The sequence below is a fragment of the Streptomyces sp. CAU 1734 genome, assembly GCF_039888735.1.
Lineage (GTDB): Bacteria > Actinomycetota > Actinomycetes > Streptomycetales > Streptomycetaceae > Streptomyces.
Map to the genome: position 1 here is coordinate 283660 of NZ_JBDQQP010000006.1, position 115343 is coordinate 399002.

General features: G+C 71.1%; 79 protein-coding genes and 5 pseudogenes (3 of these 84 cut by a window edge). 40 read left to right on the forward strand and 44 right to left on the reverse strand.

The genetic code is table 11. From position 1 onward, the window contains the following. Window positions 1–6: the end of a hypothetical protein gene (locus tag AAFN69_RS14000; protein ID WP_347728777.1), read on the forward strand. 288 nt of this gene lie to the left of the window's left edge; the window shows 6 of its 294 coding nt (coding positions 289–294); its start codon lies beyond the left edge, outside the window; its stop codon occupies window positions 4–6. After that, a protein-coding gene (locus AAFN69_RS14005) for an MFS transporter (RefSeq protein WP_347728778.1) crosses the window boundary here: on the forward strand, window positions 1–1234 show its 3' portion. The gene continues 2 nt to the left of window position 1, outside the view; only the last 1234 of its 1236 coding nucleotides appear in the window; the start codon is cut by the window's left edge — 1 of its three bases falls inside, at window position 1; it ends in the stop codon at window positions 1232–1234. The genes AAFN69_RS14000 and AAFN69_RS14005 overlap by 8 nt, the downstream gene beginning before the upstream one ends. Before the next feature lie 78 nt (window positions 1235–1312). Here the strand turns inward: AAFN69_RS14005 and AAFN69_RS14010 are convergent, their stop codons facing one another. From AAFN69_RS14010 to AAFN69_RS14025, 4 genes are all read right to left on the reverse strand, one after another. Further along, window positions 1313–1603 carry a hypothetical protein gene (locus AAFN69_RS14010; RefSeq protein ID WP_347728779.1) on the reverse strand — a complete coding sequence of 97 codons (291 nt, stop codon included), beginning with the start codon at window positions 1601–1603 and terminating at the stop codon, window positions 1313–1315. Between the two features lie 94 nt (window positions 1604–1697). After that, entirely contained in the window at window positions 1698–7949 is a 6252-nt protein-coding gene (locus AAFN69_RS14015) for a DNRLRE domain-containing protein (RefSeq protein ID WP_347728780.1), read from the reverse strand. Window positions 7950–8995: 1046 nt separating this feature from the next. After that, entirely contained in the window at window positions 8996–10114 is a 1119-nt protein-coding gene (locus AAFN69_RS14020; RefSeq protein WP_347728781.1) for an acyl-CoA desaturase, read from the reverse strand. A 7-nt stretch (window positions 10115–10121) separates the two neighbouring features. Then, complete coding sequence (locus AAFN69_RS14025) at window positions 10122–11183, reverse strand: ferredoxin reductase (protein WP_347728782.1); 1062 nt, start codon at window positions 11181–11183, stop codon at window positions 10122–10124. Window positions 11184–11269: 86 nt separating this feature from the next. On the opposite strand from AAFN69_RS14025, the gene AAFN69_RS14030 reads away from it, so the two are divergent. After that, window positions 11270–12409, forward strand: coding sequence for a helix-turn-helix domain-containing protein (locus AAFN69_RS14030; RefSeq protein WP_347728783.1), 1140 nt, complete (start codon window positions 11270–11272; stop codon window positions 12407–12409). Window positions 12410–12690: 281 nt separating this feature from the next. Here the strand turns inward: AAFN69_RS14030 and AAFN69_RS14035 are convergent, their stop codons facing one another. The 3 genes from AAFN69_RS14035 to AAFN69_RS14045 all read right to left on the reverse strand — a co-directional run bounded on the left by AAFN69_RS14035 (window position 12691) and on the right by AAFN69_RS14045 (window position 15374). Beyond that, window positions 12691–13116, reverse strand: coding sequence for an ester cyclase (locus AAFN69_RS14035; protein WP_347728784.1), 426 nt, complete (start codon window positions 13114–13116; stop codon window positions 12691–12693). Continuing rightward, complete coding sequence (locus AAFN69_RS14040; protein ID WP_347728785.1) at window positions 13116–13475, reverse strand: MerR family transcriptional regulator; 360 nt, start codon at window positions 13473–13475, stop codon at window positions 13116–13118. Before AAFN69_RS14040 ends, AAFN69_RS14035 begins: the two co-directional genes overlap by 1 nt. A 726-nt stretch (window positions 13476–14201) precedes the next feature. Then, entirely contained in the window at window positions 14202–15374 is a 1173-nt protein-coding gene (locus tag AAFN69_RS14045; protein WP_347728786.1) for a collagen-like protein, read from the reverse strand. A 367-nt stretch (window positions 15375–15741) separates the two neighbouring features. On the opposite strand from AAFN69_RS14045, the gene rfbA reads away from it, so the two are divergent. From rfbA to rfbD, 4 genes are read left to right on the forward strand one after another with little or no spacing between them, the layout of a single operon-like run. Continuing rightward, window positions 15742–16674 carry a glucose-1-phosphate thymidylyltransferase RfbA gene (gene rfbA / locus AAFN69_RS14050; RefSeq protein WP_347728787.1) on the forward strand — a complete coding sequence of 311 codons (933 nt, stop codon included), beginning with the start codon at window positions 15742–15744 and terminating at the stop codon, window positions 16672–16674. A 45-nt stretch (window positions 16675–16719) separates the two neighbouring features. Next, on the forward strand, window positions 16720–17343 hold the full coding sequence (rfbC, locus tag AAFN69_RS14055) for a dTDP-4-dehydrorhamnose 3,5-epimerase (protein ID WP_347728788.1): 624 nt from the start codon (window positions 16720–16722) through the stop codon (window positions 17341–17343). Beyond that, window positions 17328–18302 (forward strand): dTDP-glucose 4,6-dehydratase, encoded by a 975-nt coding sequence (gene rfbB / locus AAFN69_RS14060; protein WP_347728789.1) that lies wholly within the window; start codon window positions 17328–17330, stop codon window positions 18300–18302. Before rfbC ends, rfbB begins: the two co-directional genes overlap by 16 nt. After that, a complete protein-coding gene (rfbD, locus tag AAFN69_RS14065; protein ID WP_347728790.1) occupies window positions 18299–19240 on the forward strand; it encodes a dTDP-4-dehydrorhamnose reductase in 942 nt (313 codons plus the stop codon). The genes rfbB and rfbD overlap by 4 nt, the downstream gene beginning before the upstream one ends. On the opposite strand, the gene AAFN69_RS14070 is transcribed toward rfbD, so the two are convergent. Together AAFN69_RS14070 and AAFN69_RS14075 are read right to left on the reverse strand one after the other, a co-directional pair. Next, window positions 19221–20543: a glycosyltransferase gene (locus tag AAFN69_RS14070; RefSeq protein ID WP_347728791.1), complete on the reverse strand. Its 1323-nt coding sequence runs from the start codon at window positions 20541–20543 to the stop codon at window positions 19221–19223. The genes rfbD and AAFN69_RS14070 overlap by 20 nt on opposite strands. Window positions 20544–20987: 444 nt before the next feature. Beyond that, the gene (locus tag AAFN69_RS14075) at window positions 20988–21770 is read right to left on the reverse strand and encodes an oxidoreductase (protein ID WP_347728792.1); all 783 of its coding nucleotides are present in this window, start codon (window positions 21768–21770) and stop codon (window positions 20988–20990) included. Window positions 21771–22245: 475 nt separating this feature from the next. Between AAFN69_RS14075 and AAFN69_RS14080 the strand changes: the two genes are divergently transcribed. Beyond that, window positions 22246–23883, forward strand: a complete 1638-nt coding sequence (locus AAFN69_RS14080; protein WP_347728793.1) for an alpha/beta hydrolase — start codon at window positions 22246–22248, stop codon at window positions 23881–23883. Window positions 23884–23902: 19 nt separating this feature from the next. Here AAFN69_RS14080 and AAFN69_RS14085 read toward each other — a convergent pair whose 3' ends face one another. From AAFN69_RS14085 to AAFN69_RS14100, 4 genes are all read right to left on the reverse strand, one after another. Next, entirely contained in the window at window positions 23903–24259 is a 357-nt protein-coding gene (locus AAFN69_RS14085) for an acyl carrier protein (protein WP_347728794.1), read from the reverse strand. A gap of 380 nt (window positions 24260–24639) precedes the next feature. Further along, window positions 24640–24873 carry a zinc-binding dehydrogenase gene (locus tag AAFN69_RS14090; protein ID WP_347728795.1) on the reverse strand — a complete coding sequence of 78 codons (234 nt, stop codon included), beginning with the start codon at window positions 24871–24873 and terminating at the stop codon, window positions 24640–24642. Window positions 24874–25011: 138 nt separating this feature from the next. Then, complete coding sequence (locus AAFN69_RS14095; protein WP_347728796.1) at window positions 25012–32151, reverse strand: SDR family NAD(P)-dependent oxidoreductase; 7140 nt, start codon at window positions 32149–32151, stop codon at window positions 25012–25014. A gap of 408 nt (window positions 32152–32559) precedes the next feature. Next, on the reverse strand, window positions 32560–33768 hold the full coding sequence (locus AAFN69_RS14100) for a helix-turn-helix transcriptional regulator (RefSeq protein WP_347728797.1): 1209 nt from the start codon (window positions 33766–33768) through the stop codon (window positions 32560–32562). A 544-nt stretch (window positions 33769–34312) separates the two neighbouring features. Between AAFN69_RS14100 and AAFN69_RS14105 the strand changes: the two genes are divergently transcribed. Beyond that, window positions 34313–35143: a hypothetical protein gene (locus tag AAFN69_RS14105; protein ID WP_347728925.1), complete on the forward strand. Its 831-nt coding sequence runs from the start codon at window positions 34313–34315 to the stop codon at window positions 35141–35143. 733 nt (window positions 35144–35876) lie between these two features. Here AAFN69_RS14105 and AAFN69_RS14110 read toward each other — a convergent pair. From AAFN69_RS14110 to AAFN69_RS14120, 3 genes and pseudogenes are all read right to left on the reverse strand, one after another. Next, window positions 35877–35969: pseudogene (locus AAFN69_RS14110) on the reverse strand (IS5/IS1182 family transposase); the annotation flags it as partial. 716 nt (window positions 35970–36685) lie between these two features. After that, the gene (locus AAFN69_RS14115; protein ID WP_347728798.1) at window positions 36686–38383 is read right to left on the reverse strand and encodes an MFS transporter; all 1698 of its coding nucleotides are present in this window, start codon (window positions 38381–38383) and stop codon (window positions 36686–36688) included. Continuing rightward, the gene (locus tag AAFN69_RS14120; RefSeq protein ID WP_347728799.1) at window positions 38380–39534 is read right to left on the reverse strand and encodes an FAD-dependent monooxygenase; all 1155 of its coding nucleotides are present in this window, start codon (window positions 39532–39534) and stop codon (window positions 38380–38382) included. Before AAFN69_RS14120 ends, AAFN69_RS14115 begins: the two co-directional genes overlap by 4 nt. A 168-nt stretch (window positions 39535–39702) precedes the next feature. Here AAFN69_RS14120 and AAFN69_RS14125 point away from each other — a divergent pair, with 168 nt between their 5' ends. Together AAFN69_RS14125 and AAFN69_RS14130 are read left to right on the forward strand one after the other, a co-directional pair. After that, a complete protein-coding gene (locus AAFN69_RS14125; RefSeq protein WP_347728800.1) occupies window positions 39703–40323 on the forward strand; it encodes a TetR/AcrR family transcriptional regulator C-terminal ligand-binding domain-containing protein in 621 nt (206 codons plus the stop codon). Window positions 40324–40722: 399 nt separating this feature from the next. Beyond that, window positions 40723–40860, forward strand: a complete 138-nt coding sequence (locus AAFN69_RS14130; protein WP_347728801.1) for a hypothetical protein — start codon at window positions 40723–40725, stop codon at window positions 40858–40860. Window positions 40861–41546: 686 nt separating this feature from the next. Here AAFN69_RS14130 and AAFN69_RS14135 read toward each other — a convergent pair. The 3 pseudogenes from AAFN69_RS14135 to AAFN69_RS14145 all read right to left on the reverse strand — a co-directional run. Next, window positions 41547–41851 (reverse strand): annotated as a pseudogene (locus tag AAFN69_RS14135) (helix-turn-helix domain-containing protein); the annotation flags it as partial. 31 nt (window positions 41852–41882) lie between these two features. Next, a pseudogene (locus AAFN69_RS14140) lies at window positions 41883–42105 on the reverse strand (integrase core domain-containing protein); the annotation flags it as partial. Continuing rightward, window positions 42106–42210, reverse strand: a pseudogene (locus AAFN69_RS14145) (IS5/IS1182 family transposase); the annotation flags it as partial. It abuts the pseudogene before it with no gap. 92 nt (window positions 42211–42302) lie between these two features. On the opposite strand from AAFN69_RS14145, the pseudogene AAFN69_RS14150 reads away from it, so the two are divergent. After that, a pseudogene (locus AAFN69_RS14150) lies at window positions 42303–42853 on the forward strand (hypothetical protein). 84 nt (window positions 42854–42937) lie between these two features. On the opposite strand, the gene AAFN69_RS14155 reads toward AAFN69_RS14150, so the two are convergent. The 5 genes from AAFN69_RS14155 to AAFN69_RS14175 all read right to left on the reverse strand — a co-directional run bounded on the left by AAFN69_RS14155 (window position 42938) and on the right by AAFN69_RS14175 (window position 57255). Next, window positions 42938–43267 (reverse strand): hypothetical protein, encoded by a 330-nt coding sequence (locus tag AAFN69_RS14155; RefSeq protein WP_347728802.1) that lies wholly within the window; start codon window positions 43265–43267, stop codon window positions 42938–42940. A gap of 73 nt (window positions 43268–43340) precedes the next feature. Then, on the reverse strand, window positions 43341–50294 hold the full coding sequence (locus tag AAFN69_RS14160; RefSeq protein WP_347728803.1) for an RHS repeat-associated core domain-containing protein: 6954 nt from the start codon (window positions 50292–50294) through the stop codon (window positions 43341–43343). Window positions 50295–50417: 123 nt separating this feature from the next. Beyond that, the gene (locus tag AAFN69_RS14165; protein ID WP_347728804.1) at window positions 50418–54071 is read right to left on the reverse strand and encodes a LamG domain-containing protein; all 3654 of its coding nucleotides are present in this window, start codon (window positions 54069–54071) and stop codon (window positions 50418–50420) included. 32 nt (window positions 54072–54103) lie between these two features. Continuing rightward, window positions 54104–55609, reverse strand: coding sequence for an FG-GAP repeat protein (locus AAFN69_RS14170; protein ID WP_347728805.1), 1506 nt, complete (start codon window positions 55607–55609; stop codon window positions 54104–54106). A gap of 107 nt (window positions 55610–55716) precedes the next feature. Beyond that, on the reverse strand, window positions 55717–57255 hold the full coding sequence (locus AAFN69_RS14175; protein WP_347728806.1) for a VCBS repeat-containing protein: 1539 nt from the start codon (window positions 57253–57255) through the stop codon (window positions 55717–55719). 1263 nt (window positions 57256–58518) lie between these two features. Between AAFN69_RS14175 and AAFN69_RS14180 the strand changes: the two genes are divergently transcribed. Next, the gene (locus AAFN69_RS14180) at window positions 58519–58914 is read left to right on the forward strand and encodes a hypothetical protein (RefSeq protein WP_347728807.1); all 396 of its coding nucleotides are present in this window, start codon (window positions 58519–58521) and stop codon (window positions 58912–58914) included. Beyond that, the gene (locus AAFN69_RS14185; RefSeq protein WP_347728808.1) at window positions 58829–59479 is read left to right on the forward strand and encodes a hypothetical protein; all 651 of its coding nucleotides are present in this window, start codon (window positions 58829–58831) and stop codon (window positions 59477–59479) included. The genes AAFN69_RS14180 and AAFN69_RS14185 overlap by 86 nt, the downstream gene beginning before the upstream one ends. Here AAFN69_RS14185 and AAFN69_RS14190 read toward each other — a convergent pair. The 5 genes from AAFN69_RS14190 to AAFN69_RS14210 form a co-directional block, all read right to left on the reverse strand. Beyond that, on the reverse strand, window positions 59476–60999 hold the full coding sequence (locus tag AAFN69_RS14190) for an aldehyde dehydrogenase family protein (protein ID WP_347728809.1): 1524 nt from the start codon (window positions 60997–60999) through the stop codon (window positions 59476–59478). The two genes, AAFN69_RS14185 and AAFN69_RS14190, sit on opposite strands and share 4 nt — an antisense overlap. A 109-nt stretch (window positions 61000–61108) precedes the next feature. After that, window positions 61109–62362 carry a GAF domain-containing protein gene (locus AAFN69_RS14195; RefSeq protein WP_347728810.1) on the reverse strand — a complete coding sequence of 418 codons (1254 nt, stop codon included), beginning with the start codon at window positions 62360–62362 and terminating at the stop codon, window positions 61109–61111. A gap of 86 nt (window positions 62363–62448) precedes the next feature. After that, window positions 62449–63048, reverse strand: a complete 600-nt coding sequence (locus tag AAFN69_RS14200; RefSeq protein WP_347728811.1) for a peptidoglycan recognition family protein — start codon at window positions 63046–63048, stop codon at window positions 62449–62451. Between the two features lie 500 nt (window positions 63049–63548). Continuing rightward, window positions 63549–64928 carry an SWF or SNF family helicase gene (locus tag AAFN69_RS14205; RefSeq protein ID WP_347728812.1) on the reverse strand — a complete coding sequence of 460 codons (1380 nt, stop codon included), beginning with the start codon at window positions 64926–64928 and terminating at the stop codon, window positions 63549–63551. After that, a complete protein-coding gene (locus tag AAFN69_RS14210; RefSeq protein ID WP_347728813.1) occupies window positions 64925–67969 on the reverse strand; it encodes a DEAD/DEAH box helicase in 3045 nt (1014 codons plus the stop codon). The genes AAFN69_RS14205 and AAFN69_RS14210 overlap by 4 nt, the downstream gene beginning before the upstream one ends. Window positions 67970–68403: 434 nt before the next feature. On the opposite strand from AAFN69_RS14210, the gene AAFN69_RS14215 reads away from it, so the two are divergent. Both AAFN69_RS14215 and AAFN69_RS14220 read left to right on the forward strand, forming a co-directional pair. Next, complete coding sequence (locus AAFN69_RS14215) at window positions 68404–69546, forward strand: acyl-CoA desaturase (RefSeq protein ID WP_347728814.1); 1143 nt, start codon at window positions 68404–68406, stop codon at window positions 69544–69546. A gap of 69 nt (window positions 69547–69615) precedes the next feature. Further along, window positions 69616–69798, forward strand: coding sequence for a hypothetical protein (locus tag AAFN69_RS14220; protein ID WP_347728815.1), 183 nt, complete (start codon window positions 69616–69618; stop codon window positions 69796–69798). A gap of 527 nt (window positions 69799–70325) precedes the next feature. On the opposite strand, the gene AAFN69_RS14225 is transcribed toward AAFN69_RS14220, so the two are convergent. Further along, entirely contained in the window at window positions 70326–70595 is a 270-nt protein-coding gene (locus AAFN69_RS14225; RefSeq protein WP_347728921.1) for a hypothetical protein, read from the reverse strand. Between the two features lie 1174 nt (window positions 70596–71769). Between AAFN69_RS14225 and AAFN69_RS14230 the strand changes: the two genes are divergently transcribed. The 3 genes from AAFN69_RS14230 (at window position 71770) to AAFN69_RS14240 (ending at window position 76549) form a co-directional block, all read left to right on the forward strand. Then, entirely contained in the window at window positions 71770–74070 is a 2301-nt protein-coding gene (locus tag AAFN69_RS14230; protein ID WP_347728816.1) for a nitrate- and nitrite sensing domain-containing protein, read from the forward strand. An 891-nt stretch (window positions 74071–74961) separates the two neighbouring features. Beyond that, complete coding sequence (locus AAFN69_RS14235; protein ID WP_347728817.1) at window positions 74962–75366, forward strand: roadblock/LC7 domain-containing protein; 405 nt, start codon at window positions 74962–74964, stop codon at window positions 75364–75366. 133 nt (window positions 75367–75499) lie between these two features. Further along, complete coding sequence (locus tag AAFN69_RS14240; protein WP_347728818.1) at window positions 75500–76549, forward strand: DUF6397 family protein; 1050 nt, start codon at window positions 75500–75502, stop codon at window positions 76547–76549. A gap of 139 nt (window positions 76550–76688) precedes the next feature. Here the strand turns inward: AAFN69_RS14240 and AAFN69_RS14245 are convergent, their stop codons facing one another. Then, the gene (locus tag AAFN69_RS14245) at window positions 76689–76979 is read right to left on the reverse strand and encodes a hypothetical protein (RefSeq protein WP_347728819.1); all 291 of its coding nucleotides are present in this window, start codon (window positions 76977–76979) and stop codon (window positions 76689–76691) included. 373 nt (window positions 76980–77352) lie between these two features. Here AAFN69_RS14245 and tdh point away from each other — a divergent pair, with 373 nt between their 5' ends. The 3 genes from tdh (at window position 77353) to AAFN69_RS14260 (ending at window position 80734) form a co-directional block, all read left to right on the forward strand. Next, window positions 77353–78381, forward strand: coding sequence for an L-threonine 3-dehydrogenase (gene tdh / locus AAFN69_RS14250; RefSeq protein ID WP_347728820.1), 1029 nt, complete (start codon window positions 77353–77355; stop codon window positions 78379–78381). Between the two features lie 88 nt (window positions 78382–78469). Further along, window positions 78470–79651, forward strand: a complete 1182-nt coding sequence (locus AAFN69_RS14255) for a glycine C-acetyltransferase (RefSeq protein ID WP_347728821.1) — start codon at window positions 78470–78472, stop codon at window positions 79649–79651. Window positions 79652–79819: 168 nt separating this feature from the next. Continuing rightward, window positions 79820–80734 carry a LysR family transcriptional regulator gene (locus tag AAFN69_RS14260; protein WP_347728822.1) on the forward strand — a complete coding sequence of 305 codons (915 nt, stop codon included), beginning with the start codon at window positions 79820–79822 and terminating at the stop codon, window positions 80732–80734. 236 nt (window positions 80735–80970) lie between these two features. On the opposite strand, the gene AAFN69_RS14265 is transcribed toward AAFN69_RS14260, so the two are convergent. The 3 genes from AAFN69_RS14265 to AAFN69_RS14275 form a co-directional block, all read right to left on the reverse strand. Beyond that, window positions 80971–83085: a regulator gene (locus AAFN69_RS14265; protein WP_347728823.1), complete on the reverse strand. Its 2115-nt coding sequence runs from the start codon at window positions 83083–83085 to the stop codon at window positions 80971–80973. Between the two features lie 69 nt (window positions 83086–83154). Then, window positions 83155–83667, reverse strand: coding sequence for an SRPBCC family protein (locus tag AAFN69_RS14270; RefSeq protein WP_347728824.1), 513 nt, complete (start codon window positions 83665–83667; stop codon window positions 83155–83157). Window positions 83668–84072: 405 nt separating this feature from the next. Further along, complete coding sequence (locus AAFN69_RS14275; protein ID WP_347728825.1) at window positions 84073–84816, reverse strand: hypothetical protein; 744 nt, start codon at window positions 84814–84816, stop codon at window positions 84073–84075. Window positions 84817–85055: 239 nt separating this feature from the next. On the opposite strand from AAFN69_RS14275, the gene AAFN69_RS14280 reads away from it, so the two are divergent. Further along, window positions 85056–85853: a hypothetical protein gene (locus AAFN69_RS14280; protein WP_347728826.1), complete on the forward strand. Its 798-nt coding sequence runs from the start codon at window positions 85056–85058 to the stop codon at window positions 85851–85853. Window positions 85854–85920: 67 nt separating this feature from the next. After that, the gene (locus AAFN69_RS14285; RefSeq protein WP_347728827.1) at window positions 85921–86367 is read left to right on the forward strand and encodes an SPW repeat protein; all 447 of its coding nucleotides are present in this window, start codon (window positions 85921–85923) and stop codon (window positions 86365–86367) included. A gap of 228 nt (window positions 86368–86595) precedes the next feature. Here AAFN69_RS14285 and AAFN69_RS14290 read toward each other — a convergent pair whose 3' ends face one another. From AAFN69_RS14290 to AAFN69_RS14300, 3 genes are all read right to left on the reverse strand, one after another. Further along, window positions 86596–87042, reverse strand: coding sequence for an SRPBCC family protein (locus AAFN69_RS14290; RefSeq protein ID WP_347728828.1), 447 nt, complete (start codon window positions 87040–87042; stop codon window positions 86596–86598). Between the two features lie 192 nt (window positions 87043–87234). Beyond that, window positions 87235–87969: a DUF2470 domain-containing protein gene (locus tag AAFN69_RS14295; protein WP_347728829.1), complete on the reverse strand. Its 735-nt coding sequence runs from the start codon at window positions 87967–87969 to the stop codon at window positions 87235–87237. A 215-nt stretch (window positions 87970–88184) separates the two neighbouring features. Continuing rightward, on the reverse strand, window positions 88185–88451 hold the full coding sequence (locus tag AAFN69_RS14300; RefSeq protein WP_347728830.1) for a DUF6296 family protein: 267 nt from the start codon (window positions 88449–88451) through the stop codon (window positions 88185–88187). A gap of 268 nt (window positions 88452–88719) precedes the next feature. On the opposite strand from AAFN69_RS14300, the gene AAFN69_RS14305 reads away from it, so the two are divergent. From AAFN69_RS14305 to fxsT, 5 genes are all read left to right on the forward strand, one after another. Further along, window positions 88720–88893 (forward strand): hypothetical protein, encoded by a 174-nt coding sequence (locus AAFN69_RS14305; RefSeq protein ID WP_347728831.1) that lies wholly within the window; start codon window positions 88720–88722, stop codon window positions 88891–88893. Window positions 88894–88917: 24 nt separating this feature from the next. Continuing rightward, complete coding sequence (locus tag AAFN69_RS14310) at window positions 88918–91437, forward strand: FxsB family cyclophane-forming radical SAM/SPASM peptide maturase (protein ID WP_347728832.1); 2520 nt, start codon at window positions 88918–88920, stop codon at window positions 91435–91437. A 219-nt stretch (window positions 91438–91656) separates the two neighbouring features. Next, on the forward strand, window positions 91657–92313 hold the full coding sequence (locus AAFN69_RS14315) for a TIR-like protein FxsC (RefSeq protein ID WP_347728833.1): 657 nt from the start codon (window positions 91657–91659) through the stop codon (window positions 92311–92313). A 1-nt stretch (window position 92314) separates the two neighbouring features. Then, complete coding sequence (gene fsxC / locus AAFN69_RS14320; protein WP_347728834.1) at window positions 92315–93547, forward strand: FxsC protein; 1233 nt, start codon at window positions 92315–92317, stop codon at window positions 93545–93547. Next, window positions 93544–97515 (forward strand): FxSxx-COOH system tetratricopeptide repeat protein, encoded by a 3972-nt coding sequence (fxsT, locus tag AAFN69_RS14325; protein WP_347728835.1) that lies wholly within the window; start codon window positions 93544–93546, stop codon window positions 97513–97515. The genes fsxC and fxsT overlap by 4 nt, the downstream gene beginning before the upstream one ends. 36 nt (window positions 97516–97551) lie before the next feature. Here fxsT and AAFN69_RS14330 read toward each other — a convergent pair whose 3' ends face one another. Then, the gene (locus AAFN69_RS14330; protein WP_347728836.1) at window positions 97552–98511 is read right to left on the reverse strand and encodes an alpha/beta hydrolase; all 960 of its coding nucleotides are present in this window, start codon (window positions 98509–98511) and stop codon (window positions 97552–97554) included. A 405-nt stretch (window positions 98512–98916) separates the two neighbouring features. On the opposite strand from AAFN69_RS14330, the gene AAFN69_RS14335 reads away from it, so the two are divergent. After that, window positions 98917–99120, forward strand: coding sequence for a hypothetical protein (locus AAFN69_RS14335; protein WP_347728837.1), 204 nt, complete (start codon window positions 98917–98919; stop codon window positions 99118–99120). Between the two features lie 125 nt (window positions 99121–99245). Here the strand turns inward: AAFN69_RS14335 and AAFN69_RS14340 are convergent, their stop codons facing one another. Next, a complete protein-coding gene (locus AAFN69_RS14340; RefSeq protein WP_347728922.1) occupies window positions 99246–100106 on the reverse strand; it encodes a (2Fe-2S)-binding protein in 861 nt (286 codons plus the stop codon). A gap of 272 nt (window positions 100107–100378) precedes the next feature. On the opposite strand from AAFN69_RS14340, the gene AAFN69_RS14345 reads away from it, so the two are divergent. From AAFN69_RS14345 to AAFN69_RS14365, 5 genes are all read left to right on the forward strand, one after another. Beyond that, window positions 100379–101578, forward strand: a complete 1200-nt coding sequence (locus AAFN69_RS14345) for an ATP-grasp domain-containing protein (RefSeq protein WP_347728838.1) — start codon at window positions 100379–100381, stop codon at window positions 101576–101578. Window positions 101579–101583: 5 nt separating this feature from the next. Then, window positions 101584–103377: an IucA/IucC family siderophore biosynthesis protein gene (locus AAFN69_RS14350; protein ID WP_347728839.1), complete on the forward strand. Its 1794-nt coding sequence runs from the start codon at window positions 101584–101586 to the stop codon at window positions 103375–103377. Beyond that, entirely contained in the window at window positions 103374–105125 is a 1752-nt protein-coding gene (locus AAFN69_RS14355) for an IucA/IucC family protein (RefSeq protein WP_347728840.1), read from the forward strand. Before AAFN69_RS14350 ends, AAFN69_RS14355 begins: the two co-directional genes overlap by 4 nt. Before the next feature lie 52 nt (window positions 105126–105177). Then, window positions 105178–106386, forward strand: coding sequence for a type III PLP-dependent enzyme (locus AAFN69_RS14360; protein WP_347728841.1), 1209 nt, complete (start codon window positions 105178–105180; stop codon window positions 106384–106386). A 63-nt stretch (window positions 106387–106449) separates the two neighbouring features. Further along, a complete protein-coding gene (locus AAFN69_RS14365) occupies window positions 106450–107433 on the forward strand; it encodes a phosphotransferase (protein WP_347728842.1) in 984 nt (327 codons plus the stop codon). Between the two features lie 59 nt (window positions 107434–107492). On the opposite strand, the gene AAFN69_RS14370 is transcribed toward AAFN69_RS14365, so the two are convergent. After that, window positions 107493–108140: an HD domain-containing protein gene (locus tag AAFN69_RS14370; protein ID WP_347728923.1), complete on the reverse strand. Its 648-nt coding sequence runs from the start codon at window positions 108138–108140 to the stop codon at window positions 107493–107495. A 483-nt stretch (window positions 108141–108623) separates the two neighbouring features. Between AAFN69_RS14370 and tgmA the strand changes: the two genes are divergently transcribed. Then, window positions 108624–108815, forward strand: a complete 192-nt coding sequence (gene tgmA / locus AAFN69_RS14375) for a putative ATP-grasp-modified RiPP (protein ID WP_347728843.1) — start codon at window positions 108624–108626, stop codon at window positions 108813–108815. A gap of 12 nt (window positions 108816–108827) precedes the next feature. Then, window positions 108828–109766: an ATP-grasp ribosomal peptide maturase gene (gene tgmB, locus AAFN69_RS14380; protein ID WP_347728844.1), complete on the forward strand. Its 939-nt coding sequence runs from the start codon at window positions 108828–108830 to the stop codon at window positions 109764–109766. Between the two features lie 90 nt (window positions 109767–109856). On the opposite strand, the gene AAFN69_RS14385 is transcribed toward tgmB, so the two are convergent. Genes AAFN69_RS14385 through AAFN69_RS14395 form a run of 3 tightly spaced genes read right to left on the reverse strand, consistent with a single transcriptional unit; the run spans window position 109857 to window position 112441 of the window. Further along, window positions 109857–110066, reverse strand: a complete 210-nt coding sequence (locus AAFN69_RS14385) for a YbdD/YjiX family protein (RefSeq protein ID WP_347728845.1) — start codon at window positions 110064–110066, stop codon at window positions 109857–109859. Beyond that, window positions 110063–112180 carry a carbon starvation CstA family protein gene (locus AAFN69_RS14390; protein ID WP_347728846.1) on the reverse strand — a complete coding sequence of 706 codons (2118 nt, stop codon included), beginning with the start codon at window positions 112178–112180 and terminating at the stop codon, window positions 110063–110065. Before AAFN69_RS14390 ends, AAFN69_RS14385 begins: the two co-directional genes overlap by 4 nt. A gap of 9 nt (window positions 112181–112189) precedes the next feature. Next, the gene (locus AAFN69_RS14395) at window positions 112190–112441 is read right to left on the reverse strand and encodes a DUF3311 domain-containing protein (RefSeq protein WP_347728847.1); all 252 of its coding nucleotides are present in this window, start codon (window positions 112439–112441) and stop codon (window positions 112190–112192) included. Window positions 112442–112636: 195 nt separating this feature from the next. On the opposite strand from AAFN69_RS14395, the gene AAFN69_RS14400 reads away from it, so the two are divergent. From AAFN69_RS14400 to AAFN69_RS14410, 3 genes are read left to right on the forward strand one after another with little or no spacing between them, the layout of a single operon-like run. Continuing rightward, window positions 112637–114214 (forward strand): sodium:solute symporter, encoded by a 1578-nt coding sequence (locus tag AAFN69_RS14400; RefSeq protein ID WP_347728848.1) that lies wholly within the window; start codon window positions 112637–112639, stop codon window positions 114212–114214. Next, window positions 114211–114837, forward strand: coding sequence for a SigE family RNA polymerase sigma factor (locus AAFN69_RS14405; protein ID WP_347728849.1), 627 nt, complete (start codon window positions 114211–114213; stop codon window positions 114835–114837). Before AAFN69_RS14400 ends, AAFN69_RS14405 begins: the two co-directional genes overlap by 4 nt. Further along, on the forward strand, window positions 114834–115130 hold the full coding sequence (locus AAFN69_RS14410) for a hypothetical protein (protein ID WP_347728850.1): 297 nt from the start codon (window positions 114834–114836) through the stop codon (window positions 115128–115130). Before AAFN69_RS14405 ends, AAFN69_RS14410 begins: the two co-directional genes overlap by 4 nt. 82 nt (window positions 115131–115212) lie before the next feature. Here AAFN69_RS14410 and AAFN69_RS14415 read toward each other — a convergent pair whose 3' ends face one another. Continuing rightward, window positions 115213–115343: the end of a hypothetical protein gene (locus AAFN69_RS14415; RefSeq protein WP_347728851.1), read on the reverse strand. Its footprint extends 829 nt past the window's final position; only the last 131 of its 960 coding nucleotides appear in the window; its start codon lies off the right edge, out of view; it ends in the stop codon at window positions 115213–115215.

Here is a 115343-nt window from a genome sequence, read left to right on the forward strand (position 1 = left end):
GTCTGAGGCGCCGGCCGAGTCGCCCGTACACGAGAAGAGCGTGTTGCCGCAGGGGCTCTGGTCCCGGGATTTCACCCTTCTCTTCGCCGCCCGGACGATATCCGTGCTCGGTGATCAGATGCTCATGCCGACCGCGATCACGGTGGCGGTCCTCCAGGCCGGGCACGGCATCAGCGGGGTCGGATACGCACTCGCGGCCCATGGCGCGCCGCTGGCGCTCTTCGTCGTCCTCGGCGGTGTGCTCGTCGACCGGTTCACGCCGATCAGGGTCATGATCATCGCCGACCTCGCCCGCCTTCTTCTCCAGGGCGGCTTCGCCGCCGCCTTCATCCTCGGCACCCCGGACCTCTGGCTGATCGTCACGCTCCTCGCGCTCGGCGGGACCGCCACGGCCGCCTTCCAGCCCGGCTATGTGAGTGTCATCCCGCGCACGGCCCGCGACGTCCAGAAGGCCAACGCGGCGATACGTGTCGCCGAATCGCTCATGACGGTGCTCGGGCCCGCCCTGGCCGGAGTGCTCATCGCGGTCTCGTCCGTCTCGGTGGTCCTGATCATCGACGCCGCGACCTTCGGCGTCAGCTGCGCCTGTCTGCTCGCCATGCGGCTGCGCCTCTCGCGAGCGGCGCGGAGGTCGTCCGTGCGCGGTGACCTCGTCCAGGGGTGGCGCGAGTTCACGTCCCGCACCTGGCTCTGGGGCGTCATCGTGATCTTCATGCTCTTCCAGGCGACCGTGAACGGCCCCTTCCTGGTGCTCGGCCAGAGCCTTGTCACCCTGGAGTACGGCGAGGGCACCCTCGGCTTCGTCATGGCGATGTTCGGCGCCGGGAGCGTCCTCGGCGGCCTGATCGCGGTACGTCTGCGGCCGAGGCATCCGCTGCGCGCGGGCGCTCTCGCTCAGACCGGTACCGCGGTCTGCGTGGTGGCGGTGGCATCGCAGGCGCCGGTGCCGGTGATGGCAGCCGGCTATGTCGTGTGGGGTGCCGGTGCGGCGTTCTGGCTGGTCATGTTTCACACGGCGGTGCAGACGAAGATCCCGCCCGATGCTCTGGGCCGGGTCCACGCCTATGACGTCGCGGGTTCGGTCGTCATGCGGCCGGTGGGCCAGATGGCGGCCGGTCCGGCCGTGTTGTGGATGGGGATGACACCGGTGCTGTTCTTCTCCTCGGCGATGGTCCTGGTCACGGTCGGACTGCTGCTCGCCGTCCCCGCGATCAGAAACCTGAGACGGGAGTGAGGGGCCCGCCGGCCCGCTGTCCGCACCGGGGACATCACCGGAGCCGGGACGGCGCCGGCTCCCGGGCAGAGCTCGGCCTCACGCCTCGTCGGGATCGTTGACGAGCAGCCGCGGGTCCACATCGGTCAGATCATCGACGCAGTCCAGTTCGGCCGCCGCCGACAGCAGCCGCTCGTACTCCGCCCGCCCCAGGAGGAGCCGCGAGGAGTTGACCGTGTTGACGAGGTAGTCGATGGCCGTGTCCGGCTCGCCGTTCGCCACCAGCTCCCGGACCGAGGTCAGCGCTCCCACCGAAACCCCCCGGGCCGCGGCTCTCTCCTCCAGGGCGTCCACCACCGCGTACACCGATGCCGCTGTCGTCCGCGTCATGACCGCCGTCCATTTCACTTCTCCGGGCCGCACGATGATGTACGAACCGTCCGGTGCGGGCGCCATTCTATCGCCGCCCGCACCGGACGCGGAGTCAGCGGCGGTTGATGTAGGCCGTCGTCACACCGAGCGGCTTTCCGTCAGGTGCCGCGATGTTCCGGTAGAAGACGGTGACCGTGTACGTTCTCTTCTTCCGGCACCAACAGCCCGTCTTGTACGAGTAGGTGATCTTCCAGGCGGTGTTGGTCCGGGACTCGCCGCCCCAGTCGATCGTCCAGTTGCCGTGGACCAGCGCCTTCTTCAGATCGCTGATCATCTTGGAGCTGCTCAGCCAGTTGGATTTCTTGCCCCATCCGACGTGCTTGTCCTTGATGTGACGGAGCCCGAACTTTCCGTACTTCACGCCATTTTCCCGTACGGCGGTCTTGCTGCCCTCCCGGATGGTCTTCCAGTAGCTGTTCATCGAACGCGACCACATCAGAATGCGCCACTTGTCGCACTTCTTGAAGGGGTTGCCCCAAGCTCCGCAGCGGCCGTCCAGGTCGGTTCCATTGACCGGATCCGCGCAGACGTAGTCGTACGTATTGCAGTTCCCGCCGAAGATCGGGTCCATCTGGAGGAAGCGCGCCGACTCGGGGTCGTAGAGCCGCACACCCATGAGAGAGAGGCCGGTGAGGGTCTCACCGGATCGCTGCTTGCCGCCGAGCCAGCCGTAGCGCTGACCGGCCTGGCCGGCCCGGGGCGCTCCGTTCTCATCGCTGTCGAGCGCGGTCGGAGCCTTGCTCACATCCAGTGGCAGCTGAAGGGCGATGTCACCGTGGATGTTGGAGAGCTGGAGCACCGTGTCGGCGGTCTTGCCCGTGGTGGCTGTCAGCGCCCCCGTCACCGAGGTGACATTGCGGGTCACCGCGCCCGCGGCGTTCTCGCGAATCCAGGTGGGGTTGTCGGATCCACCGCCGTAGTGATTGGTCCTGGCCGCCGACTGCGTCCATGTGCCTCCCGCGTTGGTCTCGACCGTCCAGGAGCGGAAGCGCAGCGCGGCGTCGAGCTGCCAGGTCTGGCGCTTGCTGCCCGCCGTCTGCCGGTGAACGAGATCGTTGGTGTAGTAGTCGAGGCCGGCACCGGGGAGCGAGGTGGTGCGGCCGAAACCGTCGTAGGTGTGGCTTCCGCCGGCCCGGCGGTCCGCCGTGTCATAGGTCCGTGTCTCGGTGGTTCCTCCGCCGGCGGGGCAGGCGAGTCCGGGGGCACCGGCCGCCGTGGTCACGGCGGTCCGGTTGGACCGGGCGTCGAGGGTGTAGGTCCGCAGGGTGCAGCCGTTCCCGACGGTGTCCTCCACACGCGTCAGACGGCCGGCGTTGTCGTAGCCGTACCGCTGCTCCGACCAGCCGGAATGCGAGGCGTTCCGGCCGTGGACGGTCTGTGTGACGGCGTCGGAGTACAGGATCGTGCCATCACTGTCCCGGGTGTAGGTGCGCTCGGTCACCTTGCCGACGGGGTCGTGGGTCTGCGTCAGCGAGTAACCGCCCGGGAGCTTCTCCGAGGCGACCACACCATCCGCGTTGTAGGTGGTGGAGAAGGCGCCCGCCACGGAGTCGGTGACCTTCGTGGGAAGCCCGCGCGGCTCGATGGCGGTGTCGTAGGTGTAGGTGACGCTGCTCGGAACACTGTTGCTCACCTTGACCTGGCGGTCGAGGAGGTCGTACTCCGTGGTGGTGACTCCGCCGTCCGCGTCGGTGTACGAGATCTCGCGACCCAGTCTGTCGTGGGCCCGGGATATCGTTCCCGCGGTGGTCGAGGTGGTGCCGGTCTCCTTGCCCGTCAAGGGGTCGTACTGGGTGGTGGTCGTGGGAACCGCCTGCCCGAGCCCGCCGGTGACCGCGACCGTGGTGGGACGGCCGGCCGCGTCATGGGAACGGGTGATGACCCGGCTCGATCCCGCGGCCGTCTCGGTGGTCTTGGCGGTGTTGCCCCACTGGTCGTACTCGACCGTCATGGTCGGCAGCTCGCCGGGGTTGGTGCCCCCTCCGGTGATGTTCCCCGCCGGTCCATTGCTGCACAGCAGATCGGCCCACTCCGGCCGGCCCGCGCATGCTCCCGTGCCGGTCGCCGACCAGTAGACGGCGGTCTGCGTTCCCGCGTCGGTGCCGCTGGTGCCGGGAGCACCCTGCTTGGAGACCCGGCCCTGGGAGTCGTACTCCGTGGTGGTGGTGATGGCCAGCCCGGCGGGGTCCTGCACGACCTTGGTCGCTTTGCCCTTGGCCCAGTCGTACTCGACCTTGGTCACCTGCGCGTCACCCATGACCCCCGGGTGCTCACGCACCTGAGCGCCGGTCGTGGTGGTGGTGACCTGGTTGCTCACCAGAAGAGAGTCGCCGCCGGGCCTGCCCTCGTCATACACCTTCCGGGTCCAGCTCCTGGCGATCACCGATGTGCCGGCGGAGACCAGTGTGGTGGTTCCGGACTTCAGGTCCTTGGTGAGTTCGATCCGCCCGACCGGCCCGAACTGCTCCAGCTCCCGGGCGCCGCTCTCGTCGTAGACCGACCGCGTGGAGAGCAGCTCCGCGCGCTCGGCGGCGGGCACCGACGCCAGTCCCAGACCGGCGAGCACCGCCTGGTCCGCGGTGCCGGCACCGACGGATGTCTGCCGGTTCCCCGCGGACAGGGCACGCACCACGTTGCCGAACCGGTCGTGGTCGGTGCTGTCGATCCGCCCGCCGGGCGCGGCCGTGTTGGTGCGCTGCGCCGATGCGTTGAGGTAGTGGACGGTGGCGCGGGCGTAGTCGGCCCGGGCCAGGCTCGCGCCCGAGTGGGACGAGGGCACGGCGTCCGCCGGGAAGACGGCGGCGGCGTCCACCGGGAGGTCCTGCTGACCCCATGCCCTGACGTCCGCCGCCCCCATCTCGTACGGAGCGGTGGAGCCGGTGAGCGGGACGTCGTAGACGACGCTGGTGCTCGCCACCCCCTGGGTCACATCGGCCGTGCCCTGCTGGAGTCCGGAGCGGCTCGCCTTCAGCAGCATGCCCTGGCCCGCCGAGGGGTCATTGCCCGCCTGGCCGTAGGTGAAGGTCCACGGGAGCTCACCGGCAGCGGTGTAGCCCGTGACCCGTCCGGCGCTGTCATAGGCGTACTCGGTCACCAGCGCCGGAGTGATCAGCGGCTCCCACGCCCGGCGCAGCCTGCCCGCGTCGTCGTACCGGTACTCCTGCACCGGCTTGGCCGTCCCCGCGGCGGCGCCCGGGGCGGTCGACCACAGCCGGATCTCCTTCACCCGGCCGGTGAAGTCACCGAAGGCGGAGCCGGTCGCCGTGGTGGCGGTCGCGTAGACGTACTCCAGTACGCGGCAGCCCTTGGTCGACTGGTCCGCCGCGCAGGTGGCCGCGGTGACGGCCGAGGTCGGTGCGATGATCCTCTTCGGCCTGGCGTGGATGGCCCCGCCCACCGTGACGTTCTCGGAGACCACGGTGGTCGTGGACGCGGCCAGCCCGTTCACCAGTGTGCTGCTGACCCGCCAGCTCGCGGATCCCGGCGCGGTCCGGGTGAACTCGGTGACCGTGCCCTCCCCGTCCGAGAGGGTGAAGGCCGTGGTCACACTGCCCTGGAGCCTCATCTCCTCGGCGCCCGGCTCGGGAACCCAGCCGTTCTGCGCCGCGTTCGCGGTGAAGTGCAGGGGGCTGCCGTCCGACAGCGCCACCTTCACCGCGGTGTCGGAGACCCGCTCCAGATGGGTGTACTCGGACTCCGTGAGCTCGGTGGTGAAGCCGGACACCCACTCCGGCCCGTAGATCGGGACCTGCTCCTCACGCTGGGCCCCGGCGTTGGGACTGCGCGAGGAGGCCGTACGGGACACGGTCAGGTCGAAGGCGGAGACATCCTGCTCCGAGATGGTGAAGTCACCGGTGAGCAGATTCAGCGAACCGGGGCCGATCTCCTCACCGGCTGCGTCGTCCGCGTTGCGGTCCACCACGACGCTGATCGGGTCGGAACTGCCCGCCGCCCCGAGCGGTCCGGTGAAGCCCGCCTTGATCTCGACCGATCCGTCCGGATCGACCGTCCCGGAGGCATTCCAGGTCAGCACCGGGTTCTTGCCGCCGGTCATCGCGACCGGCCAGGCGGAGAGAGCGGTTCCCCCCTGGGTGACATCGCCGGGCGGAATCTGGACCCAGGGGTCCGCCGCGGACCGCCGCCAGGAGAACGTCACCGCGTCGTACTTGACGGGATCGCTCTCCGCTTCGAGGAACAGCCGGCGGGCGGTGCGCTCACCGGCGGCCGGCCGGAGGAACCCGCCCGGGCCCGCGTTGAACGTGTACTCGACCGCGTTCGACCTGTTGTCGGCCCGGTCGACCGCGCGGACCAGCAGGGTCTGGGAGCCGTTGTCCGGCGGGGTGATCGAGATGTTCTTGGCCGCCGGAGCGCCGTCGGTGAGGACTTTGGTCCAGGTGGTGCCGTCGAGGGACCACTCGAGCCACTGGTGGTCACCCCCGGTGGGGGGTGTGGCGGTGAAGGTTCCGGGCTGTCCGGCGCCCTTGACCCACTGCCCGGTGGGGTAGTCGGCGGAGGAGACGGAGGTGGGGACGGAGGGGGCGGTGGTGTCGACGGTGAATTTCTTCCACGCCGACCAGCCGAGGTTGTAGTGCAGTCCGTCATACGGGTTGGTGCGGAAGCGGTACGTCTTCCCGTTGGTCAGCACCCCCGCCGGGACGGTGACGGACGCGACCTGTCCGGAGGGAACCGCGGGTGAGACGAGGACACTGCCCACCTGGGCGTTGGTGGCGTCGTCGAAGATCTGGAAGGTACCGGTGACCTTGTCCCCGTTGACATCCACGAACGTGTCGCGGAGAACCGGGCGCAGGGTGTTGACGGTGTGGTCACCGCCGTAGGAGAAGTACGGCGGGCCGGCCTCCTGCTTCGTCCCGGTCTTGGGGCGGTAGTTGTGGGTGACGACCAGCTTGGGCGGGTTGGCCGCGGCGTTGGAGGAGTTCACCCGCTTCCACTGCGCCACATCCGTCTCGCTGGTGGCCCGCAGGCCCATATGGCCGAGAGGGAGCTGCGCGGAGGCCCACTCCTGGACCAGGGTGGAGACGTCGGCGTTGATCCAGCCGTCGGGCGCGGCCGTGCAGGCCGGGTTGCCCTTGGTCTCGGTGGAGGTGGCCTTCTTCGCCGTCCAGCCGGGCTGGGAGGTCCAGCGGGTGGCGGTATTGGCGTATCCGGTCGACCACACCTCCCACGGCTGTGCGGTACACGCCGTGTTCGCGGAGTGGAAGTTCCACAGCGACAGGGTGGCGCTGCTGATCAGCGCGTCCCGGATCGGCTCGGTGTTCCACGAGATGAAGGAACGCGCGGTACGCGGCGTTCCGGTGCCCGGGTTGGTCGTGCCGGGGTTGCCGAGATCCAGCTCCGTGTCGGCGGACCAGTCCACCGTCTCACCCTGCTGGACATAGGTGTCGAACACACTGCCCAGCGCCGAGGTCGACGGGTCGACCGTGACCGGGTACTTGGTCCTCGGGTCCGCGAGGAACTTCGCGTCCGGGGTGACGATCAGATCCACACCTCCCTTGGTCTTGACGGCCTTCATGGCGACCTCGACCCGGCGGGTGTGCTCACCGGAGACCTTGTCGACCGTCGAATCCCACATAATGGGCGTGGGCATGACAGCTCGTAGTTTCTTCTTCCGGTCCGTGAACACCACACTGCCGTCCGCGCGCTGGCGCACCTTCAGCCCATTGGTCCTCAGCGGCAGGGTGTAGGAGTAGCCCTTCTCGGCCGGGCGCTCATTGATCTCCACGAACTGCTCGAAACCGGTCCGGGTGGCCTCGACCACCACATCCGCGCCCGGCACCGCGTTGCGGTACTCCGCCCGCGTGCCCTTCAGCGCGGGCGAGGGCAGACCGCCCTTCCACTGGAGTGTGATCCGCTGATCCCCCTCACCCAGGGTGACCAGATCCACTGCCTTCGCCGACCGCGCCGCGGACAGCGAACGCGCCGGAGCCTGAGCCGTCCCGCCTCCCAGCAGCAGACCCTCCGGATGCGCCCGCGGCGCCACCGAACCGTCCGCGCCCCGCGTCAGGCGCAGATCGACATCCCGCCACCCGCCGGTGCCGCCGGCCTCGAACCGCACCGGTCCGGCCGTCAGCTCGGTGGTCAGCGAACCGTCCTTGTTCGCCCATGTCGTCGATGTCTCCGTGCGCTCGGCGAGCGCCTCCACGCGCTTGCCGGACAGCCGAGCGGCGATCCGGGCGGAAGCGATGTCGGCCGCCTCCGCGGCAGCCGGCTTCTCCCGTTCCGCGACCGGGGCCCGGCGCGCGTCCGCCATGGCCGCACCATTGCCGTCGAGCAATGTCACAGCCATGACGAGGGCGATCCCGCCGGCGATGCTCCCGGGGCCGCTCCTGGTCCGGAACCGCCCTCGTCTTCTCGGTCCAAGGGGTCTTCCCGGGCTTCCGGGTATGGGTAAACGCATAGCCGTTTCTCCTCGAATTCCTCGGCCTGCACGGTGGGGAAGGTGGCTCACGACCGCCGGGCATCCGATCACGGCATGGCGCGGCGGTCACGGGCACACCCGGGACATCCACCCGTGAGACCGATGACTGCTGCTTCCTGCTGCGACTGGCCGCCCGACTCCGCCGTGATCACCAACATGCGAGGGTCATGAGTACCCGCACCGGTTCGCACACACGCTCCACCGGCTCACGGGGAAATCCGCCAAGGCGCCGCCGCTGTGTGCCGAGCCCCACTGACCAGCGCCGACGCGGCTACCTGCCAGTTCTCGGGAAAAGAGGATCTCGGGGATATCACGCGGTGATCGAAGTGCCCCGGACGAGCGGGAACCGAATCCCTCACCAGTGAACGGGATCGAACACCGCCCTGTGCCGTGACCGGTACACAAGTGACGGATGCGTCGAAAGGTGCGTCCCCCGTCGATGACCGGATGGCCGGCGCGACGCGGTTCGGCCGGACGGGGGACGAGGTGACCGGGTGGGGGAAGCGGCCCGCACCGGTGCGGTCGATGCCGAATTCCGTCTCCGTGTCAGCCGGCCGGGGTGGTGTCGGCCAGCGCGCCCTTCACACCGCGGGCCGGGGCCGGAGGACCCCGGCGATTCCGCGGAAGTGGATCCACCACCGGGGAGGGCCGAGCGGGCCGCTTCCCGTCACCGGCCGCGGCCGCGGTCTTCTCCTGGACCTGCCCGAAACCGGCGTACGGCGCGGCCGGACCTGACTCGTGCCGAGCCGCACCCGGGCGTGGCAGGACACCCCGTCGCCGGGGGATGCGCGCTGAGTTCCGGCGGGCGGTGCGCCTCTCCCGCACCGGCGGCGGCGTCCGGCGCGGCCGTCCGCCGTCCGCGCCCTCTCACCGAACCCGGCGGTGCCGCCGGGAGACGGGGCCCGGTACCGGAATCAGGCCGCGACGGGCTCCCGCTTGCGGTCCCGCGCCTTGACCGCGGGCTTCCTGTTCGGCAGCGAGAGCCGGAAGACCTTGTGCCACGCGGAGAACACCTGCTTGGGCAGCGGCCCGCTGACGTACTCCAGCTCGTACTTCTCGAACAGCGCGCGCACCTTCACCGCGACCTCGGCGTACCGGTTGCTCGGCAGGTCCGGGAAGAGGTGGTGCTCGATCTGGTGCGACAGATTGCCGGTCATGAAGTGCATGGCCTTGCTGCCGCTGATGTTCGCCGAGCCCATCATCTGGCGCAGGTACCACTGGCCGCGCGTCTCGCCCTTGATCGACCGGCGCTCGAAGACCTGCACGCCCTCGGGGAAGTGCCCGCACATGATCACCGAGTGGGACCAGATGTTGCGGACCAGGTTCGCGGTGAACGTGGCGGCGAGCGTGGTGAGGAACGACGGGCCCGACAGCAGCGGGTGGATCACGTAGTCCTTGAGCACCTGCTTGCGGATCTTGCGGCCCACGGCCCTGGCCCGCGCGCGGAACTCCGGGTTGTTGCGGCGCCGCTTGTGCAGGTTCTTGCCGAGCTCCAGGTCGTACGCCGCGATGCCGTACTCGAAGAAGCAGGCGTTGATGAAGTTCCACAGCGGCTGGCCGAGGTGGAAGGGGTGCCACTTCTGGTCCTCGTCGACGCGCATGATGCCGTAGCCGAGGTCGTTGTCCTTGCCGATCACATTGGTGTACGTGTGGTGCAGCTCATTGTGCGAGTGCTTCCACTGCTCGGCCGGCGAGACGTGATCCCACTCCCAGGTGGTCGAGTGGATCTTGGGATCCCGCATCCAGTCCCACTGGCCGTGCAGGACATTGTGGCCGATCTCCATGTTGTCCATGATCTTCGCCACCGACAGACCGGCGGTGCCGATCAGCCACGCGGGCGGGAAGAACGAGAACAGCAGCACGCCCCGGCTGACCAGTTCGAGCCTGCGCTGCACCGAGATGACCTTGCGGATGTAGGCGGCGTCTTTCTCACCGCGGTCGGCGATCACCTCGTCGCGGATCGCGTCCAGCTCGCGGCCGAGCTCCTCGATCTGCTCCGCGGTGAGGTGGGCCGTGGGGTCGATGGCGGTCAAGGTGTTCCTACCGTTCGATGTCGCAGGGGCCCGCCGCGGCGGACACACAGGTCTGGATGAGGACGCCCGGCTCGGCCTCGGTGATCTCGCCGGTGCGCAGGTCGCGGACGGCGCCCGCCCTGAGCGGGGTGACGCAGCCGAAGCAGATGCCCATACGGCACCCGGAGGGCATGAGCACACCGGCCTCCTCGCCGACGTTCAGCAACGGCGTGGCGCCGTCCGCGTCGACGGTCCTGCCGGTGGTGCTGAACGTGACCCGGCCACCGCTGCCCTCGCCGGCGACGGCGATGCCGGGCCGGAAGCGTTCGGTGTGCAGGCGCTCCCGCACGCCGCGCTCGGTCCAGTGCGCTTCGGCGGCGTCGAGCAGGCCCGCGGGCCCGCAGGCCCAGGTCTCGCGCTCGGCCCAGTCGGGTACGAGTTCGCCGAGACGGGCGATGTCGAGCAGGCCGTCCGTGTCGGTGTGCACTTCGGTCAGACGCAGCTTCCCGTCCGCCACCAGGTCGTGCAGATCGCCGCGGAAGATCACGTCCTGCGGCCGCGGCGCACAGTGGACCATGACGGCGTCGTCGAACTCGTTGTCGCGCAGCATGCCCATCACCGGCGTGATGCCGCTGCCGGCCGTCAGGTAGAGCACCTTCGCGGGCTTGGCCTCCGGCAGCACGAAGTCACCGGTCGCCTGGTCGAGCTGGATCAGGGTGCCCGGCCCCGCCCTGCGGACCAGGTGGTTGCTGACCTTGCCGTCCGGGATCGCCTTCACGGTGATCGTGAAGCGGCCGTCCCGGCGGTTCGCCGGTGAGGTGATGGAGTACGCACGCCACAGGCGCACCCCGTCGACGTCGACCCCGATCCGTACATACTGACCGGCCGTGTGGCCGCGCCAGCCCCCTCCCGGCCTGATCACGACGGTCGCGGCGTCATCCGTCTCGGGATGCACGGCCTCGATGCGCCCACGCAGGTCGGCGCCCGCACGCAGCGGACTCACCAGGTCGAGGTAATCCGACGGCAGCAGCGGCGTCGTGACCATCTCCAGCAGTTTCCACGCCCTACTGCGGAGGGCTGCACTCGTCATGGGTCCAGCTTGATCTGCCTCAGGGCGTAAAGTCTTACCCGTAGGACGTGAATCTGTTCGGCTGAATTGTTCGCAGGGAACAAAATATGGGACATACGATCCGGAGGGCCATCGCACCGGTCCTGGACGAGACGACGGTCACCGCACTGCGGGCCGCGCTGAAGAGCACCGCCGACGAGGTCGTCCAGGCGATCATCGACGAGGTCCCTCCCTACGCCAACGCTCTTTCGGGCCGCATGGGCGGCACCATCCGCCGATCCGTCCGCACCGCCCTGGGGCACTACCTGGACCTCGCGAGCGGGAACGCCATGGGCGGCGACGCCGGTGACGCGGCCTACGAGCTGGGCCGCGGCGAGGTGCGCGACGGCCGTTCGATGGACGCCCTGCTCAGCGCCTACCGGGTCGGCGCCCGCGTGGCCTGGCGGTGCCTGGCGGCGGGTGCCGTCCCCGCAGGTCTGCCCGCCGCCGAGGTCGCCAAGTTCGCCGAGCTGACCTTCGCCTACATCGACGAGCTCTCCGCCGCGAGCGCCGCGGGCCACGCCGATGAACTCGCCGCCCGGGGCCGGGCCCACGAGCGCCATCTGGAACACCTGGCCCGCGACCTCCTCGCCGGCGCGAGCCCGGACGTACTGCTGGCCTCCGCCCAGCGGGCGGGATGGCAGCCGCCGGTCTCGCTGACCGCGGTCCTGCTGCCCGCCGCCCAGGCATGGCCCGCCTACCGCACGCTCGACCCGAGCACCCTCGTCCTCGACGATCTGCCGGACGCCACCGGTGTGCTGCTCGTCCCCGATGCCGACCGATCACATCTCCTGAGGCAGCTGACCGACCGCACCGCCGTGACCGGCCCGGCCCGGCCGTGGACCAGGGCGTCCGCCTCGTACGCGCGCGCCGTACGCGCGCGCTCCCTCTCCGCCGACATCCGCGACACCGAGGAGCACCTGCCCGAGCTGGTGCTGAGCGCCGACGCGGAGGCTTTCGCGGACCTGCGCGCCCGGGCTCTCGCACCGTTGCGGACCCTGCCCGTCGCGACGGCGCGGCGGCTGGAGGAGACGTTGCGCGCGTGGCTGCTGCACCAGGGCAGACGGGACGAGGCGGCGGCGGCGTTGTTCGTCCATCCCCAGACAGTCCGGTACCGGATGGCGCAGCTGCGGGAGCTCTTTCCGGATCTCGCATCGCCGCACCGGGTCCTCGAACTGACGCTGGCGGTCGGTATGCGGTCCGGCTGACGCGTACTGACGCGTACGCCGAACGCGGGCCGCGGAGGAGAACCCGCTGCCGGTACGGGCGCCGCGGGTCGGTGATCCGCGGGGATGAGGGCGCGGGGCCATTGGGTCACCGGGGCCGGCCCGGGAAGGGGCCGGGTTGCCCGGCTGCCACCGCCGCGTTGTCGGGGAGGTGCCGCGCACTCCGGCCCCGGGAACGCCCCGGCGGCGGTGCGACGGGCTCCGCGTCCCCTCCGCGGGCCGACGTTCGGAAAGGGGCAGCGGAAGGGATGCCGGTCACTCGGTCAGGAGGCGGAACGCGGTGAGATCTGCCCCATGAGGCTGATCATGTCCGGGGCCACCCACTCCTCGGCGATCCTCCCGTCCTCGATGCGGTAGATCTCGATGCTGCGGAAACCGACCGGCCGGTGCGTCGCGGCCACGCCCTGGAAGATGCCCTGGTGCGTACCGCGGAAGCGGACGCGTACCGCCACCTGGTCGCCGTCGCCGAACATGTCCTCCACGGTGATCCGAAGATCGGGGAAGCCGTCGATCATGGCCTGTGCGCCCAGTTTCCAGATCTCCCGCCCATGCAATGGGCCGGGTGCCCCGGGAAGGTTGGCGATGAAGTCCTCCGTCATCAGAGCGGCGCATGCGTCCAGATCCCGGCTCGCCAGGTTCTGGTACGCGGTGCGCAGCAAGGCCATGTTCCTCTCGGGGGCGGTGTTCATCAGATGTCCCTTCCCGGTGGGATTCGGGTGAGCGCGGTCTCGCGCAGGATTTCGGCCAGAGCACTCGGGTCGTCGGCGTGGAAGCGGACGACTCGTGCCTCCCCGGTGCGGCCGAGGGGGCGGGTGAAGGCCGGCGGACGGTTCAGTTCCAGAGTCACTCCGGTCTGACCGGCCACGATGAGATCGAGCCCGCCCGCCCGGCACGCGCGGGCGGGCCGGCCGGGTCGGGCGGAATCACGGACGCCGTGGACCCGGTGTCCGCTGGGGAGCCGCTCCGGTTCCGGGAGCGGCTCGACATGGTGGTGCCGGATCGTCCGGGTGGTGACCCCGGCGAACGCGGCGATCTCTCGGATCCGCATGACCTCAGTGAAAACCCCGCCGTCGCGACAAGGTCAAGGCCGCCGGAGCGGTCGCGCCGTCGTCGGCGGAGGCGTGTCCACTGCGGGTCCCGGCCGGCCGGGCGCGGCTGGAGCCCCGCGCCGCCGCGCCCCGGCCGCCACCCGAGCTGACACGGACACGGGCCCTCCGGGTGCCGGGGAGCGAGGCGGAACCGACCGGGAACGGCCTTGGCCGATCGCGCCGGAGACATCGGCCGGCCCTGCTCCGCCGCTGACGCGTACCGGCCCAGGGGCACCGCATCCGCATCCGCGCCTGGCCGGGTACTCGTACACCGGGGCTCAGGACTTCATGAGTCCGGCGAGCGCACGGCGCCCGCCGGCCGTCGGTCGGCTCGTCCGTACGGTGGCGCACAGGTACGGGCGATCCACCCTTCGGGCGTCTCCACCGTGTCGGCGAGCTTGGTGACGCGAGTGGCGGGGTGCCGGATGCGGTCGGCTTCCACCCGGAGTGATGCCGCGGCCGGGTCGTCACCGGGCAGCCATGTCGCACCTTCCTCGGGGACACCCATCCCACCCGTACTTGTCCGCTTCCCGCGCACCGGGGTCCGACCGGACGTACGACCATCCAGGGCGGACGGTGCGGTGGAACAGCCGTCGTGGCGGCTCCACCGCACCGGTTGGCAAGCCTGTAGGCGTCCGCCCACCGGCGACAAGTCGGTACTCCGGGCCGGCGCCCATCGGCTCGGACTACTGGTCCACGCAGACCACGTAGGACTGGAATCCGCCGCCGAGCAGCGTGACGGAGGCCTGGGTCTGCCATCCGGTGGGAGGCCCGGCCTGAGTACCAGCGGCCTTGGGGATGGGTGCGTTCTCGATCACGTTGATCGCGCTGAGCAGCCCGAAAGTGTCATAGCCGCCGCCGGTGGCCACGTCGCCGGCCAGGCAGTTGGCCGTTGACGTCACGCCCACGCCGATGAGGACCGGAATGGCCTGGGGCCCTCTGATGACATAGGTGTTCAGATCCGCCGGTCCCTGCGGTCCCTGTGTGCCTTGGGTTCCCTGCGGTCCTTGTGTGCCGTTGGTGCCTTGTGTGCCTTGAGGTCCGGTGGTGCCTTGGGTTCCCTGCGGCCCCTGCGTTCCGTTGGTGCCCTGTGTGCCCTGTGTGCCCTGCGGACCCTGGGGTCCGGTGGCACCTTGTGCGCCGTTCGTTCCGTTCGTGCCCTGGGTTCCCTGCGGCCCCTGCGTGCCGTCCGCGCCGTCGGCACCCTGGGTGCCTTGGGTTCCCTGCGGTCCTTGCGTGCCGTTGGTGCCTTGCGGTCCCTGGGGTCCGGTGGCGCCCTGTGCGCCGTCCGTGCCATCGGCACCCTGGGTTCCCTGCGTGCCGTTGGCCCCCTGGGACCCTTGGGGTCCGATGGCACCTTGTGCGCCGTTCGTTCCGTTCGTGCCCTGGGTTCCCTGCGGCCCCTGGGTGCCGTCCGCGCCGTCGGCACCCTGTGTGCCCTGGGTTCCCTGTGGTCCCTGCGTGCCGTTGGTGCCGTTGGTGCCCTGAGTGCCCTGAGTGCCCTGCGGCCCCTGGGGTCCGGTGGCGCCCTGCGGGCCCTTGGGGCCAGTGGCACCCTGCGGCCCTTGCGGCCCGGGCGGCCCCTGGGGTCCGTGCGGGCCCTTGCCCTTGCCCTTGCGGCCGCCGTCGTTCCGCTGGGCGGTGCGCTCGCCCTGCCGATCGGCGTCGTGATGCTGCCCGCTCGCCGTCGTGGCGCCGTTCGGTCCCGGCAGGCCCAGGCTGTGCCGGGTGCCCGAGCGCTCGACGGCGTCGGCGACGGCCGCCGCACTGGGCGCCACATTGAGCACGGCGGCCAGGGTGCCCGCCGAGACCATGGTGATGGCTCTCACCCGGTTGCGGACGATGGTTCTACTTCTCACCAGAATTCCTTTCGCGCAGAAATGATGGAGACAGTCGTAGCTGCCGGATGAGCGGCAGCCGGAGGAATTCGCACAGCTGCCGTCGAGGCCAATCGTTGACCTATCGGCACATTTGCGCGACGTTCATACGGGAGGATCGACAGAGACGCTCCCGGTAGATGCCGAGGCCAAGCGTGTACGGGCCCCCTCGGCTGACGGACAACATCACTCGATTGGAGACGCAAATCGGTGAAGCGGCCGTTTTCGCGGAGGATCGAGCACCCGCAGCTTCGTTCGTGCCGGAATATGGGGTCCGTAACACTTCTTCCGCGGGACGAAAGGGGGGTGGGGAAGCGACCCCGCACGGGCAGCGCGCCCCTGACCGCACATGCGTGGAATTCTGCTGGCAGGGGGCACCGGCTCGCGGCTCTGGCCGCTGACCCGGTCCGTTTCCAAACAGCTCCTGCCGGTTTTCGACAAACCGATGGTCTACTACCCGCTCTCCACGCTGGTGCTGGCAGGGGTGAGTGAGGTACTCGTCATCACCACCCCGGAACATCAGGAGCAGTTCCGCTCACTGCTCGGTGACGGCGGTCAACTCGGTCTCCGCATCGAGTACGCGACGCAGGAGCGCCCCGAGGGAATCGCCCAGGCATTTCTGCTGGGTTCCGATTTCATCGGGGACGAATGCGTCGCGCTGATCCTCGGCGACAACATTTTCCATGGATCGGGGCTGAGCGCCCTGCTGGCACACGAGGGCCGGACGCGCGGGGGCCAGGTCTTCGCGTATCAGGTCGCGAATCCGTCGGCTTACGGCGTGGTCGAATTCGACGACCACGGCCGGGCGTTGTCCATCGAGGAGAAGCCCGCCCGCCCGAGGTCCCGGTACGCCGTGCCGGGACTGTACTTCTACGACAACCGCGTCGTGGAGATCGCCCGCGGGCTGAAACCCAGCGCTCGCGGCGAGCTGGAGATCACCGAGCTCAACCAGGTCTATCTGGACGCCGGTGAACTCCGTGTCACCCGTCTCGACCGGGGCACCGCCTGGCTGGACACCGGAACCTTCGCCTCCATGGTCCAGGCGTCGGAGTTCGTCCGGGTCGTCGAGGAACGCCAGGGCCTCAAGATCGGCTGTGTGGAGGAGGCGGTCTGGCGGGTCGGGCTGATCGATGACGACCAGCTCCGCGCCCTGGCTCATCCGCTCCTCACGAGTGGATACGGGCAGTACCTGCTGGACCTGCTGGACCTGGACCAGGACGGCCGGCGCGCCGTCGTATCGCCGCGGGGCGGCGGACCGCAGGCGCAGACCTCGGCCGTCTGACGCGGAGCCGGTGGAGACGGTGGAGAGACGGAAGGAACACGACAGGTGAGACCGCTGGGTATCGAAGGCGCCTGGGTGGAGACCCCACAGGTGTTGACCGATCGGAGAGGAAGCTTTCACGAGTGGTTCAAGGCCGACCGGCTCCGTGAGCCGACCGGTCACCCGATGCGCCCTGAGCAGGCGAACTGCTCCAGGTCCGGGCGCGGCACGCTGAGGGGAATCCACTACGCCGCCGTCCCGCCGGGGCAGGCCAAGTATGTGACGTGTGTCAGGGGGGCGGTGCTCGACGTGGTGGTGGACATCCGCACCGGCTCCCCGACCTTCGGCAGGTGGGAGGCGGTGCGCCTCGATGACCGGGAGCACCGGGCGGTATATCTGTCGGAGGGCCTCGGCCACGCCTTCATGGCGCTGGAGGAGGACTCCACCGTGGTCTACCTCTGCTCAGAGGGATACGCGCCGGAGCGGGAGTTCGGGATTCACCCGCTCGATCCCGAACTGGCCATCCCCTGGCCCGGTGATCTCGTCCCGGAACTCTCCGCCAAGGACGCCTCGGCGCCCACACTGGCCGAGGCGGGATTGCGGGGCCTGCTCCCCACTCACGAGGAGTGCATGGCCCACCGGATGCGGCCGAGGTCCGGAGACCGGGGAGAAGCATGCGCCTCCTGGTGACCGGCGGGGCCGGGTTCATCGGCTCGGAGTTCGTTCGCGGCCGGCTGCGGTCCGATCCGGCGGCACAGGTCACGGTTCTCGACGCACTCACCTACTCCGGGGCCGAGAAGAACCTCGCGTCCGTCGCACACCTGCCCGGATACCGTTTCGTCCGCGGCGATGTGTGCGACCCCGATGTGGTCGACCAGGTGATGGAGGGTCAGGACGTCGTCGCGCACTTCGCGGCCGAGTCGCATGTCGACCGGTCGATCGGAGGAGCCGGACCCTTCGTCCGCACCAACGTCGCCGGCACCCAGGTTCTGCTGGACGCGGCGCTGCGCCACCGCGTCGGCCGCTTCGTGCAGGTGTCGACGGACGAGGTGTACGGGTCGATCAGCGCGGGTTCATGGACCGAGGAGTCGCCGCTCGCACCCAGCTCACCGTACTCCGCGACCAAGAGCGCGGCCGATCTCCTCGCCCTCGCCTACCACCGTACCCACGGCCTGGATGTCGTCATCACCCGGTGCACCAACAACTACGGCCCCCACCAGTTCCCCGAGAAGGTCATCCCGCTCTTCATCACCCGTCTGATCGACGGGGGCACCGTCCCCCTCTACGGCGACGGCCGCCATATCCGCGACTGGCTGCATGTCTCCGACCACTGCCGCGGCATCGAGCTCGTCCTGCGCGGCGGCAGGCCCGGCGAGGTCTACCACATCGGCGGCGGGACCGAGGTCAGCAACCGCCGGCTCACCGGACTGCTCCTCGCCGCCGTCGGCGCCGACTGGGACCGGGTCACCCGGGTGGCCGACCGCAAGGGCCACGACCTGCGCTACTCACTGGACGACAGCAAGATCCGCGAACAGCTCGGCTACGTCCCCAAGGTCCCGTTCGCGGAGGGCCTGGCGGCCACGGTCGACTGGTACCGGGACAACCGGCGCTGGTGGGAGCCGCTCACGGCCGGATCGGAGCGGGTGTGAAGGGGAAGGGGACGGCAGCGAGCACCGCGTGGCTGGTGACCGGCGCGGGCGGGATGCTCGGCCGGGACGTCCTGGCGGAACTCACCGCCGCTCCGGGAACCGAGGTGACCGGGCTGACCCGCGGCGAGCTCGACATCACCGACCCCCGGGCCGTACGCGCGGCCGTCGCCGCCCACCAGGTGGTCGTCAACTGCGCCGCCTGGACGGATGTGGACGGGGCCGAGGCGGACGAGGCCGCGGCGACCGCCGTCAACGGCACGGCCGTCCGCAATCTCGCACATGCCTGCGCCGGGACGGGGGCGGTCCTGCTGCACATCTCCACCGACTACGTCCTTCCCGGAGACCCCGGCCGGCCCGCCGCCGAGGACGCCCCGACCGGCCCGCTCAACGCGTACGGCCGGGGCAAACTGCTGGGGGAGCGGATGGTGGCCGAACTGCTTCCGCGCACCGGCTACACCATCCGCACCGCCTGGCTCTACGGCACACACGGGCGCAGCTTCGTGGCCACGATGCTCGAACTCGCCCGCAGCAGGCCGACCGTGGACGTGGTCGCGGACCAGTACGGCCAGCCGACCTCGTCGGCGGCGCTCGCCCGGCAAGTGGCGGTGCTCGGCCGGACAGCGCTGGCCGGACGGGCCCCGGCGGGCATCTACCACGGCACGGCGGCGGGGCACACGACCTGGTTCGGGCTCGCCCGGGAGGTGTACCGGCTGAGCGGACTCGACCCCGCGCGCCTGTGCCCCGTCGGCTCGGCCGCGTTCCCGAGGCCCGCTGTCCGGCCGGCGTACGGGGTGCTGGGGCATGCCGGATGGGCGCGGGCCGGGGTCTCCCGCCAGCCCGGCTGGCGGGACCAGCTCGCGGCGGCCCTGAAGACCCCTCGGTTCGCGGAATCGGCCGCCGCCGCCCGTGCTGCGGCCCTCACCCTGATGGCGGAGTGAGGACCGAGGCGGGAGCCGGGACGGTGTCCCGCACCAGCAGCGGTCCGCCGCACCGTGTCGTGCCCTCCTTCATCGCGATGAGGTTCGCCACCACATAGGAGATGTTGTTCGAGGAGTGCCACTCCGTCGGAAAGTACGTCACCAGACGGGAACTCTGGAACCGCGCCTCGATCTCGGGAACGAACGCCCGGTACTGGTCGTCCGTGTAGTACCAGAAGGAGTTCTCGTTGTAGAACGCGACATGTGTGGGGTCCTGGTGGGCACCGCGCCCGTCCGAGCTGGGCGTCATGGTCAGCAGCATTCCGCCGGGTGCCAGCAGCCGGTACAGCTCGTTGATCAGCGGCACCTTCGCGGGCACATGCTCCAGGAAGTCCACCGCGCGGATCAGGCCCACCGAGTTGTCCGGCAGATCCAGCCGGTCGGGCAGGGTGGCCACGATGTCCACGCCCTCCCCCGGATACTGGTCCACGCCCAGATAGCCCGGAGGCTTTCGGTGTGCCGCGCCGAGGTCCAGCGCGAGCAGCCCGTGGCGCCGGCTCCAGGCCAGGGCGTTGGCCTCGACGTACTTGTCGTAGAGGGCGACCGTCTCCCGCTGGATGTGCGCGTTGACCTCCGCGTCGCGCTGAGTGTTCCCCGCGTGCATGCGCTGGAGGTAGAGGCAGCGCTCGATGTGGTGGAAGTCGCCCGCCTGGAAGAGCCGGCACATCAGGTCCTGGTCGTCCAGGACCGAGCGGGTGGCGTCGTAGCCGCCGGCCTTCGTATAGGCGTCCCTGCGGAAGGCGCGCACATGGTTGGGCGCGTACCAGATGTACGAGACGTTGTGCGGCGTCGGCGCCATGGTCCTGGCGGCCAGCAGCCGCCGGCCGTCGACGAGCACCTCCTCGTACTGCCAGCCGTGTGTCTCGTTGAACCGCGAGTCGTCCCGTCCGCCGTCCTCGGTGATCTGGGCGGTGTTGCTGTAGACGAAGACGGCGTCCGGGTTCTCGTCGAACGCCCTCCCCAGCTCGGCCAGACAGTCGCGGGCCAGCAGGTCGTCGTGGTCGAGCTCCACCAGGATCTCACCGCGGGCGAGTTCGCAGGCCCTGCGCTTGGCCGCGCCGACCCCTCGGATCTCGTCGGCGATCTCCACCCGGACCCGTTCGTCGGGCCGCTCGGGCCGCCAGCGGGCACCGTTGTTGAGGAGGACGATCCACTCCCAGTCCGGGCAGGACTGCTCCTGGAGCGTCGCCAGACACTCGTCCAGGAACCGCGGACGGTGGCTGGGGGTGAAGACGGAGAACCTGGGGGGCGTGGACGATGTCATCTGCGGCTGTACCTCCTGGGCTTCGGCGCCGGGGCCGGGACGCGTCTGTCGAGCGCCGTCCGACCCGAATCAGCACGTATCACCATCCATATGGAAAGGTGATATTACGATCAAGGTAACGACGCGTCTGCCGTGCCGTCGCCTCCCAGGGGCCCCGCTTCCCGTAGACCACTCGAACGTACGCAGGGCCCGCCGGGCCCTCCTTTCCGCCCCGCCCCGTGCCGGCTCCCGGATGTCATCAGCGGAAGCGGAAGCCGCGCCGGCGCAGCCTCGCACTCGTGCCGCACCGGGGAGAGCCGGAAGGACGAGGCCTGCCACCGGTGGACCCTCGCGGCCGACGTGAGCCCATCGGACCCGGACACCGCGGCCCGGGCTCCACGACAGCACCCCCGGGAGCCGGTCCGGCTCCGCCCGGGACTCGGTGGAGCCCGCGCCCGATCTCGGTCAGGCCGTCTTGAGCGCGCCGCCGTCGATGATGTGGTCGGCGCCGGTGATGTTGCCGGCGACGTCGGAGAGGAGGAAGGCGATCAGGGCCGCGACTTCTTCCGGTTCGGTGATGCGGCCCGAGGCGATGCCGAAGGCCGGCGGCAACTGCTCCAGGAAGGTGGTGTGGTCCAGTCCGGCTCCGGCCGCGACCCTGCCGCCGTAGCCGGCGGGATCCGTCCAGACGGGGGTGCGGACCGCGCCGGGGGAGACGGTGTTCACCCGTACGCCCAGCGGCCCGAACTCCTCCGCCAAGGACTTGCCCAGCGCGGTGAGGGCCGCCTTGGCCGCGCTGTAGGCGACCGGGCCGGGGCTGGGCTGCCGGGCACTGACGGAGGAGACGTTGACGATCGATCCACGGCGTTCGATCAGGCTGGGCAGGGCGGCGCGGGTGGTGCGCACGGTGCTCAGCAGGTTGAGGTCGAGGGCCCGGGACCAGTGCGCGTCGTCGGTGTCGAGGAATCCGCAGGGGTCCATGCCGTCCACGGCGCCGACATTGTTCACCAGCAGGTCGATGCCGCCGAGTGTGTCGAGAGCATCACCCATCAGGGCGGTGACGCCCTCGGCGGTGCTCAGGTCGGCCGACACCGGGTGCGCGCCGGTGTCCTTCAGCTCGGGGGTGAGGGTGCGGGCGGCACCGACGACACGCACACCCTCGGCGGTCAGGACCCGGACGGTGGCGAGTCCGATGCCCCGTCCGGCGCCGGTGACGACCGCCGTCTTCGACGTGAGGTTGAGGTCCACGGCACTCCGAATCTCGAACGGCACGTACATGCTGAGGGATGGCACGTCGGGCCGAGGCGGTGCCACGGCAGGCGTCGCGTCGGCGCACCGCCGATCATCCCGTCGGCCACGCGCACAGTCCATGGCGCATCGGGGGCGCACACCAGCGGTCGCGGAACGACCCTGTTTCGGCACGACCGGAAGGGTGGCGGGAGCGGGCCGGGCGCCGGTCCCGGCGTGGCCCGTTGACAACCCCGGCGCCCGGTGGACATGTGGCCGATGGCACCATGCGTGTGCCGCCCACGACCACCCGGTGTCACCGCGAGCCGGGAGCGAAGTTGCCCTTCCGTGTCCGTACGAGACGGTTCGCCGTCACCCGGAGCGTGCTGCTGATCACCGCCGCTGTGCTGCCGCACACCATGGGAGCGGACCGGACCGGACGACACGCCGTCGCGCACCGCCCGGTGTCCGGGTGGCGGCCGTAGCCTCGGAGATCATGAAGAAGTCCGCAGTGCTGGGCATGTTCGTTCTGTCCGCCGCGCTCCTCGTGCCACCCGCGGGGGCGTCCGCACCCGTCTCTCCGCCGGGCGGGGCCGATGACCTGGTCCGGTTCCGTGAGCAGCGCGTCGTCTGGGCGGCGTGTGCGGACGCCGCGCTCTCCATGAGCGGGGCCATGTGCGCGCGGGTCACCGTTCCGCTCGACTACCGCGAACCGGCCGGGCGCACCATCGAGATCGCCGTCTCGCGCATCAAGTCCCCGGACCCGCGCAAGCGGCGCGGCATCCTCCAGACCAACCCGGGCGGTCCCGGGGCCCGGGGACTCGGCATGCCGGGCGAGCTGCGCAAGGTGATGCCGCCCGAGGTGGCGGCGGCGTACGACATCATCGGCATGGACACCCGGGGGCTCGGCCGGAGCACCCCCGTGGACTGCGGGCTGAACCGCAGCAGCTGGCTGCTGTACGCCCCGGGGGCGGACCGGGCCGGGTTCGAGACGAGTGTGCGGCTCTCCCGCGAGGACGCCCGCAGGTGCTGGGACAGCGACCCCCTGGTGCTGCCCCATCTCTCGACACGCGACATCGCACGGGACGTGGACATCGTCCGCAGCGTGCTGGGAGAGCGGAGAACGTCGTGGTTCGGTCAGTCCTACGGGACGGTCCTGGGGGCCGTCTACGCCCAGATGTTCCCCGGCAGGGTCGACCGACTGGTCCTGGACAGCGCTCCCGACCCCGCCGAATACCCCCTGCGCATGGTGCGCCGTCAGGGGCCGGCCAATGAGCGGGGGCTCGACGATTTCGCGGTCTGGGCCGCGCCCCGGCACCGTGAGTACGGGCTGGGCGCCACGCCGGAAGCGGTGCGTACCGGTGTCGAGGCATTGACCGGGCGGGCGGCGCGGGAGCCGGTCCGCGTGGGCGGGCATCGGATCACCGACCATGAGCTGCCGCTGCTGTTCTATGTCTCCCTCGTGCAGGAGACCGCGAATCCGGAGTTCGCCGTCCTGCTGAGGGTCCTGCTGGACGCGGCCGGCGGGAAGCCGGTCACCGTGCCGCCGTGGCTTCAGGGCACCCTGGACCTGATGTTCGCGGGCGCGGGGACGGACCGGGCACGGGACTACGCGGCCGAACTGGCGATGCTCTGCGCCGACGCGGCGATGCCCCGGGACCCCGAGCACTACTGGCATGCGGTGGAACGCAGCCGCCGGACACAGCCGGTCTTCGGACCCATGACCCACGCACCGATTCCCTGCGCCTTCTGGCGGAGCACGCCGCGCGAGCCCCGGACCAGGGTCGGCAACGAGGTCCCGGCCCTGCAGATCCAGGCGACCGAGGACACCCGCACCACCTACACATCAGGACTGCGCATGCACCGCGCCCTGCGCGCGTCCCGACTTGTCACCGTGCCCGCCAGAGCCCACACGGTCTACCTGAACCACCCCAATACCTGTGTCAGGCGCATCGTCAACACCTATCTGCTGCACGGCACCCTGCCCGTCCGGGACATTCCCTGCCCCCGACAGGGCAGGGCCGGGGGCCGGGCTCCACTCCAGGACCTCCGGGCCGGGCGCGACATCTCGTTGTGGAGCGTGTACCGGCCGAGCGGCGCGCCGTTCACGCGCGGGGAGACGGCAAGCCCGTGACGTGATGTGCCGATCCCGCTCACGCCGGGCGCCGTTCTTCCGGATGACCGCCTGACGGGATGTCCCGTCCCTGTCGCTCCGTTGTCCGTACCGGAGGTCTGCTCCTGTTTTTCGGCCCGGGGTGCGGGGAATGGAATTCCCGCCGGAGATCCGGCCGCCGGGCCGCCACGAACTCCAGTACCGCACGCGGCGTATCCAGTGTCCCCGCCTGTGCGTCACTGATCTCGACCTGACAGGTGTCGCTGATGGTCTCCACCAATTCCACCCGGGCCGGCGAGTCCACGTCCAACTCGTCGAAGGTCCTGTCCATGTCGTCTTCCGAGAGCGCCACTGTCCGGTCAGCGGGTGGATTCTCTCCATGGACAACGATCGTCATGATCTTTTCCAGCTCGGAGGGTGTCACAGGATCTCCCGTCTCGATTGAGAATCACTCGGGGAAAGCGTGAATCGAAATGAAGTACGGCGCATGCGCGTGCGAAAAGCTGCGCCTCTGTCGCACCTGTCGGAGTGACGGGATACATTTTCAGGATGCGACCGCTGCCGCACGCCGTGAATACCCGTCCGTCCACATGAGTTGAGTGAGAGTCCTTTATGGCCTCACGCGGTGTCTCGGTCCGGCCGGACTCGCCCCTCCCGTCCGCCTCTCGGACTCGGCAGCCGGGGGGCGAGCGGCCGGGTGATGTGCGCGGAGCCTGCCGGCGACGGCCTCCGGGTCGCCATCGGCACCGCGGATGAGATACCGGCGGGACTCCGCTCTCACCGAGGCGCGCCGGCACCGGGCCTCTTCGGCGCGGTGATGCCGAGCCCCGGGCGAGGCGCGAGGCACAGGATGCCCACCTTGCCGGTGTGCTGGTCAAGCCGCACCCGGCGTGCCGCTTCACCGGCCTCGGCGAGGGGGTGGACCTCCGAGACCGTGGGTTTGATCAGGCCGTACTCGAAGAGCCGGGCGCACTCCGCCATCTCCCGCATGTTGGCGCCGCGGCTGCCCACGATCCGCTTCAGCTTCAGCCGGAGGTGGCGGTTGTCGTATGCGTGAGGAATTCGCTGCTCGACCCACAGGTCACCACGGTGCCGCCCGGCGCGGTCCCGGTGCCGCGGTCCTGGAAGGAAGGTGTGGCGATGGGGACTTCACCCGGTGTTCGGGCCGGTGACGCGGCCGATCCAGTTCTCGACGGCGCGGGCGGTGGTCTCGGCGTGTTCCCGCATCATGGTCAGGTGGTCGCCGGGTGTGGTGGTGCTCGTCGCGAGGGGGAACACGGCTTTCAGACCGAGCGTCGGCGTCTCGGCCGCCACGAGGTGCGCGGGCAGTCGGGGCCGGTCCGGGGTCCATTCGGTGAACAGATCGAAGTAGTGGCTCATCGCGGTGAGGCCGGCTGTGTCGAGGAGGTCCGCTTCTCCGGTGTGTTCCCAGGCACGCCAGGTCATCCTGGTCGCGAGGCCGGGGGTGACCTCACTGCCGACGCCGGTGTCCAGGAGGACGACTCCCAGGGGTGCGTCCGGGTGGCCGGAGAGCCGCTGGGCCGTGGCGTAGGCGACCCAGCCGCCGCTGGAGTGTCCCAGCAGTACGTACGGTTCGCCCTGTGACGCCTCCCGTACGGCATCGGCCATGGTGCCGACGAGCGCGTCCCGGGTGGGCGGCAGGGGCTCACCGTCGGTGTAGCCCGGAAGCGGGAGCACGGTCACGCCCCGGTGCGGGGCCAGGTACCGGGCCGGCGTCCGGTACTGGAGCGGGTCGGCCGGGGCGGGCAGCGCGGGGAAGCAGATGACGCGCGGTGCCCGCCCCCCAGCGGCCAGGACGGTGGGCCGGGCCGGAGCCACCCGGGCCTTCCCGTGGCACTCCGCGGCCAGCCGGGCCTTCGCCGCGGCACGTGCCGTCGTCGTGGCGCCGGCGTGATCGCCCGCCCGTCGCGCGGCGTGGTAGCGGGCGACGGGATGGTCCGGCCCCTCGGCACCGGAGCCGGGCGGGGCGCTCGTGGGGGAGAGCAGAGTGGTGAGGTGCTCGGCCAGCTTCCGGGGGGTGGGGTGGTCGAAGACCGCCGTTGTGGCCAGGCGGACGCCTGTCGCGATGTTGAGGCTGTTGCGGAGCTGGACGGAGGCGAGGGAGTCGAACCCGGCGGCGCGGAAGCGGCCGTCCGGGTCCACGGCGTCCCCGCCGGTGTGTCCGAGTGCCGCGGCGGCGCGGTCGAGCACGAGATCGAGGAGTGCGGTTCGTCGCTTCCCGGCACCGAGTCCCGCCAGTTGAACAGCGATGGAGGGTGCGGTGTGCGGTGTGGGGCGGATGGGCCGGTTCCGCGGCCGGGCGAGGTCACGCAGCAGGGGTGATGTGTTCCCCCGCCAGGAGTCGGCGAGACCGAGGGCCGCCGCGGCGAGGAGGGGCTCGTCGGATCGGGCCGCCGCGTCGTAGAGGGCCAGGCCGTCCCGATCAGTGAGGGAGCGCAGACCCTGGCTCCGGATCCGGGCCCGGTCGGCGCGGTCGAGATGACCGGTCATACCGCTGTCCCGTTCCCAGTGGCCCCAGGCCAGGGAGATGCCCGGCAGGCCCTGGGCGCGGCGGTGGTGTGCGAGGGCGTCCAGAAAGGTGCTGGCCGCGGCGTAGTTGGCCTGGCCGCCGGTGCCGAGCTGCCCGGCCATGGAGGAGTAGAGCACAAAGGCCGACAGATCCATGTCCCGGGTGAGTTCGTGGAGATGGAGGGCGGCGTCGACCTTCGGACGCAGGACGCGGTCCACCTGCTCGGGGGTCAGGGCCGTGAGGGTGGCGTCGTCGAGGACTCCGGCGGTATGGATGACGGAGGTCAGAGGGTGCGCGGAGGGCACGGTAGCGAGGAGACGGCGCAGCGCGTCGTGGTCCGCGGTGTCGCAGGCGGCGATGGTGACCCGGGCGCCGAGCGAGGACAGTTCGTCGCGCAGAGCGGCGGCTCCCGGTGCGCCGGGTCCTCGGCGGCCGGCCAGCAGCAGGTGGCGGGTGCCGTGTTCGGTGACCAGGTGGCGCGCGAGGAGGCTGCCGAGGGTTCCGGTGCCGCCGGTGATCAGGACGGTGCCGTTGGGGTCCGGGGTACGGGGTGTGATCAGGACGTTCTTGCCGGTGTGCCCGGCCCGGCTCATATGGCGGAACGCCTCGGGAGCGCGGCGGGCGTCCCACGCGGCCACGGGGAGGGGGGTGGCGACGTCCTGGCTGATCAGGCCGGACAGCTCGGTGAGCAGGGCGTGCCAGCGGCCGGTGTCCGCCGACGACAGATCGATGACCCGGTAGTCCACACCGGGGTGATCGTTCGCGACGGTCGCGGGGTCGCGGAGGTCGGTCTTCCCCAGCTCGACGAAGTGTCCTCCGCGGGGCATCAGGCGTAGTGAGGCGTCGATGAACTCCCCCGCCAGGCAGTTCAGTACGGCATCCACCCCTGCTCCCGCGGTGCGCCGGAGGAAGTCGTGCTCGAAGTCGAGGGTGCGGGAGGACGCGAGACGGGTGCCGGCGATCCCCAGGGCCCGGAGGGTGTCCCACTTGGCCGGGCTCGCCGTGGCGTAGACCTCGGCGCCCAGATGCCGGGCGAGCCGGACGGCGGCCATGCCGACACCGCCGGCCGCGGCGTGGATCAGGATCCTGGCGTCCTTCTTGAGGCCGATGAGGCGCACCAGGGCGTCATGGGCGGTGAGGTACGCCACCGGCACGGTGGCCGCCCGGGCGAAGGACCAGCCGTCCGGCACGGGCAGCAGCCGCCGCTGGTCGGTGATCGCTTCGGTGGCGAACACGGTGCCGCCGGACAGCAGCCCCATGACCCGGTCACCGGGGACCGGGCCGGTGACACCCGGCCCGGTCCCGGTCACCACACCCGCCGCCTCGGTGAAATGAGCGTTGCGGTCCGGGACCATTCCGAGGGCCATGAGGACGGAGCGGAAGTTGAGGCCGGCCGCGCGCACGGAGACCCGGACCTCCCCTTCGCCGAGCGGACGGTCCGTCTCGGGCGCGGGGACCAGCCGCATGCCGTCGAAGGTGTTCGTGGTGCCGAACTTCAGTTTCCAGGGTGCCCGGAGGTCCGGTGGTGTCAGCGCGGGCGTTCGGGCGGCCGGGGCGAGCCGGGGCGTGCGCGGGGTGCCGTCGCGCAGCGCGAACTGGGGCTCACCGGTGGCCAGTGCGGCGGGCAGGGCCCGGAACGAGGATTCCAGGCCGTCGAGGTCGGCGAGGGTGAACCGTCCCGGGTGCTCGTTCTGGGCGGAACGCAGCAGTCCCCAGAGCGCGGCCTGCCCGGGGGAGCGGAGCTCCTCGCCCGCCCCGGTGGGCACCGCCCGGTGGGTGACCACCAGCAGACGGGTGTCGCTGTTCCGGTCATCGGCCAGCCACGCCCGAAGCTGTTCGACGGTCTCCCGGACGAGAGCGCGCACCCCCGACGCGGTGACGTCGTCGCCGTCCTGGAGCGGAGGGACCAGGACGGCGGTCACCGGGGACGGCGCCCCGGCCGCGGCGGCATGCCGGAGGGCCGCGAGATCCGGATGACACAGGTCCCGCGGTACGAGACCGGCCGTCACCGCGCGCAGCGCCGTGGCCGAGCCCGCCCAGAGCCAGTCGGTGCCGCCCGCGCCGTCACCGGCCGGGCCGAGCGGCTTCGGGGGCCAGACGACACGGTGCAGGGCCGTCTCGGCGATGGCCGGCGACCGCAGGGCGTTCCCGCTGACGGGGCGCAGGACCAAGGACCCCTCGGCCACCGGCGCGCCGGCCGGGTCGCTCACCGTGATGCCGACCGTGCCGTCCGATGCGCGGACGAGACGGGCCCGCAGGCGGGTGGCTCCCGTGGTGTGGAGCCTGACATCGTGCCAGGAGAAGGGCAGCGCCGGTCCGTCCGTACCGTCGTCGGACTCCGCGAGCAGCGCGTGCAGGACCGCGTCGAGCAGCGCGGGATGGAGGACGAAGCGGCCGGCGTCGGCGTGATGTTCCCGGTCCAGTCCCGCCTCGGCCAGGATCGTGTCGCCGTCGCGCCATACGGCCGTCAGATTGCGGAAGGCCGGACCGTACTCGTAGCCGGTGTCCGCCAGCCGCGGATACAGGCCGTCGATGCCGACGGGCAGCGCCCCGGACGACGGGCGGCCCGTGGGTGCGGCGGGAGCCGCGGGGGATCCGGCGGACAGCACCCCCGAGGCATGACGGGTCCAGGGAGCGCCGTCGGCGGCGCTCTCGGCGCGCGAGTGGACGCGCAGGGTGTACGTGCCGTCGGAAGACGGTGCGGCGGCGATCTGGATGCGGACGGCGTCGTCCCCGGGCAGGACGAGCGGCTCCTCCAGGACGAGTTCATCGACGCGGTCGCAGTCCAGCAGGGCGGCGGTGTGCAGGGCCAGATCCAGGAAGGCGGTACCGGGCAGCAGTACCGTCCCGCGCACGGCGTGGTCGGCCAGCCAGGGGTGGGTGTGCCGGGACAGCCGGCCGGTCAGCAGCAGCTGCCCCGAATCGGCGAGATGGGTCTGTGCGCCGAGCAGCGGATGGCCGGAGGCGTCCTGGCCGCTGATGGCGGCACCGGAGCGCCGGCCCGGGGTTTCGTCCAGCCAGAACCGTTCGTGCTGGAAGGCGTACGTCGGCAGATCCACCGGCCGCGCGCCGGTTCCGGCGAACACCGTCGCCCAGTCGGCCCCGACTCCGTGGACATGCGCCTCGGCGAGCGCCCGGTGGAAGCGGTCCATGCCGCCGTCGTCGCGCCGCAGCGTCGACAGCACGGTGGCCGGGGAGCCCGCGGACTCGGTGATCTCCAGCATGCTCATGGCGAGTACCGGATGCGGACTGATCTCGACGAGGGCGGTGTGCTCGTCGCGCAGGAGGGACTCCAGGGCGGGGGCGAACCGGACCGGCCGGCGCAGATTGCGGAACCAGTAGGCGGCGTCGAGTCCGCCGGTTTCGGTGACGCCCCCGGTGACGGTGGAGCAGAACGGGAGCGTGCCCTGCCGGGGCCGGATGCCGACGAGTTCGGCCGAGAGCCGCTTCCGGAGGCGTTCGACATGCGGGGAGTGCGAGGCGTAGTCGACGGCGATCCGCCGGGCCCACACCCCGCGCTCACCGCAGAGGGACAGCAGCTCCGCGAGCGCCCGCGCGTCGCCGGAGACGACCGTACTTCCGGGACTGTTGTGAGCCGCGACGGACAGCCGTCCCTCCCAGCGGCCTGCCAGTTCCCCGGCGTCCTCGGCGCCCAGCGCCAGTGTCGCCATACCGCCGGTGCCGGAGAGTTCGAGAAGAGCCCTGCCGCGCAGCGCGACCACCTTCGCCGCGTCCTCCAGGCTCAGGGCACCGGCGACACAGGCCGCGGCGATCTCGCCCTGGCTGTGGCCGATGACGGCGTCGGGCTCGATTCCGTGGGCCCGCCACAGCGCGGCGAGCGACACCATGACGGCGAACAGCACCGGCTGCACCACATCCACCCGGCCGAGACCGGGGGCGTCGGGTGCGCCGCGCAGGACGTCCGTCAGCGACCACTCCACATATGGGGAGAGCGCCCGCTCACATGCCTCCAACCGCTCCCCGAAGACCGGCGACGACGCGAGCAGGCCGACGGCCATACCCGGCCACTGGGAACCCTGGCCGGGAAAGACGAAGACCGTGCGCGCCGGGGCGTGCGCCGTGCCCCTTACGACATCCGGTGACTCGGCGCCGTCGGCCAGCCGTCGCAGCGCCGCGGTCGGATGCCCGGGGCCGGTGCCGAACACTGCCGCGCGGTACTCGAACCGTGCCCGCGTCGCGGCCAGCGACCAGCCCACGTCGACGGGGACGAGGCTCTCGTGCTCCCGCAGGTGGGTCAGCAGCCGCTGCCCCTGGGCGCGCAGTGCCCCGGCGGTCCTCGCCGACAGGATCCAGGGCCTCGCGGATCGCGATGCCGCCGGTTCCCCGGCCGGTGGCACCGGTCGGCGGGGCACGGCCGACGGCGGAGGCGGAGCCTCCTCCACGATCACATGGGCGTTGGTACCGCTCACTCCGTAGGACAGCACCCCGGCCCGGCGCGGTCGCCCGAAGCCGGGCCAGGGGACCGACTCGGTGAGCAGCCGCAGCTGCCCGCTGTCCCAGTCGACTTCGGGGTTCGGTGTTCCGGCGTGCAGGGTCTTGGGCAGTGTGCGGTGCCGGATGGCCTGGATCACCTTGATCAGTCCGGCCGGACCGGCCGCGGCCAGGGTGTGCCCGATATTCGACTTCACCGAACCCACATGGACCGGTCGGCCCGCCGGCCGGTCCTGCCCGTAGGTGGCGAGCAGGGCACTCGCCTCGACCGGATCGCCCAGCCGGGTCCCCGTGCCATGGGCCTCCACCAGATCCACGTCCCCGGGCGCGAGCCGGCAGTCGGCCAGGGCGTCCCGGACGACGCGCTGCTGGGCGGCTCCGCTCGGGGCGGACAGACCCTGGCTCGCGCCGTCCTGGTTCCAGGCGGTCCCCCGGATCACCGCGAGGACCGGGTGCCCGTGGCGCCGTGCGTCCGAGAGCCGCTCCAGCACCAGCATCGCGGCGCCCTCGGCCACGCCGAACCCCCGGGCCCCGCTGCCGAAGGCGCGGCTGCGGCCGTCATCGGCCAGTACCCCCTGTCGGCTGAAGTCGACCAGCAGTCCCGGTGTCCCATGGACCGACGCCCCACCGGCCAGAGCCAGCGGGCACTCGCCGGACCGGAGCGACCGGACGGCCAGATGCACCGCCGCGAGGCCGGACGAGCAGGAGGTGTCGACGACGGCCGCCGGGCCTTCGAGGCCCAGGACATAGGAGAGGCGCCCGGCGGCGACGCCGGTCGACCCGATCAGCAGATGCCCCTCCGCATCGCATCCCTCGTGCATCCGCGGGCCGTAGTCGGTGTGGAACGCGCCCACGAACGATCCCGCGCGGGTGCCCCGCAGCGAACCCGGGACGATTCCGGCGCGCTCGCACGCCTCCCACGCGGTCTCCAGCAGCAGCCGCTGGTGCGGGTGCATGGCCGCGGCCTCGCGCGGCCCGATACCGAAGAACCGGGCGTCGAAGCCGGCCGGATCGTCGAGGAAACCGCCCTCCCGGATGGAGAAGGTGCCCCGGTTCCCCGGGTCCGGGTCGTACAGCGAATCGAGGTCCCAGCCGCGGGAGGTGGGCAGACCCCCGATCACCTCCCCGCCGGAGGCCACCAGCCGCCAGAGCCCCTCCGGAGTGGAGATACCACCGGCGAAGCGGCACGCCATCCCGATCACGGCGACCGGTTCATCCTGATACCGCGGCCGGCCCGGCGTCTCCCGGGAACCGCCCCCGGGGGCGGTTCCGTCGTCGGACGGGGCGGCTGTTGTGAAGGTGCTCATGACGATGTTCCTTCAGGCCACGCCGCCCGGGGGCGCGTTCGGCCGTGGTCTGGACGAGGAGAGTGGGGAATGCCGTTCGACGTGTGCACCGGCGGCGGCAGGCGTCTTCCGCCCGGCTCGGCGGACATGGACGATCGCCGCGCCGGTGGCACACCGCTCGCGGGAGGGGAGCCACACCGGCGTCTGCCGGGCTGATGCGAAGTATGGCGAAGAAGCCCGGATGACGGAGGGCGCCGGAAGATCCCGTTCGAGTGGATCCAAGGACGGGTGTACGACCTGTACGAGCTGATCTGGTCGCGGTCTTACGTGACCTGGGGGGCTTCCCGCGAGTCCGGTGACCGTCGGACCTCTCGGCTCGCTCCATGGCGTGAGCTCGCTGCCCTCCGGCTCGGCGCCGGGCGGGCCCGGCTACTTCTTCTGGCAGGCGGCACCCTTCTCCATCGTCCCCCGCCCGACTTCCCTCAAGCTGTACTCGGTCGTCCTCGCATAGAACCGACGGTAGGCATAATTCCCCCCGCCGGCTTCGCTGAGACCCGTGACACGAAACGGTCGGCCATTGTGGTCAATGACCGCCACTTTGCGCTCCTGATCAATGACATAGGTGACCGACAGCCGAAAGGCAACGAAGTTCCTCTTCGTGACCGCCCGCACCGTCAGAGTCTCCTGCCCCCTCTTCTCCAAGTCGATTGTCTTGCCGAAGAAGAAGGGTGGGCCGATTTTGTTCATGGCCGCATCCGTCGTGCGGGCGACCGGCCTCGCGCTGTCCAGATCGAAAAGCATCTGCATATTCGGTGAGCCCGCCTCCGGAGGAACGCAGAAAAGAGTTCCGGCCCATGGCTCGCCCCGCTCAACGACATCGAGCCCGATGTTGATGATTTTGATCTTCCGATCTCGCTTGTTGGTCAACAGGATGCTCGTCGTCACTGAGTCGACCTCAATGGCATCCGCCGAATTCCTGATGATATCGAGATACTTGGGGCGGCCCACGCTGAAGGGAGCGGTGAGGACCTTGCGGTCCTCGGGTGAGGGGATGAAATCATTCTCCGCCGCAGCGGTGAGACCCCTGTCCGGTTGATCGAGCAACTCGGCATACACGGCCATATCGTGATCCACCCCTTCGGACGCACTGCCGTCCGAGCGCCGGCCGCGATCTTCCATCGCTCGATATCCGTACATCATGCCGACGCCGAGCGAGAAAACAGCGATGCCGGTGATCAGAATGCGCAACCTGCTCCTGCGGTCCGCATTCCGGGATACCTCCGATGCCGCGGCCGGCGGTTCACCCGTGGAGCGGGGAGCGGATTCCATCGGATCAACCCGAGCGGTGGCCGGTTCAGGGGGAGCGGGATTCGCCTTCCCCTCCCGTGCCTTCTTCGCGGCAACCCAGCGCTGACGGCACTCTTCTGCGAGTTCGCCGCTTCCGACTATTTTCGCAACAATCATCTGAGCGTTGTCATACGAGGGTAAGCGCTTTCCGGAGAAAGCATCCGCAATGGTTGATCTGGGTATGCCGGTCTTTCTGCAGAGCACGTCGTAGGTCAACCCTCCGTGCCCGATGCGCAAGTCCCGCAGCCAGCTTCCGAACTCTTCCACGGCACCGCTCGTGTGGTGTTCCATGCCCCGCCCCCTGACGCCTCAAGAATGTTCCGCACTCTACCGACGCAGGTCCGAAGCCGTCCGGGGTTCACCGGTTTCGTCCGACGTGCTGGCTTCGAGACACACCCGGGCTTCTGACTGGAGGCGCATTCACTCCGTGCCGGGCGCTTCGCCCTGCCGCCGGAGACAGCCCTCGAGGAGAAGCCGGCCAATGACCCCTCGACGCCGTGCGGAGCAGCCACCCTCCTTCCCGTGCTCTGCCGCCGAGATGATCGAGTTCCTCAGGACACGCGGATTCCGCATGATCCGCAACGGAACACATTGCGTCCTTCGTGGTGAAGGGAATCGCACGGTCAGCGTCCCCAACCATGCGCAGATCGCAAAGGGAACGTACTATCAAATCCTGCGGAAGGCCCTCGATCGGTGAAGAGAAACCCGGAGACACATGACTCTGGACGCACGTAATGCCCATCGGGGTAGAATGCGGCACCGCCCGGCCGTCAAAAGAAGCTGCCAGGGCGCGATGCAGGCAGGAAGCGCGAAAATCCATCAGAAGAGAGGGGCAGTGTCGATGCAGCGCAAGGGTATGTGGATATCGATCACGGCCGCATTAACGGCCGGTCTTGTCGCCGGCCACCTCTTGTTCCCGTCCGCAGAGGGTGAGTCCGGGGCCAAGCCTCCCGGGAAGCGCCAGAAGGGCCACTTGGCGACCGGAGAAAAACCGAAGCTTTCGGTAAAGGTTGGCCTGAGCGACCTGGGCACGGAAAAAGGCTGGATCCTGATGACATCCGAAGAACTCGCCCGACGCAATTTACCGGCCACGATTCGCGACTGTCGCAGTATGTACAAGTGGGCATTGGGGCAGGGGGCTGTCCCCGTGATGAGAACGCTGCACACACTCACGCTGTCCGCCAATTTTGCCACCAGCATCCGAATCACATCGATTGAGATGAAAAAGAATCCTCTCCCCGGATCCGCGGATGCCAGTCGGGCGCCCATCGCAAGGCTCGCCTGCCTTCCGCGGCCCGGCGCTGAAATTCCCTGGCACGATCCACAGGATTTCTCGACCGTCGACAGCGACGGGTACATTTCGCATCCGAATGCCATCAACGGGCACAAGGTGAGCCGACTCGAAGAGGCCCAGCAGAACGTGCTGGTGGACCTCACAGGTTCACCCGGGCCCTTCAGATACAACCTGACGATCGGTCTCGAAACGAGCATCCGCCACGAGGTGGTCGTTGTTTCCGGCGAGGATGGACCTCTCCTGGGCACCGAGGACGGCGCGGGTATCGGGTACTGGCCTGCCGAGCACACATGGACGATGTCGCCCAGGAGCGTTCTGCGGTGCCAGGAACAGCGGGATGTCCGTCCGGGCCAGAAGCCGAAGTGTTTCTGATCGGCCCTCGTCCGTCACCCTTTCGCGGCTTGCGGCGAACGGGTTGGGCCCGTACGTCCTTGGGGCGTGTCGAGCACGGTCTGGAGGCGCCGGCGGGGGTGGCCTGGGGTGTAGGTGTGTCAAGCGTCGCGGACCCTGTGCTCGGTGAGGGTGATCGTCCAGCGCGGGCTATTGGCAGTCGTCGTGGACAGTCGTCGTGGAGGGCGTGGTCGGCGCCTTCGCAGAGGCTGCCGTATCCGGGGTCTCGAAGGGTGGGTTTGGTGGGCTGGTAGGTGTCGGCGGGGTTGTCCATGTCCTTGGTGCGGCTGCCGGCGATGCTGAGGGCGACGACGGTGACGAGGGCGAGAAGCAGCAGGGGTATTGGCTCCGGGATCCGGGCACGGGCCCATGGTGGTGGCGTGGCGGTGATGCCGCGGCTGGAGTTTCCGGACCGTGACGCACGGGAGCCCCTGCCGTCGCTGTTCGGCAGGGGCTCGTCCGTAGCAGCGCAGCAGCCAGCAGCGCGGATAGGACTGGCAGTCACGGTACGCGCGGGGTCTGACAACGCGGGTGTCCGCGGGTCGGGGCCGGCCGCCTTCCTCAGCGACACGGTGACCGCCCAGGCCATCCAGCTCCACACCGCGTACGACCCACAGCCCCCTTCGACACCGGCTCGGTGGCCAAGGCCCCGGCCGAGGTGCTGCAACGGGCCCGCTCGCTGGCCTAGGCGGTTTCGTGCGGGGACCACGATGCGGATGCCGCGCCCGCGCAGGTGCTCGCGGATGGCGCGCGAGGAGTACGCCTTGTCGGCCAGGACCGCGTCCGGCCTGGTTCGCGGCCGTCCGCGCGGCCGGGAACGCGCAGGCGGGCGATCACCGCGGTGAAGGCGGGCGCGTCGCCGGCCCGGCCCGCGGTGAGCACGAAGGCCCGGGGGCGGCACCGGCCGGCCGCGGCGAGGTGGACCTTCGTGGCCGGCCCGCCGCGGGAGTGTCCGATGGTGTGGTCGGCCGGCTCGCCTGCCGGGGCCCCTCTACGCGGGCCCCGGCGGCGTGCCGGCGGGCACGGACGATCGTGGAGTCCACCGGGACAGCCCAGCCCAGGTCCTTGTCGGTGTCAGTCCGTGCTGTCAGCGGCGCGGTGAACACCCGCTCCCGCTCGCCGTCGACGGCCCACATCCGCAGCCGGTCGCAGACGCCCCGTCGGTTTCCGTATGTCTCCGGCGGGTGCACCCCCTGCGAGCCGGTCTGGAACGTGAAGGCGATCACGTCGATCACCTCACGGTGATCACACCACCGGGCCACCGCGCCTCGGCGTCCGATCCGGCAGCAACGGCCCAATCCCCGCCCACTGCGCGTCAGTCAGCGACATGCCCGGACCAGCGAGCAGAGGCTCCCAACGCAACTGACCGGTCACGGAGGCGTCTCCGAGGTTCCGGACGGTGCCCCAGCAGGGATGATCTGGAGGGGCACGAGGCGGAGCAACTGAGGCTCTCGGTCGCGGTGACGGCAGGGCGGTCATGCCGGAGCGAGCCGGCTTCCCCGCATTCGATGGTGTCCGGGGCGGTCAGGGCGGCCCGGGAGTTGGCCCGCACGATGGCCTTCGTGGCGGCACCTCTGTCCGCGGCGGCGACGGCCTGCTGTTCGGGCATGTGCGGCCAGGCGGCGAACAACGGGACGACGGGGCGGGGCGCTCTCGCGCGGTTCCTCGACGCTGGAGCAGGTCAGGCGTCAGGGCCGGTTCCGGAGGCGGTGGCGCGGAGAACGGTCCAGGTGCTCTGCCGGATCGGGCGGATGGCTGCTGCGCACGCGCCACGCGGCCGGGGGCCGGCCCCTCCGCCGGTTCGGCGGGCGGTTCCCGGAACCGTACGGGGCTTCGCAGGAGCGCGATCACCGGGACGGCGGCGAGCGCGAACAGTGCCGCGGCCATGAGGATGTAGAGGTGGACTCCGGAGGCCGTGCTCACCGGAGCGCCGTCGGCGAGGACGCCGGGGGCCCGGGTGGCCTTGAGGACTTCGCCTCCGGCGACGTTGAAGACGACCGATCCGAGGGCGAGGACGACCGACACCAGGCCGGAGACCGTGCCCTGCCGCTCGGGCGGGGTGAGACCGGTCGCCAGGTTGTAGCCGGACGCGGCGATCGCGCCGGCGGCCGTACCGAGCGCGGCGCCGCAGGCGATCGCCGGGTGGAGGGCCGAGACCCCGGCCGGCATCGCGAGGGTCGCGATCACCCCGAGGGCGATACCGCCGAGGAGGGGCGGCGCGGGGCCGAACCGTACCGAGAGACGGCCCGCGAGCGTGCCGCCGACGAGGATGCCGAACGAGGGGGTGGCGAGCAGTACGGCGACCGCCTCGCCGTCGCCGAGTCCGTAGCCGAGGCCGAGGTCCGGCGGCACCTGGGCGACGAGGCCCGTCAGCTGCATCATGCTCCGGAACGAGCCCGCGGCCAGGAGCAGGGCCAGTAGCGTCAGGACGATCGGGCGGCTGAGGGCCCGGAGGTCGACGATGGGCTCCTCGGTCCGCAGGGCGAGGGCCACCCATCCGGCCAGTGCCGCGGCACCCGTCCCCAACAGGACGACCATGCCCCCGGACAGCCACCCGGAGTCCCCGCCGAGGGAGGCGTACGCGAGGACCGCGCCGAGGCCGCCGCCGAGCAGGAGCGCCCCGCGTACGTCGATCCGCCCGCCGCCCCGGACCGGCGTCCCCGGAATGAGGGCGCGGACGCAGAGCGCGGCCACCGCGGCGAGCAGGGCCCCCACGACGAACACGCTCCGGTAGCCGAGCAGATCGATGACCGGCCGCATCAGGAACGGTTCCACCACTCCGACGAGTGCCGCGCCGGAGGTCACCAGTCCGACCGCGGCCATCGCCACGCGTGGGGCGCAGAGCCGTAGGGTGACGGCCACCGCGATGAAGACCGTGGCCAAGGCGGCGCCCTGGAGGAAACGCCCCGCCAGGAAGATTCCGACATTGGGCGCGGCGAGGCAGACCAGCGCGCCCGCGCAGGTCAGCAGGAGCGTGACGACGAGTATCCGGCGCTCGCCGAAGACGTCGCAGCTCTTCGCGAGCAACGGCGACCAGACGGCTCCCGCCAGCATCGCGCTCACGTTCAGCCACGCGGCCTGGTCGGTGTCGAAGTGGTCGAGCATCTGGGGCAGGACCATGAGGGGAGAGGTGATGGCGAGGTCGGCCAGGACGGTGGCGAGGATCAGAACGGCGACGTGGAGGGCGAGCCGCCCGCTCCAGCGGTGCTCCCCATCGGTCATGACGAACTCCTCGTGCCCGGGGGCCGGCTGCCCGCCGCGCGCAGCCCCGCGTCCCGGGCGGCGAGATCGGCCCGGGTGGCCGGCAGCAGACGGTCGCGGCCGGCTTCGGCGCTCGCCTGGGCGGAGGTGACATGGGGGCGCTGCCTCGCCTCGTACCGTTCGAACGCGGTGATGTGGTCGCCGCTGTTCCGTTCGAGTTCCTCCGCGAGGAAGCGGGCGCCGGTGAGCGCGAGTGACGTGCCCCGGCCGGAGAGGAAGGACGGGCAGTATCCCGCGTCCCCGACGAGGACGACACGGCCGCGGTGCCAGGACGGCAGCCGGATCTGGCTCGCGGAGTCGAAGTAGAGGGCGGGGGCGGCCCGGACCGCGTCGAGCAGCAGGGGGATCCGCCACGACGTGACCCCCGCGAAGGCGTCGAGGAGGACCCGCTTCCGGGCGTCCGTGTCGCGGTGGCCGTGGTCGAGAGGTCCGGAGCGGAACTGGAAGACCGCGACGGTCCTGTCCTTGTACCGGAAGACGCCCGCGAGTCGGCCGGGGACGTTGTGGATCGTGTTGACGCCGTCGGACCAGGTGTCGCCGGGGAGGTCGACGAGGGCGAAGTGGACGCCGAGATGCCGCAGGTACTCCTTCTCGGGCCCGAACACCAGCTCGCGTATGCCGGAGTGCTGCCCGTCGGCGCCGACCACGAGGTCGTACCGTCCTGCGCGGCCGGAGTGGAAACCCACGCGGACACCGTCGTGGCCGCCGTCGCCGCCGTCGTCGGTGAGTGACCGGACCGCGTCGGCGAAGCGGATCGTCACGGTGTCCGGGAGCGCCTCGGCGAGGGTGCGGACGAGGTCCTCGCGCAGGATCTCGATATCGGCGTCCTCGTCGGCCCCGCTCGTGTCCGCCGCCGGTACACGGCCCACCGGTTCGCCGTCCCCGTCGACGAAGTAGCTGGACTCGGACATCCGGAGCCGCTGCTCCCGGATCCTCGCCAGCAGCCCCATCCGGTCCACGGCCCCGATCGCGTCGCCGCGGATGTCGACGGGTGTCCCTTCGAGCCGTAAGCGGTGGGCGTGTTCGACGACGGTGACGTCGTGGCCGCGGGCGCCGAGTTCGCGGGCGGCGGCGAGTCCGGCGATACCGGCTCCGGAAATGAGGATGTGCATGGTGGGCGCGCTCCAGGTTTCGGGGTCGGGTGTCGCCGAGCACTGCGGCGACTCTTAAAGAGACATGTTGTCGCTTTAATGGGACCCTAGTCGTGAGCGGGTTGCACCGCAACGGCCGGCCTGACGACAATCGGCGTCCGAACAGAGCAGCAGGAGGTGGACGCGGGAATGGCCGACGGCATCGCGAACGGTCCGCAGGCACGTCGCCCGGGTGGCCGCAGCGCGCGGGTGCGCGAGCGGATCCTCGGCGCGACGGCCGAACTGGTCGCGCGCGACGGCATCGCGGGCTTCCGTTACGACGAGGTCGCCGAACTGGCCGGCGTCCACCGGACCAGCGTCTACCGCAACTGGCCCGACCGTGAGGAACTGGTCGCCGAGGCCCTGATCCAGTACGCCGAGGACCTCGCGACCATCGCCGACACCGGCAACCTCCGCCATGACCTGGTCGACTATCTGGTGGCCATCGCGGGGGGACTGGGCACACCCTTCGGCCGGGCGCTCGAACTGGCCCTCCAGCCCACCCACGAGAACCCCGCGGTCCGCGAGACGGTGGCGAGGATCCTCGAACAGCGCGGAGCCGCGACGCGCCGGCGCGTGGACCTGGCCGTCAGCCGGGGCGAACTGCCGCCGGTGGACAGCGTCTTCCTCGGCGAGATGCTCTCCGGCCCGGTCCACCTCGTGGTGAACCGCGGTCTGCGCCCGTTCACGCGCGTGGACGCGGAACGCATCGTCGACGTGGTCCTCGCGGGTATCCGGGCCGCGCCACCGGCGCCACCACCACCCGCCTGAGCACCGGCGGGCCGGCCCGCATCGGCAGTGGCCGCCACGGAACCGGACGCCCCCTCCCGCACAGCCGCCGGTCCGTGTGCGGCTCAAGTCCTGGCATCAGCACGTCGATGGGCCCGGGTTCAGCGGATATCGGCCCGGTTGCGGATGCCCGCCCATCGGATGCGGGCACGGTGGTGTGTGCGATCCACGGGAAATCCGGTGCATGCGGACTCCGCCAAATCGGCCCCGGCCGGGCGGAGCGGGAAGGCAATCGCGGCCCTCGCTCGGATCGACCTGCCGCCACTCCACACCGGCCGATGACCAGTCCGGGACCCGGCATGCCCATCCTCGACGGGCCCGGCCGGCCATAGGACGGGCCGCACCGGTCCGCATGCCGGGGTTCCCGGTTACCCGCGACGCATGGCCACATCCCATGGGCTTGTTCTGGCCGACGCCGACGCCGACGCCGACGCCGACGCCGACGCCGACGCCGACGGCGCGCTCGCTGTCGGTGCCCTGCTGCCGGCAGTGGATACAGGTGGGAGGAAGCGGCGGTGAAGCCGAATGCCGGGGCTTTGAGTGGACGAGATGGCTCGGGAATGGTCCGCATCTTGGGCTGGTCACGATGAGGGCGGATGCGCAGGGGAACGCCGCGCTCGGCGGAACGCATGTGCATGGACCGTCGATACCTTTACGGCGGACTTTTCCTCTGTCACGCCGCTCTCCGAGAGATCCGCTCCGGCAGAGGGGCGTTGGGAGTGGTGGCAGAGACATCGGCGGCGTCCCGGCGGTGTTCACGATGAAGATTCATCCGGTCCTTCGGCTGTTGGCCCGGCATGCCTAAAACCGTTCCCGATGCAGGGCAATGGGACAGCCGCGTCACGCGGCGATGGGGACCTGGCTCCTCGAAGCGGCCGTACTGCGGGCAGGAGTCGAGGCAACGGGCCATGGCGGGCGGGACTGCCTGCGGGGTGCCCGCCCATCCTCGTGCCCCGCGAGCAGGGGGACGGATCCGTCGACCGGCGGCCGTGAGCCGGCGACCGCTCTGCCGGGCCTGGCCGGTGCCCGTACAGGGCCGGGAACATCCGGTGCGTTGACACTCCCCGGTGTGCTCGGCACGGCCGCATCGACTTCTGCCGAGCCGATCGGGATACCAGCGCCGCACCGTCAGGCCGTCCTTGGGCGGACGGCCTCAAATTGCCGCCGGGATGAGCTGGATGCCGTCGGCATACGGGCAGGAAACTGGCGAGCGTCCATCTCTGGTCCGGCCAACCATGCGCAACCGGGCCCTTGGCCAGCTCCTCCTCAAGCACGGCGAACAGTGCGTCGCTCAGCTTGGGCCTGGAAGCCGGGCCGCAGGATCGAACCCCGTTTGGGCCGGCCGCCCTCCATTCCTGCCGCCACCGCTGGACCGACCGGACGCTGACCCGTAACTCCTTCGCGATGTCCGTACTGCCCCGCCCATCGACGTCACCGCTGCTTCCATCCGGATCCGCTCGCGGAAGGCTTGCCTCTCCGCGGTCAGACCCCCACCCTGCGAATACCTCATACACTCGGCATACAGCGACAATCACCAAACGTCAGCCCCTACGACAACCCGCCTTCAAAGTCAGTACTGCTGGTCGGAGGGCATTCTCGTAGGCGATCGGTGATCGTTGTCCGAGGCGGGAGTGTCGGCGTCTGGTGTTGTAGCGGGTCAGCCAGCGGAAGGCGTCGAGCCTGGCCTCGCGCTCGCTCGACCAGCTTTTGCGGACTTTGAGTGTCGCTCTTGAGGGCGACGTTGAAGCTCTCCGCAGCGGCGTTTCCATCACGCCGCAGCATGATCAGTGGTTTGCCGAAGCCACGCGGGATGAGCCCCGCGAACGGGGCTGTCCAGGACGGCTCTGATGCCGTGATCACACTCGCCACATCATGATTATCACTCAGGCCGACCGAGGCCAGGACAATCCCACAGCTACCCTGAGCGGAGCAGTCCGCAGGGAGCAAGACCGGGGGAAACCGTGAACCGACCCCTGCTGTTCCTCGATGTGAACGGGCCGCTCAACCCTTATGCGGCCCAGCCGGACAGGCATCCCGACGGCTACACCACACTCAGGGTTCCCCGGAACGACGCCCATGAGGACGACAGTGGCCTTTCGTCCCGACGGCGCCCCCTGCGTGTCTGGCTCAACCCGGAGCACGGACGAATCCTGCTCCGGCTCGGCTTCGAGTTGTGCTGGGCCACCACATGGATGGGCGACGCCACCGGTGGATCGCACCGGTCCTGAGCCTTCCGGAACCTCCCTTCGTCGCCTTCGGCGACGTGCTGCTCCAAGAACGCCCTGATGGAGTCCACTGGAAAACCGGACCGCTGGTGAACTACGCCAACGGGCGCCGATTCGCCTGGGTGGACGACGAGCAGAGCGAGTTGGGTCAGATGTACGTGGCCGCCCACCACCAAGGGCCTGGGCTCCTGCACCACGTCAACCCTCGGATCGGCCTGCGGGAGAACGACTTCCACACGCTCGCCGACTTCGCCCGGTCCCTGGACACCTCACAACCGACTGCCTGAGCACCTCGCCGGCTCTTCAGGCTGCTCTGTACTCGAAGCCAAGATCTTTTCGGGACAACCCTTAAGGCCGCACCACCTGTCCGGTCATTCAGGCAAATTCTCAATCAGGACCTTCAGCTCTACAGGCCCATCATCCAGGTAAGGAATCGCCGAGCGCCTCACAAGTCTAGAAGCCACAACAAACTCAGTCAGGCTTGTTCTACTTTCGTAGATTTCACCAAGAATATTGAGAGGAGGCACTAGGGAGGATTCAAGGGCTTCCGAGAGTGAATCCAGGAAGGCTGTATTATCGGCGAATACCAAATCCAGCAACTTTCCGACTTGCTCGTGCAAGACGATTGGGTCAATTCTTCCAGCAATCTCCTCCGCGCCATCCCAGTCGGGCAGCCATGAAGGGAGCAGTCGTGATGTCAATTGTGGCGCTCCTGATGTAGGGCCTGAGATGGCGGGCGGATTTCGAAATCCGCCCGCCATTTGATGCTCAGGTTCAGTTGTTGATTCCGAGAATTCCAAGCAGTGGTGTGCACGCGTTAGGGCAGGGAGAGATGGGCGTCCCGTGCGCGTTTCCCTCAGATCTGAGGCCGCGCACTCGAACTGCCCTCATTGACCCCCCTCTGATCGAATCTGCACCTTCAGCTGCTTCAGCCTGGATCAAGCACATTACTTCTGCGCAGCCACCGTGATGCCCGCTCTCCCGAAGAGCCCGCTCAAGGTCTCCGCCAGCCTTCGGGGAAAGGCCATGACCATTGCGGCCGAAGTAAATCAGACCCGAGGGAGAGGTGTATTCCGCTGCGACATGGGGGCCCTTTTTGGTTGCTCCCGGCCGCAGTGAATCGGCATAGTTTTGAAGTGGGTCACAGTTGTTGTTGTGAACTAGGACTGGTGTCGCCCCGGCAAGTACATAGTATGCGTGGATGCCTGAGATGGTCAGGTCGTGTGTGCGCTGCTGCTTCTCGAATGAGCGCAGGGCCATCATCTGAACCCGGTCACCCCCGGGTGTGTGCAGTTCCATGCCCGGACGAAGCCTGCCAGCCTCAATCCATTCCTGCTCCGATGGCACCCAGAAGGGATGAGTGGTCGTGGAGACCAAAGTGGATGTGGTCTTGCCCCTAGTGATGGCGAGGTTTACGAATTCCTTGTCGGCTTCAGTGACGATGGTGCCGACGACCTCACGGACGGCATTCTCGCCCGTGTCCGGGTCGGTCGTCAGTACCTTGTCACCGAGCTTGACATCCTCGATCTTCTTCTTGCTGCCGTCGCCCATCAGGACGAGAGTTCCGGGCAGGAAGCTGTGCTTTGTCAGACACTTTGCCGCTTCTTGCTCTCTGGCGAGTGCGTCTTTCGCCTTGTCGAACTTCTTCTTCGCCTTTTCGGCCTTGCCGATGGCCTTCCAGAGGTCGGGAAGGAGATCGAGAGCCTTCAGGATCTTGTCGGCCTTCAGGATCGACTTGACCGCCGCGCCGGCGAAGTTGAGGGCGATCTCGGCGGCAGCCTTCGTGCAGGTGCCGATTCCAGGGTTCGATATGCAGTCCTGGACCGCGTTGATTCCGGCGATGTCCTTGGCCAGTTCGACCATCTTCTCGACCACCTGGCCGGGTGCTGCATCCGCGTCGGCGGAATCTCCTTCGGCGAGAATGACGTCGCGCTCCGCGTTCGACATCTTCCCAGGTTTCTTTGAGCCCTTCTTTTTCTTCGTGTCGAAGCCGCCTGCGTCGTTCGGGGTGCAGGAAATCTCGCCCATACCGCACTCCGCCGGAATCAGTCCGGACGGGTCAGAGTATGTGACGGGTGAATTGTTGCCGTAGGAGTATCCGTTCATCTGCTGCGCGTTGGCGTAGTCGATGATCGGGTCGACCGAGATGAACTTCCCGAGGGAGGGGTCGTACTCCCTCGCGCCCAGATGCGTCAGGCTGGTGGATTCGTCCATCGTGCCGCCGACGAATCCCTTCGTCCCCGGCCATGCTGCGGCAGGCCCGGCATCGCGGCTGTTGCCGTAGGGGTCGAAGCGGCGCTTCGTCACCGCGCCCGTCGTCGAGTCGACGGCCAGATCGCCGGTGCCGTGGTGGTCGGAGGAGACGAAGCTGACCTTCGTGGCCGACGTCCGGACGGCCACGGTCTGGCCGGCGTGCGCGTAGTAGCGGGTTGCCTCGACCGTGGTGGTGTTGGCCGGCTGGTGCAGTTCCATGCCCGGCAGATAGACGGTCGTGCCCTTGGCGTCCTTGCCCTGGACGCGGTTGCCCGCGGCGTCGTACAGGTACGTCGTCTCCCAGGCCTCGTTCTTGTCCGTGGTGGTGACGTCGTCCGGGTGGGACGCCTTGGTCAGCTTCCCGTCGGCGCTCCACTCCAGGTCGCTGGTGTCGCCCCCGATGTTCCGCGAGATGGTGTTGCCCGCGGTGTCGTAGCGGTAGATGTTGTTCCGGTCACCGGTCGGCGTGTCCGTGGTCACCTTGGTCACGGAGTGCGGGCCGGCCGGGCCCTCGCCATAGGCGAAGGTGCGCTTGACATCCTTCGCGGCGACGAGACCGGTGTCGTGGGTGATGTCCTCGGTGCGGTTGCCGATGGCGTCCGTCCGGTAGGACTTCCAGTAGGCGGCGGGTCCGCCGAGCGGTGACGCGCCGGGGGCCGCGGCGCAGGCGGAGGGCTGGCTGCCCTCGACCGGAGCGGTGGTGCCGACGGTGCCGGAGCCCTGCGCGGTGGTGGCGGTCGCCGCCGGGGTCCATGCCTCGGAGAGGCGCTGGTTGGTGTCGTAGCGGAAGCACTGGACATCGGGGCCGGCCGCTTCCGCGGACTTCTCCGACATGGACAGCACGTTGCCGTTCTGGTCGTACGAGTAGCCGGTGTCCTTGGCCGGGCCGGTGGTCGTGCCGGCGATGTCTACCATCGCGCGGGAGACCCGCTTGGTGCCGGTCTCGTACTCGAAGGTGTTCCACACCTTCTTGGCGCCGGTGTTCGCCTCGTACTGGAGCAGATCACTGGTGGGTGACCAGACGGTGTTGGTGACGTAGGAGGTGGTTCCCCGCAGCGTGGTCGGACGCTGAAGGTCGTCGTACTCGTTGACCAGCACCTCGGCCGGGAGGCCGCCCGCGGCCGGCAGGCTGCTGGACTGGAGGGTCCCGTCCGCGTTGTAGGCGTTGTTGAAGAGGTAGGTGCCCGCCAGCTTCCCCTGGGAAGCGGGCACGAGATACGCGGTCCTCAGCGGGCGGTAGAGCGTGTCGAAGCTCTGGATCACCTCTCCGAAGGACTCGGTTCCGCCGATGAAACGGAGCGAACCGTACTGCCGCCCGAGGGCGCCCGCCCGGTCGTACCTCTGCTCGGTGAGCGCGGTGCCGGCCCCGTCATGAGTGAAGGTGACCCGGCCCAGCTTGTCGTAGGTGGTCTTGACGGCCTTCTTGGTGCCGTCGTGCGTGCTCAGAACGACGCGGTCCGCGTCGTCGTACTCCTTCAGCGTGGTTCCGGCGTCCGGGTCGACCGACTTGACCTGGCGGCCGCGCTGGTCGTACTCGAAGGACCACTCGTTGTTCGCCGAGTCGGTGACCTTGGCGAGTGCGCCCGTCGGGGTGTACGCGTACTTGGTGGAGGTGGTGCTCACCGGACCAGCGGATCCCGGTATCCCGCTCTGGTACTGGATGAGTTCGACGATCCGGTCGTCGGCGTCCTTCACCGAGGTCTTCGCCACGCCGCCCTGGGGCGGGATGACATGGGTGCGGTCACCCTCGTGCTTGGTGGTGGTCCGCCACTGCTCGGTTCCCTTGACGACGAACACGGTCGCCGAGGGGCGGCCCATGTCGTCGAACTCGTAGCGGGTCTGCGCGGGAACCTGGTTGTCGCGGATCGTCTCCAGCTTGTCGGAGGGCGCACCTGCGGTGTGGTATGTCTCGAACGCGGACCGGACCCGGCCCCAGCTGTCGTAGATCGTGTCCGCGACGAGACGGGTGCCGTCCAGTGCCTCGGACTGACGCTGGCGCGGGCGCAGCAGACTGTCGTAAAGGGTGTAGTCGGCGGCGTAGGTGCCACCCGTCTCGAGGATCTCCTGCTTGACCACGGCGGGCTCGTCGCGGCGCACCAGATACGAGTACTTGGTGCTGGGGGTGGTCGGGTTGCCGGCCTTGCTCCGGTCCGGGTGCCAGACGGAGACCATCCGCCCGAGACCGTCATAGGCCAGATCCGTGCGCTTCCCATTGGCGTCGAGCTGGCTCTTGGTCTGACCCCAGGCCGGCTCGTACTCGGTGGTGATCGCGTGCTCGAGCTGGTTGAACACCTTGGTCTGAGTGGTCAGACCATTGGCCATGGTGTATTCGGTACGGGTCCTGCCCGTCGCCGGAATGGTGGAACTCTCCGGGCGTCCGTACTGGTCGTAGGTGGTCGAGCTGGTCTCCTGGTAGTCGGCCTTGGTGCCGTTGTGCGACTTCAGGCGCTCGACCCGGGTCGTCAGACCGCGGGTCGGCGGGGTCCCGTACACCTTGCCGTCGAAGGAGTTGATGACATCGGAGACGACCTGGGTGCGGCGGTCGGGTGTGGCGGCACAGGTGCCCTGCACCGTCTCCACCCGCTCCACAACCCCGAGGAAGTTCAGCTCACCCGTGGTGTTGTCGGCGTAGAAGGTCCGGGTGCAGGTGTCGTCCTTGGCCGCCTCGGCCTTCTTCTCCGCCGTCGCCGAGGCGGGAACCACGAGCCCCAGTTCCTCGGTGCGGTCGATCCGCCCCGTGCCCGTCGCCTTGTCGTAGAGGTTCGACGACTTGGTCTCACGCCAGCCGCCGGCGGCGAGGGCGGTGAATCCGAGGGTGACGTCGGCAGCCACCAGCGTGGAACGGAGCGTGCCCCAGTCCGAGGTCTGGGTGGCCGTGTGGTGCTTCCACGGGTGCTTGATCACCTTGCTGGCGACCGCACCCTTGTTGTAGACGGTGGTCTCCAGCTCGAAGCCGGTGAAGTCCTCGTCGTCCGTGTGCTTGGTGCCCGCGGAGTCGGTGATCTCCGCCACGCGCTTCCCGCCGCCCGGCTGCTTGTCGCCGTTGAGGCCCTGGAAGTAGGTGTGCTCGACCCGGGTGGGCTGCTGGGTGTCGGAGCCGGTGGTGACCTTCACCTTGCCGTACCCCTGCCAGTCACCCCAGGTGAGGAGCTTGTCGGGGGTGATGCCGTCGGGCTTGGCATGACGCCAGCCCGCGTCACCGAGGTAGGTGTAGCGGGTGACCATCTTGTCGCTGCCGCCGGTGCGGTCCGTCTGGATGACGTTGTCAACCACGTACTTGTGGAACCAGTCGTCGACCGGATCGATATAGCCCGGCGGCATCCACTTGACCGGATAGCAGCGCTTGACCGACTCCCCCGGCGCGGGCAGTGTCGGCACGGTGCACTGGGTGGGGGAGTAGTTCACATCCAGCTGTGCGCCGGACTCGCTCAGCACCAAGGCCAGCCGGTGCCGCTTGAACGGCGAGATGTTGTCGCCGATCGCGTCGACCCGGTTGTCCATCTGAATGCCGGAGAGTTCGAGCGACGGCATCTTCACCGTGGTGCCGACCCGGCCCTCGTGGTCGATCTTCCAGAGCCACAGGGCCTTGGAGGCGTCACCGTTGTCGAGAAGCAGATGGGTGAAGTTCCAGGCGTCGACGTCCTGGTAGGTGGTGGCGTCCTTGCGCATCTGGGTCACGACGGACGTCAGTCGCTTGGTGGTGAAGAACGTCGCCGATATCTGGTCGGCCTCGCATTTGACGCCGGCCTTGCACTCCCGGTCGACCGGGACGTCCGGCCAGCGGGCTGCGTTGGCCTTGGTGCGCTTGGCCGGGGCACAGTCGAAGTTGGCGTCGGGCAGGCAGCGTTCGGCGGTGTTGAAGGTGACCCGGGCGGGGGCCTTGGCCGCGTAGACCTGCTGGTCCCGCTGACCGTAGTCGATCCGCTCCAGATAGCCGCCGCGGTCATAGGCGGTGCCGTTGACGTCCGTCTTGCCGTTCAGGGCGTAGTGATTGGTCTCCTTCTCGTAGAAGTACGAGATCACATTGCCGTGCGGGTCCTTGACATAGTCCAGGTTCCAGCGCCACGCCTCCTTGCAGTGCGCCTTGGAGAAATCGGCGTTGTAGCAGGGCTCGCCCGCGTCGTCGCTGAAGACCGGAGCGGTCCAGACGGAGTTGGTCTCCTCCTTGCCGGTGGTCCAGCCCGGCAGCCGGTTCAGCCCGAAGAAGTACTGCTTGCTGTCGGCGGTGGTGATGCGCCAGTACTCACCATCGTTGTCACCGTTGGAGAAGTTGGTGCCGGTGCCCTTGACCTTGTCGATCTTTGCGCCGTTGGGGGCGGTGAGCTTCCAGTTCCCGGTCTTGTCGTCCTTGATGATCTGGGACGCGTTGCCGTCGAGCATGACCGTGGCGTTGTCGAAGGCCCAGCACTGTTCCGCCGAGCCCTTGTGACCGTCCTCGGTGCACGGCTTGTACTGGCGCTCGATGTAGCCGGGCTCGTAGCCGAATCCCTCACCGACCCAGGAGCCCTGGTTGTTGGTGGTGGAGGTGCGGCCGTCGGTGCCCTGCGAGGAGTACGAGAGGCCGACCTGAGGCGTCAGGGCACCCGCGACCGGGACCGTGCGCATCGGGTACGACCAGGTGAAGCCACCGGTCGACGGGGCGACACTCCACTTCGCCGACGGGGCCAGGCCCGTGGCGGCGAAACTGCCCTGCGAGGAGGAGGCTCCCGCGGACAGGGCGACGAGCGGCGCGGCGGCGGCCGACCGGGCGCGGGAGGGCGCCGCGGCCGCGAAGACCTCGGCACTCGCCGTCTTGGCGACAGGGTCGTTGACTGTGCGCAGCGGGGTGGGAAGTTCCGGACACTGCTTGCTGCCCGGCTCGGCGGTCGCGGCGCAGGCGGGCAGCTGGACGAGGCGCAGACGCGCGCCGTAAGAGCCGCCGTACCCATCGGCGAAGGCCGTGTAGTCGACGGTCAGCCTGACCTTGGCGGGCCGGGGCGTGGCGTCGGTGCGCTGAACGCGCAGAACAGCGCTCGCGTTCAGGTCCGACGCGCGCTTCGCGGGCAGGACCTCGACGCGCACCCTGTCCGGCGCGGGGGCCGTGCCGGTGGGGTTGGCGCTCCGTGCGGAAGCCGCGGCCGGGGGCTTGGTCGCGGTGACGGCGACGGGCAGTCCGCCGACCGTCCTCGCGGGGTCCGCCTTACCGTTGGTGACCGGCAGTTCGCCGTTGCCGCCCTTGGGCCAGACGGCCTTGTCGAGACGGGTGACGGCGGACTTCTGCATCCGGTCGGCGGGGCGGGGCAGAGCCTTGCCGTCGCGTCCGTCGATCGGATCGCCGAAGTTCTGGACTCCGGGGCGCTTGGCGCCCTCGGTTCCGCTGGTGAAGGCGACTGCCTGGACGGTTGTGCCCGCCAGGGTGAGGGAGAGGCCCAGGACCGTGGATCTCAGCAGCAGTCCGGGGAGCCGCCGGCCGAATGGCCGGCTGCGTAGAGACATCGTCATTCCGTCTTTCGGGAGTTCGGAGCGAACAGGGAAGATCTGATTCGCGAGAGGGGGGTGCAAATGGGGAACCGGGGGTGTTCCGGCCTCGCAGGAGGCCGGAACACCCCCGGAGCGCTGCTAGATGTCCGGCAGCGCCTCTGTCGCCGCCAGCTGCTTGACCGTGACGGGGTCGACCGCGCCGTTGTAGACGCGTACCTCGTCCAGGGCGCCGGCGAAGTGCTCCTTGCTGGTGCCGATCAGGGAACGGCCCACCTGGAGACCGCCCTTGGCGGTCCACAGGGTGTTGTTCCTGCCGAGCTTCAACTCGACGCCGGGCTCGCCGTCGACGTAGAGCTGGATGGTGTTGGCGAAGGCGTCGTAGACCACCGCGAGGTGCTGGCCCAAGCCTTCCGCGTTGGGCTCCTTGTGGTCGTGGACGAAGCTCCTCACCGTGGCCGTGGCCGTGTCCGAATCGGCCACCAGGAGTTCCCAGCGGCTGGGCGCGTTGCCGGCCGCGGGCCGGTAACGGACGGAGAATCGATTCGCCGCGACGCCGGGCAGGGAGAGAACGGTCTGTGCCTTGACCGGATCCAGCGAGGTGAGCTGGGCGCGGGCGGTCGCCGTGAAGCTGGTGCCGCCGGTGATCGGCACGACCGAGGTGGAGGCGTAGTCGTCGACGCCGTCGAGGGTGAGATGGCCCGCGCCGACGAGCGCCGGGGCACCGTCGCCCCACGGGTCGTCCGGTGCCTTGTGGATGGCCGCGCCGCCCGAGAGGGTCAGCGGTGCGCCGCCCTGCTTCTGGTCCGGGGAAACACCGTTCACGGCTTCGTCGAGCTGCCAGTAGCCCTTGCGGTCGGCCTTGACCGTCGTCATGGCGGCGACGTCGCCCGCAGGAAGGACCCGGTCGAAGACGCGGACCTCGGCGAGGTCACCGGCGAAGTGGTGACGGTAGCCGCTCTTGGCGATCGAGCGGCCGATCTGGAGGGCGCCGTAGGACTTCCAGACGGAACCGCGTTTGACGGTGCTCCTGAGATCGGTGTTGATGTACAGCTTCATCTCGGTGGTCTGGGCGTCGTAGACACCCGTCACCATGACCCACTGGTCCTTGGGCACGGTTACCCCGGTGGCGGCGGCCTTCCAGCCGCCGAGGGCATCGACGTCATTGACCGGAGCGGCGAACGCCCAGGACTTGGCGATGGCGTCGTACCCCAGAGTGAAACCGGGCTCGCCGGTGCCGTCCTGGCTCACCACGGTCATGTCGCGGGTGAGATCGGCCGGCCGCACCCAGGCGCTGACGCTGAAGCTCTTCGCCGTGTCGATGACGGTGTCACCGGCGTCCAGATAGGCGTCCTTCGAACCGTCGAGGTGGGCTGCCAGGTCGGCCTTTCCGCCCGGGCCCTCCCTGCCGAAGGCGACATTCGCGCCGGCATCGGCGGGGAAGTCGCCTGCTTCGTCCTGAGCGGTGGCACTGCCCTGCGCATCCGCGAGATTCCACTGAGCGGTCACCGGCCTCCCCTCGGAGACCCGGAAGACGTAGTGCCCCTTGGTGCTGTGGTTCTGGGCCTTGTCCACGGCGATGACATTGACCCAGTGGAGCCCGTCCTTGGTGGGCATCCACGACACGGTCGCGGGGCCGCCGGGCTTGGACGCGTTCACGGACTGGGCCGGGGTGGCGTCGCTGTCGAAGGCGTAGAGGTACTTCACCACGTCGCCGTCGGGGATGGAGTCGTTCGGGTTGGGCGCGAAGGTGAAGGAACCGTATTTGCCGACACCGTCGTGGTAGGTGGTGTTGGAGGGGTACTCCTTGGAGAGCACATTGGGTGAGCCGGGCCGGGCGGAGTCGAAGACGAACTCACAGCGCTGGGCGGAACCTTCGGTGCTCCACGGTCCATAGGCCTCCGAGGAGTCCATGGCCCGGGCGCTCCAGTAGACGGTGGTGTTCTCCTTGATCTTCGTGGTGGACTTCACCCGGTGGTTGATCGTGGTACCGGGGACCGGTGCCTGCCACAGAGGGGTCATTTGTGTGTATGTCCTGGCGACGCCGGACGGGTCGGTCCAGTCGACCTTGAACTCGACCTTGACCTTGTCGGTGCGGCCACTGCCGTGATCGGGGTCGCTCACGATGACCTTGAGCTCGGGGAGCTTCTCCGCGAAGGGGGCCTTGGTCCCCCAGGTGCAGATGCCACCGGGGTTCGAGGACATGTCACCGGTCTTGATCTGCCGGGGCGGATTGTTGTAGTTGACCTCCAGATGGGCGGTGCCGCACAGCCGCTTCCACTCGGCGAAGCGGGACTCGTTCGAGGCGCGCAGCCCGAGGGTGATGGTGGACCAGCCGTCATTGGCGGCCGTCTGCATCTGCTTGGTCAGCGGTCCGGTCTTCTTCGCGCTCTCAAAGCGGAGATTCGGCTGGCTGGAGCTGGTGCAGGACGTCGGCGAGATCGCCTTGTCGACGGTCTCCAGGTGGCTGTCCCACAGGCTCTCGGTGTTGGACCAGTTCGTCGACGACGTGATCGAGTGGTCCTTGCCGCCGATCCGGTAGAGCCGGATCGGCTCAGCGGTGGGGGTGGCGCTGTAGATGTGGGCGACCTTGGCCGCGAAGGTCGCGTTCAGGATCTGCTTGCCCTTGTAGAACGAGATCGGCAGGGTGAAGAGCAGACGACGCACATCGACACCGTTGCAGGAGACGGGGCTGTAGTCGGTGGGGCACTTGCCGACGCCCGTGCTCTCCGAATACTTCCAGTCCTGCTCGCTCGGCTTCCCGGACATCACACCGGTCCACGCCGTGCGCGAGCTGGTGTGCTGGATCGGGTCGATGACGACCGGGAAGACCGTGTCCTTGCCTCGCAGCAGCGTCTGGTCGGGGACCAGGGTCAGCCGGTCCCGGGCGACCTCGACTCCCAGCGGTGCGGTCCGGCCGCCACCACCGGGTCCCAGCAGAGGAGGCGCGAGAGCGGTGGACGGAGCCGCGGCGGACCGCAGGGAGCGTGCGACGGCCTTCGGGCCCGCCTTCGCCGCCGCGGCCTCCCGCACCGAGGCGGAGTCCCACATGGTGGGCTTCCCGGCCTCGAAGACGGTGCCGCCGACCGCGGAGTCCTCGGCCTTGAGAGCGCCGGATGCGTCCTCGACGACGTTCAGGCCGTCCGTCGACAGTCCGAGGTCCAGCTTCGCGACCCTCGGATCGGCCGCCGCCTCCGGTGTTTTGACGATCAGCAGATGCCCGAAACCATCGGCCTGGGCCCGCACCGTCAGGTCCACACCCGGCAGCGCGTCGGGATAGGTGGCGGTGTCACCCTCGACGACCGGCGCGGGGAGCTTTCCGTACGGCCAGGTCAGTGCCATCACGCGCCCGGCGCGCTCCATCGACACGAACGGCTTGCCGTCCCCGCCGCCGGAGAGCGACAACTCCACCGTCGCGGCCTTCGGGCCCCAGGTGCCGTCCGGCCGCTTGACGAGATTCTTGTCGATACCGACCCAGCGGCCGTCCTTCACGGTACGGATCGGGTTGGTGTACTCCCGGGCCGTGAACGACCCGTCCGGGTTGGCGAAGGTCTCGCGACGCTCCGAACGCAGCCCCAGGACCTCGACCTGCTTCCCCACGTCGGCCGCCGCGCGCAGCGCCTGGGCCTCCGTCTGCACCGGCTTGTCCGAGGCCACCGGTGCCTGATCCACCGGCTTGCCCGCGGTCGGGGAATCCGTACCGAGACCGGTCAGCCCGGTCACCGTCACAGCCCCCGCCACCACTGCGGCGATCGCCGTCCGCAGCACAACGCCGCGGGTGTTGCGTCTGGACACGCGTCTTGTCTCCGTCTCATTCATCGGCTTCATCAGCGGACCACCGCACCGAAAGCGGTGCTCCCGGCCGGGATACCGCCCTCACCGGGCCGCAGGGTCGATGTCGGCGCACCACCGGTGGCGACATTCCACGAGAAGGCATGTACGGCATGGCCCTCCACCGGGCCGTACGGCATGCCGACCCACAGGGAGTCCGGCGTCGCGCCGAGGCTCATCCCGGCGAGCCGGCCCTTGGCCGGAGTACCGGGGATTCCGTTACCGGGTTCGATCCAGTTGTCCGCGGCGCCGGGTGGGCCGACCATCGGCACGATGTGCACACCGCCCGTGTCCCGGTGTTCGTCGGAGGACTGCTTTCCGGGCACCCCGATGGCGAGACGGAAGGCACGGCTGCTGGGCAGGCCCCCCGCCGTGAGGCCGACCGCGGCGAGCCGCTGGCCGAAGAAGTCCCCGGCCTCGCTCTCCTGCTCCACATCGGTGGTGTTCTGGTCGACCCACTCCCGCTCGGTCACCTCGCCGGCCGACGAGATGTGGAAGATCTGCACAGCGCCCGCGTCCACGGTGGTGCTCAGATCCTCACCCGGTACGCCCACCGCGAGGAGTGAGCCGGCCGGCACGATGGGAAGCGGGCGGTACGGAACCATCGCCAGCGAGGTGCCGAAGCCGTCCCCCTGCTCCTCGGATCCGGAGATGTCCGGGTTGTCCTGCCCGAGACCGGCGAGCGGCTTGGGGTGGCCGGCGACCTGCTCATGGCTGAAGACGGCGACTCCGCCCGCGAAGGTGGTGGTGCCGAGCGCCTCACCGGGCGTGCCGACGGCGAAGTGGGTGGGTGAGGCGGCGAGCGACGCGCCGAACCGGTCGTTGACCTCCACGTCACCCGGAACCGCGCCGCCCGCGTCCGTCCCCTGATTGACGTGGACGACGGTCTGGGCCGTTCCGCGGATGTAGAAGAAGGCGCCCGCGTCCTCGACGGTGCCGAGCGATTCACCGGGAGATCCGATGAGCAGATACGGGGTGCCCGACGCGGTCTCGCCCGCGGCCAGCGCATAGCCGGTCCAGTCGCCCGGCTCGGCGCCTCCGGCCAGGGTGCCGCTGGCGCCCTGAAGGTGTTCCTTCGCCGCCCTGCCGGTGTTGAGGCCCGTCGTGGAGCCGTACACGATGTGCACCAGTCCGGCGTCGGCCGAGGTGCCCAGGTCCTCATGGGGGGCACCGATCGCGAGGTCGGAGCAGCCGTCCGAGTCCGCGTCGTACACGGCGAGGGCATAGCCGTACTGGTCGTCCGCCTCCGGTCCGCCCGGGATTCCGGGCGAGTCCTGGGTGAGTTCGAGGACTCCCTTGCCGCCGCCGTGGACGATGGTGACCTTTCCGGCGCGCTGATGCGTGCCGACGGTCGCCTCCGGGTCCGCGATCACCGTGTCCCGGATGCCGTCACCGTTGAAGTCGGACTCGGCGCCGGCGCATCCGGCGGCCGCGGCCGCCTGCGGTGTCAGGGGTGGGGCGGTGCTCAGCACGAGCGCCAGGACGCTCGCGGCGACGGTCATGGCGACTGCCCCGCGACCACGCCGCCGCCCGGTGCCCGGAGGTTCGTTCCGGAATCCGATGGATGGTGTTCTCAAGTGCTGAATCGTTTCTTTTGGTGATTGGGGCGTCATCGAACGACGGCGCCGAAGGTGGTGGTCCCTGCGGGAATTCCGCCCTGACCCGGCTTGAAGGTCTGAGTGGGAGCGCCGCCGTTGGCGACGTTCCAGGGGAAGCCGTGGACGCCGTGGTCGGCCGCGGGCCCGTACGGCATGCCGACGTAGAGGATGGTCCGTGTACCGGAGAGGCTCATGCCGGTGAGCTGGCCGGGCGCGGGTGTGGCGGGGATCCCGTAACCGGGGTCGATCCAGGAATCCGAGGCACCGGGCGGACCGAGCAGCGGCATGATGTGCACGCCGCCCTTGTCCCGGTGCTCGTCGGAGGACTCCTCGCCCGGTACGCCGATGGCGAGCCGGGCCGTGGCCGCCGTGGTCACCGCGGTCGGAGAGGTGTTCACGGCGAACAGCCGCTGGCCGAAGAAGTCGCCGGCCTGGCTCTCCTGCTCCACATCCGCGGTGTTCTGGTCGATCCAGTTCAGGATCGACACCCCGCCCGCGGCGGTGACGTGATAGGTCACCACGGCTCCGGCGTCCACGGTGGTGGCGATGTCCTCGCCGGGAGCCCCGACCGCGAGCAGATAGTCCGTCGCGGAGGCGGCGCCCGCCGGGCGGTACGGCGCGATGGCGATGGCGGAACCGAAACGGTCACCCGTCTCCGCCGAGATCTCGCTGCCCGGGTCGCGGTCCTGGCCCATGCCCCAGACGGGGTCGGGGATGCCGTTGGCGTTGATCGACGGCCGGAAGGCCATCACGGCACCCGTGTTGGTGTCGGTGTCCAAAGACTCGCCGGGGACGCCGACGACGAACATCTGTCCACTGGCCGCGACGGTGGTGCCCATGCGGTCGTACGCCTCGGCCGTCTCCCAGACGCCGGCGCTGTCCTGGGTGGCGGAGGCGGCCGTCAGATTGACGCCCCAGACGGCCGTCACCAGGCCGATGTCCTTCTTGGTGTCGTCGTCCTCACCGGGTACCCCGATGATCAGGTACGGATGGCCCGAGGCCGATTTGGTCGTGGCGACCGAGTAGCCGACCCAGTCCTCGGCCTCCGAGTGTTCGAAGAGAAGCCCTCCGGTGCCCTGGCGCAGACCGCGGTCCGGGGTGCCCTGGCCGATACCGGACGGAGAGCCGTAGATGACATGAACGAGACCGGCGTCGGCCACACTGCCGACATCCTCGAAGGGGATCCCGACGGCGAGATCGCTGCAACCGTCGAGATTCGCGTCGTACGCGGAGAAGGAGAACCCGAACTGGTCACCCGTCTCGGCCCCGTCGGAGACATTGGGCGTGTCCTGCGAGACCTCGACGACCCCCTTGTCGCCGCCGAGAACGACACGGATCAGCCCCGCCCGTTCCTTGCCGCCCACGGGTGCCTCGGGGTCCGCGATGGCCACATCGCGGAGCCCGTCACCGTTGAAGTCGCTGTCGACGCCGCCCGCGCAGGTGGTGGCGGCGACGGCCTGTCGCGCGGACGCCGCCCCCAGACTCGCCGAGAGCAATGCGGCCATGGCCAGGCCCGCCACGCCGGGGCGCCAGGCCCCCATTCTGAGCATCGATAAATCTCCACCTTGACCAGTAGTAATGACAGTTGGTGACTCTGGAGTGACGGAACGACAGACGCAAGAGGAGATATCCGACTTGAGGCAGTTAGGCCTGATCACGGATTCGTTACGGATCATGCTCGAATGTGTGCAGTCCGCTCGCAGGTGGACGAATGCACCGAGTCGCTCCCTTCGTGTGCATCCCGACGAGTGACCTATCGTCAAATGCCTGTTCAGAGGCCCTGTTGTGGCGAAAAGGTGCTTACTTCTCATGTCGCCTATGAGGTATCGGACCCTGTGAAATGCTCGGCTTCGATCGAGGTTCTTGAGAGTGCCCCCTGAGCCAACACTCGTCCGCTGTCAGTCCACTTGTACGGAAGAGGTGTCCATCGCCCTTCGCTCGAAGCCCTGTTGGTCGCTTTGGGCGTGCCGAATCATCGGAAGGGCCGGCTCGGATCCGGAACCTGTCGAGGATGGTCAAGCCGTGGACAAATCCTGTCCTCGAGGTGCTGTCCGGGCCCCGGGGGCGCGATGCTTCAGGGGAGGTGAAGAAGTCGCGACCGTGTTACCGTTCCGTGGGTTTGAGCGGCGATCGATAACTTGGTTCACCGGAGAGTCGGGAGCTTGGCCGTGTTGCCGCCCGAGTATCGGCGACATGCCGCAATCACGGATCCGTGGCTCCGCGAAGAATCGGACGGCGTTCGAAGGCCACCCGCCGACTCTGACGTCTCGAACGGATCCGAGTCGGCGTCGTCCCGGTTCGCTGATCATCACGGCATCGGACGGATGGTTGGGAACGGGCGGCGCCGACCCCCGGCCCCGGGACGGGCGCCCCCGCCGGTGCCCCCGGCGGCATCCGCACGGGCACGGACACCGGAGGACACCCGGGCACGGACAGCGGGTTTCGCGGAACCCTCCCCGGGACCCGGCAACTTCCCGGCCGCTGACGCGACCCGTGCGCACGCGCACCCACCGGCCCGACCGCGGCCGTCGGCGCGGACCCCGCTGTTCCGGACCGGGGAAACGGGCGGACCATGCTCTTCCGCGTACTCGGACGACTCGAAGTGTCCGACGGCACGGCCGTGATCCTGGGGCGAGAACCGCCGGCTCGTCGTCCTCTCCGTGCTGCTCGCCGATGTGGGCCGCAGTGTCTCCGTGAACGGACCGTGGAGGCGGTCGGGAACGGGCACCCGCCGGACACGGGTCGTCGCGCATCTGCGGCCTGCACGGGCACGTCGGCCTCGGCAAGACCGCGCCGGCCACGTCGCCCACCAGGTGCGCGACCAGTTCCCGGACGGGCAGCTCTTCGCCGATCCGCACAGTTTCGAGCGCGATTCCACGAGCACCGCCGAGGGACTGGCGGGATTCCTGCGGGCGCACGGCGTCCCCGACCACCGGATTCCGGTGGACCTCTCCGAATGGGCCGCGCAGTACCGCAGCCTGCTGAGCGGACGCCGCATGCTCGTGGTGCTGGACGATGTGCGCACCGCCGTCTCGGTCCGGCCACTGCCCGGCGGGCCCGGCACGAACAACGAACCGCCCGGCCGGGCCCGACTGGGACGCCCGCATGCGCACCATCAGCGAGATGCAGCCCGACATCACCAAGTGGTTCGACCACGATGTGCGGACCCGCGCGGTCAACGACACGGCTGCACCATCACCCGCCGCTGACACTGGCACCAGACTCAATGGACAGGGCAGCAAGCTACGCAGGGTGAGTGGTGGTGGCACTACGGCCCGACGGCCGCATCCTCCGCAACGCCAAAGGCACTACATCGACGCCTCCGCCTACGGAATTACGCGGAACCGCGCCCGCGAAGCCGCCCTCACCCTCGACGAACACACCCTCGAACTCGCCGAACGGCCCTACGACCTCCGGCACGCCGGCATCTCCTTCTGGCTCGCCTCCGGCGTCGACCCCGCCGAATGCGCACGCCGCGCCGGACAGAGCATCCAGGTTTCCTTCCGCCACTACGCAAAATTCCTGGCCGAGACACGTGATCACGCCGACCGGCTCATCGAGGCCTCCACGCGGCGCTGGGAGGGCGCCTCGGAGACCGATAAGGGCGAGTTACGGGCTACTGGCCCGGGAATACCCCGGAACAGCTGGTCCGAGGTGGGATACAGGTGGGAGGGATCGGGAGTAAAGCTGAATTTCGACTCACTTCTCAGAAGTGCATCGCAAAGGGCGCCTGTCAGGGAAAACCCCTGGTCAGGCGCCCTTATTGACGCCTAGAAGAAGCCCAGCTTCTTCGGCGAATACGACACGAGCAAGTTTTTCGTCTGCTGATAATGCTCCAGCATCATCCGGTGCGTCTCGCGCCCGATGCCCGACTGCTTGTACCCGCCGAAGGCCGCATGGGCCGGATAGGCGTGATAGCAGTTCGTCCAGACCCGTCCCGCCTGGATGGCCCGGCCCGCCCGGTAGGCGGTGTTGATGTCGCGGGTCCACACACCCGCGCCCAGCCCGTACAGGGTGTCGTTCGCGGTCTTCAGGGCGTCGTCGAAGTCCGCGAACGAGGTGACCGCGACCACCGGGCCGAAGATCTCCTCCTGGAAGATCCGCATCCGGTTGTCGCCCTCGAAGATCGTCGGCTGGACGTAGTAACCGCCCGCCATGTCACCGTCGTACGTGATCTGCTGCCCGCCGGTCAGCACCTTCGCCCCCTCCTGACGGCCGATGTCCAGATAGGAGAGGATTTTCTGCAGCTGGTCGTTGGATGCCTGTGCGCCGATCATCGTCTCGGTGTCCAGCGGATGGCCGGGCACGATCTGCTCGGTGCGGGCGACGGCCGCCGCCAGGAAGTCGCTGTAGTGGCCCTGCTGGATCAGCGCACGCGACGGACAGGTGCACACCTCGCCCTGGTTGAGGGCGAACATGGTGAAGCCTTCGAGGGCCTTGTCCAGGAAGTCGTCATGGGCCGCCGACACATCGTCGAAGAAGATGTTCGGCGACTTGCCGCCCAGTTCCAGCGTGACCGGTTTGATGTTCTCGGAGGCGTACTGCATGATCAGCCGCCCCGTGGTGGTCTCACCGGTGAAGGCGATCTTGCCGACGCGCGGACTGGACGCGAGGGGTTTGCCCGCCTCCACGCCGAAGCCGTTGACGATGTTGAGGACTCCGTCCGGCAGCAGGTCGGCGACCAGGCTCAGCCAGAAGTGGATGGACGCCGGGGTCTGTTCGGCGGGTTTGAGGACGACCGCGTTGCCCGCCGCCAGGGCGGGGGCCAGCTTCCAGGTCGCCATCAGGATCGGGAAGTTCCACGGGATGATCTGGCCGACCACGCCCAGCGGCTCGTGGAAGTGGTAGGCGATCGTGTCGTCGTCGAGCTCGCTGAGCGTGCCCTCCTGGGCCCGCAGCGCGCCGGCGAAGTAGCGGAAGTGGTCGATGGCGAGGGGAATGTCCGCGGCCAGCGTCTCCCGTACCGGCTTGCCGTTCTCCCAGCTCTCGGCGACGGCCAGCTCCTCCAGATTCGCCTCCATCCGGTCGGCGATCCGCAGCAGCACGCCGGCCCGTTCGCCGGGTGGGGTGCGGCCCCAGGCGGGGGCGGCGGCATGGGCCGCGTCCAGGGCGAGTTCGACGTCCTCGGCGGTGCCGCGGGCGATCTCGGTGAAGGGCCTGCCGTCGACCGGGCTCGGGTTCTCGAAGTACTGGCCCCTGGCCGGGGGCACATAGGCGCCGCCGATCCAGTGGTCGTAGCGGGGCTGATACGAGACGATCGCGCCTTCACTGCCCGGCGCTGCGTATCGGGACATCTCCAGGGCCTCCCGGTGAGGACGCCGCCCGCCGTTGGACGGCATTCACCGGGAGGCTAGGAGGCCGTACGTTGCAGAGGAGTTGCACACGGTGAGGGCGGCGGGACGGTCAGGAGCGCTGCCAGCTGTCGAGCTCATGGACCCGGGCCAGCGCGGAGGGGCGCTGCGCCGCGGGAAGCACCGAGGCCAGCGCCCGCCACACCGGCAGATCGTCCTCTCCCCAGGAGCTGTACGCCCAGTCCGCGAGCAGGCCCGGATCCGCGCGGGCGATCAGCGCCGCCCGCAGCTGGTCGGCCAGCCGCTGCCGCATCCGTACCACCGCCGGTGCCCGGGAGACGGGCAGGAGCGGGCCGGCGTACGCGCTCAGTGCCCAGGTCACCGCCCCCGACGCCAGCCGCCGGACCACCGTGTCGAAGTCCGCGTCGACCCCGGCGGCGATCCGGTACGGGCGGGAGCGCAGCAGCTCGGGCCCGAGCAGCGCGCGCAGCCGGTGCAGTTCGGCCCGCAGGGTGACCGGGGTGACGGACTCGTCCTCGTACAGCTCTGTGAGGAGTTCCTCGCCGCCCACCCCCTCGGAGTGCTGGGCCAGCAGAAAGACGATCTCGCTGTGACGCCGGCTCAGCCGCAGCGTGCGTCCGCCCGAATGCAGCAGCGCCTCGTCCCGTCCGAGCGCGCTGAGCCGTACTCTCCGGGTGTCCGGGGGAGGGGCGAGCAGGGCCAGCTGGGACTCGGCCGCTCGGGCGACCGCGCCGACGAACGCCAGGCTGTGCGGATGGGCGAGCCGGTTGCCGCCGGAGATGTCCACCGCGCCGATGACCCGGCCGCTGGCCGGATCGTGAATCGGGGCCGCCGCGCAGGTCCATTCCTGGACGGAACGGCGGAAGTGCTCGGCCGTGAAGACCTGGACGGGCCGGTCGACGGTGATCGCCGTGCCGGGGGCGTTGGTCCCCGCCGCGGTCTCCGCCCAGCGGGCGCCCGGCACGAAGTTCATCGCGTCCGCCTTGCGCCTGGTTCCGGCCGGTCCCTCCACCCACAGGAGCCGCCCATGCGCGTCGCAGACGGCCACCAGATGGTCGCCGTCCCTGGCGTACGCGTCGGTCAGCTCTCTGACCAGCGGCATCACCCGGGCCAGCGGGTGTTCCTCGCGGTAGGCGGTCACCGCGTCCTCGTCCAGTTCGATGCCGGCCGTACCGTCCGGGCAGACCCTGGCCCGGACCGAGCGGCGCCAGGACTCGGCCACCACGGAACGCACCGGCCGTTCGACCCGGCCCGCGGTCAGATAGGTGCTGTGCGCCCTGCGCAGCTCGGCCATCCGCTCGCCGGGGTCGGCGCCGGGTTCCAGGGCCACCCATGCGTCGGTCATGTCGGCCTCCCCGGCCCTCATCGTGGCGCGGCCGGCCGGGCGCGGCAACCACGCGCACCCGGCCGGCGGCGGCGGTCACCGCGGTGTCAGGCGAAGTTGACGAGGCGGATGTAGCGGGTCCAGTCCCAGTGGGGGCCGGGGTCGGAGTGGGTGGCGCCGGGAACCTCGTTGTGACCGATGATGTGCGCGCGGTCCCTGGGGATGCCGTACCGGTCGCAGATCGCCGCGGTGAGCGCCGCCGACGCTTCGTAGAGCGCGTCGGTGAAGTACTCGGGCCGGTCCACCCAGCCCTCGTGCTCGATTCCCACACTGCGTGTGTTGTACGTCCAGTTCCCCGCATGCCAGCCGACATCCCGCTCGCGCACGCACTGCGCCACCTCGCCGTCGGACGAACGGACCAGATAGTGCGCCGACACCTTCCGCGCGGGGTTCCGGAAGATCGCCACGGTGTCGGCGAAGGTCTCCTGGGTGACATGGATGACGACACGGTCGACACGGTAGGACGACGGACGGCTGGAGGCGGTGAGATTGGACGACGAGGCGGGCAGCCATCGCGCTGACGGATAGTCGGTGCCGGCCTTGAACAGCGGCGCCGGGCCGTCGTGGGCACGGGCGTCCGCGCTGGGCGGCAGTACGGTGGCGGCCGCGGTGGCGGCCGCGCCCCGGAGCAGACTTCTGCGGTCCATGGACCTCTCCTGGTGGGGGTCGGGCGGAAACCGGGGGTGGCGCTTCCGGGGTCCAGGGCGGTGGCCGGAGGTCCTGTCCGGTGTCCGGGTGGCTCCTGTGGAGCGGTGCGGGAGGCCGACAGCATCTCCTGCCGGCGGCCCTGTGTCGGGGATGTCGGTGCGGTGGCGGCGCTGGTGTCGGCCCTCGGCCGGTGCCGCCGCCCGGCCGGCGTCGCCTCGGCCGGTGCTCCCCTGTTCCCTCTCGCGGTGTTCCCTCTCGACCGGGGGAGATGACCCTCACGCTACGGCTTCCGGCGCCGGACGGGGGCGGGTTCGCGGCGATTCGGCGTGATTCCACCCTCATGGAGCGGGGCGATATTGACAGCCGGCGGAGGGGTGGTATCAGGGGGGCGCCCGTGCTGTCCGTACCGTGCCGCGCCGCGCGACGCCGGCCGCCCGGGCCCTCGCCCGCACCGCCGGCCGCGCCGGACTCCCGGTGGAGCCCGGCACGGCCGGTTCGGTCAGCCGGCTTCCGTACCCAGCGCACCCGCGAGGGCCGCGCCCGGGTCGGGGTCGGCCGGGCCAGCGGGGGTCCAGCGGCCCTGCTCCCTGCGGTACGGCCACCAGCGGCCGTCCGGTCCGACGCGCAGCTGTGCCTCCGCGCCCACCACGGTCCAGCGCCCCGCCCCGGCCGTCCGCAGCCGGGGCCGGTCCCCGGACTCCCAGGCCCGTTCCAGTGCGGACGCGGCCCGGGCCAGCGCCTCCGGGTCCGGTGCCCACTCCTCGTCGTACACGGCGAGCCCCGCCGCACCGCCCGCGCGCCAGGCCCGTACCGCGGACTCCAGCTCGGCCCGCCGTCCGCCCGTACCGCCCGCCAGCCGGCCGGTGATCACCGGTCCGGGGGCGGCAGCCGCCAGCCGGACCGTGTCCTGGCGCGGGGTCGGTTCCCGCTCCGCCGGCTGCCGTTCATGGCCGGCGGAGAGCGCCGCCAGCAGCATCCGGCGGGCCCGTGCCGCGGCGTCCGAGGCCAGGAACTCCAGGGCGTCCGGGTCGATACCGGGCGGCGGGCCGGTCTCGGTGTCCAGCGCCGGAGGCCGGCCCGGCTCGTCGGGGACCGGCGGGGGAGCGGGCAGCGGCGGGAGGATGTCCGCCGCCGCGAACGCCTCATCGGCCCGTACGCCCTCCCGCGCGGGCTCCCGGCCGTCCGTGCCGGTGCCGCCGCCGGCCCTCGCCGCCCGGGCGCTGCTGCGCGTCTGCAGTTCGTCGAGGAGCCGGCGTTCGCCCCGGCCCCGCATCAGCAGCAGGACGAAGGGGTCCTGATCGAGCAGCCGGGCCACCGCGTAGCAGAGCGCCGCCGTGTGCGGGCAGAGATCCCAGGCGCCGCAGTCGCACTCCGGCTCCAGATCACCGATGCCGGGGAGCAGTTCGACACCGGCGCTCGCCGCGTCCTCGACCAGATGGGGCGGCATCTCCCGGTCCAGCAGCGCGGCGATGTGCGCCGCGCGGTCCACCGCCATGTCCAGGAACCGGTCCCACGCCGCGTCGGTGAGCTCGGTCAGCAGCACATCGCAGCGCCGGCCGCTGCCGTCCCGGTCCCGGACCACGGCGGTGACCCGGCCGGGGCGCACCGACACCGCGCCGACCGCCCCGGCCCGTGCCTGACGCCGTCCCCTGGCCAGCTGGTCGCCGTCGAGCGCGGTGTCCTCCAGCGCCCGGACCCAGGTGCGGCCCCACCAGCTGGCGGCGAATCCCCGGCCGTGCAGCGGCGCCGGCGCGGCGAACGTCCGCACCTCGGTACCGGTACCGGTACCGGTACCGGTACCGCTGTCGCCGTCGTTGTCGTACGCGTCGGCCTCCTCGGCCTCGTACGGGTCCCGGTACAGCTCGTCTCCGTCGTTCATCGTGTTGTGCCGCCCCCTCGCAGCTCCACCAGATCGGCCAGTTCGGCATCGGTCAGTTCGGTCAGCGCGGCCTCGCCGCCGGTGCCGAGGACCGCGTCCGCCAGTTCCCGTTTGCGGATGAGCATGTCGGCGATCCGGTCCTCGATGGTGCCCTCGGCGATCAGCCGGTGGACCTGCACCGGCTGCGTCTGGCCGATGCGGTACGCACGGTCGGTGGCCTGCGCCTCCACGGCCGGGTTCCACCAGCGGTCGAAGTGCACGACATGACCGGCGCGGGTGAGGTTCAGACCCGTGCCGGCGGCCTTGAGCGAGAGCAGGAAGACCGGGATCTCGCCGTCCTGGAAACGGTTCACCATCGACTCCCGCTCGGGTACCGGGGTACCGCCGTGCAGGAACTGGGTGCGGATACCGCGATCCGCCAGATGCCGCTCCAGCAGCCGCGCCATCTGTACGTACTGGGTGAAGACCAGCACGCTCGCGTCCTCCGCGACAATGGTGTCCAGGAGTTCGTCGAGGAGTTCGAGCTTGCCCGAGCGGTCCGCGACGACCGGGTTCTCCTCCTTGAGGTACTGCGCCGGATGGTTGCAGATCTGCTTGAGCGAGGTGAGCAGCTTCATCACCAGACCGCGCCGCTCCATTCCGTCCGATTCCGCGATCGCGGCGAGTGTCTCGCGCACCACCGCCTCGTACAGTCCGGCCTGTTCGGGGGTGAGGGAGACGGCCCGGTCGGTCTCGGTCTTCGGGGGCAGCTCGGGTGCGATACCCGGGTCGGACTTGCGCCGGCGCAACAGGAACGGGCCGATCAGCGACGCCAGCCGCCGGGCCGCCGCGGGATCGGTGCCGCCCTCCACCGCCTGCGCCCAGCGGGAGCGGAAGGTGCCCAGCCGGCCGAGGAGCCCGGGGGTGGTCCAGTCGAGGATCGCCCACAGCTCGGAGAGGTTGTTCTCCACCGGAGTGCCGCTCAGCGCGACCCGCGCTCGCGCCGGGATCTCGCGCAGCCGGCGGGCGGTCGCCGAGTACGGGTTCTTCACGTGCTGTGCCTCGTCGGCGACCACCATGCCCCAGGCGACCCCGCCGAGCCGGCCGGCGTCGAGCCGCATCGTGCCGTAGGTGGTGAGCACCACCTCGCCGCCGGCGAGCGAGTCCAGTTCGCGGGTGGAGCCGTGGAATCTGCGCACGGGCGTGCCCGGGGCGAACTTCGCGAACTCCCGCTGCCAGTTGCCCATCAGGGAGGTGGGACAGACGACCAGGGTGGGGCCGGCCGCCGCGTCATCGGTCTGCCGGTGCAGATGGAGGGCGATGACGGTGATGGTCTTGCCGAGCCCCATGTCGTCGGCGAGACAGCCGCCGAGGCCGAGGGAGGTCATCCGGTGCAGCCAGTTGAGGCCCCGGAGCTGGTAGTCGCGGAGGGTCGCGGTGAGGGCGGCGGGCTGCCCGATCGCGGGGGTGCCGCCCTCGGGGCCGGCGAGCCGGTCGCGGAGCCGGGCCACCCAGCCGGAGGCGTCCACATCGACCCGGCGGCCGTCCACCTCCGCCGAACCGGTCAGTACGGCGCCGAGCGCGTCGACGGGCGTGAGGGTGTGGTCGCGGTGGTCGCGGGCGCGCCGGGCCTCCTCCGGGTCGATGAGCACCCACTGGTCGCGGAGGCGGACCAGCGGCCGCTTGGCCTCGGCGAGCCGGTCCAGTTCGGCACGGGTCAGCGGGTGGTCGCCGAGCGCGAACCGCCAGCTGAAGGTGAGCATCGCCTCCGCCGAGAGAAAGGAGGGGAGGCCGGACTCGTCCCGGCGGGTGGTGTCGTTCTCGGGCGGGCCGATCACGGCACGGGCGGTGAGACGGCCGGTCAGTTCCCTGGGCCAGTGCACCTGGACGCCGCAGGCCGCGAGCGTTCGCGCCGCCTCGCCGAGGAGTTCGCCGATCTCCTCGTCGGCGAGTTCCAGTGCGTCCGGCACGGCGGCGTGGAGGAGCGGGGTGAGGGGGGTCCAGGCGCGGGCGGCCCGGCGCAGCGCCAGCAGGGCGTCCATCCGGGCGCGCGGGCCGAAGGCGCCGCCGGTGCGGTCCTCGCCCGCCCAGACGTCGGCGGCGTCCGCGATCACGGACGGGTCGCTGACGCTGTGCATCTGGAGTACGGCGCGGAAGGCCGGCTCGGCCGGCGCCGCGTGTCCGTGCGGTGCCTCGTCCTCGTGGTGGATGTCCGCGGTGTGCGGAGTGCCGGTGTCGTGAGGGGTGCCGGTCTCGTCCGCGGTCGTGTTCCCGGCGAGCAGCTCGATTCGGAGGGAGAGCCGTACGCCGGCGTCATGGCCCGCCGCGATGTCGGCGGCCCACCCCGCCGCGTCCGGGAGACGCTGCGGTGCGGAGGCGGTGAACGCCGGGCCGCCCGCGGCGACGGCGGCTGCCGGAGTGCGCGGCAGGGTGTCCGCCACCGCGTCGAGGAATGACCTCAGCAGCCGCTCCGGTTCGGGCAGCAGTACGGGGTCGGTGCCCTCCAGCGGGACGGCGTGGGCGGTGGGCGGCATCGAGGCCGCGAGGGTGCGGACGCGCTCCAGATCCGCCGGGCTCAGCGGGCCCGTGCGCCAGGAGTCGTGGCCGCCGGGGGAGAGTCCGGGCAGCAGCAGTCCGCGCGCGGCCAGCTGCAGGGCCAGGACGGCGGCGGTGCCCCAGAAGGCGGCGGAGGGGGAGACCGTGTCTCCGGCCGCGGCGGTGTCCTCGCCGTCCCGGCCATGCTCCCCGCCGGCCTGCCCGGACTCGCGAATGTCCTTGGCGTGGAGGCCGTCGGTTCGGGCCCGGCCGCCGTCCTGCCCTTGGCCATCGGTTCGGGCCCGGGCGGAGGTGCGCGCTCGGGCGGCGGCTCGGGTGAGCACCGGCAGAGCGTCTCCGACCGGCATGAACAGGGCGGGCACGGTGTGCGGACGCAGATCGCCCCGGATGACGGTCAGGCTTCCGCTGTCTTCCGGGAGGGGGCCGCCGGCTTCCGGGAGAGGGGCGCCGTCCGGATCCCAGAAGGCGACATGGCCCGTGCGGGCCGGGTCGCCGGGCAGGAACACCGCGCGGAGGTGCGCCAGGGGAGGGGTGGGGCGGGGGGAGGAGGGTGCGTGATGGTGAGTGTCAGGGGAGGGCGTTGCCGCGGGGGGCCGGTGCACAGCGATGACGCATTCCTCAAATTTGACTAGTTTGGATGTGAGGTCGCCGAGGGTACCCGAAAGCCTCCCCCGGGGCTGCCTCGGGTTCTGTGATTCGACTCACGTACTGCTCCGGGTGACTTGATCGGCCACTCTGCGGGGACACGAGGGTGAGGCCGGCACCACCCGCATGCACCGGCTCACCCGCCTCCGGGTCCGGGTGCTGGCCCCATGGTCCGGCCGAATCCATCTCTCTACGTTTTCTCAGGTCAGCGCGGTTGCGTCGACGCGCCGACGCCTGCTCGGCCCAGAGACCGGAGAATGTCATGCCTTGGACCAGTGTCGCTCCCGTGGATCCCTTGCCCGGAAGGAGGAGCGGGGGTGCCGGGGCTGCCGTTGTTGCCGGGGACTTCGAGGCCCCCGGGGGTTTCGGGGGCCTCGGGGGCTCCACGGGCACCGGGAGCGCCGGAAACCCCGGGAGCGAGTTCGCTCCGCTGCTCCGGACGGTCCGGGAACAGGGGCTGCTGGCCCACCGCACCGGCTGGTACGCGCTCGGGATCACCGCGAACCTTCTCGGTATCACAGCGGTGATCACCGGCATGGCTCTCCTCGGCGGCTCCTGGTGGGTTCTGCTGCTCGCCGTGCCGCTCGCGGTGTTCTCCGCCCGGGCCGGGTTCTACGCGCATGACGCCGGGCACTCCCAGGTCGCCCCGGACCGGCGCGCCAATCGCGTCATCCAGCTCGGCCACTCGAATCTGCTCCTCGGGGTGAGCCAGGAGTGGTGGAACGACAAGCACAACCGCCACCACGCCAACCCCAACCACACGGAGAAGGATCCGGACGTCGCCGCCGACGTGCTGGTGTTCACCCAGGGGCAGGCGGCCGGACGCGGTCGGCTCACCCGCCATCAGGCGTGGTTGTTCTTCCCGCTCACCACCCTGGAGGCCATTGTCCTCAAGGTGCACGGCGCCCGGGCCGTGATCTCCAGGAACGGGCCCTGCCGCTCGGTGCGGGCGCGGGCCGTGGAGGGTGCGCTGCTCCTCGCTCACACCCTGGGGTACGCCGCGCTGCTCCTCACCACCATGCCGCCGGGCCGGGCCCTGGTCTTCGGGGCACTCCACCAGATGCTCCTCGGCCTTCACCTCGGCATGGCGTTCGCCCCCAACCACAAGGGCATGGCCATGCCCGACCCGCGGAGCGCGCAGCGCTGGGGGCATCTGCGCCGCCAGGTTCTGACCTCCCGCAACATCCGCCGCGGGGCCCTCACGGATTGGTTCCTCGGCGGACTGAACTACCAGATCGAGCACCATCTCTTCCCGAGCATGCCGCGCCCTCACCTCCGGCTCGCCCAGCCCCTGGTGCGCGCGCACTGCCGTGCCCTCTCGGTGCCGTACACCGAGACCGGATTCGCCGAGTCCTACCGGCAGGCGCTCGCCCATCTGCACGAGGTGGGCGAACCGCTCCGGGCGGATCGCGCACGCGGCACGGCGCGGGGCGCATAGTGGAACTGTGCGGCGTCGCCGTACGTTCCAGGGGCAGGAACGGCCACGGCCGTGCAAGGAGGCGTCGAAATGTCGACACGTACAAAGCTCGTCATAGGCGGAGTGGCCGTCGGTCTGCTCCTGATGCCGCTGATCGGTTTCTGGCTGTCACTGCTGGTCGTACTCGGAGTGCCCGCGGTGGCGTATCTGATGCTCGACCCCGCCCAGCGCCGCCGGCTGCGCAGGGTCTCCCGCAAGGAGATCGGCCGCTGACACCCGTCCTCCCGGCTCCGCCGCCCCGCCCCGCGCCGCAGGTGTGAAGGGGCCGGGCGGCGGAGCCGGGAGGCATGTGAGCCGTGGGACGACCCGCCGCCGGGAGAGGAGCCGCGCCCCACGCGCGGCGCGGGTCAGGGCGTCGGCGGGGACGGGCCACGACCCGGTCGCGGACGTCGTTGACGTCCGCGCGCCGCGCACATGCTCCCGCCGCCGGGACTGCGCACCCGGGATCACGCCGCCGAGCGCACGGGCGGTCACGCCGATGCCGGCAGCGGGGCGGTCAGCACATGGAGCGCGTCCTCCGCGCCGCCGCTCTCCGGTTGCCCTCATACGGCTCCTTGCCCTCATACGGTTTGCCCTCAACGGTCCTCCGCGTGCACGGGCACCCGCAGGTTCTCCCTGTTCCGCACCGCGAACGGCCCCGGGCTGTGACCGCGCCGGGTCGGCCCGGTCGGCACACCCCGACCAGTGAGTGAGCAGGAATCCGGGACCCGCTGTCCGGGCGAATCCGCCGGTACGGGAAGTCAGGCGGCGGGCAGCCCGAGGAGGTCCCGTGCCACATTCCGGGGAGAGTCGTCCCGTTCCCGCGCGAGCGTGAGAATCGCCCGGCACGCCAGCTCATTTATCCCGAAGGAGAGTGCCTCCGGGGAAACCCAGCCGGATGCGGTGTCCATCTGATCCTGATCGTCCTCCACATAGCCGGATACATAGGACGCGGCTGCCTCGAACAGGTTGTGCTGCCGATGCCGGGATGGCACGGGCGCCCCGGCGGGGGCCTGCTCCGGGCGGCGTATGAGGAAGTCGCGGAACTTGCGGTACCTGCTGGGCTTGCCGGACAACGGACCACCTTCCACGGGGCGGTTCTCACACACCGCCGGTCTGCGGGCTTGCTCACCTGGTCTCTCTATTCCCCTCCCCGGCCGCCTTCAGGCCGCTTTCGGAGCCCGGCCCGGCTCGCCCCGCCCGGAGCCCCCACCGTGTGCCGCCCTGCCCAGCCCGCCCCGCGGCTCCGACCGATTCCGCCGAGTCGGTGAAGCCCGGGCCCGGACGGGGCCTTCGATGCGGGACCCGGGCGGGGGCTCGCAGCCGCCCGGTGACACCCGCGACCTCGCGATGGGCATGTTTGAGCGCGGCACGATCTTTCTGGAACATCTCTCTGTCATATTCCACCCTTTCTGCATCGCTCTCCCGGAGTGCGCCCTCCGCGCGGCTAGCGTGCCTGAACCATGGGACATCCCAACCTCGCCTTCGCGCCCTCCTCCGCACCCGCGCGCCGCTGTTCACCACGGCGGCGCCTCCGGCCACCCGGGGAGGGCCGGGCCGCGGGTGACCTCCCGGTGTGAGCGGCCGCATGGCCACCCGGAGCCGGCCGCTGCACCGGATGCGACTCCTGCGGCCGGACCCCCGCGCACCACCGCCGACCGCGAGAGCCCGCGACACCGCCCGCCGAGCCCGGCCCGTCCCTCGCCACCGCTGAGAAGGCCGCCGCACCTGCCCGCTCCCGCTCGGTGATCCCACTCCCGGTCGCTCCGGCACCTCGGCCGCACAGGGCCGTCCCCGCCGTCTCCCATCACTCCTCCCAGTCATGCGCCAGTCGTGCGCTCGCAAGTCGTCCGACGCGCTCGGACGCCGAATCCGGAACGAGAGGCCATGTGTTCACCCCGTCGCGGTCAGGGCTCCCGCCAGCACCTCATCCCTCCCATACCCTCGCCTCCTCCTCCGCTGTCCGCGCCGCCGGCGCCGCTGCCCCTCGCACATCCGGCCCCGCCCGCCCGGCCGGTCCGGGGCCGCCGTGCCCACGCGGGACGGCCGGCGGTTGAACACACCGGTCAATTACCGGACGGTGATCACCTGTCGTCCGGCGGAACGGCAGGGGACGGGCTGTCCCGGATCCGCGCCCGCGCCCGTGTCCGCCGTCGCTCCGTCGCTCTGCCGGTCATCCGTGCCAGAACTCTCTCCCTTCTGATGGTGCCCACCCTCTCTCTGCTCGTTCTCTGGGGTCTCACGGCTGTTCCCCTCGCTCAGGACGTCGTGCGACTGCACCGGCTTCACCTGCTCGACCACCGGATCGGCGAGCCCACCGCGGCGGCGGTCGCCGCCCTGCAGACCGAGCGGCGCGCGGCGGTGCGCCAGGTGGCGTCCCCTTCCGCCGAGCGCGCCGCCGCCCTCCGGAAGAACGCGAACAGGACGGACGAGATCCTGCGTGCGCTCGGAACCATTCGGTCCAGGGCCGCCGGCGCGGAGACGCTTCCCGCCACCCTGAAGCGCCGGGTCGAGCGGTTCGTCGCCCGCGCGGAGGGGCTGCGCGGGCTCCGGGCCGCCGTCCTGGGGCACAGGGCGGCATGGAACGTGGTCCATGAGCAGTACACGTTGGTGATCGCCGATGCCTTCGACGTCTCGGGCGCGCTCGCCACGACACGTGACACCGGACCCGCCTCCGGTACACGTGTCCTGGCGGAGTTCGCCCGAGCCGGCGAGATGCTCGCTCAGGAGGACGCGCTCCTCGGCTCGGCTCGTCTCGGCAAGCCCGCCGCCGCCCAACGGCTGCGGCTGTTCACCGGAGCCGCGGCGACCCGCAGGACTTTCACCGTAGCCGCCGCGGCCGGCCTCCGGGAGCCCGAGCGGACAGCTTGGCGAGAGTTCGCCAACAGTTCCGCGTACCGCCGTCTCGAGGCAGCCGAGGACAGGATTCTCGCCGCTCCCGAGGGCCGGACGGCGGGCGGCACCATGCCCGCCGCCGGCTGGGACACGGCGCGTACCGAGGTGGGCGATGCCATGCGTTCCGTCGAAGCCGCCACACAGCGCTCCGCGGCGGATCGCTCCCGGCCGGTGGAGGACGGCATCCTCACCCCGTCCGGGATCGCCGTTCTTCTCGGAGCGGCCCTCTTGGCGGTCTCCCTCCTCATCTGCTTCCGCGCCGTCCGCGATCCGCTCCCCGGGGCTGTCGGCCCGCTGAGCACGGGTTCCGGATTCCCGGGCCGGAGGCCACCCGAGGCAGTGGGCGCCCTCCGCGCGGGGAGGGAATCCGGCACCCGGCCCGGGACCTCCGTCCCTTCCCCGGCGCCCGGCGCGACGAGCCGTACTCGCGAACCGGCCGCCGCCGGGGCCGCTTCCGGGCCGTACGCCATCGAGGCCGGGCCGTACGCCCCCGGGCGCCCCGGGCTGCCCGGAGTCCACCCGGATGCCGTCGCCGATCTCGCACTCCGGGGCCATGCACTGGTTCAGCGTCAACTGACCCTGCTCGATGACCTGGAGCGATGTGCGATGTCCCCGAGTGAGCTCGGAGAGCTGTTCCGGCTCGACCATCTCGCCACGCGGATCCGGCGCCACGCCGAGAGTGCCGTACTGCTCTCGGGGGTTGGGCCCGGCCGGACCTGGCGTGGTCCCATCCCGCTGACCAGCGTCGTCTGGGCGGCCGTTTCGGAGATCGAGGAGTACGCGCGCGTCGAGACCCACGAACTGCCCGAGGCCGCCGTCGAAGGGTCGGCCGTCGCGGGTGTCACTCACCTGCTGGCGGAACTCATGGAGAACGCGGCCCGGTTCTCACCACCCCACACCAAGGTGCGGGTCAGCGGTGAATCCGTCGCCAACGGCTACCTCCTGAGGATCGAGGACCGGGGGCCCGGCATGGGTCACAAGCGCATGGAGGAGGCCAATCGCCGCCTCGCGGAGTCCAGGACACCCGGACACGCACCCGGTGATCCGCTCGGTCTGTTCGTGGCCGGCCGGCTCGGCGCGCTCCTCGGCGTCCGGGTCCGGCTGCGATCCTCCGCGTACGGCGGTACCAGCGCCCTGGTGCTGCTGCCCGCCGCGCTTCTCGGCACCGCGGCGCCATTGCCCGGCTCCGCGGTGCCCGCGTCCGGTCGCCCCGCGCCGCTCCCGGTGCGCGAGCCGGGCAGCGCGATCCGCGGCCCCCTGCCGGTGCGGGCCGCCGCCGTTCCTTCCGCGCTCCGGGCGCGGCCGGCCGGGTCCACGTCCGCCGGCGATGACCCGGCGACGCCGTACGGCCCGCCGTTCCGGCCGGCCGACGGGGTGCCACGCCCCGCGACACGGACTCACCCCGCCGAGCGGCTCCCGGCGCCTCCGGCGTTCGCCCCGCGGTCCGTCGATTCCGGGCCCGGCGAGGCAACCGTGGAGCACGCGCGCGCCGGCAACCGGGACTGCCGTACGCGCGGGGCCGGCACGGCTCCGGGCATGTCCGAGGCGGGAGTCCGCGAGAAGCCGCGCGATGGATTCCGCTCCGCCGGTACCGACGGGGAATCCGTGTGACGGACGGTGACGACGGCCCGCGACACTCGGCGCCGGCCGGCGGGCCGGTACCGATGACCGGGACGGAATGAGGACGGTGCTCACGGCGGCGGTCCGTCGCGGGTTCTTCGGGGCACCGCGACGGGCGGGTGGGGTGTGCCCGGTCCGTCGCGGGCCGCGGAAAACATCCGGAACGCCGGGCGCGGCGAATCGCCGTGGAGACCCGGGGAGCGGGGAACGGAGACCCCGGAGGCGCCTGTCTGGAGAACCGCAGGAATCCCACCTCTTGGTGAGAATGACGATATCCGGGAGATTTGGCGTGTTGGGATCATGTTTGCGGGCATGGGATCCGCGAAATTCGGCCAGGTGCGCATCGAGTGACCGGTCGGCCGCCTCGCATGACGGACGGGGCGGGGAGATCGGAACGGAACCGTCATTCACCGTGTTGTCATGGATTTCCTGGTGATCAGCGCCTACCGCGGAGTTTCCGGCGGCTTATCCGGGTCTTCGGCGGTGCGGTGTCGCTCATTCCGCGGGGATGAACTGTCCTGGTCCGCCGGGTGATTGCATCCGGCGGCCGGACGCCCTTGGGGGCACGGGATTCCCGCATCGCCGGTTCCGGGAGTCCGCCGTTCCTCCGTACCGGCTCCCGCCCCGGGGTTTCCGCCGGCGCGCACACGCAACGCCGTGTGCTGATTTCACGGACGCGGGTGCGGATCACGGAGCATCCGCCGGGAGCCGACGGGTGATCCGAATCCGGGAGGAATTGCCGATACGCCCTGCTGAATATGCCAATTGAAAGTACAGCCGATGATCGGCGGACCGGTGGAGGGGGTTGCACCTTGCCCTGCCGTCCCGGGTGCGAAAGGCTTACGGCAACACGGGGAACGCATGAGCGGGGAGGGACCAACCATGCCGCTGGACAAAGGACTCGACTGGCTGCTCGACGATCTGACCAAGCGGATCGAGCACATCAGGCATGCACTGGTGCTGTCCAATGACGGCCTGGTCACAGGAGCCAGTACCGGACTGGCCCGCGAGGACGCCGAACATCTCGCCGCGGTCTCCTCCGGCCTCCACTCACTGGCCCGGGGCTCCGGGCGTCACTTCCGCGCCGGCCGGGCGCGCCAGACCATGGTCGAGTTCGACGAGGCCCTGCTCTTCGTCACCGCCGCCGGCGAGGGAAGCTGCCTCTGCGTGCTGAGCGAGGCCGAGGCGGATGTCGGGCAGGTCGCCTATGAGATGACCCTGATGGTCAACCGGGTGGGCGAGCATCTGGGCGTCGCCGCCAGAAAGCCGGGGGTGAGTCGCCACTGACCAGCGGAAACCGTTGATCGCCCGGAGCCGCTCCGGGGGTGGTTCGCCGAGTTGTCCACAGGCCCTGCCGAGTGTCACTGTGCGGAGTTATGGTCGTCACCGAGAGTATTCGTGACTCGCGGGGGAGACCGTTATGGCAGTACAGGAACACATGGGGCGTGCAGCGGATGCGCGCATGGCGGGCAGCCGCACGATGACTCCGGCTGCGGCCGCTCGGCTGCTGGGGCTGAAGCAGGCCGAATTCGATCTCGCGGTTCAGCTGGGACACCTCGAATCCGCACCCGCCGCCCACGGCGGCCCGTGGCTGGTGCCCGGCGGACAGATCCAGCGGCTGTGCGACACGGCCGGTGCGGTGAGCGACCTGCGCGAGCAGGTGCGGACGGTGGGCTCGGCGGACGGGGCGCGGCTCCTCGGCGTAGGCCCGGAGCGTTTCACCCGGCTCGCCCGGGCCGGGTGTCTCACCCCCGTCAGTTTCCATGTCAACCGCTACCACGCCGTCGTCTGGCGCTATGTGGCCGTGGAGCTGAGCGAATTCGCCCGGCGCCGCCCGGAGCTGCTCAGCGGCAGAACGCCACCGGTGATGCGGGCCCTGCTCGGCGAAGGGGAGGACCGCAGGGCCGCGAACTGGCGGTCCCGGCGGGTGGAGCTGCTTCTGCGTGTGCTGGACGAGCCCTGGGAGCGGGCAGCGGTCATCGCCACCGCGCTCGACTCCGCCTCGCTGGCCGAAGCGGTGCCCGACGCGCGCGAACGGCACTGCCTGAGAGTTCGGGCACCCGAGTTCTCGGCCGTTCGCCCCCTGACTCCGGGCGCGGGAGAGGTGGTGGCACGGCTGCTGCTGGCGGATGATCCGGCCGAGATTCTGCGGTACCGCTCACGACTGGTTTCCGCCGTGCTCGACGCCAGGGAGGAGTGTCCCGCGCTCTGGCCGGGGGAGCCGGCGGGGACATCCGGGGCGGCGTGGGGTGAGACGGGTCCGGTACCGGCCGGCCGGTACCGCTCGGAAGGAGAGCCGGGGCGGTCCGGTGGCGCGGGGGCCGCCGGGCCCGCCGCCGAGCGGGGTGGTCCACCGGCCGCCGAGGGTGACAGCGGGCCGGCCGCACCGGGGCGCACCGCTCGGGGAGGCTTCTGGGGCTCGCTGCTCACCAGGGTGCCGTTCAGGAGGGCCGGAGCGGATGACGACTGACCATTCCGCCTCCGTGCCGGAGGAAGCGGGTGGGGGACGCTCCCACGGGCCGGCGCCCGCCCGCCGGCCGGGGGCCGGGCGCTCCGCCGGTGCTCCCGTGAGAACCCTGCCGGGGCCGGGGGAGTGGCCGCCGGGAAGGTCAGGAGGCTTCGTACGGCACGCCGGGGACCGTGGCGCCGCCGCCGTCCTCGACCGCCTGCACCACCGCCTGGTGCAGGGTGCGGCTGTCCTCCTCGGACCGGCAGGGTGTCGGGCTGCCGGCCATCGTGAACCAGTCGGAAGCACCGCTGTACTGGACGGCGACCCGTGCCTCGCCGGCCGCCCAGGTGGTGTGCACGGTCAGGTCCCCGCTCAGAATGCCGACCTCCACGGTGAGCACTCCGCCGCTCCCGGAGTACACGCCGGTGGTCGTCCACGATGCCCAGCTCATCCTCCCAGGCTCGCACCGAGGGGCCGGATACGCGACTGATGTGCGGGAGCTTTCCGGGCCCGCCCGCCCGACCTGCCCGGTGTCCGTGCCCGCCCGGCCGTGCGCATCTCCCGTCCCGCCCGGCCGGGCTCCCCTCCCGCGGGCCCGCCCGTCTCCGGGCCGGGAGGCCGGTGCGCCGCTCGCCGCACGGTCCGCGTGAAGCTGCGCTGTGGGACCGCTTAAGAAATCCTCGATGGACTGGGGGCTCCGCACTGGGCAGATTGGTACACGATCATTGACCGACCCCGTGGTGATTTGCGGTTATTACCGCAACTGTCACAGTGTGATCGTATTCTCCGTTGTCCATACATCGCTTTGCCCTGGAGCATCCCTGATGAAGGCGCTTGTCAAGCAGCACGCCGAGCCCGGCCTGTGGCTCATGGATGTGCCGGAGCCCGAAACCGGACCGGGCGATGTGCTGATCAAGGTGCTCCGCACCGGGATCTGCGGGACGGATCTGCACATCCGTTCCTGGGACGCGTGGGCGCGGCAGGCCGTCACCACTCCCCGGATTCTCGGCCACGAGTTCGTCGGCGAGGTCGTGTCCGTGGGGCGGGACACCCAGGACATCGCGGTGGGTGACACGGTGAGCGGTGAGGGGCATCTCGTCTGCGGGAAGTGCCGGAACTGCCTGGCGGGGCGCCGTCATCTCTGTCGCAGCACCATCGGCCTCGGTGTCGGCCGGGACGGAGCGTTCGCGGAGTACGTCGCCCTGCCCGCGTCCAATGTGTGGGTGCACCGCACCCGGGTGGACCTGGACATCGCCGCGATCTTCGACCCATTCGGGAACGCCGTGCACACGGCGCTCTCCTTCCCCCTGGTCGGCGAGGATGTGCTGATCACCGGCGCGGGCCCGATCGGCATCATGGCGGCGGCCGTCGCCCGCCACGCCGGTGCGCGCAATGTCGTGATCACCGATGTGAGCGAGGAGCGGCTGGAGATCGCCCGCAAGGCCGGGGCCACCCTCGCGCTCAACGTCTCCGATCAGGGAATCGCCGAGGCGCAGCGCCTGCTGGGGCTCAAGGAGGGCTTCGACATCGGTCTGGAGATGTCCGGCCGCCCCGAGGCCATGCGGGACATGGTCGACAACATGACCCACGGCGGCCGGATCGCCATGCTGGGACTGCCGGCGGCGGAGTTCGCCGTCGACTGGGCACGCGTCGTCACCTCGATGATCACGATCAAGGGCATCTACGGGCGCGAGATGTACGAGACCTGGTACGCCATGACAGTGCTGCTGGAGGGGGGACTCGACCTCAGCCCCGTGATCACCGGAAGCTATGGACACCGGGACTTCGAGGCGGCCTTCGACGAGGCCGCGACCGCACGCAGCGGCAAGATCATTCTTGACTGGACACGGTAGCCGGTTCCGCCGGACGAGCCGCTCAGCCGCGCCCCGGACACCGCCCGCCCGCCACTTCGCAGCCAGCCACTTCAAGGGAGCACCTTTCATGTACGCGTCCGTGCGCGACGAACTCCGCACCACTCTCGACGAGATCCGCGCGGCCGGTCTCCACAAGCCCGAGCGCGTCATCGGCACTCCGCAGAGCGCCACCGTCTCCGTCGCCTCCGGAGAGGTGCTCAACTTCTGCGCCAACAACTACCTCGGTCTGGCCGACCACCCGGAGATCATCTCGGCCGCCAAGGAAGCCCTGGACCGCTGGGGTTACGGCATGGCCTCCGTGCGTTTCATCTGCGGCACCCAGGATGTGCACAAGGAGCTCGAGGCACGGCTCTCCGCCTTCCTCGGCCAGGAGGACACGATCCTCTACTCCTCCTGTTTCGACGCCAACGGCGGAGTCTTCGAGACCCTGCTCGGCCCGGAGGACGCGGTCATCTCCGACGCGCTCAACCACGCCTCCATCATCGACGGCATCCGCCTCTCCAAGGCCCGCCGGCACCGCTACGCCAATCGCGACCTCGCCGATCTGGAGAAGCAGCTCAAGGAGACACAGGACGCCCGCCGCCGCCTCGTCGTCACCGACGGTGTCTTCTCCATGGACGGCTATGTCGCGCCCCTCGCCGAGATCTGTGACCTCGCCGACCGCTATGACGCGATGGTCATGGTGGACGACTCGCACGCCGTCGGGTTCGTCGGCCCCGGAGGGCGCGGTACGCCGGAACTGGCCGGGGTCATGGACCGGGTCGACATCATCACCGGCACCCTCGGCAAGGCGCTCGGCGGAGCCTCGGGCGGCTATGTCGCCGCGCGGGCGGAGATCGTCGCTCTGCTCCGGCAGCGCTCCCGCCCGTATCTGTTCTCGAACTCCCTCGCTCCGGTCATCGCCGCGGCCTCGCTGACCGTTCTCGACCTCCTGGAGTCGGCCGGTGACCTGCGGCAGCGGCTGCGGGAGAACACCGCCCTCTTCCGTGCCCGGATGACCGAGGCGGGCTTCGAGATCCTGCCGGGTGATCACCCCATCGCCCCGGTCATGATCGGTGACGCGGCGGAAGCCGCCCGGATGGCCGAGCTGCTGCTGGAGCGCGGTGTCTATGTGATCGGCTTCTCCTACCCCGTCGTCCCGATGGGCCAGGCCCGGATCCGGGTGCAGCTGTCGGCGGCGCACTCCACCGAGGACGTCGAGCGGGCCGTGGCCGCGTTCATCGACGCCCGCCGGGCACTGCGGGACTGATCCCGGCGTCCCCGGGCGGCACCGGCACCGGTCCCGGCCGGTGCCGCCTCCCGGGCACCGGTGTCCGGCCCGCACCGGCACCGATGTCCGGTCCGGACCGCCACCGATGTCCGGTCCGGGCCGGGACCGGGCGGCCCGTACCGGGGGACGAGCTGGCAGGATGGCCGGGTGATCGACCCCCGACGGCTGCGCATTCTGCGAGCCGTGGCGGACCACCGTACGGTGACCGCCGCGGCCTCCGCTCTGTACCTCACCCCCTCGGCCGTCTCCCAGCAGCTCAGCGCACTGGAGCAGGAGACCGGCCATGTACTGCTGATCCGCGGCGGCAGAGGAGTACGGCTCACCGCCGCGGGAGAGATCCTGCTCGGCCACACCCATTCCGTCCTCGCCCAGCTGGAGCTGGCCGAGGCGGAGCTCGCCGCCTACGCGGGCGGCACGGCCGGCGAGGTGACCGTGGCGGCGTTCGCCACCGGGATCGCCGAGGTCGTCGCACCGGCGGCCGGCCTCCTCGCCGCCGGGCATCCGGACATCCGCCTCCGGGTGCGCGACGCGGAGGGGGACGAGAGTCTGCCGCTGGTCCTCGGCGGCGAGGCCGACCTGGCCGTCGCGGTCGAGTACCGGGGCGCACCGGGCGAGGACGATCCGCGGCTCTCCCGGGTCCCTCTCTACGCCGAGACCTTCGACGCCGTCCTGCCCGCCGGCCACCCCCTCGCCGCGGCCGGCCGGGTCGCACTCGCCGAGCTGGCCGAGAGCGACTGGATCGGCCCCTACCCGGGAAATCCCTGCCACGACATGGTGCTGCTGGCCTGCGAGCTCGCCGGATTCCAGCCGCGTCTGGTGCACTCCTCCGACGACTTCCGGGCGGTGGTCGCCCTCGCCGGCGCGGGTGCCGGCGTGGCGCTGGTCCCCCGCTCGGCACTGCGCGGAATGGAGCTGGGGGACACCGTCGTCCGGCCGGTGTCCGGCCCGGCCGCCACCCGGCGGGTCTTCGCCGCGGTACGGCGGGGGGCCGAACGGCACCCCCTGATCAGTCCGGTGCTCGAAGCGCTGGCGAAGGCCGCGGCGGGCCTCTCCACCGGCTGACCCCACCCAAGCCGGGCCCCGCCCCCGCGCGAGCCCGGCCGGACTCCGGGCCCGGCCGGACTCCTGACCGGCCGGTTCCGCACCACTCCCGCGCCGCCGTTACCACTGCCGTCCCCGGCCGCCCGCCCCGGTACGGCCTCGCCGGCGTCTCCCGAACCCCCCGCTGTCCAGCGGGCCCTTCCGCCTGGGCCCGGGGCGGTGTGAACCCCCGTCCGCGCGGGCCGCGGGCCGGCGGCTCAGCCGGTCGGGGGCACCAGCGCGGCCTTCAGCCCCGTGTCCAGGTCCAGACCGGCGCCGCGCCGGAAGGCAGCCTCGTACACCGCGTCACCGACGCCGTCCCGGGCGGCGCGCTCGCACTGCTCGCGCACCCCGGCCAGTTCGGGGGTGCCGCGCTGCGGGTGTCCGACCGTGCTCCAGAATGCCTGGCCGGTGCCGTACACCAGACCGGCGCGTTCGCCGTCCCCCGCCGCCGCGACGGCGGCGGCCAGCACGTCGAGACCGAGCGCGATGCCGAAGCTGTCGCCGATGCCCTGTTTGCATGCGAGCATCGCCCGGGCATGCTCGGCGGCGTCCAGCGGCTCCCCCGCGAAGAGCGCGATCAGACAGAGCTGGTAGTCGAGGTACGCCCGGGTCCACGACTCGCCGCGGTCCACGCACCCCCGGCGCAGCCACAGAGCGCGCTTCCGCGCCTCGGGCAGCCGGCCCAGACCGGTGAGGGCGAAGACCCGGACCAGATGGCAGCGGAGCCGGCCGGGGGAGTCGAAGGGGCTGCCCGGCGCCGCGTCCAGCGCGTCGGCCGCCATGCGGTCCGCCTCCGCCGCACGCCCCTTCAGCAGTGCGATGAGCCCGCTCAGATACGCGGCCTCCAGCGTGCCCTCGGGCTCCGCGTCCCGTGCCGCGGAAAGGGTGCAGGCGTCGCTGATCCGCTGCGCCCGCTCGTACTCGCCCTGGAGGGTGACCGTGACTCCGAGGGCCCACAGTGCCCGGGTGCGATCGGGCCCGCTGTCCGGCCCCGCGTCGAGCGCCTGTCCGAGGTAGTCGCGTGCCTCGTGCAGATGTCCGCAGCAACTCCAGAAGAAGCCGATCAGTCCCACCAGCCGCAGCGCCCGCGCGGGTGCCGAGATCAGCAGATGATCGAGAGCGGTGCACAGATTGGTGTGCGCCTCACCCACCATGCGGTACCAGTGCGCCTGTTCGGAACCGAGCCAGCCGTCCGCCGCCCGGCGCGCGAACTCCAGGAAGTGCTCCGCATGCCGGTCGGCGACCGCGTTCTCCTCCGCCAGCTCGCGCAGCCACAATCCCCCGTACTCCCGGATCGTGTCGAGCATCCGGTAGCGGATCCCGGTGCCGCCCATCGCCTTGTACGCCTTGAGCACCGACACGTCCACGAGCCGGTCGAGCAGCGGCCCGATCATCTCTGCACCGAGCGGTCCGCCCGCGCACACGGCCCGCGCGCTCATCTCGTCGAAGTCGCCGCGGAAGACGGTGAGGCGGGCCCACAGCAGCCGTTCGAGCGGGGCGCACAGTTCGTGACTCCACCCGATCGTGGTACGCATCGCCCGGTGCCGGTCCGGCTTCACCCGGGCGCCGGCATCCGCCAGAAGCACATCGAAACGGTCATCGAGCCGTACGGCGACCTCCGCCACACTCGTCCGCCCGGCCTGCGCGGCGGCCAGCTCCAGGGCCAGGGGAATGCCTTCGAGCCGGCGGCAGATCCAGGCCGCCCCCGCACTTCCGGCCACTCCCGGGTCCCCGCCCGCCCCCTCCGCCCTGCCGTCCGCCGCCTCTGTTCGGCCGTCCGCCGCCGCGCCCGGTTCGTCCCCGCGGGCGGCGGCGAGCCGCCGGGTGAAGAGCTCCAGCGCGTCGGGACCGTCCGCGCGCAGCGGCTCCACCTCGGTCAGCCGCTCGGCGGCGAGCCCCAGCGGCTCTCTGCTGGTGGCCAGGACGGTCAGCCCGGGGACGACCGTCAGCAGATCGCCCACCAGCGCACGGCAGGGGGCCACCAGATGCTCGCAGGAGTCCAGCACCAGCAGTATTTTCTTCTCCGCGAGCCACTCGCACAGCGCGTCCACCGGCATCCGCGGTGTGTGATCCCACAGATCGCAGGCGTCCGACACGGTGGCGAGCAGCAGCCGGTCACCGTGGAGGGACGACAGATCCGCCCAGGCCACACCGTCGCGGAAGGCGGGCACCGCCTGCCGCGCCGCCCGCAGGGCCAGCCGGGACTTGCCCACACCGCCGCTGCCCACCAGAGTGATCAGCCGGTCCTGCGCCAACGCCCGCTTCAGCCCGGACAGTTCACGCTTCCGCCCCACGAAGCCGGCCGAGTCCTCGGGAAGGTTGCCCACCACCCGCACAGTCTGGCGTACGCGCGGACCTCCCCGGACCGCGGGCCCCGTCTCCCCTTCTCTCCTCTCCTCTCAGGACGCGGTGGACGCCGTTTCCATCGCCGCCTTCAGATTGCGCAGCGTGCGCCGGATGTTCCCGCGCTGGAACTCGGCGAAGGTGTGACCACGGGTGGCCACCCGGTCGAATGTGTTGGCGAGGGCGTCCGGCCAGGTCCGCCGGTCGTCCCGCCAGGTCTCCGTCACCCTGGTCCCGCCCGCGACGGCGTCGAACCGGTACTCCCAGGTGGCGATGCGCCCCCGTACGACCGGACGGCGCCTGCCGATGGCATGCACCCGGAAGGCGAAACGCTGCCCCGGGTCCGCGGCCGTCACCGTGCACCGGGTGGTCCAGCGCAGCACCCCCCGCTTGTTGTGACCGACGAACTCCATGCCCACGTACGCGCCCCGCGCACCGGTGTCCACCGTCGCGCCCAGATTCTCCGGACTCCAGCGGCCCATCCTGGCCGGATTGCTGACCTGCTCGTAAATCGCCGACGGCGGGGCCTGGATGATGATGCAGTCCGAGACCGCCAGGGTGCGTGGCATGGGGTACGACTCCGATCGGTTGAGTTCGAGGCCGTACGGGACCCCCGCCCCCGGTTCGGGGGCCGGTTCCGCGCCCCGGGGCAGCCGCCGGTCCCGGCGCGCCGCCACCGCCTCCTACCGGGTGTTCTTCCCGCCAGGGGCGGCGGAATCGCGCCGCGGGCACCGGACATTGCGGGAAGCGGGCAGAAATCTCGCGGGAGTCGCCGCAATAGGAGGTTCCGCGCTCCGGCGGGGAGCGGTCCCCGCCGGTCCCGGCCGTGCTGCCAACGTCTGCCGGAAGCCGGAAGCCGGAAGCCGGAAGCCGGAAGCCGGAAGCCGGAAGCCGGAAGCCGGGCCGCCGTCGGCCACCGCCCGGGAGCCGGGGTGTTCCCGGCCGTACCCGGGCGGCGGCCCGCCGCTCTCGGGTCAGCGCGGTGCTCCGGTGAGCGGGACGGAGACGGTGAAGGCGGGTACCGGTGCGGAGCCCGGAGCGGCGCCGGACGCCGTGAGTGCCTGGAGGAGCGAGGCGTCCGTCGCGGGCGCTGCCCCCGGGGTTCCGGTGGCGGTCGACAGGCCGGGCAGCTGAGCGGCTCCCGTCGATCCGGGGGCCTCGGCGAGGCCGGAGAGCCCGGGGATGCCCGAGAGTCCGGGAACGCCCGTGACACCGGACAGCCCGGGGATCTGCGGAGCGGACGCTCCGGTCGCCGGCCCGGCCGGGGCCTGCGCCGGGTCCGCGACCGTCCCCGGCAGCCCGCCGGCGGTGAGCGAACCGGGTGCGGGAAGTGCCGCCAGAATCGCCTGGATCCGTGCCATGGTCGCGGCCATGTCGGTGTCCTCGGCCGCGCCGCCCGCCGGTGTGGCAGGTGCGCTCCCCGCCGGAGCGATGCCACCGCCCGCCAGCAGCTGGGCCAGTGCCGCCTGGAGCGCTGCGGCCGACGCGTCGCTCTGGGGTGTGTCCCCATCGGCCCGCGCCTCCAGCGCGGTGAGCGCGGCCCGCAGGCCCTCGGCCGTCACCGGGCCGGCCGTGCCGTCCGCCCGGGGAGCAGCGGAGGCGGGTGCCCCGGCGGTCGCGGCGGAGGGGAGAGCCGTGGCGGGACCGGCCATGGCGAGGGACAGGCCGGCACAGAGCGCGGATGGCACAAGAGCACGGTGGAGCGGCGCGAAACGCATGGAGGGGTTCCTTCCGGTAATCGGGACGGGTCTCGCACTCACCGTGTGAACACCGCCCATGCCCCGCAACCGCGCCGCCCGGCGGCAGTCGGCGGCACCGGTTGCGTACCACCCTCTGACCAGCACGGACCCTTCGGGCAACCGCGCCGGGCACAGGTGGTGCGTCCGGGGGACCGATGCGCCCGGACGGCCGGGGAAAGTCGGGTGCGGACCGATGAAGCCGTCCATAGGGTCATCTGATGACCAGTTTTGCGACGCACCGTCAGCGCGTCCATGACACGGACCGCTCGGCTCGGGCCCGGCATGCGGCGCTGCGCACCTGTGTGGTGAGCTTCGCGCCGTACGGATTCCGGGCCACGTACCACCATCTGTGTCACAGCGCGGGGATCCCGTCCGACCCGGAAGCCGATCCGGACTCGCTGGTGCGGGCGGTGGAGGAGCTCGACGCGGCGCGCCGGCTCTGGCGTGCCGATGAGGCCGCCCATGGGGAACGCCGCGTACGGGAGAAGGCGCTCGGCCGCCGCGCGGTCGTGCCGGACGGCGGCTGGCGGGACCAGCCGGGACCCTGGCTCGCCTTCTGCCCCGACCCGGAGTTCCATCCGGCCGAGCCGCTCCCGGTCGTGGTCGCACGGGTACTGGCTTCCTTTGTGCCGCCCGGGCCGGACGCGGAGGTGTGCCGGGTGTGCGGCGGTGCCGGCGGCACGACCCGCTGGAGGGACGGCCACCTGGTGAACCGGCTGTGCGCGCGGTGCGGAGTGCGGATCCGCGCCGACGGAGCCGAGGCGGCCCCCGCGGTCGCTGCGGCCAGGGAGAAACGGTGGAAGGAGATCTGGTCGGCCAAGGGCGGCCGGGAGCCCGGCGCCCCGCCGCTCCCCGAGCTGCCGCCCCGCGCCCCGCCGCCCGAGCGACCCGCCACCCCACGGCCCCGCTGCGAGCTGCCGAAACGCAACAGAGGCCGCAGAAGCGACCAGAAGGCAGATAAACGGAAGAAGTTGGTCCATATCACTACCGATAAGGAAAAGATAAGAGCAAAATGAAAGGGCGCGGTGTCATGCCGCGCGACGCGGTCCGACTTGCAGCGCACAGCAGAGGAGGCGAGTCGACATGGCCGACATATCGCACAGGGGAGACCTGGCGGACCATCCCGACGTCACGGAGATGCGGGACCGCTATGCCCGTGTACTCGGCGGACGGGACGTACCACTGGTGGACGGCCCGGTCTTTCTGGTCGGACTCGCATGCGCGGTGTCCCCGTGGATCGTTCACTTCTCGGGCAGTCAGCCCGCCCTCGCGACCCACAATCTGATCATGGGTGTCGCGATCGTGGTGCTCGCCCTCGGTTTCACCGTCACACCGGCACGCATGTACGGCCTGAGCTGGGCCATGTGCGCCATCGGCGCGTGGCTGGTCGTCGCGCCCTGGATCGTGGGCAGCGGCCCGGACAAGGGTGTCATCTGGACCAACGCGGTCCTGGGCGGTCTCACCTTCCTGCTGGGGCTGGTGTGCACGGTCGCGGCGATGAGGAGCGGCCGGAGCGGACGCGGCGGCTGAGCGGGCCGCACCCGGCGGCACTCGCCTCGCGAGAACACGCTCCGAACACGTCCCGAACACGTCCCGAACACGACCCTCGTGAGAACCGGCCCGGCGGTGGTGCCGGGACCGGGAGCCGGACCGGCGGCCATCGGGCCGCCGCGTCCGGCGGCGGAGCACCGGTCATCCGCCGGCGGCTCCCCCGCGCATGGGGATACGGGCGGCTCCGCGCGTCCTGCGCCGCCGCGGCTATGACGCTTCGACAGCCGCTTTGATGCGCAGGCCGAAGGCGGCCGAGTCCTTGCGCGCCGCTCTCAGCGCGAAGCCGGTGAGCAGCCGGCCGATTCCGTGGCCGCGGAGGATGTTGAAGATGCGCACCCGGGTGCCGCCGGTCCCCGTCGGCTCCAGGTCGTAGCCGCCCTCCTCCGCGGTGACCAGGTTCTTGGAGATCTCGTTCCAGCGGATCCTGGTGGGCGCGTCGAACGCGCTGATGCGGAAGGAGCGCCGGGTGGTGAGACCCGCGTCCTTGACCGTGCTGGTGTAGACGGTGCCGACGCCGGGCGGACCCTCGGTGGTCTTCTCGATCCTGATGACCCGGGGACTGAACTTCGGGTCGTTCTCGCCGTCGGCGAGAAAGGCGAACACTTCCCCGACGGGTCGGTCGATCTCCACAATCGCCTCGAACAAACCGGCCATCAATCCTCCAGCTCAGTCACACTGACGTGATCGCGTGCTCCGGGCCGGGGCGGATCATGCCGTGGACCCCTGGCCCGACGGCATTCTCCCAGCCGGAGCGGGTGTCGTCATGGTGATCGCGGGAGGCCGGGTCCATTCGGACCCGTGCCGCGGGCGCGCGGTGACCCCGCGGGGACTCGCGCCGCGGGCGGATCAGGAGTCGCTCAGCAGCCAGTTCCGGGGGGAGCGGTGGCGGGCCGTGTCCAGCAGGGCGTGAATGCGCACCCCCGCCTGGTCGGCGTCCCTGACGGGGGAGGGGAAGGCGAGCCGGGTGTCCTCGTGCCCGTCCGTGTATTCGAGGCGCAGGGTGATGCCGTAGCGGTCGATGGCGAGTGGCAGCGCGCGCCGCACGCCCTGGGTGACCCGGGGCTTCACCAGCCGCAGCAGCAGATCCACGATGTCGCCGTGGTCGTCGACGAGATGGGTGAGCATCCCGGCCTCGCACCCGGCCAGCGGGTCGGTCTCGGCCTCCATCAGTTCGCCCAGGCCGACGGTCGTCCGCGCTCCCGCCGTGTCCAGGACCGCATGGGAGAACTCCATGCAGCGGCTGCCCTCGGGTGTTCCGTGCCCGTCGTCCGCCGCCGCCGACAGCCAGCCGGCCAGCATCACCCGACCCCGGACCCGGTCGCGGACCGGGGTGGGGGCGATGTCGGTGAATTCCAGCGTCGCCCGGACGGGTCCGTCGCCGGCGTGGTCCGCCTCCTCCCAGCTCCGGGCGAGGGCGGGGTGCAGATGGATGTGCTCGGTCACACCGGGACCGTCCAGACGGGACACCTCGGTGCGCCCCTCGTCGGTGACGACGGTCATCGAGTCGGCCGCCATCAGGATGGACCGGATGCGTTCCGCGCTCGTCGGCTGTGCGGGGGTGGCGTTGAACAGGCGGCGCATCCGGGTCTCCACACATCGAGAGGAAAACAGCGAAGGAACTTAGGCTTGCCTAACCTAAGCCCGAACTGCTCTCCGAGCCAAGCCCATGGCGCCCGCCCGCCCCTGAACGAGTGCATCGGCCCGCCATCCGGCCACCGCGACGGCGTTCCCGGACACGCGCCCCGACCGCGGTCCGGACGGCCGAAGCCCGCCCGGACGACGGCCCGCGCTCCTCCTCAGCCGCCGGGCACGGGCGGCTCGCCGGCCGGCTCACGGTCGTCGAGGGGGCGCACCGTCACCGGCAGCCCCGCCGCCTGGTGGGCGCCGCTCGCCAGCATCCGCACCTCGCCCTGCTCGCTGATCTCCGCGCGCACGATGCCGCTCTCGTCCTCGTACACCGGAGAGCCGCCCGCCCCGGCACGTTCGGTGCGCCGCACGACGACCACGTCGTCCTCCGCGCCCGAGGCCGTGAAGGCGAGCTCATAGCGTTCCACGTACGTCATGACTCCTCCCGGCATCCGGCCCGCGGCCGGCTGCCCGTCTCCCTCCGCCCCTCCATTTTCCTCCGCCCGTGCGCCGTCCGCCCGGCGAGGCCGCCGCACTCCACCGCACCCGCCCGGCGAGGCCGCCGCACCGCACCGCACCCGTCCGCCCGGTGGCCGGTATCACCCGAGCGCGGCCCGTGAATTGGCCGGTGGGCGTATTGCCCGCGCGTAGTGGGGCCGTCACGATGAGAGAGCCGACCGGAGCAGGGCAGCCGAGGAGAGCTTCATGGCCAGCGCTGAGCAGCCCATCACGATCCGTGGTCTTCTCCCGGACCACAGCGGGACACCGCTCGACCGGGTGCCCGAGGAGGACCGCGCCGCCGTGCTCGCCCGGGTGGGGTCGGTCGCCGAGGCGGGCTCCGCCTTCCAGTCCTCGGGGTCGGCCCGGCCCGCACCGTAGCGGGCGGGCCGCAGGAGCACGCGCGTGCCCGCGGGGGTCAGGCCCTTCCGGCAGTTCGTGATCAAGGTGCACAGCCGGTGTGATCTGGCCTGTGACCACTGCTATGTGTACCGGCACCCGGACCAGAGCTGGCGGGGCCGGCCGGTCACCATGTCGGACGAGACCTTCCGGCACACCGCCGCCCGGATCGCCGAGCATGCGCTGGCCCACGGTCTGCCCCGGGTCCATGTGGTGCTGCACGGCGGCGAACCCCTGCTGGCCGGACGGGAACGGCTGCGCGGTTTCGCCCGCCGGCTGCGGACCGCCCTCGGCGGTGCCTGCGAGCTCGATCTGCGGATGCAGACCAACGGGCTGCGGCTGGACGAGGAGTTCTGCGCCATGCTCGCCGACGAGTCCATCGTCACCGGTGTCTCCCTCGACGGCGACCGGGCCGCCAATGACCGGCACCGGATCAGAGCCGACGGATCCGGCAGCCATGCGCGGGCGGTGCGCGGCATCCGTCTCCTGGGCGCCCCGGCCCACCGGCGGGCCTTCGGCGGGCTGCTCTGCACCATCGATGTGGAGAACGACCCGGTCATGGTCTACCGCTCGCTCGCCGCCCTGGACCCGCCGGCCATCGACTTCCTGCTGCCGCACGCCACCTGGGACCGGCCGCCGCCGCGACCGCGCGGAGCCGCCGGGTACGCCGACTGGCTGATCGCCGTCCACCGGGCCTGGACCGCCGACGGCCGGCCGGTCCGGATCCGGATGTTCGAGTCGATCACCCGGCTCGCCCATGGCGGAATCAGCCTCACCGAGGCGCTGGGGCTGGGCAGTTCGGATCTGCTGGTGGTGGAGACCGACGGCGCCGTCGAGCAGGCCGACTGGCTGAAGACCGTGGCGCAGGGAGCCCCCGGCACCGGCTTCCACGTGGCCCGCGACAGCTTCGACCTGGCCGCCGGCCATCCGGGCATCCTGGCCCAGCGGCGCGGACTCGACGGGCTGTCGGCGCAGTGCCGGGACTGCCCGGTGGTCGGCGTCTGCGGCGGCGGACTCTACGCCCACCGGTTCCGTACGCCGCCCTCCGCACCGGCCCCGACCGGCTCCGTCTCCGCCGCCCGGCACCCGTCCGCCACTCCCCGTACCCCCTCCTTCGCGCCGGACGCGCCCCCCGTACCCCGTGCCCCCTCCTTCGCGCCGGCCGTCACATCCGAGCCGTGTCCCGCCCCCGACCCGAGCCTTTCCCCCGACTCGCGCCCCGCCCCCAGGGCTCCCGTGCTCCTCCCCATCCCGCGCATCGCCTCCGGGAAACCGGCCGCCCCGCCCCCGGGCGGTTTCGACAACCCCTCCGTCTACTGCGCGGATCTGCTGAAGCTGATCCGGTACGCGACGGCCGCGGAGGCCGGGAGCCCGGCCGCCGCGCTCGGCATGCAGCCCGCCCACTTCGACGCCGTCGCCGCCGGACGGAGCGGCGCGAGCGCCGTGCGCGAGCTGGTACGGGCCCAGCACGGCCTGCGCCGGGTGCTGCTGGCCGCCGCCCACCGTGCCGCCGGGGCGGATCCCGCGCGGGAGACCGCGCCGGGGATGCGGGCGGTCCTCGGCCTCTCGCCCGCCGCCCTGGACATCGCGCTCACGGACCCCTTTCTGCGCCCCTGGGCCCTCGCGGTCTGCGAATCCGGGCCGCCCGACCCCGGCCGCCCCGCCGAGATCGCCCTCTCCGCGGCGGCCCGCGCCGGGGAGCCGCTGACCCTCACCGTCCCGCCGCGGGACGGCACCGTACAACTGCCCGGCCTCGGACGCCTGGTGCTCGCCGGGAGCCCGCCGCCCGCCCCCGTCATCGCCGCGGCGGACGGGCGGCTCACCGTCGACGGCCGCGGACTCGGCGAACTCGCCCCCGGCGTCCGCTGGGAGCCGCTGCGCCATCTGGAGGCGGACGGGCTGCGGGTGGCCCTGGAGGACACCGACCCGTACCGGGAAGCCGGCGCCCCCCGGCTCGACGAGGCCGGACACCGGCGGTGGCAGCGGCTCCTCCGCCGGGCGTGGCAGGTCATCCGCACCCGACACGCCCACCGGGCCGAGGGGATCGCCGCCGGGCTCCGCGCCCTGACCCCGGTCGCCGGTCCGCCCGGACAGCCGCCGGGCCGCGCGTCCCGGCACACCTTCGGGGTGATCGCCACCGCGCTGCCGGCCTCCCCGGAGGAGTTCGCACTGCTGCTGATCCGGGAGTTCCGCCGCTCCGAACTCCTCGCCCTCCAGGACCTGTACGACCTGCTCGGCCCCGGCGGCGGCCGGCACCGCGTCGCCTGGCGCACCGCCCCGCAGCCGCTCGACACCATCCTCCACGAGACCTGCGCCGCACTGGCGGTCGCCGGTGTCTGGGCCGACCGCAGCGGGCCCTGGGCCGGGAGCGGCGGAGCGGAGGCGGCCCGGCTCGCCGCGTCCTGGCGCACCGCCGTCCTCGGCGCGCTGGACGTCCTGGAGACCGAGGGGGCGCCCACCGCCCTGGGCAGCCGGCTGCTGACCGGTATGCGCGCCGAGGCGCGGGCCCTCGGCCCGTCCGGCTGACCCCCACCGGCCCTGTGTGGACGCCGCCCGGACCGGATGAGCGGCCTCCCTACGGCACACGGGCCACTCGCGCCTGCCGCGCCCGTGCCCGTGCGGCATCTCACATCCCCCGGAGGCTGGTACCCGCCCGCCCTTTCGCGTTCCAATGGAGGTCTCAGTGCCGGACCGGGGCCACGATCGCCCGGGACGGCGGATGGTGATCGCGGGGGAGGCGATGCCATGACCCATCCGTTCGCTTCCTCGCAGGCGCTGCCGGTTCATCAGGATCCGTACTTCTTTCTCAGCTACGCCCGCATTCCGTCCACCGAGGAGGAACGCAGCGGAGAACACCCGGACCAGGATCTGGTCGACTTCCACCGCGAGCTGTGCCGTCACATCATGCAGCTCACCGATCACGACGGCAGCGAGCCCCCGGGATTCCTCGACCGCCGGATGGGCATCGGCGCCGACTGGGAGCGCAACCTCAAGGAAGCGCTCGCCACCTGCCAGGTGTTCGTCCCCGTCTACACCAAGCGGTACTTCTCCCGCGAATGGTGCGGCAAGGAGTGGGACGCCTTCGCCCGCCGCCAGGCGCTCCAGCATCTGACCAAGCCGTACACCGTCAACGCCATCGTGCCCGTCCTGTGGCTGAGCCCCGCCCACCTCGACCTGCCGCCGGTGGCCGAGGCCGTCCAGTACATCCATCCGGACCTCGGCGCCTCGTATCTGAAGATGGGGCTGTACGGGCTGCGCGAGGCGGGCTATGCGATCCAGTACCGCAGAGCCGTGTGGGGAATCGCCCAGACCATCGTCAAAGTCGCCCAGCGGGCACGTCTGGAGCCCTGCGACCCGGCGCTCTTCGACGACCTCCGCAATGTCTTTGAGGAGGGACCGTAGGATGCCGCTCTTCTTCCTGAGCTACGCCCGCATCCCCGGCGACCGGCGCACCGGTCCCGACCCCGACCGGCTGGTCTTCGACTTCTACATGAAACTGCGCAACCGGGTCGCGGCGCATGCGCAGGTGCCCGGCGCGGCGGCCGGCTTCGTCGAACTGCCGGGCACCGCGGGGGAGGAGGTCGCCGACGCGCTCTCGCACTGCCGGGTCTTCGTGCCGCTCTACTCGAAGCGGTACTTCACCGACCCCCAGTGCGGACGCCAGTGGACCGCCATCACCCGGCGCTCCGCCGCGGTCCCCCCGCCCCGGATCGTGCCCGTGCTCTGGACCCCCTATCCGGCCGCCTCGGTGCCCGAGGCGGTGCAGGAGACCCCGGCCGTCCCGGAGGCGGGCGGCGACGCCGAGGAGAGCTATGCCGCCATGGGGCTGCATCAGTTGCTCGACCTGGAGGAGAGCCACGCCCTCCAGGTCATCGACTGGCTCGCCCGGCGCATCGTGGAGATCGCGCCCGGCGGCCGGGCCCCCGGCGGGCTCGACTCCGGCTCGCTCGCCCGGCTGCCGGACGCCTTCGCCACCCTGCCGCCCAGCCCGCCGCTCCGGGTCACCGTGCTCGCGCTCTCCGAGGAGCGCCTGCCGATCGGCCGCGAGCCCTCCCGCTATGGCCCCAGCCCGCTGCACTGGCGCCCCTACGGCCCGGTCGCCGGCGGCCCGGTCGCGGAACAGGTCAGGGAACTCGCCCGGAACCTCGGATTCGATCCGGAGGTGGTCTCCTTCGACAAGGCCCTCGTCGAGCTCCGGGGCAGCGGCACCCCGGCCGCGCCCTGGATCCTGATCGTCGACCCCTGGGCGCTCCAGGACGCCGAGATCGCCCGGCGGGCCCGCGCCTTCGACGAGGCGCACCGGCCCTGGACCGCCGTGCTCACCGCCCTCGCCGATGACGACCCGCAGACGAAGGAACACTCCGAACGACTGCGCGGACTCCTGGAATCCGCTTTTCCCCGCTATCTGCGGGAGGGAAGAATGGGCGAGCAGTCCGCCGTGCGCGGCCTGGTCACCGCCGACGCATTCGCGCTCTGGTTCGGCGAGTTGGCCGAGTCCGCCTATATGCGTTACCTGCGATATCTGCGCTACATTCAGCCGCAATCACCGCCGCGGAGCTCGGAGCGGGGGAGACCGCCGGGGCTCGGGGCCGATGTACTCGGCACCGACCAGGACGGCACGGAGGCCAGACCATGACCGGTGAGAACGCGGGCAGGATCATCACGTTCTACTCGTACAAGGGCGGCACCGGGCGGACGATGGCGCTCGCCAACACCGCCTGGATCCTGGCCTCGGCGGGCAAGCGGATCCTGGTCGTCGACTGGGATCTCGACGCCCCCGGGCTGGACCGTTTCCTCCATCCCTTCCTGGACCGGGACAAGCTCGCCACCACCCCGGGAGTGCTTGACCTGGTCAGCCGTTTCAACCAGTCCCTGCTGGAACAGCTCCGGCTCGCCGAGGTCCAGTACCCCGCCACCTGGGGCGGCGAGCGGACCGCCGTGGACGACGCCTGGGTCGCCGAGCGGGCCCGGTTCAACCACTGTGTGATCCCCGTCGTCTGGGAATTCCCGCAGAACGGACGGCTCGATTTCCTGCCCGCCGGCACGAAGAACAAGGGCTATCTGAGCGCGTTCTCGCAGTTCGACTGGAAACCCTTCATGGAGGGGCCGCGAGCCACGCAATTCATCGAGGCGGTGAAACGGGAATTCGTACAGAATTACGACTATGTGCTGATCGACAGTCGTACCGGTCTCAGTGACATCTCCGACATCTGCACGGTCAACCTCCCGCACACCCTCGTCACCTGCTTCACCCCGAGCAGCCAGAGCATCGACGGCGCCGCCGCCGTCGCCGAACGCATCGAGGCGATGTACGGCAACCGCAACATCCGGATCCTTCCCGTGCCGATGCGCGTCGAGGACACCAACGGCCAGGCCGACCGGCTCGACGCCGCCCGCGCCCAGATCCGCCTCCGCTTCGGCAGGCTCCTGGAGCGCCACAGCACCGTGCCCGCGCACGAGTACTGGGGCAGCGTCGAGATCCCGTACCGCCCCGTCTACTCCTACGAGGAAATCCTCGCCCCCTTCCGCGACACACCCGGCAACCACGCCTCCCTCCTCGCCGCCTACGAACGCCTCACCGCCGTCGTCTCCGACGGCGAGGTCACCTCGATGCCCCGCATGGAGGAGACCAGCCGCCGCCGCTATCTCGACATGTTCACCCGCCGCCGGCCGCTCGACGTCTCCGATGTGTACATCAGCCATGTCCCCCAGGACCGCACCTGGGCCGAGTGGATCCGCTCCGTCCTCGAAGCCGCCGAGTTCCGGGTCCATCTCGCCCAAGAGAGTACCGGCGACGGCCGGCTGAAGACCGAGACCGAGCGCGGGGTGGAGTCCACCTCGCACACCCTCGCCGTGCTCTCCGGCGCCTATCTGCGCTCCTCGCGCTTCCGCGCCACCTGGGAGACGGTCTTCTCGCCCGACCGGCTCGGCAACCGCCGCAATCTGGTGCCGGTGCGGGTGGAGGAGATCGCCCTGAGCGCGCCCTTCACCGACCAGCTGGTCGACCTCACCCGCTGCGCCACCGCGGACGCCGCGGCCGAAGCCCTGCTCCGGGCCTTCGACGCCGCCCCCGAACCCCGCTCCGGCGCCCACTTCACCGGCGCCGACCGGAACGCCCCCCGCTACCCCGGCGCCGAGCCGCCCGTCTGGTCCGTACCGCTGCGCACCACTTCCTTCACCGGACGCACCGAGCTCCTGGAGACCATCAGGGAGCGGCTGCGGACGGGCAGCCAGACCATACTGCTGCGCGGCATGGGCGGTGTCGGCAAGACCCTGCTCGCCCAGGAGTTCGCCCACCGCTACAAGGGCGACTACGACGTCGTCTGGCACATCCAGGCCGAACAGCGCAACCTCGCGGTGGAGCAGTACGCGGGCATGGCGTCCGAACTCGGCCTCACCGAGCGCAAGAGCCCCACCGACGCCGCCCGCGCGGTCCGCGAGGCGCTCGACCGGGGCGAACCCTTCCACCGCTGGCTGCTCATCCTGGACAACGCCGACGCCGCCGACCGGCTCAGCGACTTCCTGCCGCACGGCCGGTCCGGGCACATCCTCATCACCAGCCAGCGCTCCGAGGGCTGGGGCCGGCATGCCGAGACCATCGAGGTGGGCGTCTTCAGCCGCCCGGAGAGCATCAGCCACCTCCGCCGCCGGCTGCCCGACATCGGCCCGGACGAGGCCGACCTCCTCGCCGACGCCCTCGGCGACCTGCCCATCGCGGTCGAACAGGCGGCGGCCGGCATCAAGGAGACCGGCCTCGGCGCCCGTGAGTACATCAGGCTCCTCCAGAAGCCGGGCGGCGCCGAGCCGGACGAGGGCGATCAGGTCGCGGATCTCACCAGGACCACCAGCGGCACCTGGGACTTCGCCATCGGACGGCTGCGGGAGAACTACCCGCCCGCCGTCCGGCTCCTCCAGCTCTGCTCCTACTTCGGGCCCGAACCCATCTCGATGGAGCTCCTGGAGGGGGTGGAGATCGCCCGCTCCATGGGCGGCGGGCGCACCGTCTCCCGCGCCTATCAGGAGCTGAGCCGGTTCGCCCTGCTCCGCGTCGACCGCAAGGCCCGCTGTGTCCAGGTGCACCGGCTCATCCAGCTCTCCATGCGCCACAGCATGACCGAGCAGGAACAGGACGACGCCCGCCACATGGTCTACCGGGCCCTGATCTCCGCCCGGCCGGGGAAGGACGACCCCGAGGACCCGAGCACCTGGGACCGCTACCGGGTGATCTGGCCTCATCTCGGCACCCCCTGGGCGCTGGTCACCTCCGACGAGGGCGTCCGCGAGCTGATCGTGGACCGGGTCCGCCAGCTCCGCCGGCGGGGTGAGCTCTCCCAGGCCCTGGAGCTGAGCGAGCGGTGCGTCAGGGGCTGGAGCGAACACGGCGACCCGGACGAGCGCTGGACCCTTCACATGCGGTTCCAGATCGGCAACATCCTGCGGGCCCAGGGCCGGTACGAGGAATCGCTCTCCCTGGACACCGCCGTGCTCGAACGCCAGCTCGACGTGCTCGGCGACCGCGACGATCAGCATGTCCTGATGACCACCGGCAGCATCGCCGCCGACCTGCGCGGCCTCGGCCGCTTCACCGAGGCCCTCGAGTACGACCGCGAGACGCACCGCCGCTACAGCGAGGTCTACGGCGACGACCATCCGCGCACCCTCAGCACCGCCAACAACCTCGCGGTCTCGCTGCGCGCCTCCGGCGACTACTACGCCGCGCGCGATCTGGACCGCAGGACCCTGGAGACCCGCGAGGAGATTCTGCTCCCCGACCATCCGCTGACCATCGAATCCGCCGTCAACCTCGGCCGGGATCTCTGGGACTGCGGCGACTACACGGCCTCGGTCAATCTGCTCAAGCGGGCCCATGAGCGCTGTCTGCGCAATGTGGAGCTGACCGAGGGCGCGCCCACCGTGCTCAACACGGTCAAGGGACTCGCCGGCGCTCTGCGCGGGGCCGGCCGGCCCGCGGAAGCGGAGCAGTTCACCCGTCATGTGCTCAAGCACATGCCCGACGGGGACTCCGGGGACTCCCCGGACCGGCTGCTCACCGAGATGAACCTGGCCGGCGATCTGATGGCGCTGGAGCGGGTGGAGGAGGGTCTGACCCTGGTGCGCAGGGTGCTGGAGGCGCTCACCAACACACTCGGGGCGAAACACCCGTCCACGGTCGCCTGCTCCGCCAACTACGCCGTCCATCTGCTGAACGCCGGAGAGCCCGAGGAGGCCGAGACGATCCTGGAACGGGCCGTCACCTCCTTCACCAAGCTGCTCGGCGAGAGCCATCCGCACGTCCTGGCCTGCCGGGTCAATCTCGCCAACGCGCAGAGCGCCCGGGGCCGGCACGAGCAGGCCCGCAAGACCTATGAGGCCGCCTTCGACGAGCTGCGCGAGGTGCTGCGGTCGAGCCATCCGTCGACCCTGGTCTGCGCGGCCAACCTCGCGGTCGTCCTGCGGGAGCTGGGCGAGGAGGCGGCGGCCGAGACCATGCGGGACGGTGCGCTGGCCGAGCTGATCAGACAGCTGGGGGCGGATCACCCGCGTTCGCTGGCGCTCCAGTCATGGCACCGGAGCGGACTGGAACTGGAACCGCATCCGATCTGACCCGCCGTCCGGGGCGGGCTGTCTCCCGCGCGCAGGTCACCCCGCGTGATCGCGCACCCGGCCGGAGGGCACGGCCGCGTTGTCGCGGACCCAGGCCAGAATCGGGCCGAGCGCCGGCAGCGCCGCGAAGTGCGCGGCGGACGGCTGAAGGACCGCGCTCGCCCCGGGGATGCGGTCCGCCAGCCAGTGGAAGTGGCTCACGGGCGCGAACACGTCCTGCTCGCCGTGCCAGAGCAGTACCGGCACATCGGAGATCTCCTCCGGGGCGAATCCCCAGGGCTGGCGCAGTGCCACCAGATCGTCGATCCAGCCCAGGGGCTCCGGCAGCGGCGCCGGTCCGCCGCCGTCCGGCTCGCTGGGCTCATCCGCCTCCCCCACCGCGGAGAGGTAGTTGAGCTGGAGCAGATCCCGGATTCCGGCGTCCTCCACCACCCGGCGGTCGACGGCCGGCATCTCCCCGGCCAGCGAGCTGAGCAGCGAGGAGGGGTCGCGGCGGATCGCGTCCGCGTTGCGCGCGAGCAGTGCGCCCACCTGGGTGAGATCGGGGGAGTTGCGGGCCATCATGGTGTACGTCATCACATTGGACTCCGCCATGCCCACCAGCCAGTTGAGCCCCTCGGCGTCCGGCGGGGCCACGGTCACCACGGCCGCCGCGCTGCGCACCCGCTCCGGGGTGAGCGCCGCGCAGGAGAGGGCATGCGGACCGCCGCCCGAGCGTCCCACCACCGAGTAGCGGCCGATCCCCAGGGTGTCGGCGATGGCCCGCACATCGAGGGCCGCGTCCGCCACGCTCCGGCCGGTGTGCGGGTCGGAGTCGCCGTACCCGGGGCGGTCGTAGGCGATCAGCCGGATCCCCAGATTGTGCAGATGGAAGGTGCGCGGACGGGGCCCGAGCCGGCTTCCGGGCGTGCCGTGCAGCAGGAAGACGGGATACCCCTGGGGGTCTCCCCACTCCTCGTACGCCAGCTTCCCGTCACGGTCGGGCGCTTGCACCAAACCGAACACCCGTTGCCTCCCGTTGCCAGTGGATCGGCCGGAACGGCACCACCATCCAGCATGATGGAACAGACCGTCCTTGGCAGCGCTCTAATCAGCCGAACTGCCAGGATTCGGGCAGCGGAGCAGAGCGGGTACCGAGCCTCGCGTCCCGGGAGGATACCGGCCGACCGGCGGTCATGACCGTATCCGCGGCTGCCTTCCTCGTCCTTGAGCCCGAATGGATCCCCGGGTGACGCACGGCTGCGGGGGTTGACGCCGCGGGCCGGGCCGGCCGCGTGCGCGGCCGGCCCGGCGGGCGGCATGCCGGACCAGAGCCCGTCGGCGATCCCCAGCGGCTCGCCGGTCCCCTCCCGGAGCACCCGGGAGACGGGCTTGCCGGTCACCCGGCGCACCATCGCGCCGATGATCCGGCCGAAGGCGTACGCGCGACGGCCCATCGCCGTACCGGGCTCCCGCCACGGCTCCGCGCCGGCGATCACCGAACAGATCCGGTCCCCGTCGCTGATGTCCGCGGCGGATCTGCGTTTCGAGCGTGGCCACAACAACTCCTCGGCTGTTCCGGCCGGCAGTGCGCCGGACACCGGCAGGACCGGACGGGCGATGTGAGGTCATCGGGCCGATGCCGTGGAAACCGTGCGCCCCGCCGGCCGCGCGGCTCCGCGTACCGCTCTCACGGGGGACGGCCGGAGGGAGCACGGGCGCGGAATTCCGGCGCCCGGGCCCCGGCGGGCTCACGTCGCCGTGCCCTCCAGCCGCCGCAGCCGTTCGGCGTCATCCGTGCGCGGGCAGGTGGCACAGGCCTCCGCCGGCCGGATCGTGTAGTAGAGGCAGCAGCCCATCCGGTTCCGGGTCGGATACGACGCTCCGTCACGGCCCGTCAGCCGGCGGAAGGCGGCGCCGCCCGGATAGGGTCCGACGGCCCCCGGCAGCAGCTCCCCGGCCTCGCGCACCGCGCGCTCCTCGTCGCCGAGCATCCGCCCCGCGTACCAGATCCCGGAGACCAGATCATCGGTCACCATGCCCCACAGCGCCCTCGGGCCGCGCCGCACCCGGGGGCCGATCGCCGCCAGCAGCGGCCGGACATGGTCGGCGACGGCCGCCCGCAGCGCCGCGCGGAGCGATTCCTCGCCCGGCATCACGCGCACCCCGGGCAGACCGGCCGCAGGATCGTCCGGAAGGCAGGAGAAGGCGCCGGGGACGACGGCGTACGCGTCCCCCGCCCGGCTGACCCGGACCTGATGCGGGCGGAGCAGCGGCACCCGGCGTTCCAGATACCAGGGGCCGCTGATGAGCAGGCCGGCCGACCAGAGGAATCCGTGCAGCGCCCGGGAGGCGATCACATCCGGCCGGGCGATGTGCTCGTACCGGTCCCGGATGCGGGCCGCCTCGGAGTCGAGCAGGGCGTCGAGCAGTTCGGGCTGACAGGCCAGCTCCGAGCCGTCGGTCCAGCCCCGGGCCATGGGCGCATGAGGCTCCGCCACCACCACATCGAGGGCCTCGCACAGGGCGGCGAGCCGTCGATAGGAGGATGCGAGCAGAGCGGAGCAGCTGAGGGCAGCTCCGGCAGGTGCGAGCGCCGGGGCCAGGGTCACGGGGGTACTCCTCAGAAAGGCGGCGAAGACGAGGAAGGTAAGGCTCACCTTAACCACATCGTCGGACCAGATCGTTAACTGGGGCCCGAACGCGCCGAATTGGCTTTCTGAGGTATGCCTAACCTAAGCTCCGGTCTGTCGGCCGGAAGCGGTCACCACTGCTGCGACCTGCGCGTTTCCCCCCGGTCCCGCGGGCCGCCCGCCTCTGGCCGCCCGGTATTTTTCCTCCCTGTCCCCTCCTCACCAAATGCGCGCGCGGAAGTATTTCACCCATGCAGATGTATGTGCTCGCCCTCAATCCCACCGACTCGGTCACCGAGGGCTTCCTCCCCGCCGCACACCGGCTCGGCCTGGCCGTCACGGTGCTGACGGACCAGCCCGCCGCGCACCGCGCCGCCTACCGGGACCGGGACGGGCTCGGCGAGGTGGAGGTCGTGGAGTGCGCCGTGCGCGACTTCCACGCGGTCATCAGCGCCGTCTCCGCACACCGCCACCCGGACGCCGTCTTCAGCAACAGCGACCACCTCCAGACCACCACCGCGCTCGCGGCCGAGTGGTTCGGCCTGCCGGGCAAGAGCTGGCAGGCGGCGCTCCGCACCAAGGACAAGGCGCAGATGCGCCGCCACCTGCCCCAGGAGCGGATCCGCGCGGCGGAGCTCGCACCCGGCCGTGACCCGGCCGCACTGCTCGCCGCCGGCATCCCCTTCCCCTGTGTGGTCAAGCCCCGGGAGGGCGTCGCCAGCGAGGACGTCTTCCGGGTGGAGGACCCCGCCGAACTGCTGCGCCGCTGCGCGGAGATCCGCACCCGCCGCCCGGGGGCCGCCCTCGTCGCCGAGGAGTACCTCCCCGGGGAACTCCACACCCTGGAGACCCTGGGCGACGGGGAATGCCTTCATGTCCTCGGCGGATTCCGCACCGAGCTCTCACCGCCCCCGCACTTCATCGAGGAACGGCTGTCGTACGTCCCGGCCCACCCCGAGGCGGTCGTGACCCAGGTACTGGAGCGGCTCCGGGCCCTCGGCGTCGGATTCGGCGCCTGCCACACCGAATTCGTCGTGCACCGGGGAGAGGTGCGCATCATCGAGGTCAACTACCGGGCCATCGGGGACCAGTGCGATCTGCTCCTCGCCGAACTCCTCGCCGTCCCCCTCTTCGAACTCATACTCCGCACCCACCTCGGCGAACCGCTCCCCGCCGCCCTCGGGGCCCGCACCGACGGCGCGGCCCGGCTCGAATACCCCTGCGCCGACCGGGCGGGGACCCTGACCGCGGCGCCCGGACCCGCCGATCTGACAATCGGTGATGTGAAACTCACCTTCCGCCCGGCCCGCACCGTCGGCGAGCGGCACGATCTCCACCACACCAACCGCGACTTCCTCGGCATCATCCGTGCCACCGGAACCGACCAGGACTCCGTCGACCGCGCCGTGGAGGACTTTCTCGCCGGGCTGAGCTGGGAGATCACACCGTGACACCGATGAGCTCGGACCCCGCGCGTCCCGTACCCGCCCCCGCCGGGGCCGATCCCGGCCCCGGACTGCTGCTCGCCGTGCTCGGCACCCTGCTCCGGGAGGACGTCGCCGGCCTGCGCACCCGCACCACCCGCCGGCGGGAGCCCGACGGCGGCTGGCTGCGCCTGCCCGTGCCGGGCCCGGACGCCCTGCTGCTGCCGGTCCGCCCGGCCGATCCCGGCTTCCAGTGCGACACCGAGCCCCGGCTGCCCCTGCTCCGCCGGGAGTCCGACGGCGCCGAACTCACCACGGCGGAGACGGTGCTGGCCGCCCTCGCCGCCGCGGCCGACCCCCGCGACGGCGACGGGTTCACCGCCTTCGCCGCCGAGTGCCGCCGGGCCCTCGACACCGCCCGCCTCCACTCGGAGACCCTCGGCGAGATCCTCACCGAGCTCACCGGCGCCCACGGCCGGCGGCCCGCCCACTGGTCCGGACCGGCCGCCGGGCTCGCCTTCGACACCCTCGCGGCCCGCACCGACCACCCCGTCCACCCGGCCGGCCGGAGCCGCGCCGGACTGACCCGTACCGATCTGCGCGCGTACGCCCCCGAGTTCCACCCCCGCTTCCCGCTGCGCGTCCTGCTGCTGCCCCGGGAGAGCGTCACCGCCCACGGCTGGGACGACAGCACCGGCCCCGCGATGGTCCCGGGCCTCCCGGATCCCGGCGGGGACCTCTTCGCCCTGCCCGTCCACCCGCTCACCGCCGGTGAACCGCTGCGCGAGGCGCTGCGCGCCACCGGCCTCGGCCGGCGGGCCGTCCTGGAGAGCCGTCCGGGACCGGAGGCCGTGCCCACCCTCTCCATGCGGACGGTCGCCCTCACCTCAGATCCGTACATTCATCTCAAACTGCCCCTGTCCACCGCCACCCTGGGCCGTCTCAACCGGCGCACCGTCAAACCCGGCAGCCTCGTCGACGGCGCGGCCGGACAGCGGCTGCTGGAAGCGGTCGTCGCCCGCGAGCCCCGATTCCGGGAGACTGTCCTCCACATGGACGAGACCCGGTTCGCCCACGCCGGACACGAACTGCTCGCCGTCCTCGTCCGCCGGCTTCCGGCCGGCCTGGAGGACACCGTCACCGTCCCCCTCGCCGCCCTGCTCGCGCCGGGCCCCGGCGGCCGGCTGGTCGTGGACGACCTCGCCGACCGCTTTCACGGCGGAGACCCGCTCGCCCTGTTCGACGACGTCCTGACCCTTCTCCTCGACTGGCAGACCACCCTCTTCGGCTACGGAATCGCCCTCGAATCGCACCAGCAGAACATCACCCTGCTGCTGGACACCGCCGGCGGACGCACCCGGCTGCGGCTGCTGCTCAAGGACAACGACGGTCCGCGCGTCAACACGGACCTGGTCCGCGAGCGCCTCGCCGGCCCGGCCGCGGGCGCGGCCGGCTTCGACCCGGACACCTTCGACGACGCCCGGATCCGCACCGGGGGCGACCGGCCGGTCATCGACCTCTTCACCACCATCACCGTGCATCTGTGCGCCGGCGCCCCCGCCTTCGCCCTCGCCCGCCACGGACACGCCCCGCTCGCCCGGCTCCTCGGTCTGGTCCGCGACCGGCTCACCGAGGCCGTCGCGCGTCTCGACCCCGGGCGGGCCGCCCTGCTGCGCACCCATGTCCTGGACGCGCCGCACCTCCCCGTCAAGGCAATGGTCACGGCGGGCACCCTGCTGACCAAGGAAAGATCAGGGGCTTTGGACATCAACAAGCACTACACCACCGGCCCCAACTATCTGGCACGGGGGAGTGACGCACGATGACCAGCACCACACCCGACCGTCCCGCCGCCTCCGCGGGACCGCCCGCCAAGCTCCCCACCCCCGACGAGGCCGTCGCCCACACCCTCCTCAACTGTCTCCTCAGAGAGGTCTCCGGCCCCGAGCACCAGACCGCCGTGGTCGGCCGCCATCTGCTGCTGCGGCTGCCCCGGCGCGGAGTGCTGCTCCGGGTCGGGCTGCGCCGCACCTCGCTGCTGGGCTCCCACCGGTTCACCGGGCCGGTCACCGAACAGTCCGGGCGCGGCTGGACGGAGCTGGAGTGGCGGCGGCTCGCCGAGTACACCCATGCGGAGCTCTCCCTGCGCACCGGAGCCCGCAACGACGAATTCCTGCCGCAGATCGACGCCACCCACCGGGGCGTCTCCGCCGCCCTGGCCGCACACGGCCACCGCACCCACCGGCCCGGCGACCCCCTCACCACCTATCTCGCCTCCGAACAGTCCCTCGTCCTCGGCCATCGCTTCCACCCCACACCCAAGGCACACAGCTCCGATCCGGCCAGCTGGGCCGCGTACGCGCCGGAGGCCGGAGCCCGCTTCCCGCTCCGGATGCTCGCCGTGCGCGAACATCTGATCGCCCGGGAGTGCGCCGAGCCCGGCGCGGACGCGGCCCTGGACCGGCTCCGTCCCGTCCCGGCCGGCTACCGGCTGCTGCCCGCCCACCCCTGGCAGTACGAACACCTCGGCTCCCGCCCCGCCCTGCGGGCCGCCCTCGACCGCGCCGACATCATCGACCTGGGGCCCGGACAGACCCTCTTCACCCCCACCGCCTCCGTCCGCACCCTCTACGACGGCGACACCTTCCTGAAATTCAGCCTCAATGTCCGGATCACCAACTGCGTCCGGAAGAACGCCCACTACGAACTCTCCGGCGCGGTCGCCCTCACCCGGCTGCTCGCACCCGCCCTCGCCGACCTCGCCGAGCGCTACCCGCACACCGGGATGCTCCGCGAACCCGCCTACCGCACTCTCGCGCTGCCCGGCCCGGACGGCCGCCCCGACATCGGCCTGCTGGAGGGCTTCGGGGTGATCGTGCGCGAGGGGCTCGGCGAGCGGCTGCGCCCCGGCACCACACCGCTCCTCGCGGCGGCCGTCGCCGACGAGTACCCCACCGGACCCGGACATGTCTCCCGGCTGGTCGGCACGGACCCGGCACACGCCCTCGGCTGGTGGCGCCGGTATCTCGCCCTGCTCGTGCCCCCGGTGCTGGCCGCCTACTTCGACCACGGGCTCGTCCTCGAACCCCACCTCCAGAACGTCGTGCTCTGTGTCGACGGCGACGGCGCCCCCGCCCAGATCCTCTTCCGCGACCTGGAGGGCACCAAGCTCGTGCCCGAACACCACCGGGAAGCCCTCGCCGCCCTGCCGCCCGAGGTCGCGGGGCCGATGAGCTACGACGCCCGGCGCGGCTGGGACCGGGTCGTGTACTGCCTGCTCGTCAACCACATCGCCGAACTCCTCGCCGCCCTCGCCGATCTCCACCCGAGCACCGAACCGGCGCTCTGGGCCGAGGTGCGCCGGGCCCTCGACGACCACGCGGGGGCCAACGGCCGCCCGCCCCGGCTCGGCGCGCTGCTGGCCGGCGTCCCGCTGCCCGCGAAGGCCAATCTCCTGGCCCGCTGGGAGCGTTCGGCGGACCGTCACGCCGGGTATGTCCGGCTGCCGTCCCCGCTCGCCGAGGATGTGCTCTCCGAGGCGACCCGGGCCGGCGCGGGACGGAACGCCCAGTGACCCGCAGCCGAGCCCTTCACCCGTCCGCCACCACTGCCGCCCGGAGCACCGGATGATCACAGCCGCAGTCCGGGACAGGGCCCTGGCCCTCGGCCCCGGCGACCTGCCCGCCTACCTCTACGATCTGGACGCGCTGCGCGTCCACGCCGCCGCCGTGCGGGCCGCGCTCCCGGCCGGGACCGAGCTGTACTACGCGGCCAAGGCCAATCCCGAACCGGAGATCCTGGCCGCCCTCGCCCCGTACACCGACGGCTGCGAGGTCTCCTCCGGCGGTGAACTCGCCCATGTCGCCGCCGCCGTCCCCGGCCGCCCCCTCGCCTTCGGCGGCCCCGGCAAGACCCCGGACGAGATCGCCGCCGCCCTGCGGCTCGGGATCCGGCGGTTCCATGTGGAGAGCCTGTACGAGATCGACGTGCTCTCCGCACTCGCCGCCGGCTCCGGCACCTCCGCCGGAGTGCTGCTCCGCTGCAATGTCCCGGTCCCGGGCGGGCTCCCGGCCGGCGCCGCGCTGGCGATGGGCGGACGGCCGGTGCCCTTCGGCATCGACCCGGCGGACGCGGACACCGCCGTGCGCATGCTCACCGACGGCAGCCGGCCGCGGCTGGAATTCCTCGGCGTCCACGCCCATCTCGCCAGCGGTCTGGACGCCGGGCCCCAGCTCGCCCTGGCCGAGGCCATCGCGGAGTGGTCGGCCGCCCTCGCCGCCCGCCACGGGGCGGTCCTGCGCGAGGTCAACACCGGCGGCGGCATGGCCGTCGACTACACCCGCCCCGGGGAGCTCTTCGACTGGACGGCGTACGGCCGGGGCCTGGCCCGGCTCGCCGCCCGGCATCCGGGGACGGTGCTCCGGATCGAGCCGGGCCGGGCGCTCACCGCGTACTGCGGCTGGTACGCCACCGAGGTGCTCGATGTGAAGCTCAGCCACGGCGAGGCGTTCGCGGTCGTCCGCGGCGGCACCCACCATCTGCGCACCCCCGCCGCCAAGGGCCACGACCAGCCCTGCACGGTCCTGCCCGCCGGGCACTGGCCCCACCCCTGGCCCCGGCCCCCGGCCGCGGCGGGCCCGGTGACCGTGGCCGGCCAGCTCTGTACCCCGAAGGACGTCCTCGCCCGCGCGGTGCCCGCGCCGGACGGGCTGCGGGCCGGGGACCGGGTGGTGTTCGCGATGGCCGGTGCGTACGCCTGGAACATCTCGCACCACGATTTCCTGATGCACCCCCGCCCGGGCTTCCACTTCCTCGGAGGCGGGACGAGCGGCTGAATGCGGCGGCCGGCGCCGGAAATCCGGCTGACGGTAAGGACGTGAGGGACTAGCTTCGGCGGGATGAAGGAGCAGCCGCAGGACGTGGGGGATAACGCCCTCCGGCACACGCTGCGGGCGTGGGGCATCGACCCGGTCCGTCTCGCGTACGCCCCGGTCGGCTTCGGCGACCACCACTGGACCGCGAGCGGCGGCGGCGACTGGTTCGTCACCGTCGCCGACCTCGAACACAAGGACCACTGCGGGGCCGGCGCCGAGGCCGCCTGGCGCGGGCTGCGCCGGGCGATGGACACCGCGGCCCTGCTGCGGGAGTCGGGTCCGCTGCCCTTCGTCCTGGCGCCGCTGCGCACGCCCGGGGGCGAGACCGTCCGGCGGATGCCCGGCGGCCGGTACGCGATGAGTGTCTTCCCTCTCGTCACGGCGGTCGCCGGGGAGTTCGGACAGCGGCTCCCGGCGGAGCGGCGGGCCCGGGTCGTGGAGATCCTGGCCGCGCTGCACCGGATGCCCGTGCCCCGGGGCATTCTGGTGATCCCGTCGGCGCCGCCGGGCGCCGGAGCGCTGGAGCGCGCCCTGCGGGAGCCCTCCGCCGCTGTTCCGGCGGGACCCTTCACCGAGCCCGCGGCGGAGCTGCTGGCCGCTTCCCGGGGGGCCCTGCGCCGCCGGCTCGGTGAATTCGGCCGGCGGGCCGCCGCGCTCGCGGCAGGCGGCGGGGAGCCGGTGGTCACCCATGGCGAGCCGCACCCCGGCAATCTGCTGTGGGACGGCCGGGGGCGGCCGCTGCTGGCCGACTGGGACACCGTCGGCCTGGCCTCACCCGAGCGGGATCTGTGGCTCGCCGCCGCCGGCCCGGAGGATCTGGACCGGTGGAGCGAGCTGACCGGCCGCCGTCCCGACCCGTCGGCGCTCGCCCTCCACCGCCTCCGCTGGGATCTCGCGGACACGGCGGAGTTTCTGAGCCTGTTCCGCGCACCGCATACCCGCGGCGCCGATACGGAGGAGGCGTGGCGGGGATTCACCGGCACGGTGGAACGTCTGGTGGCCGGATGACCGTTCACCCGCGACGCTGATCGCGGGAATCCGTGAACGGGCGGTCACCGGGCGTTCGTTCATTCGGACCAGGGGGAGTCCAGGATCGTTCGTACGAAATCACCGCGTTCGAAACCCGGCACATAGTGCTGGAGCACATCCGCCTTCACATTGCCGAAAGCGGTCTCCGGCTTGGGCCGGATTCCTTCGGTGAACGCCTCCAGGATGTGGCGCTTGAAGTCCGGGCGCGGATGGTGAGTGACGATTTCCGCACGGTCCGTATCGGAAACATCGTTGAAGCCGATACCGAGAACGTCGTACTCGACACCCGCTGTCACCAGAGCCACTTCCGGTTCCATGAACGCGGGAATACCCGGGGTCGTGTGCAGTGCGATGGCGGTCCAGACCCGGCGGACGCTGTCCTCGGGCACACCGCGCGCGGAAAGGAAGCGCCGGGCCTCGTCCGCGCTGTCCACCTCGAAGCGGCGGCCGCTCCTGTGGAACCGCTCGGCCAGCCCCAGATCGTGGAACATCGCCCCGATGTAGAGCAGTTCCGGGTCGAAGGAGAGATCCCGATTGCGTCCCTGAAGTGCGCCGAAGAGGTACACCCGGCGCGAGTGATGGTAGATCAGGGGGCTTGCCGTGTCCCGTACCAGCTCCGTCGCCTCCCGGGCGAGTGCGGTGTCCGGCACGGGCACACCCGCGATCGGGGGAAGTTCGCTCGTCACGATGTTCACACCCTTTTCCTCGTACGAATGAATCCGCTGAGGGGGCCGATACTGCCGGGTCCGAAGGCCCGTGGCCATCACTCGGGGGTTCCGTGTCCGTACGCACAGTACCGGCGGCTCCCGGCGGCAAGGAACGCGCTATCACGCGGTGTTCACCGCGTGAGAGAGTTCTCGTGAACACTGGTATGAATGTGACCAGTGAGACGCATGAGGCTGATGGTGACCGACATCACTCTCCTCGCGGATGCACGAAATCAGTGTCCCGAGCGTCTTAATATCTGTCAGGAAAACGTCAACGTCCCGCGCGCGCGGGTGTGTTCTGCGGCGTGTTGATGCGGCTGCTCGGATCGGGGACGTCCGACTGGCAAGCAGTTCATTGCACTATGACGGAATGTGATGAATCAACTACATCCACTCCGCGTATTGCTCTCATGAAGCCACATCCAGTGGCCCCGGACAGTCCCGTGTGGGCAGGGAGAAAGCATGAAACCGTTCGCGTGGAACTACGCACGTCCGGCCGAGCTGGCGCCTGTGATCGACCAGTACTCGTACGACTCCGCTCTGCAGTTGAATGTGCTGCCGGACGGCCGGCCCGCCATCGCGGACCGGGCGCTGCTGGCCGCCGTGGGCACCACCACGTCCACCGCGGGCTCCGCCACCCACTTCGACGACTGAACAGCCGATCCGATGACCGTACTGATCCTCACCTGTGAGCAGGACGTCACCGCGGACATGGTGGTGGCCCAGCTCCACCGGCGGGGTGTTCCGCTCGTCCGGTTCGATCCGGGCGACCTCCCCGGCGAGGGCGCGCTCTCCGCGGAGTATGTGCGCGGAGAGTTCCGCGGCTATCTCTCGACCGGCGGCCGGGTGGTCGGCATGGACGGTCTGCGGTCCATCTGGATCCGCAGACCGGGCGAGCCGGCGGCGCATGCCGCCGAACCGTCGCCGTGGCTGTCCGCCGAGAGCGGGCAGGCGCTGTACGGGATGCTCGACTGCACCTCGGCCCGCTGGATGAACGAACGCGGCGCGGCGGCGCGGGCCCGCCTCAAGCCGTGGCAGCTGCGGCTGGCGCACCGCAGCGGCTTCCCGGTGCCCGCGACGGTGATCACCACCTATCCGAGGGTCGCCCGGCAGTTCGCGGATCAGTACCGGCATGTGGTGGTGAAGACGGTGTCCGGCAAGGCGCCGAACGATCCGCCCATGGCGCTGCCCACCACCCTCGTCCCCCCGGACGCGGACTTCTCCGACGTCGCGGCCGGGCCCACCCTGCTCCAGCGGTACATCGCCAAAAGCGCTGACATCCGGCTCACCTGCGTCGGCGGCACATCCTTCGCCGCCCGCAAGGTGTCCGAGCCGGGGCAGGTCGACGGACGGTTCGGCGACACCGGCCACACCTGGGAACCGGTCGAGGTGCCGGGCCGGGTCGAACGCGCGATCACCGAGTATCTGAGGCTCTCGGGCCTCGCGTACGGAGCGTTCGACTTCGCCGAGGACTCCGAGGGGATCTGGTGGTTCCTGGAGTGCAATCAGGGCGGCCAGTTCGGCTTCATCGAGCTGGAGACGGGGCAGCCGATCGCCGAAACAGTCGCCGACTGGCTGAGCGCCCCGGCCGACCCCGCCCTCTGACCAACCCGCGCCGCCCGCCGGCTCAGGGAGCCCGGGGCCGGCGGGGTCACCACCCCGCCGGCCCCGGGGCGCGGCCCGCGCGGCCCCCGGTCAGCAGCAGCGTGACGGGGACTCCCGCTCCTGCCGCCTCGCCCGCATCCGCTGGAACTCCCGCCGGGACGGCGGCGGAACGGCCGGACGGGTCCGGCGGTGCCGGTCGCAGTACCGGTCGTACGCCGTCTCCCCGCTGACCTCGCGCAGATACCAGCGCACCGCGCCCAGCCCCCGGCGCAGCCCGGACAGCAGCCGGGCGGCGCTCACTCGGCCACTCCCGCAGGTTCCGCCGGGGTGCCCAGCTTCGAGGCGACGTACGGGGACTCGGTGGTCGGCGGCGGGGTGGGGGAGCGGACCGTGCGCACACAGATCAGCGCCGCGTTGACCATCACCGTGGTCACCAGCGCCACGAAGACGATGATCAGCACCCCGTCCACCGTGGAGTTGGTGACGATGGTGTGCATGTCGTCCATGCTCTTCGCGGGCGGCAGCACCGTCCCCGCGTCGATGGCGTCGGCGAACCGCTCCCGCTGGGCGAAAAAGCCCACCCGGGGGTCGGGGGAGAAGACCTTCTGCCAGCTCGCGGTGAAGGTCACCGACACCACGAAGGCGAGTGGCGCGGCCGTCACCCAGGCCCAGCGCAGCCGGCCCGACTTGATCAGTACGGTGGTGGCCACGGTCAGCGCGACCGCCGCCAGCAGCTGGTTGGCGATGCCGAAGAGCGGGAAGAGCTGGTTGATCCCGCCGAGCGGATCGGTGGCACCGGCGTAGAGGAAGTATCCCCAGCCGGCCACCACCACCGCGCTCGCCAGCCAGATGCCCGGCTTCCAGTTGACCCGGCCCAGCGGCTTCCAGACATTGCCCAGCATGTCCTGGAGCATGAACCGGCCCACCCGGGTCCCGGCGTCGACCGTCGTCAGAATGAAGAGCGCCTCGAACATGATGGCGAAGTGGTACCAGAACGCCTTCATGCCCTGGCCGCCGATGACATCGGAGAAGATCTGCGCCATGCCGACCGCCAGCGTCGGAGCGCCGCCGGTGCGTGCCACCAGGGTGCTCTCCTCCACCGCCTTCGCCGCCGCCGCAAGCTCCTCCGGGGAGATGGTGAAGCCCAGATTGGCCACCGCCGCCGACGCCGACTCCACCGTCGAGCCGAGCATGCCGGCCGGGGCGTTCATCGCGTAGTACAGCCCCGGATCGAGCACCGACGCCGCGATCAGCGCCATCACGGCGACGAACGACTCCATCAGCATGGCGCCGTAGCCGATCATCCGGACCTGGGACTCCTTCTCGATCAGCTTCGGCGTGGTGCCGGAGGAGACCAGGGAGTGGAAGCCGGAGAGCGCGCCGCAGGCGATGGTGATGAAGAGGAAGGGGAAGAGCGAGCCCGCGAACACCGGGCCCTGGCCCGACGAGGCGAACGACGTCACCGCCTCCGCCTGGAGGTTCGGCGCCGCGAACACCACCCCGAGGGCGAGCAGGGCGATGGTGCCGATCTTCATGAAGGTGGAGAGATAGTCGCGCGGGGCGAGCAGCAGCCACACCGGCAGCACCGAGGCGACGAATCCGTACCCGACCAGACAGAAGACCAGGGTGGTGGGGGAGAGGGTGAAGGTGTCCGCCCACGAGGAGTCCTGGATCCAGCCGCCGCCCACGATCGCCAGCAGCAGCAGGATCACCCCGATGACACTGGTCTCCAGCACCCGGCCGGGCCGCAGCAGCTGGAGATACACCCCCATGAAGAGGGCGATCGGGATGGTCATCGCCACCGAGAAGGTGCCCCAGGGCGAATGGGCCAGGGCGTTGACCACGACCAGCGCCAGCACCGCCAGCAGAATGATCATGATGATGAAGACGGCGATCAGCGCGGCCGCGCCGCCCACCTTGCCGATCTCGTCCCGGGCCATCTGCCCCAGGCTCTTGCCGTCCCGGCGCATGGAGAGGAAGAGGACGACCATGTCCTGCACCGCCCCGGCGAAGATCACGCCGAAGACGATCCAGATGGTGCCCGGCAGATAGCCCATCTGCACCGCGAGCACCGGGCCCACCAGCGGACCGGCCCCCGCGATCGCGGCGAAGTGATGGCCCAGCAGCACCCGGCGGTCGGTGGGCTGGTAGTCGACACCGTCCTCCAGTCGCTCGGCCGGGGTCGCCCGGGTGTCATCGGGCTTGAGCACCCGGGTCACGATGAACCGCGAGTAGAACCGGTAGGCGATGGCGTACGTCCCGAGCGCGGCGGCGACCAGCCAGACCGCCGAGATCTCCTCGCCGCGGGCGAGGGCCAGCACGCCCCAGCAGATCGCGCCGACCACGGCGACAGCTGTCCATATCAGGACGGACTTCGGATTGGCCCGCAAAGCGGGCACGGGGGACCGGGACACACAGGCTCCCTAGGAGGACGGAGGGTTGAGAGGACCGGCCGGCCCGCCGCCGGACCGCCGGCGGGTCAGCAGACGGGCGGCGAGCAGACCGAGAACACAGCCGGGCACCCAGACGAGCTGATACCAGTAGAAGAACGGCACCCCGGCCAGCCGGGGCTCCTCCCGCGCGTACCCGGGCACCCAGAGCAGGGCCGCCACCGGTACCAGGAGACAGACGCCGGCGGCGGCCCGGCGCCCCCGTGATCTGCCGTTCTCCGTCATGGAATCCTCATTTCCGTCATGAGCGGGGCCCGGCGGGGACAACCCCGACAGGGGCCGGCCCCTCAGTCTGTGCAAGAGTTGCCGGACTCCCCGGTTTGGTTGACACGAGATGGCAGGAAGATTTCCGTGCGCCGGACCCGCCCTTGTCACACCCGGCGCACGACCGCGCCCGGACCGCAGCCCGGACGGTGAACGATGACCGAAGGCACCGTCCTCGCCGCCTTCCTCGCCGTCGTCGGCGCGGCGTCCCTGCTCGCGGTGGCCGCCCGGCGGTTCCACCGCACCGACACCCTCCCCTCCCTGGACGGCTGGGCCCTCGCCGACCGGAGCCTGGGCACCGGCTGGAGCTGGCTGCTGCTCGGCGGCACCGTCTTCACCGCGTACACCTTCACCGCCGTACCGGGACTCGCCTACGGCAACGGCGCCCCCGCCTTCTTCGCCGTCCCCTACACGGTGATCGTCTGCCCGCTCGCCTTCGTCCTGCTGCCCCGGCTCTGGTCCGTCGCCCGGGACAGCGGCTGTGTCACCGTCGCCGACTTCGTGCGCGGACGGTACGGCTCCGCACCCCTCGCGCTGGCCGTCGCCCTCACCGGCATCCTCGCCACCATGCCGTATCTGGCCCTGCAACTCCTCGGCATCCGGGCGGTGCTCACGGTCCTCACCGCGGGCGGCGCCCACTCGCCGGCCGCGCTCCTCGCCGGCGATCTCGCCATGGTGGCCCTCTTCGCCGGACTCGCCGTCGCCACCTACCGGCACGGACTGCGCGCCCCCGCCGTCATCTCCGCCTTCAAGGGAGCCGCCGTCTTCGGCTCCGTCCTCGCCATCGTCTGGCTGGTGCTCGACCGGTTCGGCGGCCCCGGCGCGGTCTTCGAGACCGCCGCCCGCCGCCTCGGCGACCCGGGCGGGCCGCAGGCTTCCCTGCTGCTCACCCCCGCCCAGCAGCCCGCCTTCGCCACCCTCGCCCTCGGCTCCGCGCTCGCGCTGCTGATGTACCCCCATGTGCTCACCGTCGCCTTCGCCGCCGCCGGACCCGACACCCTGCGCCGCACCGCCGTCGCGCTCCCGGCGTGGACCGCCGTGCTCGCCCTCTTCGGCCTGCTGGGAATCGCCGCCGTCGCCGCCGGGGTGCGCACCCCGGCGGGCAGCGCCGAATCCGCCGTCCCGATGCTGGCCGACCGGCTGATGCCCGCCCCGCTCGCCGGCATCGTCCTCGGCGCCATCACCGTCGGCGCGCTGGTCCCGGCCGCCGTGATGTCCGTGGCGGCGGCCACCTCCTTCGTACGGAATGTGTACGTCGAGTACGTCCATCCCACCGCCACTCCCAAACGGCAGGTCCGCGTCGCCCAGCTGGTCTCGCTCACCGCCAAGGCGGGCGCCGTCGTCTTCGTCTTCGCCCTGCGCGACCAGGCCGCGATCAATCTCCAGCTCCTCGGCGGTGTCTGGATCCTCCAGATCTTCCCCGCCGTCGCCATCGGCCTGTGGACCCGGTGGCTCCACCACCGGGCCCTGCTCGCGGGGTGGGCCGCGGGCATGGGTTTCGGTACGGTCATGGTCGTCCGGGAGGGCTTCTCGCCGGTCGTACCGCTGGGCGCCGGCGGTCCGGCCGTGGAGATCTACGCCGGGCTGGCGGCCCTGCTCCTCAATCTGGCCGTCAGCGCGGCGGGTACCGTACTGCTGCGCCGGCGGGGGGTACCCGGCCGTCCGGACACCACCTCGCTCGCCCGCCGGCCGGCGGGCCCGCCCCGCCCCGAGACGGGAACCACCCCTCCATGAGACGGACTCCACGCACCCTGCCGCCGGCGGCGGCAGCGCAGCCGCCGCCCGACGGGGCCGGCGCGCCGCAGCGCCCGGACTTCCGGGTCCCCGGCGCCCGGCGGGCACCCGCCGGGCCGTGCGACGGCGCCGACCCGGAGCGGGAGGCCGCGCTCGCCGGGCTCTTCGAACGCCACTACACCTCGATGCTCCGCCTCGCCGCCCTGCTGGGCGCGGACGACCCGGAGAACATCGTCGCCGAGGCGTACTACGAGATCTACCGCAAATGGCGCAGACTCCGCGACGCCGACCGTGCCGAGTCCTATCTGCGCTCCGTCGTCTGCAATCTGACCCGGATGCGGATACGCCACCTCCAGATCGTCCGCAAGCACACCGGGCCGCCGCCGGACGGGCAGGTGGTCTCCGCCGAGTACACGGCGCTCCTCCAGGACGACCAGCGGGCCCTGATCGACGCCCTCCGCCGGCTCCCGGCCCGCCAGCGCGAGGCCCTGGTGCTGCGCCACTGGATGGGACTCAAGGAGGGGGAGATCGCCAAGGCCATGGGGATCTCGGCCGGTTCCGTCAAAACACACACAGCGCGCGGACTCGCCGCGCTCACCCAGGTGCTGGAGAACCGCCGATGAACAGCCGGGAGACCGGGCCCGTGAACGGCCCCGGAACCGAACAGCGCCTGCGGGAGGCGATGGACGCCGTCGCCGGCCAGGTCCATCCCCCGCCCGGCGCGTACCACAGCGTCCTGGGGGAGTGGCGGCGCCGCGAGCGCCGGCGGCGGCTGGTGCTCACCCTGCTGACCGCCGTGGTCTTCACCCTCGCGGTCACCGCCGGGGTCTGGGTCCTCAACTCCGCCCCCGCCCGCCCGGGGGCCCCCTTCGACCCGTCCCGCACCACCTCGCCGACGGCACCGCCGGGCCCCTGACACCCCCGGGGCCGTCCGGACGCGCGACGCCCCGGGGCCGGCGTGCCCGCCCGCCCCGGGGCGTCCGGCAGCCCGGCCCGCGTCAGATGTCCGCGGCCACCGCGCTGTCGTACGGCTCCGAGCCCACCACCAGCACATCCCCCGCCGCCAGCGACGCCCGCCGGATCCGGTCCTCCCAGCCGGGCGGCCACACGGTGCCGGAATCCCACCGGA

What these genes read in the sequence shown, in the direction of transcription:
- AAFN69_RS14010 (WP_347728779.1), bottom strand. Translation starts at nt 1,603, where the DNA reads ATGACGCGGACGACAGCGGCATCGGTGTACGCGGTGGTGGACGCCCTG.
- AAFN69_RS14015 (WP_347728780.1), bottom strand. Translation starts at nt 7,949, where the DNA reads ATGGCTGTGACATTGCTCGACGGCAATGGTGCGGCCATGGCGGACGCG.
- AAFN69_RS14025 (WP_347728782.1), bottom strand. Translation starts at nt 11,183, where the DNA reads ATGACGAGTGCAGCCCTCCGCAGTAGGGCGTGGAAACTGCTGGAGATG.
- AAFN69_RS14030 (WP_347728783.1), top strand. Translation starts at nt 11,270, where the DNA reads ATGGGACATACGATCCGGAGGGCCATCGCACCGGTCCTGGACGAGACG.
- AAFN69_RS14035 (WP_347728784.1), bottom strand. Translation starts at nt 13,116, where the DNA reads ATGAACACCGCCCCCGAGAGGAACATGGCCTTGCTGCGCACCGCGTAC.
- AAFN69_RS14040 (WP_347728785.1), bottom strand. Translation starts at nt 13,475, where the DNA reads ATGCGGATCCGAGAGATCGCCGCGTTCGCCGGGGTCACCACCCGGACG.
- rfbA (WP_347728787.1), top strand. Translation starts at nt 15,742, where the DNA reads ATGCGTGGAATTCTGCTGGCAGGGGGCACCGGCTCGCGGCTCTGGCCG.
- rfbB (WP_347728789.1), top strand. Translation starts at nt 17,328, where the DNA reads ATGCGCCTCCTGGTGACCGGCGGGGCCGGGTTCATCGGCTCGGAGTTC.
- AAFN69_RS14070 (WP_347728791.1), bottom strand. Translation starts at nt 20,543, where the DNA reads ATGACATCGTCCACGCCCCCCAGGTTCTCCGTCTTCACCCCCAGCCAC.
- AAFN69_RS14080 (WP_347728793.1), top strand. Translation starts at nt 22,246, where the DNA reads ATGAAGAAGTCCGCAGTGCTGGGCATGTTCGTTCTGTCCGCCGCGCTC.
- AAFN69_RS14085 (WP_347728794.1), bottom strand. Translation starts at nt 24,259, where the DNA reads ATGACGATCGTTGTCCATGGAGAGAATCCACCCGCTGACCGGACAGTG.
- AAFN69_RS14095 (WP_347728796.1), bottom strand. Translation starts at nt 32,151, where the DNA reads ATGAGCACCTTCACAACAGCCGCCCCGTCCGACGACGGAACCGCCCCC.
- AAFN69_RS14100 (WP_347728797.1), bottom strand. Translation starts at nt 33,768, where the DNA reads ATGGAACACCACACGAGCGGTGCCGTGGAAGAGTTCGGAAGCTGGCTG.
- AAFN69_RS14115 (WP_347728798.1), bottom strand. Translation starts at nt 38,383, where the DNA reads ATGACCGATGGGGAGCACCGCTGGAGCGGGCGGCTCGCCCTCCACGTC.
- AAFN69_RS14120 (WP_347728799.1), bottom strand. Translation starts at nt 39,534, where the DNA reads ATGCACATCCTCATTTCCGGAGCCGGTATCGCCGGACTCGCCGCCGCC.
- AAFN69_RS14125 (WP_347728800.1), top strand. Translation starts at nt 39,703, where the DNA reads ATGGCCGACGGCATCGCGAACGGTCCGCAGGCACGTCGCCCGGGTGGC.
- AAFN69_RS14130 (WP_347728801.1), top strand. Translation starts at nt 40,723, where the DNA reads ATGGCCACATCCCATGGGCTTGTTCTGGCCGACGCCGACGCCGACGCC.
- AAFN69_RS14160 (WP_347728803.1), bottom strand. Translation starts at nt 50,294, where the DNA reads ATGTCTCTACGCAGCCGGCCATTCGGCCGGCGGCTCCCCGGACTGCTG.
- AAFN69_RS14170 (WP_347728805.1), bottom strand. Translation starts at nt 55,609, where the DNA reads ATGACCGTCGCCGCGAGCGTCCTGGCGCTCGTGCTGAGCACCGCCCCA.
- AAFN69_RS14175 (WP_347728806.1), bottom strand. Translation starts at nt 57,255, where the DNA reads ATGCTCAGAATGGGGGCCTGGCGCCCCGGCGTGGCGGGCCTGGCCATG.
- AAFN69_RS14185 (WP_347728808.1), top strand. Translation starts at nt 58,829, where the DNA reads ATGCAGCCCGACATCACCAAGTGGTTCGACCACGATGTGCGGACCCGC.
- AAFN69_RS14190 (WP_347728809.1), bottom strand. Translation starts at nt 60,999, where the DNA reads ATGTCCCGATACGCAGCGCCGGGCAGTGAAGGCGCGATCGTCTCGTAT.
- AAFN69_RS14195 (WP_347728810.1), bottom strand. Translation starts at nt 62,362, where the DNA reads ATGACCGACGCATGGGTGGCCCTGGAACCCGGCGCCGACCCCGGCGAG.
- AAFN69_RS14200 (WP_347728811.1), bottom strand. Translation starts at nt 63,048, where the DNA reads ATGGACCGCAGAAGTCTGCTCCGGGGCGCGGCCGCCACCGCGGCCGCC.
- AAFN69_RS14205 (WP_347728812.1), bottom strand. Translation starts at nt 64,928, where the DNA reads ATGAACGACGGAGACGAGCTGTACCGGGACCCGTACGAGGCCGAGGAG.
- AAFN69_RS14220 (WP_347728815.1), top strand. Translation starts at nt 69,616, where the DNA reads ATGTCGACACGTACAAAGCTCGTCATAGGCGGAGTGGCCGTCGGTCTG.
- AAFN69_RS14235 (WP_347728817.1), top strand. Translation starts at nt 74,962, where the DNA reads ATGCCGCTGGACAAAGGACTCGACTGGCTGCTCGACGATCTGACCAAG.
- AAFN69_RS14240 (WP_347728818.1), top strand. Translation starts at nt 75,500, where the DNA reads ATGGCAGTACAGGAACACATGGGGCGTGCAGCGGATGCGCGCATGGCG.
- AAFN69_RS14245 (WP_347728819.1), bottom strand. Translation starts at nt 76,979, where the DNA reads ATGAGCTGGGCATCGTGGACGACCACCGGCGTGTACTCCGGGAGCGGC.
- tdh (WP_347728820.1), top strand. Translation starts at nt 77,353, where the DNA reads ATGAAGGCGCTTGTCAAGCAGCACGCCGAGCCCGGCCTGTGGCTCATG.
- AAFN69_RS14255 (WP_347728821.1), top strand. Translation starts at nt 78,470, where the DNA reads ATGTACGCGTCCGTGCGCGACGAACTCCGCACCACTCTCGACGAGATC.
- AAFN69_RS14270 (WP_347728824.1), bottom strand. Translation starts at nt 83,667, where the DNA reads ATGCCACGCACCCTGGCGGTCTCGGACTGCATCATCATCCAGGCCCCG.
- AAFN69_RS14275 (WP_347728825.1), bottom strand. Translation starts at nt 84,816, where the DNA reads ATGCGTTTCGCGCCGCTCCACCGTGCTCTTGTGCCATCCGCGCTCTGT.
- AAFN69_RS14280 (WP_347728826.1), top strand. Translation starts at nt 85,056, where the DNA reads ATGACCAGTTTTGCGACGCACCGTCAGCGCGTCCATGACACGGACCGC.
- AAFN69_RS14285 (WP_347728827.1), top strand. Translation starts at nt 85,921, where the DNA reads ATGGCCGACATATCGCACAGGGGAGACCTGGCGGACCATCCCGACGTC.
- AAFN69_RS14290 (WP_347728828.1), bottom strand. Translation starts at nt 87,042, where the DNA reads ATGGCCGGTTTGTTCGAGGCGATTGTGGAGATCGACCGACCCGTCGGG.
- AAFN69_RS14295 (WP_347728829.1), bottom strand. Translation starts at nt 87,969, where the DNA reads ATGCGCCGCCTGTTCAACGCCACCCCCGCACAGCCGACGAGCGCGGAA.
- AAFN69_RS14300 (WP_347728830.1), bottom strand. Translation starts at nt 88,451, where the DNA reads ATGACGTACGTGGAACGCTATGAGCTCGCCTTCACGGCCTCGGGCGCG.
- AAFN69_RS14305 (WP_347728831.1), top strand. Translation starts at nt 88,720, where the DNA reads ATGGCCAGCGCTGAGCAGCCCATCACGATCCGTGGTCTTCTCCCGGAC.
- AAFN69_RS14315 (WP_347728833.1), top strand. Translation starts at nt 91,657, where the DNA reads ATGACCCATCCGTTCGCTTCCTCGCAGGCGCTGCCGGTTCATCAGGAT.
- fsxC (WP_347728834.1), top strand. Translation starts at nt 92,315, where the DNA reads ATGCCGCTCTTCTTCCTGAGCTACGCCCGCATCCCCGGCGACCGGCGC.
- fxsT (WP_347728835.1), top strand. Translation starts at nt 93,544, where the DNA reads ATGACCGGTGAGAACGCGGGCAGGATCATCACGTTCTACTCGTACAAG.
- AAFN69_RS14335 (WP_347728837.1), top strand. Translation starts at nt 98,917, where the DNA reads ATGATCCGGCCGAAGGCGTACGCGCGACGGCCCATCGCCGTACCGGGC.
- AAFN69_RS14345 (WP_347728838.1), top strand. Translation starts at nt 100,379, where the DNA reads ATGCAGATGTATGTGCTCGCCCTCAATCCCACCGACTCGGTCACCGAG.
- AAFN69_RS14350 (WP_347728839.1), top strand. Translation starts at nt 101,584, where the DNA reads ATGAGCTCGGACCCCGCGCGTCCCGTACCCGCCCCCGCCGGGGCCGAT.
- AAFN69_RS14355 (WP_347728840.1), top strand. Translation starts at nt 103,374, where the DNA reads ATGACCAGCACCACACCCGACCGTCCCGCCGCCTCCGCGGGACCGCCC.
- AAFN69_RS14360 (WP_347728841.1), top strand. Translation starts at nt 105,178, where the DNA reads ATGATCACAGCCGCAGTCCGGGACAGGGCCCTGGCCCTCGGCCCCGGC.
- AAFN69_RS14365 (WP_347728842.1), top strand. Translation starts at nt 106,450, where the DNA reads ATGAAGGAGCAGCCGCAGGACGTGGGGGATAACGCCCTCCGGCACACG.
- tgmA (WP_347728843.1), top strand. Translation starts at nt 108,624, where the DNA reads ATGAAACCGTTCGCGTGGAACTACGCACGTCCGGCCGAGCTGGCGCCT.
- tgmB (WP_347728844.1), top strand. Translation starts at nt 108,828, where the DNA reads ATGACCGTACTGATCCTCACCTGTGAGCAGGACGTCACCGCGGACATG.
- AAFN69_RS14395 (WP_347728847.1), bottom strand. Translation starts at nt 112,441, where the DNA reads ATGACGGAGAACGGCAGATCACGGGGGCGCCGGGCCGCCGCCGGCGTC.
- AAFN69_RS14400 (WP_347728848.1), top strand. Translation starts at nt 112,637, where the DNA reads ATGACCGAAGGCACCGTCCTCGCCGCCTTCCTCGCCGTCGTCGGCGCG.
- AAFN69_RS14405 (WP_347728849.1), top strand. Translation starts at nt 114,211, where the DNA reads ATGAGACGGACTCCACGCACCCTGCCGCCGGCGGCGGCAGCGCAGCCG.
- AAFN69_RS14410 (WP_347728850.1), top strand. Translation starts at nt 114,834, where the DNA reads ATGAACAGCCGGGAGACCGGGCCCGTGAACGGCCCCGGAACCGAACAG.